106 protein-coding genes and 1 pseudogene (2 of these 107 running past the window's edge) are annotated in these 115,343 nt (G+C 42.2%); 15 read left to right on the top strand and 92 right to left on the bottom strand.

Annotation, left to right across the window (positions count from 1 at the left end; translation table 11 throughout):
• The 4 genes in view from H7T92_RS02585 to cdaA are tightly spaced (at most 47 nt apart) and all read right to left on the bottom strand, a layout consistent with a single transcriptional unit that may run on beyond the window.
• Positions 1 to 897, bottom strand: the 5' portion of a protein-coding gene (locus H7T92_RS02585) for an LPXTG cell wall anchor domain-containing protein (RefSeq protein WP_201036940.1). It extends 429 nt beyond the left edge of the window; only the first 897 of its 1,326 coding nucleotides appear in the window; it begins with the start codon at positions 895 to 897; its stop codon lies beyond the left edge, outside the window.
• A 47-nt stretch (positions 898 to 944) separates the two neighbouring features.
• On the bottom strand, positions 945 to 2,294 hold the full coding sequence (gene glmM, locus H7T92_RS02580) for a phosphoglucosamine mutase (protein ID WP_201036938.1): 1,350 nt from the start codon (positions 2,292 to 2,294) through the stop codon (positions 945 to 947).
• Between the two features lie 22 nt (positions 2,295 to 2,316).
• Positions 2,317 to 3,066, bottom strand: coding sequence for a CdaR family protein (locus tag H7T92_RS02575; RefSeq protein WP_201036936.1), 750 nt, complete (start codon positions 3,064 to 3,066; stop codon positions 2,317 to 2,319).
• Entirely contained in the window at positions 3,063 to 3,911 is an 849-nt protein-coding gene (cdaA, locus tag H7T92_RS02570) for a diadenylate cyclase CdaA (protein ID WP_201036934.1), read from the bottom strand. The genes H7T92_RS02575 and cdaA overlap by 4 nt, the downstream gene beginning before the upstream one ends.
• A gap of 103 nt (positions 3,912 to 4,014) precedes the next feature.
• Here cdaA and murT point away from each other — a divergent pair, with 103 nt between their 5' ends.
• From murT to H7T92_RS02555, 3 genes are read left to right on the top strand one after another with little or no spacing between them, the layout of a single operon-like run.
• Entirely contained in the window at positions 4,015 to 5,358 is a 1,344-nt protein-coding gene (gene murT / locus H7T92_RS02565) for a lipid II isoglutaminyl synthase subunit MurT (RefSeq protein ID WP_201036933.1), read from the top strand.
• The gene (gene gatD / locus H7T92_RS02560) at positions 5,358 to 6,146 is read left to right on the top strand and encodes a lipid II isoglutaminyl synthase subunit GatD (protein WP_201036931.1); all 789 of its coding nucleotides are present in this window, start codon (positions 5,358 to 5,360) and stop codon (positions 6,144 to 6,146) included. Before murT ends, gatD begins: the two co-directional genes overlap by 1 nt.
• A 10-nt stretch (positions 6,147 to 6,156) precedes the next feature.
• A complete protein-coding gene (locus tag H7T92_RS02555) occupies positions 6,157 to 6,441 on the top strand; it encodes a LapA family protein (protein ID WP_201036929.1) in 285 nt (94 codons plus the stop codon).
• A gap of 22 nt (positions 6,442 to 6,463) precedes the next feature.
• Here H7T92_RS02555 and H7T92_RS02550 read toward each other — a convergent pair whose 3' ends face one another.
• The 24 genes from H7T92_RS02550 to H7T92_RS02435 all read right to left on the bottom strand — a co-directional run bounded on the left by H7T92_RS02550 (position 6,464) and on the right by H7T92_RS02435 (position 36,171).
• On the bottom strand, positions 6,464 to 7,651 hold the full coding sequence (locus tag H7T92_RS02550; protein WP_201036928.1) for an MFS transporter: 1,188 nt from the start codon (positions 7,649 to 7,651) through the stop codon (positions 6,464 to 6,466).
• Between the two features lie 109 nt (positions 7,652 to 7,760).
• Positions 7,761 to 8,939 (bottom strand): MFS transporter, encoded by a 1,179-nt coding sequence (locus H7T92_RS02545; protein WP_201036926.1) that lies wholly within the window; start codon positions 8,937 to 8,939, stop codon positions 7,761 to 7,763.
• A 25-nt stretch (positions 8,940 to 8,964) separates the two neighbouring features.
• The gene (locus tag H7T92_RS02540; RefSeq protein ID WP_201036924.1) at positions 8,965 to 9,837 is read right to left on the bottom strand and encodes an XRE/MutR family transcriptional regulator; all 873 of its coding nucleotides are present in this window, start codon (positions 9,835 to 9,837) and stop codon (positions 8,965 to 8,967) included.
• Positions 9,838 to 11,745 (bottom strand): ABC-F family ATP-binding cassette domain-containing protein, encoded by a 1,908-nt coding sequence (locus H7T92_RS02535; RefSeq protein WP_201036922.1) that lies wholly within the window; start codon positions 11,743 to 11,745, stop codon positions 9,838 to 9,840. It abuts the gene before it with no gap.
• 104 nt (positions 11,746 to 11,849) lie between these two features.
• The gene (locus tag H7T92_RS02530) at positions 11,850 to 12,572 is read right to left on the bottom strand and encodes a M57 family metalloprotease (protein WP_201036920.1); all 723 of its coding nucleotides are present in this window, start codon (positions 12,570 to 12,572) and stop codon (positions 11,850 to 11,852) included.
• Positions 12,573 to 12,653: 81 nt separating this feature from the next.
• On the bottom strand, positions 12,654 to 13,493 hold the full coding sequence (locus H7T92_RS02525) for a DNA/RNA non-specific endonuclease (protein ID WP_201036919.1): 840 nt from the start codon (positions 13,491 to 13,493) through the stop codon (positions 12,654 to 12,656).
• A gap of 83 nt (positions 13,494 to 13,576) precedes the next feature.
• A complete protein-coding gene (locus H7T92_RS02520; RefSeq protein WP_201036918.1) occupies positions 13,577 to 13,765 on the bottom strand; it encodes a DNA-directed RNA polymerase subunit beta in 189 nt (62 codons plus the stop codon).
• Positions 13,755 to 15,038 (bottom strand): UDP-N-acetylglucosamine 1-carboxyvinyltransferase, encoded by a 1,284-nt coding sequence (gene murA, locus H7T92_RS02515; RefSeq protein ID WP_201036917.1) that lies wholly within the window; start codon positions 15,036 to 15,038, stop codon positions 13,755 to 13,757. Before murA ends, H7T92_RS02520 begins: the two co-directional genes overlap by 11 nt.
• A 66-nt stretch (positions 15,039 to 15,104) precedes the next feature.
• The gene (locus H7T92_RS02510) at positions 15,105 to 15,335 is read right to left on the bottom strand and encodes a DUF1146 family protein (protein WP_201036916.1); all 231 of its coding nucleotides are present in this window, start codon (positions 15,333 to 15,335) and stop codon (positions 15,105 to 15,107) included.
• Positions 15,336 to 15,432: 97 nt separating this feature from the next.
• Positions 15,433 to 15,852 carry a F0F1 ATP synthase subunit epsilon gene (locus tag H7T92_RS02505; protein ID WP_003002471.1) on the bottom strand — a complete coding sequence of 140 codons (420 nt, stop codon included), beginning with the start codon at positions 15,850 to 15,852 and terminating at the stop codon, positions 15,433 to 15,435.
• Between the two features lie 13 nt (positions 15,853 to 15,865).
• Positions 15,866 to 17,272 carry a F0F1 ATP synthase subunit beta gene (gene atpD / locus H7T92_RS02500; RefSeq protein ID WP_201036915.1) on the bottom strand — a complete coding sequence of 469 codons (1,407 nt, stop codon included), beginning with the start codon at positions 17,270 to 17,272 and terminating at the stop codon, positions 15,866 to 15,868.
• A gap of 85 nt (positions 17,273 to 17,357) precedes the next feature.
• Positions 17,358 to 18,239, bottom strand: coding sequence for a F0F1 ATP synthase subunit gamma (locus tag H7T92_RS02495; protein WP_201036914.1), 882 nt, complete (start codon positions 18,237 to 18,239; stop codon positions 17,358 to 17,360).
• Between the two features lie 15 nt (positions 18,240 to 18,254).
• The gene (gene atpA / locus H7T92_RS02490) at positions 18,255 to 19,760 is read right to left on the bottom strand and encodes a F0F1 ATP synthase subunit alpha (RefSeq protein WP_003006447.1); all 1,506 of its coding nucleotides are present in this window, start codon (positions 19,758 to 19,760) and stop codon (positions 18,255 to 18,257) included.
• Positions 19,761 to 19,775: 15 nt separating this feature from the next.
• The gene (locus tag H7T92_RS02485) at positions 19,776 to 20,312 is read right to left on the bottom strand and encodes a F0F1 ATP synthase subunit delta (protein ID WP_024055549.1); all 537 of its coding nucleotides are present in this window, start codon (positions 20,310 to 20,312) and stop codon (positions 19,776 to 19,778) included.
• On the bottom strand, positions 20,312 to 20,806 hold the full coding sequence (atpF, locus tag H7T92_RS02480) for a F0F1 ATP synthase subunit B (RefSeq protein WP_004219970.1): 495 nt from the start codon (positions 20,804 to 20,806) through the stop codon (positions 20,312 to 20,314). Before atpF ends, H7T92_RS02485 begins: the two co-directional genes overlap by 1 nt.
• 19 nt (positions 20,807 to 20,825) lie before the next feature.
• Positions 20,826 to 21,539, bottom strand: coding sequence for a F0F1 ATP synthase subunit A (atpB, locus tag H7T92_RS02475; RefSeq protein ID WP_004219958.1), 714 nt, complete (start codon positions 21,537 to 21,539; stop codon positions 20,826 to 20,828).
• A 33-nt stretch (positions 21,540 to 21,572) separates the two neighbouring features.
• Positions 21,573 to 21,773: a F0F1 ATP synthase subunit C gene (locus tag H7T92_RS02470; protein WP_003006433.1), complete on the bottom strand. Its 201-nt coding sequence runs from the start codon at positions 21,771 to 21,773 to the stop codon at positions 21,573 to 21,575.
• 227 nt (positions 21,774 to 22,000) lie between these two features.
• Positions 22,001 to 27,955, bottom strand: a complete 5,955-nt coding sequence (locus tag H7T92_RS02465; protein ID WP_201036913.1) for a ZmpA/ZmpB/ZmpC family metallo-endopeptidase — start codon at positions 27,953 to 27,955, stop codon at positions 22,001 to 22,003.
• A 233-nt stretch (positions 27,956 to 28,188) separates the two neighbouring features.
• Positions 28,189 to 29,616 carry a glycogen synthase GlgA gene (gene glgA, locus H7T92_RS02460; RefSeq protein ID WP_201036911.1) on the bottom strand — a complete coding sequence of 476 codons (1,428 nt, stop codon included), beginning with the start codon at positions 29,614 to 29,616 and terminating at the stop codon, positions 28,189 to 28,191.
• Positions 29,616 to 30,752 (bottom strand): glucose-1-phosphate adenylyltransferase subunit GlgD, encoded by a 1,137-nt coding sequence (gene glgD / locus H7T92_RS02455; RefSeq protein ID WP_070586548.1) that lies wholly within the window; start codon positions 30,750 to 30,752, stop codon positions 29,616 to 29,618. The genes glgA and glgD overlap by 1 nt, the downstream gene beginning before the upstream one ends.
• On the bottom strand, positions 30,742 to 31,884 hold the full coding sequence (locus tag H7T92_RS02450; protein ID WP_070586547.1) for a glucose-1-phosphate adenylyltransferase: 1,143 nt from the start codon (positions 31,882 to 31,884) through the stop codon (positions 30,742 to 30,744). The genes glgD and H7T92_RS02450 overlap by 11 nt, the downstream gene beginning before the upstream one ends.
• Positions 31,885 to 31,934: 50 nt before the next feature.
• On the bottom strand, positions 31,935 to 33,842 hold the full coding sequence (gene glgB, locus H7T92_RS02445) for a 1,4-alpha-glucan branching protein GlgB (RefSeq protein ID WP_049490528.1): 1,908 nt from the start codon (positions 33,840 to 33,842) through the stop codon (positions 31,935 to 31,937).
• A 328-nt stretch (positions 33,843 to 34,170) separates the two neighbouring features.
• Positions 34,171 to 35,904, bottom strand: a complete 1,734-nt coding sequence (ptsP, locus tag H7T92_RS02440) for a phosphoenolpyruvate--protein phosphotransferase (protein ID WP_201036909.1) — start codon at positions 35,902 to 35,904, stop codon at positions 34,171 to 34,173.
• Positions 35,905 to 35,907: 3 nt separating this feature from the next.
• The gene (locus H7T92_RS02435) at positions 35,908 to 36,171 is read right to left on the bottom strand and encodes a phosphocarrier protein HPr (protein ID WP_003006411.1); all 264 of its coding nucleotides are present in this window, start codon (positions 36,169 to 36,171) and stop codon (positions 35,908 to 35,910) included.
• Between the two features lie 475 nt (positions 36,172 to 36,646).
• Between H7T92_RS02435 and nrdH the strand changes: the two genes are divergently transcribed.
• From nrdH to nrdF, 3 genes are all read left to right on the top strand, one after another.
• Positions 36,647 to 36,865, top strand: a complete 219-nt coding sequence (gene nrdH / locus H7T92_RS02430; protein WP_003006408.1) for a glutaredoxin-like protein NrdH — start codon at positions 36,647 to 36,649, stop codon at positions 36,863 to 36,865.
• A gap of 113 nt (positions 36,866 to 36,978) precedes the next feature.
• A complete protein-coding gene (nrdE, locus tag H7T92_RS02425) occupies positions 36,979 to 39,138 on the top strand; it encodes a class 1b ribonucleoside-diphosphate reductase subunit alpha (protein WP_201036907.1) in 2,160 nt (719 codons plus the stop codon).
• Positions 39,139 to 39,250: 112 nt separating this feature from the next.
• Positions 39,251 to 40,210 carry a class 1b ribonucleoside-diphosphate reductase subunit beta gene (nrdF, locus tag H7T92_RS02420; protein ID WP_201036906.1) on the top strand — a complete coding sequence of 320 codons (960 nt, stop codon included), beginning with the start codon at positions 39,251 to 39,253 and terminating at the stop codon, positions 40,208 to 40,210.
• A gap of 108 nt (positions 40,211 to 40,318) precedes the next feature.
• On the opposite strand, the gene alaS is transcribed toward nrdF, so the two are convergent.
• From alaS to H7T92_RS02370, 10 genes are all read right to left on the bottom strand, one after another.
• A complete protein-coding gene (alaS, locus tag H7T92_RS02415) occupies positions 40,319 to 42,937 on the bottom strand; it encodes an alanine--tRNA ligase (RefSeq protein ID WP_201036904.1) in 2,619 nt (872 codons plus the stop codon).
• A 24-nt stretch (positions 42,938 to 42,961) separates the two neighbouring features.
• Positions 42,962 to 43,447: an LURP-one-related/scramblase family protein gene (locus H7T92_RS02410; protein ID WP_201036902.1), complete on the bottom strand. Its 486-nt coding sequence runs from the start codon at positions 43,445 to 43,447 to the stop codon at positions 42,962 to 42,964.
• A 253-nt stretch (positions 43,448 to 43,700) separates the two neighbouring features.
• A complete protein-coding gene (gene prsA / locus H7T92_RS02405) occupies positions 43,701 to 44,645 on the bottom strand; it encodes a peptidylprolyl isomerase PrsA (protein ID WP_201036901.1) in 945 nt (314 codons plus the stop codon).
• A gap of 72 nt (positions 44,646 to 44,717) precedes the next feature.
• A complete protein-coding gene (locus tag H7T92_RS02400; protein ID WP_201036899.1) occupies positions 44,718 to 45,437 on the bottom strand; it encodes an O-methyltransferase in 720 nt (239 codons plus the stop codon).
• A gap of 1 nt (position 45,438) precedes the next feature.
• Positions 45,439 to 47,241, bottom strand: a complete 1,803-nt coding sequence (gene pepF / locus H7T92_RS02395; RefSeq protein WP_201036898.1) for an oligoendopeptidase F — start codon at positions 47,239 to 47,241, stop codon at positions 45,439 to 45,441.
• A 72-nt stretch (positions 47,242 to 47,313) separates the two neighbouring features.
• Positions 47,314 to 48,264, bottom strand: a complete 951-nt coding sequence (locus H7T92_RS02390; protein ID WP_201036896.1) for a competence protein CoiA — start codon at positions 48,262 to 48,264, stop codon at positions 47,314 to 47,316.
• A 73-nt stretch (positions 48,265 to 48,337) separates the two neighbouring features.
• Positions 48,338 to 48,919, bottom strand: a complete 582-nt coding sequence (locus tag H7T92_RS02385; RefSeq protein ID WP_201036894.1) for a hypothetical protein — start codon at positions 48,917 to 48,919, stop codon at positions 48,338 to 48,340.
• Between the two features lie 167 nt (positions 48,920 to 49,086).
• The gene (locus H7T92_RS02380; protein ID WP_155199435.1) at positions 49,087 to 50,259 is read right to left on the bottom strand and encodes an MFS transporter; all 1,173 of its coding nucleotides are present in this window, start codon (positions 50,257 to 50,259) and stop codon (positions 49,087 to 49,089) included.
• Between the two features lie 70 nt (positions 50,260 to 50,329).
• Positions 50,330 to 51,676, bottom strand: coding sequence for a DUF1958 domain-containing protein (locus H7T92_RS02375; protein ID WP_070673833.1), 1,347 nt, complete (start codon positions 51,674 to 51,676; stop codon positions 50,330 to 50,332).
• Positions 51,677 to 51,864: 188 nt separating this feature from the next.
• The gene (locus tag H7T92_RS02370; protein ID WP_021152882.1) at positions 51,865 to 52,572 is read right to left on the bottom strand and encodes a glucosamine-6-phosphate deaminase; all 708 of its coding nucleotides are present in this window, start codon (positions 52,570 to 52,572) and stop codon (positions 51,865 to 51,867) included.
• Positions 52,573 to 52,879: 307 nt separating this feature from the next.
• On the opposite strand from H7T92_RS02370, the gene queA reads away from it, so the two are divergent.
• Positions 52,880 to 53,908 (top strand): tRNA preQ1(34) S-adenosylmethionine ribosyltransferase-isomerase QueA, encoded by a 1,029-nt coding sequence (gene queA / locus H7T92_RS02365; protein WP_070673831.1) that lies wholly within the window; start codon positions 52,880 to 52,882, stop codon positions 53,906 to 53,908.
• An 11-nt stretch (positions 53,909 to 53,919) separates the two neighbouring features.
• Positions 53,920 to 54,390 carry an arginine repressor gene (locus tag H7T92_RS02360; protein WP_003006364.1) on the top strand — a complete coding sequence of 157 codons (471 nt, stop codon included), beginning with the start codon at positions 53,920 to 53,922 and terminating at the stop codon, positions 54,388 to 54,390.
• A 30-nt stretch (positions 54,391 to 54,420) separates the two neighbouring features.
• On the opposite strand, the gene H7T92_RS02355 is transcribed toward H7T92_RS02360, so the two are convergent.
• The 14 genes from H7T92_RS02355 to H7T92_RS02290 all read right to left on the bottom strand — a co-directional run bounded on the left by H7T92_RS02355 (position 54,421) and on the right by H7T92_RS02290 (position 70,840).
• Complete coding sequence (locus tag H7T92_RS02355) at positions 54,421 to 55,755, bottom strand: dipeptidase (protein ID WP_070673830.1); 1,335 nt, start codon at positions 55,753 to 55,755, stop codon at positions 54,421 to 54,423.
• 17 nt (positions 55,756 to 55,772) lie between these two features.
• Positions 55,773 to 57,284 (bottom strand): YfcC family protein, encoded by a 1,512-nt coding sequence (locus tag H7T92_RS02350; RefSeq protein WP_049497262.1) that lies wholly within the window; start codon positions 57,282 to 57,284, stop codon positions 55,773 to 55,775.
• A gap of 124 nt (positions 57,285 to 57,408) precedes the next feature.
• Positions 57,409 to 58,353 (bottom strand): carbamate kinase, encoded by a 945-nt coding sequence (gene arcC, locus H7T92_RS02345; RefSeq protein WP_049472138.1) that lies wholly within the window; start codon positions 58,351 to 58,353, stop codon positions 57,409 to 57,411.
• An 82-nt stretch (positions 58,354 to 58,435) separates the two neighbouring features.
• Positions 58,436 to 59,452 (bottom strand): ornithine carbamoyltransferase, encoded by a 1,017-nt coding sequence (gene argF / locus H7T92_RS02340; RefSeq protein ID WP_070660144.1) that lies wholly within the window; start codon positions 59,450 to 59,452, stop codon positions 58,436 to 58,438.
• 83 nt (positions 59,453 to 59,535) lie between these two features.
• A complete protein-coding gene (gene arcA, locus H7T92_RS02335) occupies positions 59,536 to 60,765 on the bottom strand; it encodes an arginine deiminase (protein ID WP_049514063.1) in 1,230 nt (409 codons plus the stop codon).
• A 237-nt stretch (positions 60,766 to 61,002) separates the two neighbouring features.
• The gene (locus tag H7T92_RS02330; protein ID WP_070673828.1) at positions 61,003 to 61,692 is read right to left on the bottom strand and encodes a Crp/Fnr family transcriptional regulator; all 690 of its coding nucleotides are present in this window, start codon (positions 61,690 to 61,692) and stop codon (positions 61,003 to 61,005) included.
• A gap of 162 nt (positions 61,693 to 61,854) precedes the next feature.
• On the bottom strand, positions 61,855 to 62,922 hold the full coding sequence (locus H7T92_RS02325) for a serine hydrolase (protein WP_195422904.1): 1,068 nt from the start codon (positions 62,920 to 62,922) through the stop codon (positions 61,855 to 61,857).
• Positions 62,923 to 63,020: 98 nt separating this feature from the next.
• Positions 63,021 to 64,493, bottom strand: coding sequence for a helicase HerA-like domain-containing protein (locus tag H7T92_RS02320; protein ID WP_201036892.1), 1,473 nt, complete (start codon positions 64,491 to 64,493; stop codon positions 63,021 to 63,023).
• Between the two features lie 210 nt (positions 64,494 to 64,703).
• Entirely contained in the window at positions 64,704 to 65,306 is a 603-nt protein-coding gene (gene sodA, locus H7T92_RS02315) for a superoxide dismutase SodA (RefSeq protein WP_201036890.1), read from the bottom strand.
• Between the two features lie 88 nt (positions 65,307 to 65,394).
• Complete coding sequence (holA, locus tag H7T92_RS02310; protein WP_201036888.1) at positions 65,395 to 66,429, bottom strand: DNA polymerase III subunit delta; 1,035 nt, start codon at positions 66,427 to 66,429, stop codon at positions 65,395 to 65,397.
• Between the two features lie 23 nt (positions 66,430 to 66,452).
• Complete coding sequence (locus H7T92_RS02305; RefSeq protein WP_070673824.1) at positions 66,453 to 67,055, bottom strand: DUF805 domain-containing protein; 603 nt, start codon at positions 67,053 to 67,055, stop codon at positions 66,453 to 66,455.
• A gap of 75 nt (positions 67,056 to 67,130) precedes the next feature.
• The gene (locus tag H7T92_RS02300; protein ID WP_201036886.1) at positions 67,131 to 69,377 is read right to left on the bottom strand and encodes a DNA internalization-related competence protein ComEC/Rec2; all 2,247 of its coding nucleotides are present in this window, start codon (positions 69,375 to 69,377) and stop codon (positions 67,131 to 67,133) included.
• Positions 69,358 to 70,026 carry a helix-hairpin-helix domain-containing protein gene (locus H7T92_RS02295; RefSeq protein WP_201036884.1) on the bottom strand — a complete coding sequence of 223 codons (669 nt, stop codon included), beginning with the start codon at positions 70,024 to 70,026 and terminating at the stop codon, positions 69,358 to 69,360. The genes H7T92_RS02300 and H7T92_RS02295 overlap by 20 nt, the downstream gene beginning before the upstream one ends.
• A gap of 67 nt (positions 70,027 to 70,093) precedes the next feature.
• A complete protein-coding gene (locus tag H7T92_RS02290) occupies positions 70,094 to 70,840 on the bottom strand; it encodes a lysophospholipid acyltransferase family protein (RefSeq protein ID WP_070673821.1) in 747 nt (248 codons plus the stop codon).
• Between the two features lie 175 nt (positions 70,841 to 71,015).
• On the opposite strand from H7T92_RS02290, the gene H7T92_RS02285 reads away from it, so the two are divergent.
• The 3 genes from H7T92_RS02285 (at position 71,016) to H7T92_RS02275 (ending at position 74,435) form a co-directional block, all read left to right on the top strand.
• Positions 71,016 to 73,355: a cation-translocating P-type ATPase gene (locus H7T92_RS02285; RefSeq protein WP_070673820.1), complete on the top strand. Its 2,340-nt coding sequence runs from the start codon at positions 71,016 to 71,018 to the stop codon at positions 73,353 to 73,355.
• A gap of 80 nt (positions 73,356 to 73,435) precedes the next feature.
• Positions 73,436 to 74,182 carry a tRNA1(Val) (adenine(37)-N6)-methyltransferase gene (locus H7T92_RS02280; protein ID WP_021152863.1) on the top strand — a complete coding sequence of 249 codons (747 nt, stop codon included), beginning with the start codon at positions 73,436 to 73,438 and terminating at the stop codon, positions 74,180 to 74,182.
• Entirely contained in the window at positions 74,172 to 74,435 is a 264-nt protein-coding gene (locus H7T92_RS02275) for a GIY-YIG nuclease family protein (RefSeq protein WP_004219743.1), read from the top strand. The genes H7T92_RS02280 and H7T92_RS02275 overlap by 11 nt, the downstream gene beginning before the upstream one ends.
• A gap of 16 nt (positions 74,436 to 74,451) precedes the next feature.
• Here the strand turns inward: H7T92_RS02275 and H7T92_RS02270 are convergent, their stop codons facing one another.
• The 16 genes from H7T92_RS02270 to H7T92_RS02195 form a co-directional block, all read right to left on the bottom strand.
• Positions 74,452 to 75,345, bottom strand: a complete 894-nt coding sequence (locus tag H7T92_RS02270) for an aldose 1-epimerase family protein (protein ID WP_201036883.1) — start codon at positions 75,343 to 75,345, stop codon at positions 74,452 to 74,454.
• A gap of 352 nt (positions 75,346 to 75,697) precedes the next feature.
• Positions 75,698 to 77,269, bottom strand: a complete 1,572-nt coding sequence (locus tag H7T92_RS02265) for a DEAD/DEAH box helicase (protein WP_049486402.1) — start codon at positions 77,267 to 77,269, stop codon at positions 75,698 to 75,700.
• A gap of 804 nt (positions 77,270 to 78,073) precedes the next feature.
• Positions 78,074 to 78,982: a magnesium transporter CorA family protein gene (locus H7T92_RS02260; RefSeq protein ID WP_049472123.1), complete on the bottom strand. Its 909-nt coding sequence runs from the start codon at positions 78,980 to 78,982 to the stop codon at positions 78,074 to 78,076.
• A 41-nt stretch (positions 78,983 to 79,023) separates the two neighbouring features.
• Positions 79,024 to 79,404 (bottom strand): PH domain-containing protein, encoded by a 381-nt coding sequence (locus H7T92_RS02255; protein WP_003015210.1) that lies wholly within the window; start codon positions 79,402 to 79,404, stop codon positions 79,024 to 79,026.
• Positions 79,405 to 79,483: 79 nt separating this feature from the next.
• A complete protein-coding gene (locus H7T92_RS02250) occupies positions 79,484 to 81,031 on the bottom strand; it encodes a peptide chain release factor 3 (protein WP_003012237.1) in 1,548 nt (515 codons plus the stop codon).
• Between the two features lie 185 nt (positions 81,032 to 81,216).
• On the bottom strand, positions 81,217 to 83,142 hold the full coding sequence (locus H7T92_RS02245) for a DUF2207 domain-containing protein (RefSeq protein ID WP_155199421.1): 1,926 nt from the start codon (positions 83,140 to 83,142) through the stop codon (positions 81,217 to 81,219).
• A 58-nt stretch (positions 83,143 to 83,200) separates the two neighbouring features.
• The gene (locus tag H7T92_RS02240) at positions 83,201 to 83,881 is read right to left on the bottom strand and encodes a YwaF family protein (RefSeq protein WP_003006294.1); all 681 of its coding nucleotides are present in this window, start codon (positions 83,879 to 83,881) and stop codon (positions 83,201 to 83,203) included.
• A gap of 13 nt (positions 83,882 to 83,894) precedes the next feature.
• Positions 83,895 to 84,581, bottom strand: coding sequence for a YwaF family protein (locus tag H7T92_RS02235; RefSeq protein WP_201036881.1), 687 nt, complete (start codon positions 84,579 to 84,581; stop codon positions 83,895 to 83,897).
• A gap of 25 nt (positions 84,582 to 84,606) precedes the next feature.
• The gene (locus H7T92_RS02230) at positions 84,607 to 85,308 is read right to left on the bottom strand and encodes a YwaF family protein (RefSeq protein ID WP_070505821.1); all 702 of its coding nucleotides are present in this window, start codon (positions 85,306 to 85,308) and stop codon (positions 84,607 to 84,609) included.
• A gap of 30 nt (positions 85,309 to 85,338) precedes the next feature.
• Positions 85,339 to 85,950 (bottom strand): NUDIX hydrolase, encoded by a 612-nt coding sequence (locus H7T92_RS02225; RefSeq protein ID WP_003006285.1) that lies wholly within the window; start codon positions 85,948 to 85,950, stop codon positions 85,339 to 85,341.
• Positions 85,940 to 87,310, bottom strand: coding sequence for a UDP-N-acetylmuramoyl-tripeptide--D-alanyl-D-alanine ligase (locus H7T92_RS02220; protein ID WP_155171499.1), 1,371 nt, complete (start codon positions 87,308 to 87,310; stop codon positions 85,940 to 85,942). Before H7T92_RS02220 ends, H7T92_RS02225 begins: the two co-directional genes overlap by 11 nt.
• A 274-nt stretch (positions 87,311 to 87,584) precedes the next feature.
• Positions 87,585 to 88,631 carry a D-alanine--D-alanine ligase gene (locus H7T92_RS02215; protein ID WP_118228375.1) on the bottom strand — a complete coding sequence of 349 codons (1,047 nt, stop codon included), beginning with the start codon at positions 88,629 to 88,631 and terminating at the stop codon, positions 87,585 to 87,587.
• Between the two features lie 76 nt (positions 88,632 to 88,707).
• Positions 88,708 to 89,304 (bottom strand): recombination mediator RecR, encoded by a 597-nt coding sequence (recR, locus tag H7T92_RS02210; protein ID WP_021152853.1) that lies wholly within the window; start codon positions 89,302 to 89,304, stop codon positions 88,708 to 88,710.
• Positions 89,305 to 89,314: 10 nt separating this feature from the next.
• Positions 89,315 to 91,366 (bottom strand): penicillin-binding protein PBP2B, encoded by a 2,052-nt coding sequence (pbp2b, locus tag H7T92_RS02205; RefSeq protein ID WP_201036879.1) that lies wholly within the window; start codon positions 91,364 to 91,366, stop codon positions 89,315 to 89,317.
• 140 nt (positions 91,367 to 91,506) lie between these two features.
• Entirely contained in the window at positions 91,507 to 92,139 is a 633-nt protein-coding gene (locus H7T92_RS02200) for a DUF421 domain-containing protein (RefSeq protein WP_201036878.1), read from the bottom strand.
• Positions 92,136 to 92,588, bottom strand: coding sequence for a DUF3290 family protein (locus H7T92_RS02195; RefSeq protein WP_201036876.1), 453 nt, complete (start codon positions 92,586 to 92,588; stop codon positions 92,136 to 92,138). Before H7T92_RS02195 ends, H7T92_RS02200 begins: the two co-directional genes overlap by 4 nt.
• A 135-nt stretch (positions 92,589 to 92,723) precedes the next feature.
• On the opposite strand from H7T92_RS02195, the gene H7T92_RS02190 reads away from it, so the two are divergent.
• Together H7T92_RS02190 and H7T92_RS02185 are read left to right on the top strand one after the other, a co-directional pair.
• Positions 92,724 to 93,551, top strand: a complete 828-nt coding sequence (locus tag H7T92_RS02190; RefSeq protein ID WP_201036874.1) for an exodeoxyribonuclease III — start codon at positions 92,724 to 92,726, stop codon at positions 93,549 to 93,551.
• A gap of 11 nt (positions 93,552 to 93,562) precedes the next feature.
• Positions 93,563 to 93,949, top strand: coding sequence for a bleomycin resistance protein (locus H7T92_RS02185; RefSeq protein WP_021152848.1), 387 nt, complete (start codon positions 93,563 to 93,565; stop codon positions 93,947 to 93,949).
• An 84-nt stretch (positions 93,950 to 94,033) separates the two neighbouring features.
• On the opposite strand, the gene H7T92_RS02180 is transcribed toward H7T92_RS02185, so the two are convergent.
• Positions 94,034 to 94,687 (bottom strand): hypothetical protein, encoded by a 654-nt coding sequence (locus H7T92_RS02180; RefSeq protein ID WP_201036872.1) that lies wholly within the window; start codon positions 94,685 to 94,687, stop codon positions 94,034 to 94,036.
• A gap of 100 nt (positions 94,688 to 94,787) precedes the next feature.
• Between H7T92_RS02180 and H7T92_RS02175 the strand changes: the two are divergent.
• A pseudogene (locus tag H7T92_RS02175) lies at positions 94,788 to 94,880 on the top strand (bleomycin resistance protein); the annotation flags it as partial.
• Between the two features lie 205 nt (positions 94,881 to 95,085).
• Here H7T92_RS02175 and H7T92_RS02170 read toward each other — a convergent pair.
• The 23 genes from H7T92_RS02170 to H7T92_RS02060 all read right to left on the bottom strand — a co-directional run bounded on the left by H7T92_RS02170 (position 95,086) and on the right by H7T92_RS02060 (position 113,555).
• A complete protein-coding gene (locus H7T92_RS02170; RefSeq protein ID WP_201036870.1) occupies positions 95,086 to 97,053 on the bottom strand; it encodes a peptide ABC transporter substrate-binding protein in 1,968 nt (655 codons plus the stop codon).
• Positions 97,054 to 97,319: 266 nt separating this feature from the next.
• Complete coding sequence (gene nth / locus H7T92_RS02165) at positions 97,320 to 97,943, bottom strand: endonuclease III (RefSeq protein WP_003006251.1); 624 nt, start codon at positions 97,941 to 97,943, stop codon at positions 97,320 to 97,322.
• A gap of 138 nt (positions 97,944 to 98,081) precedes the next feature.
• On the bottom strand, positions 98,082 to 98,774 hold the full coding sequence (locus H7T92_RS02160) for a 5'-methylthioadenosine/adenosylhomocysteine nucleosidase (protein WP_070586486.1): 693 nt from the start codon (positions 98,772 to 98,774) through the stop codon (positions 98,082 to 98,084).
• Between the two features lie 24 nt (positions 98,775 to 98,798).
• Positions 98,799 to 99,134, bottom strand: a complete 336-nt coding sequence (gene macP, locus H7T92_RS02155) for a cell wall synthase accessory phosphoprotein MacP (RefSeq protein ID WP_024055894.1) — start codon at positions 99,132 to 99,134, stop codon at positions 98,799 to 98,801.
• A gap of 11 nt (positions 99,135 to 99,145) precedes the next feature.
• Entirely contained in the window at positions 99,146 to 99,691 is a 546-nt protein-coding gene (locus H7T92_RS02150) for an NUDIX hydrolase (RefSeq protein ID WP_023917585.1), read from the bottom strand.
• Positions 99,692 to 99,700: 9 nt separating this feature from the next.
• Positions 99,701 to 101,080, bottom strand: coding sequence for a bifunctional UDP-N-acetylglucosamine diphosphorylase/glucosamine-1-phosphate N-acetyltransferase GlmU (gene glmU / locus H7T92_RS02145; RefSeq protein WP_201036868.1), 1,380 nt, complete (start codon positions 101,078 to 101,080; stop codon positions 99,701 to 99,703).
• 378 nt (positions 101,081 to 101,458) lie between these two features.
• Entirely contained in the window at positions 101,459 to 101,899 is a 441-nt protein-coding gene (locus H7T92_RS02140) for an ASCH domain-containing protein (protein ID WP_200772249.1), read from the bottom strand.
• Positions 101,841 to 102,743, bottom strand: a complete 903-nt coding sequence (locus tag H7T92_RS02135; protein WP_201036867.1) for a putative PEP-binding protein — start codon at positions 102,741 to 102,743, stop codon at positions 101,841 to 101,843. Before H7T92_RS02135 ends, H7T92_RS02140 begins: the two co-directional genes overlap by 59 nt.
• A 41-nt stretch (positions 102,744 to 102,784) precedes the next feature.
• Positions 102,785 to 103,513, bottom strand: a complete 729-nt coding sequence (locus H7T92_RS02130) for a GNAT family N-acetyltransferase (RefSeq protein ID WP_201036865.1) — start codon at positions 103,511 to 103,513, stop codon at positions 102,785 to 102,787.
• A gap of 7 nt (positions 103,514 to 103,520) precedes the next feature.
• A complete protein-coding gene (locus H7T92_RS02125) occupies positions 103,521 to 104,000 on the bottom strand; it encodes an NUDIX hydrolase (RefSeq protein WP_201036863.1) in 480 nt (159 codons plus the stop codon).
• A gap of 39 nt (positions 104,001 to 104,039) precedes the next feature.
• Positions 104,040 to 104,645: a DUF6707 family protein gene (locus tag H7T92_RS02120; protein ID WP_201036862.1), complete on the bottom strand. Its 606-nt coding sequence runs from the start codon at positions 104,643 to 104,645 to the stop codon at positions 104,040 to 104,042.
• 50 nt (positions 104,646 to 104,695) lie between these two features.
• Positions 104,696 to 104,860 carry an immunity 51 family protein gene (locus H7T92_RS10395; RefSeq protein ID WP_260314255.1) on the bottom strand — a complete coding sequence of 55 codons (165 nt, stop codon included), beginning with the start codon at positions 104,858 to 104,860 and terminating at the stop codon, positions 104,696 to 104,698.
• 216 nt (positions 104,861 to 105,076) lie between these two features.
• The gene (locus H7T92_RS02110) at positions 105,077 to 105,496 is read right to left on the bottom strand and encodes an SMI1/KNR4 family protein (protein WP_196756087.1); all 420 of its coding nucleotides are present in this window, start codon (positions 105,494 to 105,496) and stop codon (positions 105,077 to 105,079) included.
• 201 nt (positions 105,497 to 105,697) lie between these two features.
• The gene (locus H7T92_RS02105; protein WP_201036860.1) at positions 105,698 to 107,056 is read right to left on the bottom strand and encodes a sensor histidine kinase; all 1,359 of its coding nucleotides are present in this window, start codon (positions 107,054 to 107,056) and stop codon (positions 105,698 to 105,700) included.
• Positions 107,028 to 107,702 (bottom strand): response regulator transcription factor, encoded by a 675-nt coding sequence (locus H7T92_RS02100; RefSeq protein WP_003006182.1) that lies wholly within the window; start codon positions 107,700 to 107,702, stop codon positions 107,028 to 107,030. The genes H7T92_RS02105 and H7T92_RS02100 overlap by 29 nt, the downstream gene beginning before the upstream one ends.
• A gap of 89 nt (positions 107,703 to 107,791) precedes the next feature.
• Positions 107,792 to 108,361, bottom strand: a complete 570-nt coding sequence (locus H7T92_RS02095; RefSeq protein WP_201036859.1) for a PepSY domain-containing protein — start codon at positions 108,359 to 108,361, stop codon at positions 107,792 to 107,794.
• Between the two features lie 177 nt (positions 108,362 to 108,538).
• Positions 108,539 to 108,871: a hypothetical protein gene (locus tag H7T92_RS02090; protein ID WP_201036858.1), complete on the bottom strand. Its 333-nt coding sequence runs from the start codon at positions 108,869 to 108,871 to the stop codon at positions 108,539 to 108,541.
• A gap of 27 nt (positions 108,872 to 108,898) precedes the next feature.
• Entirely contained in the window at positions 108,899 to 109,597 is a 699-nt protein-coding gene (locus H7T92_RS02085) for a 3-oxoacyl-ACP reductase (RefSeq protein WP_201036857.1), read from the bottom strand.
• Positions 109,590 to 109,826: a DUF2829 domain-containing protein gene (locus H7T92_RS02080; protein WP_000141913.1), complete on the bottom strand. Its 237-nt coding sequence runs from the start codon at positions 109,824 to 109,826 to the stop codon at positions 109,590 to 109,592. Before H7T92_RS02080 ends, H7T92_RS02085 begins: the two co-directional genes overlap by 8 nt.
• 104 nt (positions 109,827 to 109,930) lie before the next feature.
• On the bottom strand, positions 109,931 to 111,322 hold the full coding sequence (locus H7T92_RS02075; RefSeq protein ID WP_201036856.1) for an APC family permease: 1,392 nt from the start codon (positions 111,320 to 111,322) through the stop codon (positions 109,931 to 109,933).
• Positions 111,323 to 111,604: 282 nt separating this feature from the next.
• Complete coding sequence (locus H7T92_RS02070) at positions 111,605 to 112,435, bottom strand: hypothetical protein (RefSeq protein WP_201036855.1); 831 nt, start codon at positions 112,433 to 112,435, stop codon at positions 111,605 to 111,607.
• The gene (locus H7T92_RS02065) at positions 112,432 to 113,232 is read right to left on the bottom strand and encodes a hypothetical protein (RefSeq protein ID WP_201036854.1); all 801 of its coding nucleotides are present in this window, start codon (positions 113,230 to 113,232) and stop codon (positions 112,432 to 112,434) included. Before H7T92_RS02065 ends, H7T92_RS02070 begins: the two co-directional genes overlap by 4 nt.
• Positions 113,226 to 113,555: a PadR family transcriptional regulator gene (locus H7T92_RS02060; RefSeq protein WP_023917534.1), complete on the bottom strand. Its 330-nt coding sequence runs from the start codon at positions 113,553 to 113,555 to the stop codon at positions 113,226 to 113,228. The genes H7T92_RS02065 and H7T92_RS02060 overlap by 7 nt, the downstream gene beginning before the upstream one ends.
• Positions 113,556 to 113,816: 261 nt before the next feature.
• Here H7T92_RS02060 and H7T92_RS02055 point away from each other — a divergent pair, with 261 nt between their 5' ends.
• Positions 113,817 to 115,343: the 5' portion of a peptide ABC transporter substrate-binding protein gene (locus tag H7T92_RS02055; protein ID WP_201036853.1), read on the top strand. 438 nt of this gene lie beyond the right edge of the window; the window shows 1,527 of its 1,965 coding nt (coding positions 1–1,527); it begins with the start codon at positions 113,817 to 113,819; its stop codon lies beyond the right edge, outside the window.

Genomic DNA, 115,343 nt, shown 5'->3' with positions numbered 1-115,343 from the left:
ACCGACTTTCGTTCCAGGAGCTACTTTTGTAGAATATTCAATATACATTGGCCAATTGTAATTATCACCAAATTCAATTGTAAAACCAGTGATCTTTCCATCTGCATTCTTATCGAAAACAGCTTTTTTAGTAAAGTTATCTAGAACTGGGAGACTCAAGATCTGAGCTTCGTTCTTGATCCCACCTTCTACAGGAGCATAGCGAACCGCACGTAAGCTCCCTTCAACCAATGTTAAGCCATCTCCGAATTGGTCTTTAATGACCATTCCTCGCAGCATATCTTGACGGGCATTTAAGAGAATCCGCCATTTGATTATGGTTGGATCAGACTTATCTTGATAGCCGTATTTCATTTCATAGTCCCCAGCTTCCCCAGCTGTTTTTTCATAATTCAAGGAAAAATCTGTATTTCCTAGTTTAAACTGGATTGGAGATGTTTTTGTAACTACTTCTGAATCGACTTTTACATCAAAATGAAGAGCAACTCGTTTGTTGAGTGGATGAGATGCGAAATAATCATTAAAGGTAACGGTCACTGTTTTCTTAGCTGTATCAACGACAGCTTTCCCCACCATCTGACCATTTGATTGGCCTTCCTCAAGAACATTGAATTCCAATGCTGTGTAGAGGGCTAATTCTTTTGGCAAACTAAGAGTTAAGGTATCACCAGCTTGAATAGTTTGCGAATCTGGAAAGGCTAAATAAATACTTGCTGACAATTTTTCATTTGTCAACACCTTGCTCCCATTTGTTAGCGTGTTACCATCTTTCGTTAGACGTGCTGTCTGTGTATATGATGAGACTTCTGCAGCATGTATTGTTTTAGTCAAACCAGCTGTGAATAGAATCGTTAGCACTAAGGCAAGTGCCCATACAATTTGACGAACCTGTTTCATATATACCTCCTCTGCTCGCCTATTTGCGAGCCATGTTTTTTACAAGGTTAAAGTCCGATTTCTGCTTGAACAACTGCAGCAATGGTATCTACATAGTAGTCCACTTCTTCATGGGTTGGTGCTTCTGCCATCACTCGAAGGAGGGGTTCAGTTCCACTTGGACGTACCAAAATACGTCCATTTCCTGCCATTTCCGCTTCCATTTTTTCAATGATTTCACGAATAGCAGGCACTTCCATCGCCTTGTCTTTCATGCTATTTTCAACCCGGATATTAACCAGTTTTTGTGGATAAATGGTTACTTCAGCAGCCAATTCAGATAATTTCTTACCGGTTTCTTGCATGATTTTAGTCAATTGAACTCCTGTTAATTGACCATCACCAGTTGTATTATAATCCATGATGACTACGTGACCGGATTGCTCACCACCAAGATTGTATCCTGACTTGCGCATTTCTTCGACCACATAACGGTCTCCAACAGCTGTGATTTCTTTTTGAATTCCCTTCGCATCTAATGCTTTGTGGAAGCCGAGATTGGACATGACGGTTGTGACGATCGTATTTTTTTCGAGCAAGCCCTTGCTTGAAAGATAAGAACCGATGATGTACATGATCTTATCTCCATCTACGATCTCTCCATTTTCATCCACTGCAATCAAGCGATCGCTGTCTCCGTCAAAGGCTAGACCAATCGCTGCGCCTACTTCTTTGACTTTCTCTTGCAAATGCTCTGGGTGAGTAGAACCAACCCCATCATTGATGTTCAAACCATCTGGGTTTTCACCGATGACGGTCAATTGAGCTCCCAGATCTGCAAAGATTTGACGGGCACTAGTAGAGGCTGCACCATTTGCTGTATCTAAGACTACGCGCATGCCCTCGAGTTGGACACCTGTCGATACAAGGAATTCTTGATACTTACGCAAACCTTCTGGATATTCCATGACCGTTCCTAAACCTTGGGCACTTGGACGTGGAAGGGTATCTTCAGAAGCATCAAGCAAGGCTTCAATTTCAAGTTCGCGATCATCATCCAATTTGAAGCCATCACCACCAAAGAATTTGATGCCATTGTCCAAGGCTGGATTGTGGCTAGCAGAAATCATCACTCCGGCGCTGGCTTTTTCCGTACGAACTAGATAAGCGACACCTGGCGTTGCAATCACACCCAACTTGTAGACGCGAATCCCAACTGATAAGAGGCCAGCGATCAAAGCATGCTCCAGCATTTCACCAGAAATACGCGTATCACGTCCAACAAACACCAAAGGTGTTTGTTCTTCATGTTGGCTCAACACATAACCACCGAAACGGCCTAGTTTAAAAGCCAATTCTGGCGTTAATTCTACATTTGCTTCTCCACGGACACCGTCCGTTCCAAAATATTTACCCATTCTTCATTACCTTTTTTACTTTCTAATTACTTGAACTGGAGGAGGTCGACGACGAACTGCTTGAGCTTGACGTAGACGAGCTACTCTTTGTGGTCACTTGAATCCGTGTTTCACTCGGATTTACCAGACCTGGTAGAACATTTCCTTGGGCATCTACTGCATTTAAGGAAATAGTTCCGCTATAATTTCCACTAATGATCTCACTGGATGGGAAGACCGCTTGGACATGATCAATGCGACTCAAGGTTTCTTGATCGCTCGTCACTTCTACCTTGGTGGTTTCAAGAGAAATATCCGATACCGTGATTCCATCCACAATTTGATTGTCCGGGATCGTAGCCCTGACCGCAAACGATTTTTTCGCTTTCTTCCCGATTTTTACAGAAACTTTCTGAGGCTCAACGGTTGCGGTCAAACCGGCTGGAAGATCTTCTACAATCAACGGTACTTCGACGGTGCCTTCCTTGGCCTTACGAAGATCCGCTACCACGCGAAATTTTCGCGTTCCTGGCTGCATTTCGCTTGCTAGAGCGACCCGGTTTGAACCCTTTAGAAAGACTGTTACCTCGGATGTCAATCCACTGACAAAATATTTCTTGTCATTATACTTGGCATCAATTGGAATATTGGTCAAGGTATTGGTGTAGGTCTCTGAGCTCACTTGTCTAGCGCTACTATTATTTTGAAAATTAAAGGAAGACGCATTGATAAATAAGATAAAGGACAATAAGACGGAGGCTAAAACATAAAGAAATTCTTTTTTCGATCTCATTTTGTTACCCTCCCAAATAGACGCTCTTTCCAACTAGTCGTTTTAGTCTCTTCAGGAACCAAGAAGGATCTCAATTCTGCCTCGAACTCTTCTAAAGTTAAATCGTGTCGGAAAGTTCCATTATAGGTCACAGAGATCCCGCCCGTTTCTTCTGATACCACGAAGGTAAAGGCATCAGAAACTTCAGATAAACCAATGGCTGCGCGGTGACGCGTTCCAAACTCTTTTGAAATTCCGGTATTTTCCGTCAAGGGCAGGTAAGCACAAGAAACGGCAATTTTATCATTGCGGACAATGACCGCTCCATCGTGCAAAGGAGTATTAGGAATGAAGATATTAATCAGCAATTCTCCTGAAATCTCTGCATCTAGAGGAATCCCTGTGGAGATATATTCCTGAAGGGTTCTGGCTCCTTGAATAGCTACCAAGGCACCAATCTTACGTGGGCTCATATAAGCTACTGCCTTGACATAGGCCTGAACCATCTTCTCTTCCTGACTGACTTCACTCGTCGTAAAAAATTCTGTCGCCCGACCTAGACGCTCTAGGCCAATCCGAATTTCAGGGGAGAAAATCACAACCAGCGCAATAACCCCATAGGTAATCACTTGATTGATCAGCCAAGAAATAGTCGTTAAACCCAAAAAATTGGCTAAAAATTGAGCCAAGAAAAAGATAATGACCCCACGCACCAAAATCATGATCTTGGTCCCGACGATGGCCTTGATCAAAAAATACAACAACCAAGCCACCAGGGCAATATCGATGATATTGATAATAACACTCCACCAATTCGGGAACAAACTGGTCCAAAATTGTGGATTTGAAAACTGTTGAATATTCATATTCTCATACCTACCACTTCTCTAAAAGACATCATCTTATTATAACACGTTTCAACAGATTTTTCTGTAACCTTCTGATGCTTTTTATGATAAAATATGATTTATGAAGATAAATACAACCTTGGGCCTTCTGGCAGGAAAGCTTTCCGGCTCTATTCTAGAAAAGATGGGGCGGGGATCAACCCTACCAGGTAAAGTAGCCCTCAAATTTGATAAAGATATTCTCAGTCAACTGGCCAAAAACTATGAGATTGTTGTGATTACAGGGACAAATGGAAAAACCCTTACCACTGCGCTAACCGTAGGTATTCTCCAAGAAGCTTTTGGACCGATTTTAACCAATCCAAGCGGGGCCAATATGATCTCTGGGATTACAACGACCTTCTTACGGGCTAAGCGTTCGAAATCAAATCGACCGATCGCGGTACTTGAAATTGACGAGGCCAGCCTCTCTCGGATTTGTGATTATATCCAGCCCAGCCTTTTTGTGGTCACCAATATTTTCCGGGATCAGATGGACCGCTATGGAGAGATCTATACGACCTACCAAATGATTTTGGATGCCATTCACAAGGTCCCAACTGCAACGGTTCTGTTAAATGGAGATAGTCCGCTCTTTAATAGTCAGACCTTGTCCAATCCAATCCAATATTATGGATTTGATACAGAAAAATCAGAGCCTCAACTAGCCCATTACAATACCGAAGGAATCCTGTGCCCGCATTGCCACAACATCCTCAAGTACAAGCTCAATACCTATGCTAACCTGGGAGATTATATCTGTGAGCATTGTGGTTTCCACCGGCCCCCTCTGACCTATGCCGTATCGGACCTCCTCTCTTTAACCCATCGCTCTTCCAACTTCCGGATCCAAGGGCAAGATTACCACATCAATATCGGTGGTCTCTACAACATCTACAATGCCTTAGCAGCTGTCTCTGTTGCTGGATTCTTTGGAGTACAACCTGAAGTCATCAAGCAAGGATTTGATCGCAGCCGCGCTGTCTTTGGTCGCCAGGAAACCTTTAAGATTGGGGATAAAGAATGTACCTTGGTCCTGATTAAAAATCCGGTTGGTGCGACCCAAGCCATTGAAATGATCAAACTAGCCCCTTATCCCTTCAGCTTATCGGTTCTCCTCAACGCCAACTATGCAGACGGAATCGATACGAGCTGGATTTGGGATGCCGACTTTGAGCAAATCACCCAGATGGACATTCCAGAGATCAACGCTGGCGGAGTGCGCCACTCTGAGATTGCTCGACGACTTCGGGTCACTGGCTATCCTGCAGAAAAGATCACAGAAATGGCTGATTTAAAAGAGGTCTTCCAACGCATCAAGCAACAGGAAACCCCTCACGCTTACATTTTAGCTACCTATACAGCCATGCTAGAATTTCGTGAACTCTTGGCCCAAGAACACCTGATTGAAAAGGAGATGCACTAATGACTTATACTTCCCTAGAATCTTCTGATCAGACACAGTATCCCTACAGCCTGCGCATTGCCCATCTCTATGGCAATTTAATGAATACCTATGGGGACAATGGAAATATCCTCATGCTCAAGTACGTTGCGGAAAAGCTTGGAGCCCATGTCACTGTTGATATCGTCTCTCTCAAAGACCGTTTCGACCCTGATGCCTACGATATCGCTTTTTTCGGCGGAGGACAAGACTACGAGCAGACCATTGTATCTGAGGACCTCCCAGATAAAAAAGAAGACCTCGAACGCTTCATTCAGGACGATGGCGTGGTCCTGGCTATTTGTGGTGGCTTTCAGCTTCTAGGCCAATACTACATTGAAGCTTCTGGCAAACGTATTGAGGGACTTGGTATTATGGGCCACTATACGCTCAACCAAGTCAACAACCGCTATATCGGTGATATCAAAATCCATAACGAAGAATTTAACGAAACCTATTATGGTTTTGAGAACCACCAAGGTCGGACCTTTTTAGCGGAGGATGAAAAACCGCTGGGTAAGGTCGTCTATGGAAATGGGAACAACAAAGAAGATGGGTGCGAAGGGGTTCATTATAAGAACGTCTTTGGCAGCTACTTCCACGGTCCTATCTTGTCCCGAAATGCCAATTTGGCCTATCGCCTAGTGAGCACTGCCCTAAAAAATAAATATGGCAAGGACCTTTCCCTACCGGCTTATGAGGAGATTCTAAGCCTAGAGCAGCCGGAAGAGTACGCTGATGTGAAAAGCAAGGCTCCGACTGAACAATAAGGAGATGACAATGAATAAAAAAAATCTACACTACATTGCTTTATTACTTTCCATCTTATTGATTGCTGGTATTTCCCTTGCAAATATGCAAACGGTCACCGTGAATTTCCTCTTGATTCAATTTAAATTACCCTTGATCATTCTGATCTTGCTCTGTGTCCTCTTGGGTGCATTCGTCATGACCTTGGTTAATTTTTCAAAGGGCTTCTCCCTAAAAAAAGAACTCAAGAGCACTCAAAAGCAACTGGAAGAAGAAAAGAAAGAAATCAAGACAGAAGAAAAAGAAAACAACTAAAAAGCACCGATTGGTGCTTTTTTCATGCTGATGTACCTTCTTTTGCTTGTAATTTCTTGACGACTACTTGAGCGAGGAGTGAAAAGAGAATGACACCAGCTCCGATCAGGAGAAAGGATTCTACTCGGACGCTTGGTAACCAGGTCATCAAGCCTTTAGCCACAGGCATAAAGAGAATGGCCAAGGTAAAAATGGTGCTTAAGACCCGGCCCAGATAGTCTCCTTCTACCTTGGTTTGAACTTGGGTAAAAAAGTGAATGTTAAAAATCGTCATAAAGAGTTCACAGACTAAATTTCCAGAAAAGGATAGAAGGTGAGGAAGGGGCAAGCCCATCATGAAGACTCCTACTCCTGTTAAAATCAATAAGAAGAGAAGCATCTTCATGCTTGATTTAAATTTATTAGCAATCAAGGCTCCGATGATGGAGCCAATAGCCCCCAAGGTTAAGATAGTCGCATAAGCGCCCTTGACCCCGTAAAGTCGGTTCGAAAAGGGAAGTAAAAACTCAAAAGCTGCAAAAAAGAAATTGACGCTGGAAGCCACCAAGAGGAGAAAGAAAATTTCTTTCTGATGCCAGATATAGTGCAATCCATCCTTGATATCCGAAAAAATATCTTTTCCTGTGAACCGTTTCTTTTCTTGAACTTTGGCTTCTTCTTTCGGAAGGAATGCCACTAGGACAAAGGCGATGAAAAAGGTCAGCGCATCCAGTAAGAGGGTCGCATGGAGACTGGCAAATTGTAAAACAAGGAAAGAGAATACAGGTGAGCTAACACCGACAACCTGTAAGACCAACTCCAAGCGGGCATTATAGGTCACAATCTCGTCCTTCTCTACGACCTCAGTGATAATGGCTTTGTTGGCTGTACGAGAAAATGCAAAGGCAATGGCCTGAACAATATTGGCAACAATCAGGGCTGCAATCATCCAACGATCGTTCCTGATAAAAGAAATCGCCAAACAAAGGAGTCCACACACCAGGTCGGTCGTCATCAAAATCTTGCGACGGGAAAAACGATCTGAGATCACGCCTCCAAATGGATTGACTAGAATGGAGGTGACAAGTTCAGAAATTTGATAAATCCCCAACACCGTCTTTCCAACCGTCCCCATTGAGGCCAGCCAGACACTATTCCCATAGTCATAGAGCATATTTCCCATTCTATTGATCGCCCCACGAGCAATTAATTGGACTGCATGTCGATTCATAAAAAAACCTCCTTCATTTTCTGAAACTATTGTATCAGTTCATGAAAGAGGTTTTCATTTTGTCCCTTATTTGGGAAAATTAATAAATTACAATTTTATAAAAGGATGCCTACTGTTCTTTTGATTGAAGCTGCTTGGCGACTACTTGTGCCAAGAGTGAAAAGAGAATAACTCCAGCTCCAATCAGGAGAAAGGATTCTACTCGGACACTTGGTAACCAAGTCATCAAACCTTTGGCGATGGGCATAAAGAGAACAGCCAAAGTATAAATCGTGCTCAAGACTCTCCCCAGATAATCATCTTCCACCTTGGTTTGCACTTGAGTAAAAACGTGGATGTCGAAAATGGTCACAAAAAATTCACAGACCAGATTTCCCGAAAAGGAAAGATAAGTCGGAAGAGGCAAGCCCATCATGAACACTCCTACACCTGCCATAATCAGTAAAAACAGGAGAATTTTCATACTTGATGTCATTTTATTGGCAACAAGTGCTCCTAGAATAGATCCAATAGCCCCCAAGGTTAAGATGGTCGCATAAGCCCCCTTGCCCCCGTAGAGTCGATTGGAAAATGGAAGTAAAAACTCAAAAGCCGCAAAAAAGAAATTAACACCGGAAGCCACCAACAAGAGAAAGAAAATGTCTTTCTGATGCCAGATATAGTCTAACCCCTCCTTGATATCAGAAAAAACATCTTTCCCCGTAAACTGTTTCTTTTCTTGAACCTTTGCTACTTCTTTCGGAAGGAATGCCACTAGGACAAAGGCAATGAAAAAGGTCAGCGCATCTAGTAAGAGGGTCGCATGGAGACTGGCAAATTGTAGAACTAGGAAAGAAAACACGGGAGAACTGACACTAACAACTTGTAAGACCAGCTCCAAGTGCGCATTATAGGTTACAATCTCTTCTTTCTCCACAACTTCTGTAATAATGGCTTTATTGGCAGGTCGAGAAAAACCAAAGGCAATGGCCTGAACAATATTGGCAACAATCAGAGCCGCAATCATCCAACGATCATTTCTGATAAAAGAAATCGCCAAACACAGGAGACCACACACCAAGTCGGTCGTCATCAAAATCTTGCGACGAGAAAAACGGTCTGAAATCACCCCTCCAAAAGGATTCACGAGGATCCCTGTCACTAACTCAGAAATCTGATAGATTCCTAATACCGTCTTTCCTATAGTCCCCATTGAGGCCAGCCAGACACTATTCCCATAATCATAGAGCATATTTCCAATTTTGGTAATCGCTCCACGACTAATTAATTGGACTGCATGTCGGTTCATAAAATCTCCTTTATCTCTCTCCTATTTAGGAACATTCATCTATTACAAATTTATCAAAGTGTTCTTGATAGTAAGCTACCTGCTCTGGAAGACCTAGCACATCAAAAATATGCATAGCCTCTTGCATTTGCTGACTCCCTTCTTCTGTTTGCCCCTTCTGATAGAGGGCAAATCCCTTGAGGTAATGAAAGACATTGCGCTCGTAGAGTTTGATGCTCTTGCCGATAATCTTTTCCACAGAGGCTTCAAAATAACTAGCACTTTCAAAAGAACGGTGTTCTAAACAATGCTGGTAACAATTCAGAGCTAGAATCAAGACCAGTTTTCGATGGCGACCAATTTCCTTGTAGAAATCTTCCCGCTCCATCACTTCTCTACCAAGCCGAGTGACATAATCCACATCATAAAAGCTATAAAGATTGCCAAAAAGGATCAACTCATACATGGTCCATTCTTCCGTTTGAAAGAGATAATCCGCCACCTTTTCCAGATCACGTTGCTTCATCGTGTAGCTGGCATCTCTCTGGCAAATCAGCCCTTGTAACAAAATCCAGTTCAATTCAAAATAGAGGGGATTGGTCGAACTTGTAGCCTTTTCCAGTTGTTCTCCTTGAAGCCTTTGAAAACCAGCAATATCATTTGCATAGTAAAGCGGAATAATCTGAGCCATCAAGGCGACATGCTCATGGTGTTGAAAATTCCTAGCCTTATCCATAAAATTCTCAATCGTCACATGGATATTGTCCAAAATTTCAAAGAAGCGCGACGTAGCCAGATCCGACTCCCCCAATTCAAAGCGGGATAACTGGGAGGTCGAGCAGGCTTCTCCTGCAGCTTCTTTTAACGAATAATTTTTACTGATTCGAAATTCACGAAAAACTTTGCCTAAATCTTCCATCTATTCCACCTGCTCTGACAGTTCTGCCCACTCTTCCATGACCGCTTCCTGCTGGACAGTCAGTTGGTCCAGGTCACTCTGGAGTTGAACTAAGTCGGCTGCATCATTGGTGCTATGCATGGTTTCGGTGATGTCTTGGATTTTCTGATCTAGCTCTTCCATCTCTGCTTCCAATTGCTCAATGCGACGGGTGATTTTACGGAGTTCCTTTTGATTTTGTTTTTGCAAGTGATAGTCATTGCTAGTGACTTCTTCCGTTGAAGAAGCGGGCTCAGCTTCTGCTTGCGCTGCAGCAAGGGCCTCTAACTCTGCTTTTTTCTCCAAATAATAATCATAGTCTCCCAGATAAAGGGTCGAGCCCTCTTCTGAGAGTTCTAAGACTTGGGTCGCTACCCGATTGATAAAGTAGCGGTCGTGGCTGACAAAGAGCAGGGTCCCATCAAAATCAATCAAGGCATTTTCCAGTACTTCCTTGCTATCGATGTCCAAGTGGTTGGTCGGTTCATCGAGAATCAAGAAATTGTTGTTTTCCATGGACAGCTTGGCCAAGAGCAGACGCGCCCGCTCTCCACCTGACAGCATGCCGACAGTTTTCTTGACATCATCCCCAGAGAAAAGAAAGGCTCCTAGGCGATTGCGGATCTCCACTTCTGGCGTCAATTTAAAATCATTCCAGAGCTCATCCAAGACACTGTTGTGAGGGGTTAGCTTACTCTGAGTCTGGTCATAGTAGCCCACCTCGACATTAGCCCCAAAGCGAGCTTCCCCCTTGATAAAAGGAATCTGCCCGACGATGGACTTGATAAGAGTAGATTTCCCGATTCCATTTGGTCCTACAATAGCGACCGCATTCATCTTGCGGATATCCAGATTGATGGGCTCTGACAGGATTTGATCGTCATAACCGACAGCTGCCTCTTCTACTGTTAAGACGACATTTCCCGATGTCTTATCAGAATGGAAGGGCATATGAGCAGACTTAGTCCCAGCTTCCGGCTTGTCTAGGCGCTCCATTTTTTCCAACTGCTTGCGCCGAGACTGGGCCCGTTTGGTGGTCGACGCCCGCACCAAATTTCGATTAACAAAGTCTTCAAGCGCAGCTATTTCTTTTTGTTGCTTCTCGTAGTTCTTGGCTTCGGTCAACAATTTTTGCTCTTTTTGCTCGACAAAGCTGGAGTAATTGCCGACATAGCGGTCCAAAGAATGCTTGGTCAAGTCCAGTGTAATGGTTGCGACCTTGTCTAAGAAATACCGGTCGTGGCTGACAATGAGAAGGGCCCCGCTATAATTGACCAAGTAATTTTCCAACCAGGCAATGGTCTCAATATCCAAGTGGTTGGTTGGCTCGTCCAGTACCAAGAGATTTGGCTTTTCCAAGAGCATCTTGGCCAGAGCCAGACGTGTATTTTGCCCACCAGACAGCTCCTCAATCTTCATCTGCCACATGGACTCATCAAACTTGAAGCCGTTTAAAATGGCGCGGATATCTGCCTCATAGGTGAAGCCACCAGCTTGACGAAATTCTTCCGATAAACGGTCATAATCCAGCATGAGTTTGTCCAAGTCAGCCCCTGTTTTTTCACCCATCTCCAGCTCCATCTGTCGTAAAGTTTTCTCCGTCTTACGAAGATCGTCAAAGACATGGAGCATTTCATCGTAGATGGTATTGGACGACTCAAAGCGGCTATCTTGGGCCAGATATGAGAGGGAAAGGTCCCGTTTTTTATTGATTTCCCCAGAAGTCGGCTCTTCTTCTCCGACCAAGATTTTCAAGAGCGTGGATTTGCCGGCTCCGTTCTTTCCAACCAGGGCAATTCGGTCCCGTTCATCCACTTGCAGGCTGATATTATCAAAAAGAACCTCCCCTGCAAAAGAGCGTTCAATTTTGTTGGCTTGTAAAATAATCATGTCCCTATTTTACTATCTTTTTACGGATTAAACAAGGGAAGACGAAGCATCAAAAAAATCCCGAGCCCCTTGAGGCCCAGAACTTTTAGCAAGTATTTTAAAACTCATTCTTCCTTGTATAATTGCCGGACTGCTTCTACATCTGAATCCTGGATACTGTAGAAAGAGCCAGCTGGTTGCATGACCGATTCTCCATCTGTGTGGTCCAACCCAATCGCATGGCCTAACTCATGCTCTGCTGTATTGACAATCCGATCATAACTATAGTTATAGACATAATTTAACAGATAATGGCGATTGAGGCGAACTGTGATGTGGGTGAACCGATTGGTTAAGAGGTTAGTTTGAGAGGCAGTCTCTCCTGCTGCAGAAACGGATGCGTTGTCCATCTCGGTCAAGACCACATTGGCTTCTTTTTCATTTGTGACCAGCTTGAAAGTAAAGGCACCTGTTTGGTTCCAAGCCTCAATGGCATCCCGATAAGCTTTTATAAAGGTTTGATTGATATTGGGATCCAAATAGACCGTGGCTTCCGCTTTTTCCCAGCGAGCGCCACTATGCTCATGATTGTCCGTCTGCGTGGTCTGTGAGCTAGGTGTCATCCCAAAGCGCGATGCAAAGCCCTGATCACCAAATAAATTGCCGACTTGATAGACAACCTTTTGGGCAGCTCGTCCAAATCCATCCATACCAGAACTAGGAGAATCTGTGAAATAGATGATCCCCACTAGGACGAGAAAACTGATCGCAATGGTCCAGAAAAATCCCCAAAAAAGACTCCAAGCCATGCGAAGGATTCCTCTGAAAAATCGAAAAATGGTTCCCATACATTCTCCTTTCTCTTAAAGAAGGTATGCAATTGTAACACCCCATTCTTAAAAAAAACTTAAATAGCCATGCTTTCTGGCTTATTGATGAACGGTTACTTTTCCTGTCTGGTAATCCAGGCTAATCCCACTTTGAACATTGGGAACAAAGACATTGAACTCAAGGGTCCCATCACTCGATTTGGCTTCGATATGAGAACCTAACGGAATCAAATCTTCTGGTTGGTTGTAGATCAAGGTTACTCGATAGCGGATCCTCTTGTTCTTATCCAGTGCTTTTCGAACCAGGGTCTCGTAGTAGTTTTGACCGGTGGAATGAGGTTCATTGGCTTGATTGGACCAAGCCGTTTGCACAGCGATATTTTTGGGATTGCTAGTCGAAGCATCGAAACCTTTGAGATTACCGATCAAGGCATAGCCCAATAGGTGGCCCCGATCCACAGCATGGTCATACTCGCCTGACAGATGATGGACCTGATGCCAACCTGCTGGTTTCCAATCGGTTAGGCCACTACCTGTTGCATCCCGATCTCTGTACTGGCGAGTCGCCTTAGTCATGATGGCATTGGCAACCGTCGGCACAGTCTTTCCATTGACTTCTTTTGTCTTGTTATCGGCATAGGGTTGACTAGCCACACTGGCATCCAGATCTGTTCGATTTCCCTTAACTACAAATGCTCCAGCACCATTCCATTCCAAGTCATTTCCTAATTGTGAACGGGCAGATTTCGTTAGTACAGAGCTAGCTAACTCTTTACTAGGTGTTTCTTGTTGGCTACTAGTCACCACCGAAACAACCTGATCTGTCGCTTCTTTAACCGTCGGTTGATTAAAATAATAACCCCCAATAGCTAGGGCCGTTGCCACCACAAAACCGGCTAGGGTTTGTTTGGTTCTTTTGCTTACTGTTTGTTTTGCCATATCTCTCTCCAAAAAAGAGCAGCGCTAGATGGGTCATTGACTCGATTCGCTGCTCTCCTTTTTACTCAATTTTAGTTAAAAGCTTATTTGCCTGTTAGCTTTCCAATGATCTCTGACCAAGTGTCCGGAGAGAGAATGGACCATGGATTTTTTCCATCTCCAATCACTCCATAGCCAATGACCAAACCAACTGCAAAAATGATGATTCCAATCACAGCCAACATGAGGACAATTCCTAGCTGTTTTCCAACATAGCGAAGATTAGTTTTCATCGTCTTCTTCCTCTACACGTTTCACGTCTGCACCTAGTGCCACCAATTTCTCATGGAATTGATAATAACCACGATCTAAGTGACTTAATTTGCTGACTTTCGTCTCTCCTTCTGCTACCAAGCCCATCAAGACCAAGGTTGCACTTGCTCGTAAATCGGTCGACATGACCTCTGCACCTTGGAAGCTTTCCCCTCCAACGATACGAGCTGTATCCCGCATAATGTCTGAGTGAACGCCCATCCGACGCATTTCTTCCAAATGCTGGAAGCGATTCTCAAAAACCGTTTCAATCATGGTAGACTCACCTTTAGCCATGGCCATCAAGGCTGTGAATTGAGCCTGCATATCGGTTGGGAATCCTGGATAGGGAAGGGTTTTAACCGTCACTGGACGGAGCTTACTGATATCCGATTGAATCCGAATTCCATTTTCTTCTTCGGTTACCGTTACACCCATCTCCTGCATCTTAGATAGAAGCGGACGGTTGTGTTCCCAAATGGCATCTTCGATCAAGACATCTCCACCAGTCATGGCTGCCCCAATCATAAAGGTTCCAGCTTCGATGCGGTCCTGCACAACATTGTGGTTTGCACCATGCAGACTCTCCACACCAACGATGGTCAAGGTCTCAGTTCCTGCACCCTTGACGTTAGCTCCCATTTTATTCAGCAAGAGAGCTAGGTCAACAATTTCAGGTTCCCGAGCTGCATTTTCAATCACCGTGACTCCATCTGCCAAGGTTGCCGCCATCATAATATTTTGTGTCGCCCCTACTGATGGGAAGTCCATATAGATGTGTGCACCCTTGAGACGATCTGCTTTTGCTTCAATATAGCCGGCTGTTTGGGTAATTTCAGCTCCCATAGCTTCCAGACCTTTGAGATGAAGGTCAATCGGACGACTCCCGATCGTACAGCCTCCAGGCATGGAAACTTTGGCATGGCCATTGCGTGCCAAGACAGGACCCAAGACAACGATAGAAGCCCGCATCTTACTCACATATTTATAAGGCGCTTCCTCAGACAATTTCTCTCGTGCATCTACGACAACCGTATTGTCTTCTTCATTGAAGGTCACTTGTGCATTCAAGCCACGAACAACATTGTTCATTGTGAAGACATCTGATAAAACAGGGACGTTTTTTAAGGTTGTCACGCCCTCACTTGCAAGGACTGTTGCAGCAAGAAGCGGAAGGACAGCGTTTTTTGCTCCTTCGATTTTGACAGTTCCAACTAGTCGATTATTTCCACCATTAACGATTATTTTTTCCATACGGGATTGTTCTCCAATTTCTTAAAGTCACGACTTCTATCATACCATATTTTTGATAAAATGTGGCTAGAATTGGCCAATAAAAATCTGCCGACTCATCTCATACACGCTGATAAAAAATGAGCTGGCTAGATAGCCGATTCCAATGCTGAGCATCAAGATCAAAAAACGGATTTTAACCGCATTTTCAGCACTTACTTTTAAAAACTTTTCCCATTGAACTAGGTTCAACAATAGGTAATAGGCAAAAAAGATAAACAATAAATGGCTTGAAAGATTAAAAATCATTTGAATCATACAGCTATTATACCATATTTGGTCCGTACTTTCTTCTTTTGATTCTCTCCCAACAAAAATAAGGTGAGGACAAAACCTCCACCTTATTTTGAATATCTTATAAACGATTTCCGACATTAATCCGGTTAATGGCGCGTTGAAGAGCAATTTTAGCACGACGTTCCATATCAACCGAATGCTGATCTTTGGCTTCTTCAATCGCTTTTTCAGCTCGCAGTTTGGCACGTTCTGCACGACTAATGTCGATATCTCGAGCACGTTCGGCAGAATCGGCAACAATGGTAATGACATTATCAGCTACTTCGATAATCCCACCATTGACTGCAATCCAATCAATATGTTTGTCATCGTCGACACGACGAACCTTTACTTGGTCTACAGCCAAAACCGCAATGGTATTGATATGATGAGGTAAAATCCCTAATTCACCATCAATTGTCTTGACAGATACAAATGCGGCATGATGATCATAAACCAGTCCATCCGGTGTAACGATTTGGACGTTCATTTGACTCATCTTTCACCTCTTCTTAGAATCCCATTTTTTCAGCTTTGGCGATCACATCTTCGATCGATCCAACACCACGGAAGGCATCTTCAGGAAGATGGTCATATTTCCCATCCAAAATTTCTTTAAAGCCACGAACAGTTTCTCCAACTGGTACATAAGAACCAGGTTGACCTGTAAATTGTTCCGCAACGTTGAAGTTTTGTGACAAGAAGAATTGGATCCGGCGAGCACGAGCAACCAAGGTCTTTTCTTCGTCAGACAATTCATCCATCCCCAAGATAGCAATGATATCTTGCAATTCATGGTAACGTTGAAGGACGCGTTTGACTTCAGAAGCTACTGCATAGTGTTCTTCTCCTACGATTTCTGGAGAAAGGGCACGTGAGCTTGATGCCAATGGATCCACCGCAGGGTAGATCCCCAATTGTACCAATTTACGTTCCAAGTTGGTGGTTGAATCCAAGTGAGCAAAAGCGGTTGCTGGCGCTGGGTCTGTATAGTCATCGGCTGGCACATAGATGGCTTGGATCGATGTAACAGAACCTTTCTTCGTTGACGTAATACGTTCTTGCAATTGACCCATTTCAGTTGCCAAAGTAGGTTGGTAACCAACGGCTGATGGCATCCGTCCCAAAAGGGCTGATACTTCAGATCCGGCTTGAGTGAAACGGAAGATATTGTCGATAAACAAGAGAACGTCCTGACCTTCGACATCACGGAAGTATTCCGCAATGGTCAAACCAGTCAAAGCAACACGCATCCGTGCTCCAGGTGGCTCATTCATTTGTCCAAAAACCATGGCTGTTTTTTCAATAACGCCAGATTCTTTCATTTCCCAGTAAAGGTCATTCCCTTCACGTGTCCGTTCCCCAACACCGGTAAATACAGAAATCCCACCGTGTTCTTGGGCAATATTATGGATTAATTCTTGAATCAAGACGGTCTTCCCAACTCCGGCACCACCGAAGAGTCCGACCTTCCCACCTTTCAAATAAGGAGCTAAGAGGTCAATAACCTTGATCCCTGTTTCAAGAATTTCTTCTGAAGTAGAGAGCTCGTCAAAGGATGGAGCTTTTTTGTGGATGGAGTCACGAGGAGCATCCTCAGGAAAAGGTTGATCCAAGTCAATGGTATCTCCAAGAACATTGAAGACACGTCCCAAGGTTTCTTTTCCGACAGGAACAGAGATTGGACGACCTGTGTCCAAGACTTCCATTCCACGTGTTAAACCATCAGTTGATTCCATGGCGATGGTCCGTACAACCCCATCACCAAGTTCCAAAGCTACTTCAAGAACGACTTTTGATTTTTGTTGGTCATTTTTATAGACTACAAGCGCATTATTGATCTCAGGAAGTTTATCTCCAATGGAAAAGGCAACGTCTACGACGGGACCTACGACCTGAGAAATTTTGCCTAAACTCATGTCATTCTCCTATTCTAAGTAATTTCTACTGCTCAAAAGTTCTCTTTCGAGCATCTGTTTTTGTATTTAAAATTGTATCCGACAACTATTCAAGGGCGCTAGCACCAGCAACGATTTCGGTAATTTCTTGTGTAATCGCTGCTTGACGAGCACGGTTGTATTGAATCGTTAATTCATCAATGACTTTCTTGGCATTGTCTGTTGCAGTTTGCATGGCCATCATCCCCGCAGCATTTTCAGCTGTTTTAGCATCAATAATGGCACCATAGATCATGCTTTCAGCAAATTGAGGGAGCAATTGATCCAAAATGGCATCTCGACTAGATTCCAATTCTAGATTCAATACATAATCCTCATCTGCTTCATTGGGGTCCAAATCAATAATCGGAAGCATCTGTTCTACCCGCATTTGGCTAGTCAAACTGTTAACGTGATGGTTGTAACAGACGTACAACTCGTCAAACAAGCCTTCCTGATACATTTGGACTGTTTTCGAAATGATCGTACGAACTTCCTTAAAGCTAGGTTGATCAGGCAAACCACGCAATTCATAAACCGGCTGAATCCCACGGGCACGGAAGAAATCCGCACCGACACTTCCAATACAGATCACTTCAAAGTCATCTCCAGTTGGATGGTATTCTGCCTTCATTTCCATCATGGTTTTAAGGATGGAGGCATTGTAGCCTCCGACCAAACCACGATCAGATGTAATGACGATATAAGCTGTCTTATTTACCGGCCGACTCACCAACATAGGATGGGATTTGGCATTTTCTGTTTCATGTCCATGGAGCAAGTCTGTTAGTAACTTACGTACCTTAGCGGCATAAACCTGAAAATCCTTGGCTGCTTGCTCAGATTTCCCGAGTTTAGCAGCAGACACCATCTGCATAGCATTGGTAATTTGACTGGTATTTTTAGTGGATGCAATTTTATTTTTTATATCATTTAATGAAACTGCCATCTTCCACTCCTATTTCTATTTGAAATTTGACTGGTTGACAAATTCTGTAAGGGCTGCATCCAGTTCTTCTTCTGCTGGAAGATCATGTGTCGAACGAATCGTCTCAAAGATTTGGTTATAATGTGCTTCAAAGTAATCAAACAACTCTTCTTGGAAACGAAGAATATCGTCTACTGGAACACTATCTAAGAAACCATGAGTCAAGGCATACAAGATCACGACTTGTTTTTCAACTGTCAATGGTTCATGAACAGGTTGTTTCAAGACTTCAACTGTTCGGCGACCACGGTTCAATTTCGCTTGAGTCGCAGCATCCAAGTCGCTACCAAATTTCGTGAAGGCTTCCAATTCACGGTATGAAGCGAGGTCGATACGAAGAGTACCCGCAACTTTCTTCATAGCCTTGATTTGGGCAGCTCCCCCTACACGGGATACAGAAGAACCTGCATCAATGGCCGGACGAATACCAGCATTGAACAAACTATCTTGCAAGAAGATTTGTCCATCTGTGATCGAAATCACGTTGGTTGCGATATAAGCAGAAATATCTCCTGCTTGGGTTTCAATGATTGGAAGAGCTGTAATAGAGCCACCACCCAATTCATCTGAAACTTTAGCTGAACGTTCCAACAAACGGCTGTGGAGATAGAAGACATCCCCTGGGAAGGCTTCACGTCCTGGTGGACGACGAAGAAGAAGGGACAATTCACGGTAGGCTACGGCTTGTTTTGACAAATCATCATAGACGATCAAAACGTGTTTACCGTTATACATGAACTCTTCTGCCATGGCAACCCCGGCATAAGGTGCCAAGTAGAGCAATGGAGACGGTTGGGAAGCCGAAGCGGTTACCACAATCGTATAATCCATGGCTCCGTATTTACGAAGAGTTTCTACTTGCGTACGAACTGTTGATTCTTTTTGACCAATCGCCACATAGATACAGATCATGTCTTGACCCTTTTGGTTCAAGATGGTATCGATGGCAATCGAAGTTTTCCCTGTTTGACGGTCCCCGATAATCAATTCCCGTTGGCCACGTCCGATTGGAACGAGGGCATCAATGGCTTTCAAACCAGTTTGTAGGGGTTCTGAGACAGATTTCCGTTGCATAACACCAGGAGCTGGTGTTTCGACTGGACGGAATTTATCTGTCACAATCTCACCCAAACCATCTACTGGTTGGCCAAGTGGGTTGACAACCCGACCAATCAAGGCATCCCCTGCAGGGACTTCCATGATTTTACCTGTACGACGGACAGAGTCTCCTTCACGAATATCCGTGAAATCACCCAAGATGATGATACCGACATCCGTTGTCTCTAAGTTTTGGGCCATCCCGTATGAGCCATTTTCAAAGATCAACAACTCACCACTCATGGCATTTTCAAGACCATGAGCACGGGCAATCCCGTCACCAATGTAGGTTACAACACCTGTCTCAGTGACGTCAAAGTTTGGCTTGAAATTTTCAATTTGTTGCTTAATTAAAGCGCTGATTTCTTGTGCGTTAATCGCCAAAATTCACACCACTTTCTATTTCAATTTAGATTTTATAACTTGCAATTGGTGTTTGAGACTGGTATCCAACGTTTTATGATTGGCTGTCACGACAAAGCCACCAATTAAATCTGGATCGATCTTTTGTTGGATCGAGCGAACTTGAATCCCAAATTTTCTTTCGATAATGGGGATTAGCTTTTGCTCTTGAACAGGATCCAAACCAGCAACCGTCGTAACAGTGACGACAAAAGCGTTGCTCAACAGTTGAATCTGATCCAAACAAATCGTTACAATGTCATAAAATAAGGCTTCACGATGATTGAGAATAACCACTTCAATCAAATGGTCGAGTAATTGTGAATCCGAGGGTTGAAAAAGTCTGAGACTTTTTGCTTTCTCTTCATCCTCTACACCGATATGAGCTAAGAAGTTAGCAAGTCCAGTCTCTTCAAAAATACCCTTGATTTGAGTCAATTTTTCAAAGACTAGGTCTTGTTCTCCTTTTTCAAAGACCAATTGAACAAAAGGCTGGGTATATTTCTCAATCACCATCAGTTGCTTTTTGTCCATTAGGCTTCTCCTAATTCATCAAGATAGCGATCGATCAGTTGGCGTTGACCTTCAGCATCCAGCTGTTGGCTCAACAATTTGCTGGCAAGATTGACAGTGAGATCTGCCACATCACCTTTGATACTGTTCAATGCTTCTTCTTTGTTATGCGCAATTTCTTGTTGCGCTTTTTCTTTCAAACGTACTGCTTCTTGAGTGGCTTCTGAAAGGATCTGAGATTTATTCTTTTCTGCAGTTTCCTTTGCATTTTCGACGATAGACGCAGCTTCTTTGCGGCTACCTGCCAACTCTTCTTCACGTTTACTTGCTAGTTCCTCAGCTTTTTGACGAGCTGATTCTGCTCCATCAATATCATCTGTAATCTTTTTGGCACGCGCTTCTAAAATTCCATTGATATTGTTCCATGCAAATTTCTTTATTAAAAAGATTAATAATAGGAAGGAACCAGCAATGAGAATAAAGTTACCAATAATTTCACTCATTGATACATGCATTCTTCTACTCCTCCTCTACTTACTCTTCGCCATTAATTTTCTTACCAATATAGATTGATGACAACATGGTAAACACATAGGCTTGGATACATGAAATAAAAATTGAAAATGCAGTCCATGCCATGCTACCAATAAAGGCAAATGGATACCAATAGAAAGCTTGGTGTGATAAGTTCACGAGCAAGCTTGCTAATACCTCACCCGCAAAGATATTTCCGAAGATCCGAAGTGCCAAGGAGGCAAAGTTCGTTAATTCTTCCAAAATATTCATGGGGGTCATAAATCCAGGTGTCACAAAAGCCTTTAAATATTCCTTCACACCACGTCGGCGAATTCCTTCTACATGGGCGATTAAGGTGATCAAAAATGAAAAGGCAAAGTCATAACCCAGGTTAGCGGTTGGTGATGTCCACAAATTGTAACCATTGGTCGTTTCGATTTTAGCCATCAATCCAATGTTATTGGCCACTAAAAGAAATAGGAAAAGAACAAACAAGAACAAGGAATAGTCCTTTATATAATGTTCCCCAATATTTCCTTTGGTGAAGCCTACGACAAAGTCATATGCGTATTCCAGCACATTTTGTTTGCCCTTTGGTCGGATCGTCATTTTACGGCTGGCCCAATAAATAAAGCCAAAAACCACCAAAACAGCAATCAAGGTCATAGCAAGTAGGGTCAAATTAAAAGTTACAGGTCCAAGAGTTATCGTTGGAGTGATACTTTCTTCCAAGTTTTGACACCTCCTTTTCTAAAATAGAAGTGCTTATTTGATAATGAAGGCCATAACCAAGGTTACGAAGAAAGTACCTTCGACAAAGGCAACACCAAGAATCAAGAGGCTACGCAATTGACCAATAATTTCTGGTTGACGAGACGCAGATTTCAATAGGCTGCTCATCATCAAACCTTCTGCCAGTGATACACCAAAGCAGGCTAAACAAAGACCTAAAAATGTTAAATTCATGATGAATTCTCCTTTTATAAATTTTACCTCCTTAGTTTACTCCTAAAAGATATAATAGTCAAATATTTCCTATAAAAGTAAGCGTTTTAATGAAATTACGTTATTTTTTTAATATGATAATTTTTCCTATCTACGACTGATTTCTTTTAATTTTTAGACGCTTTGTCCACCTCTATTCATTTTTCTTCTAAAAAACTCTCACCTGCTCAGCAGATGAGAGAATTCGATTATTTAAAGATAGACGTTTTGAAACTGTCTGTTTGTTGAAGTAGTTTCTTAAAGAGTTTTTCTTTCAGTGAAACCGTATTGTCAAATTTGACAACACCATTCTTCAAGCTGGCTTGATCTTTTTCAACAGCAGTTGCAAAGGCTTGTTTTAAGTCATCATAAGTGCTATAAGTAGTCCCATCAACTTCAATAGCCTGAAGTCCATTTTTAGCACTGGTCACCACTTCGTTGAAGTATGCTTTCTTCCAGTCTTCAAGGGTACTGAATGTTCCATCAGAAATCTTTTGAATGATGTAATCATCCCCTAAAGTCGCATGACCTGCTTGTTTGGATTCTTGTTTATACTTGTTTGAAGCATAGCCTAAGAAGCCTTTTTCATAACCATAGTAGCCCCAGAGTCTAAAGGTATTGTGTTTGAAGGACATGGCTCCAGGAGCCCCTTCACTGGTGTTTCCACCATAGATCCCTGTCATCATCGGCACCGTCACATAGGCTGAGCCAAAGTCTGATGGATTATAGACACCATTTCCAGGACCACGATTGGTCATGAAGTTGTTGGTGATGAGATCATCTACTGAATGTAAGGTGATGGCTTTTTCCTCATCACTCAAAGGACGCACCTTATCAAATTGATTTTTGGTATTAGCCCCTCGGTATTGCTTATCAACCTTCTTGAACCAAGCATTGTTTAATGCTTGACTGCCTTTATTGAGGACAGCCTCTCCTTCCAGGTAATCCAGAAGCATGAGGGTGTCGTTATAGCCTTTCATGTACTGATCAATCTCCTCGCGTGAAGTGAGATCATTTGGATTGGTATTGTACCATTGGTTTCCATCATTTGGACGTTCATAGGCCATGTTGAGACCCAAGGCCTTGTATTCCCCATTTGGATTGGATACTGATGGTGTTTGGAGCATGCCTTGGGCAAAGGCTTCGATATCGGTTCCTTCGCGATGTCTCCAACCACCTAAGTAAACCATGCGGTCATTGACGTGCGTTGTTTCGTGCGTGAAGGCAGAGACTCCAAAGTCACTGATCATATCGGTCACCATGAAGAAGACAGAGTCGTCTTTATATGGATTTCCGTAAATTCGCGCCACTGCTCCCATCCGCCAATCTGTCGCATGGTAACGATCGGTTGGGCCATACAATTCACGGATTGGAGCGACATCCTTGCCACTGTTGGTATGTCCATAGCGATCTGTACTAATACCCTTGTAGTTTTGGTTATCAAGGACAGGGGTCGGAACCATGTTATTGCTCTTCAAGAGTTGATTGCGAACCTTATCTGTTGCTAGACGTGACCAGAAATCTAGGTAATTTTGTTGCCCTTTAGCGACCTTATCAATTTCGGCTTTGAAGGCAGTTCGTTCTGCCTCAGTGTTTTTACCGTATTTCTCGAAGGAACTATAGGCCAAGGTATTGTATGTTGAAATCAAGAACATGTGCGCATCTTTAAGATTCAAGAGTGGCAAGATCATTTTACCGTGAATATCATTGTTTAAGCCCTCATAGGCTCTATGCTTAGCAGATGCGAAAGCTGGATTGGTCGTCTCAGGCTCCACAATATAGACATTGTCTTTGGTTGCTTTGATGAACCAATCATTCAAGTCTGTATCAGTTGTAAAGAGGTCCATATTGTACTTCAGGAAGTCATTTAGGTTGCTAGAAAGAGTAGACTTCGCAACGACTTCTCGGAAGGCATCATGGGTACGAGTTCCTTTGATGTAGTCTTCTTTTGAACCAATTTCAATCAAACGGTCTAAGACATCAACATTCTTCCCATAGAAGTCTGGCTTGAACAACATGAGCTGCTTAAGATTGACATCATCGAACTTCACTCCATAATAGCGATTGAGGTATGACAAACCAAGAAGAACAGCAGCCTTGTTGTCATCAATCTTCTTAATGAGCGCACGTTTGGCAGCTTCATCTGTATTCAACTGATGATCTTGGTTTTCAACCAGTTGTTTGACAAAGTGAGTCAGATTATCCTTGACTGCTTGGAAGCTTTCTTCAAGGTAAAGGTTCTTAATGGCATTGACTTTGTTAGGACCTGTTCGACCAAGATGTGTGTAGATTGGATCTGATTGTAATTCGACAGGACTTAATTTCCCTACGATCGCATGAATGAGATCGCTCCGGTCTTTGTCCACCATATTTGGAGTGTAGACCACTTCACCGAGCTCCGCTACACTGTATTCTTTCACTTGTTTAACTTTAGAATCTTTCGGTGAAATGCTAAAGATATCTTTTGTCTTATCCGCATAATGGATCAGGATGTGATCAGCATCCGCTAGTTCAGTGACAAAATCATTGCCCTTCATAGCGGTCACAGACAAGACTTCCTTGGTCAAGAGAGGACTCGTTGCAGCCAGTTTATTCCCTTGGTCGACAATCCATTCTTTGTTGTAGAAAGGTTGCAATTTAGCAATATTGCGGTAAGCTAGCTCACGAGTCGCATCGTAAGCAGTGATGGCCTTGTATTGATCGTCTTTGCTAACAAGGTGATTGAGCGTATCTTCAATCGGTGTACTGCTGGTAAATTTATCAGCAGTGATTCCCATTGCTTCGATTTTCTGCTCAGCTTCTGCCAGCGAGATGCTAGGGATTTTACGGGAGTTGTTAAAGGTTTTCTTCCCTTCACTCACGCCTTCAACACTGTAATTGCGCTTGGTTCTTGAATAGGTGAAGTAATCATCTGCGTCGATATCGGAGTGTCCGAAGACCATCTCACCAGTTTTGACTTTCATCACGGTGATGTTGTCTTCAATAGTCCCCAAGGCCCAGTTGGTCCCGAGTAATCCACCCGATTGAACCGCTTCTTTCAGTTCGATCGAACCTTTAGCAACTGAGTTTCTGAGGACCCCTTCTTTACCTACTGTATGGTTATTCCCACCGTTTTGAGAAGAATAAACTAAACCTGCAGCTTTGGCTTTGTTACCAGTGATTTCAGCATCAACGTAAGCCTTTTCTACAATACCTTTCCAGTTCTCACCAACAACACCTGCTAGATAGCCACCTTTATTGCCAGCAGCGTGCAGTTTCCCGATGAAGGCAACATTACTGACCTTCCCACTACCATCAATTTTATTGATAATACCAGCTACATCGTTGTTTCCAACAACGCTTCCTGTTACTTTAACATTTTCGACAGTCGCATTATTTTTGATGACACCTGCGATCGGTGCTACTCGATCAAATCCAGGCATGTCAATGTTAACATTTTCAAGCAAGAGATTCTTAACAGTACCACCTTCGATGTTAGAAAATAACGGTCTTGTAATGTTATGGATAGCAAATTTATTGCCTTCTGTACTTTCCAATATTCCCTTGAAGGCATTGGTTACATAAGACTTGCCAGCTGGTTGCACATTACTTGCATTCATACTGCTACCAAGCTTAAAGGTACCAGTCGGATTGGCTTGCATAGCTTTTACTAGTTCGTTGAAATTGTAGTAGACATCTCCTTCATGGGCTTTTGGTTTCGCAATGTAGTGGACATAGTCCTCACTAAACTGGTTGTCCGCAGTCCGTTGGATGAGATCTGGAGCTTTGGCTGTTACTTTGTATAAGGTCGCTCCATCTACCGTCACTTCTTCGATTTTATCAACGGCCAGTTTTGTGACCTTATTATCATGGGTGGTAACCTTTAAGTAATAAGGTTTCACATCTGAAGGTGTTTCTGACAAGAGGCTACGATCAGTCTCAAGACCTTGGTCATCCACGCTAATCAGACTAGTTTCCTTGATGTTTTTGACTTCAACTTTTTTAAGGTCAAGCCTTAGTGGTTCTTCCTTGAGAACTTCTTCTTCATCCCCATTTCCACGGTCATACACCATGGTCGTTGCGAGCGTATAATCCTTGTAGTAGTCCAAGTCTGCTAAAGCAGCTGCCAAGTCCGTCTCTGAAAGGGTCAGGGTTTTCACCACTTGATCACCCTTCTTCAATACAGCCTGGATGGACTTGATGGTCACACCGTCTGGTTTATCCAAATGATAAGTAGCTTTAGCACTGCGCTTCAATTCTTCCTTATCGACCTGGGTCAAAGTTAAGGTAGGCTTGTCAAGTTCTTTGGCCCCTTGTTGAATGATCTGATCTTGCGCTTGTTCAACTACTTCCTCAGAAATCGTAGGAGCATCCGTTGTCTTAACTCCCTTAATGGTCTTATAGACCTTGGTGATTTTCTTCTTCCCATTCTTACCGGCTTGAGAAACCCTTTCGGTTCCTTTTAGCAAGGTAGCATCTTGTTCGGTTACCGTCTTAAATGGAATTTCCTCATACGAAACATCCTCTGTTTGGCCTTCAATCGCCTTAGTCCCACGACTAATTTTTTCTGTCACAGGAGCTTTTACCGTTTCAGTTGTCGTGCTCACGGGCTCGCCAACCTTTTCGCCATTGACCGTCTTATAAACACGACGAATCTCCTGACTACCAGCCTCGCCTTTCTGAAGAAGGCTTTCTTCATCGGTGTAACGATTGGCATCCGTTACATACTCTGTTTCATATGGAAGGATTACCGTTTCTGTCTCTGTTACTGTCCCTTCCGTAACTTGATAGGTTGGATTCTCCGGTTGAACGGGAGCTTCGCCGACGTGACCTTCTTCTTGTGTCCCTTTGGCTTCCACCACACCTGTATAGGCTGGGTTCTCTGGTTGAACAGGAGCTTCACCGACATGGCCTTCTTCCTGTGTCCCCTTAGCTTCCACTACGCCTGTATAGACTGGGTTCTCCGGTTGAACAGGGGCTTCGCCAACATGGCCTTCTTCCTGTGTTCCCTTAGCTTCCACCACACCTGTATAGGCTGGGTTCTCCGGTTGAACAGGAGCTTCGCCGACATGACCTTCTTCTTGTGTTCCTTTGGCTTCCACCACACCTGTATAGGCTGGGTTCTCTGGTTGAACAGGAGCTTCACCGACATGACCTTCTTCCTGCGTCCCCTTTGCTGTTACAACTGGAGAAGGAATGGGTTGAGGGGTTGGTTGGGCATCTTCTTTTGTTCCAACAGCAAGAATTTGTGAAACTGGTTCTTTGGTGACCTTACTTTCAACGACTCTGCGAACTTCCTGTCCCTCTACCACACTGACTTCCGTCAATATAGTCCGCTCGCCATTTTGGCCAGCAGTCAACACCTTGGTTTGCCCTTTGGCTAATGTAGGATCAGCTTGCTTGACGGTTTCAAATGGCACAGGCTCAGTAGAGACTTCCAGGCTTGGTTTTTCAACTTGAGGAAAGGCTGGAGCGACTTCTGGCGTCACACGCGCTTGTGGTTCCACTTGTGGAATACCTGTACTTGTTTTGATCGTTCCTTCTACAGAAGGTTTCGTTTCCTGCATAGCCTTTGGCTCTTGTAAGCTCGTCTGTTGGACTGACGGGTAGCGCAGATAGCCCACATAGTCATAGCCATCAATTTGAATCACGCCATTTGCAAGATTTTCGCTCGATGCGATCGCAAGATCCTGGTTATAAGCGCGCAAAACTTGATTTTGTAGGGCTGCGACTTCAACTGGAAGTAGAAGACTTTGTCCCATGGCTCCAATCAAAAGGACGCCCATAACCTTCTTTCGGTGCTTTTTAGAGAGTAAGAGGACAGCAAAGGAAGCAGTGGCTAGACTTAGCCCCAAAAGGGCAACTTCCTGACTTCCTGTTTGAGGAAGAACCGACTGAGTTGCTTCCTTCTTCTTATAGACGAGATAGAAAGTATCTTCATTTTGATACTCTTCAGGGATTGCATGAATCACCTGTGCCTTTTCTTCAGCAGTTAGCTCCTCTTCTGTCACATATCCTAAGTGCACATGAGCAGGTAGGGTCACCTGATCTGCTTTGACAGGACGAGCTCCTAACAGGCTTCCTCCTAATAAAAAGGCTCCAATGGCTACCGGACCAACACCGACAGATAATTTTCGAATCGAATATTTGGTCATTTTTTCAAACGTTTGTTTCGCTTTTTTCATCCTAAAATTCCTATATAGTAATATTTAATCCTCGAGCAGAGACCTGATTATTTCTAGAGAGGCTGAGACCCTTTCCAGAAAATAAGGACCTTCCCGGGATTTTTTACCTTTACCTATCTTATCTTTTTTCTTCTATTTTAGCAAGCTCTAAAACTCAAAAAAATAAACCGTTTTCTTTATAGGAAGAAAGCAAACAAAAAACGCCTCGAAAGGCGTTTGTATCATAGTTCTATTTATAAGGATTGGTACAAATCATTGTATCGTTGACTAGCAGTATCCCATGAGAAGTCACGCGTCATAGCTTGCTCTTGCAGACCATACCAAGCCTGTTTGTCATTGTAGTAGACAGCCAAGGCTTCATCAACTGCCCAGTTAAACCAATAGCCAGACAAATTATTGAAGCTAAAGCCTGTTCCACTTCCATCAACAGCATTAAACGGTTGAACCGTATCACGAAGTCCACCGACTTCATGCACCAAAGGAAGGGTTCCATAACGCATGGCCATCATTTGAGAAAGGCCACACGGTTCAAAGCGGCTTGGCATCAAGAAGACATCTGATGCTGCATAGATTTCTTGAGCCAATTGGACATCAAATGTGATATTCGCTGAAAGTTTGTGTGGGTAGGCTTGACCAAACCAAGCAAAGGCATTTTCAAATCCAGGATCTCCTGTACCGAGCAAGACAATCTGAATATCCTTTTGCAAGAGTTGATGCAACTCTTCTACCACAACGTCAAAGCCTTTTTGGCGTGTCAAACGAGAGACGATCCCAAACAAAGGTACATCATCGCGGACGGGTAGACCGACACGTTCTTGAAGAGCTCGTTTACTAGCTGCTTTACCTGAAAGATCTGAGAGACTGAAGTGATGAGTCAAGAGTGGATCCGTTTCAGGATTATACAGATCCGCATCAATCCCGTTAACAATACCGGTCACCTTGCCAGACTCCATCCGAAGGATCTGATCCAAGCCACAACCATATTCAGCAGTCATAATCTCTTGCGCATAGCTAGGAGAAACGGTTGTTACACGGTCAGCATATAGAATGCCGGCTTTCATCCAGTTCAGACAATCATTCCACCGAAGCGTTCCATCTGCATAGCGTTCAAATCCAACTCCGAATAGATCCCACAACATTCCTGGGTCGAACTGACCTTGGAATTCCAAATTATGGATGGTCAATACTGTTTTAATTCCATGATAAGCTTGAATCCAACGGTATTTTTCCTTCAGCAAGAAAGGAATCATCGCCGTATGGTAATCATGGGCATGAAGAACATCTGGAATGAAGTCAACTCGTTCCATCGTTTCTAAGGCCGCGAGCTGGAAGAAGGCAAAGCGTTCGCCATCATCGAAGTCACCATACACATGACCTCTAAAGAAATAATGTTGGTTATCAATAAAGTAAAAGGTGACTCCATCGCGCACAATGCGTTTCACACCAACATATTGACTTCTCCAGCCAACCTTGGTCTCAAAATGCAAGACATCTTCGATTTGATCTCCAAACTTAGCCTCTACCATATCATAGTAAGGGAGGATCACGCGCACGTCATGACCACTTTTAGCTAAGGATTTAGGAAGAGCGCCAATAACGTCTCCCAACCCCCCTGTTTTAGAAAATGGTGCACCTTCAGCTGCAACAAATAATAGTTTCATTAGACAATATCCTCTGTAACAATCGTTCCTTTTTTAACCACGACAGGTGCTTCTTCTGTCCCACGAATCGTCACACCAGCAGCCACTTCGACACCCTTATCCAGGATAGCATGTTCAACGATTGCATTTTCACGAACCACCACACCAGGGAAGAGAAGACTACTGCGGACCTCTGAACCTTGATGAAGGTGTACTCGACGTGAAACAACGGAGCGTTCAACGGTTCCTTCTACAATACTACCCGAAGCAAATTGAGACGATTTAATATGTGAAGTCTTGGAATAATACGTTGGTTCTTCATTCTTCACTTTCGTATACACTTTTTGATTTGGTGAAAAGAGCTTCATGAATTTTTGGTTTTCCAACATATCCAAGTTTGCCTGGTAGTAGGATTCCACTGAATGAATATTGGCAAGGTAGCCTGTATATTCAAAGGCAAAAGCATTGTATTCCACTGCCAAATCACGCAAGATATAGCGCAATTTTTGTGGGTATTCTTTCTTGGCTTCTTCTTCAATTTTTTCAATCAACCAAGGAGTGTCCACAATAAAGACATCTGTTGACATGTTGTAGACTTCGTCAGGATCCTTGCCATCAAAAAGTCTTTGCTCTGTAACATGGTCTGTTTCATCAATTTTCAAGACAGCATTGACTTCAGAGATATTTTGAAGATGCAACTTCTTATAAACCACTGTAATCGGACGATCAATGGTATTATGAAGGTGGAAAATTTGGTTGAGGTCAATATTCATTAATACATCACAGTTCAAAGCAACTGTTTGGTTGGAACCAGACCGTTTCAAATAGGTCAATAATTGTTGGTAGTATTCTGGCCCTACCGTTGTATTTTCAACTGGAGTATTATAGATTCCGAGGTAATAGTGGCTCAATAAAGTAGACAAGCCCCACTCACGACCTGAACGAATATGGTCAAAGACCGAACTAATATTTTCTTGTTGGAAAATCCCAAAAACACTACGAATACCAGCATTCGCAAGGCTAGACAATGGGAAGTCAATCAAGCGGTATTTCCCATCAAACGGTAGGGAGGCTACCGGACGATGGCTGGTCAAAGTGGACATATCATGATACCCAACTGTATTTCCTAAAATGGCTGAATATTTATCAATCTTCATCTGTTGCTACCCCCACTTTTTCATTGTAACCGACAACTTGTACTTCCTCTGTTCCATCAATCACGACACCTTCTGCAATGACTGCGCCTTCTCCAATAATCGCACGTTTCACAACAGCTCCTTTACCGATAATGGCATTGCTCATCACGACAGCATCTTCGACAACTGCTCCTTCACGAACTTGAGCTTCTGTTGATAAGATGGAGTGTTTGACTGTACCGTCTACCGAACAACCATCGACGACAAGAGAATCTTCGATGTGGCCATTTTCCCCAAAGAAGTTCGGTGGAGAAATGAGGTTGCGTGAATAGATTTTCCAGTGACGATCGCGACTATCCAAGGCATTATTTGGATCGATATATTCCATATTGGCTTCCCAAAGAGACTCAATCGTACCAACGTCTTTCCAATAACCATTGAATTCATAAGCATAAACACTTTCGCCTGATTCTAGATACGTTGGAATGACATTTTTACCGAAGTCTGACATATCGATATCACTCTTTTCAGCAGCAACCAACATATTGCGCAGACGAGCCCAGTCAAAGATGTAAATTCCCATGGAAGCCTTGGTAGATTTTGGTTCAGCTGGTTTTTCTTCAAATTCGACAATCCGATTATTAGCATCTGTATTCATGATTCCAAAACGGCTTGCTTCCTTCAAAGGGACATCTAGGACGGCAACAGTCAAGCTTGCGTTATTATCCTTGTGCGCTTGAAGCATGTCATCGTAATCCATCTTGTAGATGTGGTCCCCAGATAGAATCAAGACATATTCCGGATTGATGCTATCGATATAGTCGATGTTTTGAAGAATCGCATGACTAGTTCCTTCGAACCACCGATTTCCTTCACTAGCTGAATAAGGTTGGAGAATAGACACACCCGTATTGATTCCATCCAAGCCCCAGCTGGAACCATTCCCAATATGGCTGTTAAGGGCAAGTGGCTGGTACTGTGTAATCACACCAACATTGTGAATTCCTGAGTTGGCGCAGTTTGATAGCGCAAAATCGATAATCCGATAGCGCCCACCAAATTGAACCGCAGGTTTTGCGATGTTTTTGGTTAATTTTCCAAGACGTGTTCCTTGCCCACCGGCAAGAATTAAAGCGAGCATTTCATTCTTCATTGACTACTTCCTCTTTTTAAAGCTTGGACTCCCATAGAGTCAACCGATCGTCATTTCTTATCTGATGTTTTAGATTTTGTCTTACGCACCTTACGTTTTACCTTCCAAATGCTAGCTCCTAAAGCCGGCAAGGTAAAGGTCAAGGTTTGTTCATAATCCTTCCACAGTCCCTCTTGAGACTGAACTGTCGGATTGTGCTCTTTCCAGACACCTCCCCATTCTTCTAATTCTGTATTCCAAATTTCTTCATAGACCGCTGATACAGGCACACCAATCGTAAAGTCCTTGCGTTCTACTGGTGCCATATTGAAGACACATACTAGAAGCTCGCCTTTACGATTCTTCCGGACCATAGACAAGACGCTCTGATCCCGGTTATCTGCATCAATAATCTCTAAGCCATCAAAGCTATCATCAATCTCCCACAATTCTTTGTGTTCTTTGTAGAAATGATTGAGCTGAGAAGTGAAACGACGCATCTTAGCATTCATTTCATCCTCTAGATTCCCCCATTCCAGTTGCTCCTCTGACTTCCATTCCAAAAATTGACCAAATTCTGAACCCATAAAGAGCAATTTCTTACCTGGATGGCAGATCTGATAGGTTAAGAGATTACGGAGTCCAGCAAATTGATTGTAACGATCTCCCCACATCTTGTGCATCAAACTCTTCTTACCGTGCACCACTTCATCATGTGAAAATGGTAGTAAGAAATTCTCAGAAAATGCATACATGTAACTAAAGGTCACCAGATTAAAGTCAAATTTCCTGTAGACCGGGTCTTCCTCATAGAATCGGAGAATATCATTCATCCAACCCATATTCCATTTATAGTCAAAGCCTAGACCACCTTCTTCTTCTGGGCCTGTGATCTTTTGACCAGCAGAACTTTCTTCTGCAATCATCATGACATCTGGGTGTTCGTTCTTGATAATCGCATTCAACCGTCTAAGGAAATGAACGCCTTCGTAGTTGAGGTTTCCACCATCAATATTTGGTGTCCATGGACCACTATCGTAGTCAAGATAGAGCATATTGCTCACAGCATCGACCCGAATCCCATCTAAATGATAGGTATCAATCCAAAACTTCAAACTAGAAATCAAGAATGACTGGACTTGATTCTTTCCTAAGTCGAAGTTCAAAGCTCCCCATCCGTAGTTATGGGCACGATGTTCATCCTGGTATTCAAAGGTTGGTGTTCCATCATAATACGCCAAGGCATCATCATTGATAATGAAATGTCCTGGTACCCAATCCACGATCACTCCGATATTGTTGAGGTGGCATTCTTCCACGAAGTCTTGAAACTCTTCTGGGCTACCATAAGTCTGCTCGAGTGCAAAATATCCCATGAGCTGATAGCCCCAACTCAAGCCCAATGGATGGGCCATCACTGGCATAAATTCCACGTGGGTGTAGTTCATCTCCACCAAATATGGAATCAATTCTTCTTTTAGTTGTTTGAAGGTATAGGAACTGTGATCCTCATTACGTTTCCACGATCCTGCGTGAACCTCATAAATATTAACAGGTCGTTCCTTAAAACCAAGTTTTTTGCGGCGTGCTCTCCAGAGACCATCTTTCCAGTTTTTCTCTGGAATGGTCTTAATAATAGATCCTGTATTGGGTCTCTTTTCCATCCATAATGCTAGAGGATCGATTTTTTGCACCTGATGACCATTTTGTCGAGTCACCAAATACTTGTATATATCTCCCTCTTTTGCATCGGAACAGAAGACTTCCCAGACGCCTCCTTCATTACGAACCATTGGAATTTTACGGGCTTCCCAATCAGTGAAATCCCCAATCAGATCCACCGCCTGAGCATTGGGAGCCCAAACACGGAAGGTAAAGCCTTCTTGTTCTCCCCTTGTTTCCTTGTGAGCTCCTAAGTACTCTTGAAGATGGAAATTATCCCCTCTTCCAAATGTCCATAAGTCTGTGCTTCTATCCATATACTCACCTCTTTATTTTTGAAAGCGTTTTCTAATTGTTTTTATTTTACTATAAAATCACTTAATTTTCAAGTTGATTCCTGTAAAATCATGTAAAATTATCAGGAAAAGTTTTTTCATTTTCTTTCCCGAACCTTTTACTTCATTCCTTCGCTTTCCTCCTAATCTTACTTACGATTATACTATATATACGAGGAAAATTAAACAAAAAACCGAACATTCAAATCACTATTTTTATTACTAACTAGTTTATTACGAATAAAATGAACATTTTTAAGAACAATGTAAAAAAAGACTAAGACAGATTTGTCTTAGTCTTTTTGAATTCTTAGTCTACGTTCACGTATTCTTTTGAAAGTTCAAGAACTTCTTCCATTGTTGAACATTCAGTAAGAGCAAGGTTAGCGTATTCTTGCATTTTAGCTGTGTCGAGTTTCTTCATCAAGCTACGTGTACGAAGGACAGATGTCGCTGACATAGAGAACTCATCCAAGCCCATTCCGACAAGAAGTGGAACGGCAGTTTGGTCACCGGCCATTTCACCACACATACCAGCCCATTTGCCTTCAGCGTGAGCCGCTTTGATCACGTTGTTGATCAAACGAAGGATAGATGGGTTATATGGTTGGTAAAGGTATGAAACTTGTTCGTTCATACGGTCAGCAGCCATTGTGTATTGGATAAGATCGTTTGTACCAATTGAGAAGAAATCAACTTCTTTAGCAAATTGATCCGCAAGCATTGCTGCAGCTGGGATTTCAATCATGATCCCTACTTGGATATCGTCTGCAACAGCAACACCTTCCGCAAGCAATTTAGCCTTTTCTTCTTCAAGAATACCCTTAGCTGTACGGAACTCAGTTAACAAAGCAACCATTGGGAACATGATCCGCAATTTACCGTGAACAGATGCACGAAGCAAGGCACGCAATTGTGTACGGAACATTTGATTACCAGTTTCAGAGATAGAAATACGCAAAGCACGGAAACCTAAGAATGGGTTCATTTCTTTAGGAAGGTCGAAGTAAGGAAGTTCTTTATCCCCACCAATATCCATTGTACGAACAACCACAGGTTTACCATTCATACCTTCAAGAACTGCTTTGTAGGCTTCGTATTGGTCATCTTCTGTAGGGAAGTCTTGAGAATCCATGTACAAGAATTCTGTACGGTAAAGACCAACAGCTTCTGCACCATTATCGTTTACACCTTCAACGTCTTTAGGTGTACCGATGTTGGCAGCCAACTCGAAGTGTTTTCCATCAGCAGTCACTGTTTTCGCATCTTTAAGGAGAGCCCATTCAGCTTTTTGTTTAGCATAAGCTTCACCAGCTGCTTTGAAGGCTGCAATTTGTTCTTCACTAGGGTTGATCACTACTTCACCAGTGATCCCTGAAACAGCCAAAACATCGCCATCTTTGACAAGTTCTGTGATGTTATTTGTACCAAGAACAGCTGCGATTTCAAGTGTACGAGCCATGATAGCTGAGTGACTGGTACGTCCACCGATATTCGTAACAAAAGCTTTTACATACTTTTTGTTCAACTGTGCTGTATCAGATGGAGTCAAGTCATGCGCAACCACGATTGCTTCTTCATTGATAGAAGCAGGGTTTGGCAATTTTTTACCAAGCAAGTTGGCAAGGACACGTTTGGTAACGTCACGAATATCTGCTGCACGTTCTTGCATGTAAGGATTGTCTTCCATTCCTTCAAAGATCGCAATGAACATGTCAGTGACTTCTTTCAAGCCAGCTTCTGCATTGATTTTTTTCGTACGAATCGTTTCTTTGATCTGACCAATCATTTCAGGGTCAGCAAGAACCATCATATGCGCATCAAAAACTTGCGCTGCTTCTTCACCAAGGCTTGCTACTGCATTCTCCCGAATAAGAGAAAGCTCGTTTTGTGAAGCTTCAAGAGCTGCATCCAAACGAGCTTCTTCTGCACTTGTATCTTCGACTGAAACAGTCTCAAATGATAAGTCTGGTTGAATGAGCAAATATGCCTTAGCAACGGCAACACCGTCAGATGCTGCAATTCCTTTTAGCATTTTTGTCATATTTTAAGCCAATCCTTCTTTAGTCATTGTTTCTGAGATAGCTGCGATAGCATCATCAGCGTCAGCACCTTCTGCAGAGATTACAACGTCTGCTCCTTGACCAACACCAAGGCTCATAACACCCATGATTGATTTCAAGTTAACTGATTTACCTTTGTATTCAAGAGTAATATCTGAAGCAAATTTGCTAGCAGTTTGAACCAACAAAGTTGCTGGACGTGCGTGGATACCTGTTTCTGCCACGATGTGGAAATCTTTAGAAGCCATAGTTTGACTCTCCTTTTTAAAAATAGTTTTTGAGTTACCTTTTGATAACCCTTACAATTTGGTATTATATCATCTTTTGAAATTTTTTTCAAGATTTTTATCACTGACTTACAGAAAAAGACTGCGAAAAATCCCAATTTAGATACATTTTAAGAAGCACCTGAAGAACAGAGGAAATATCTTTTCAATTTTCTACTATATTATAAGTAACATTTTCCTCCGCTTTCAATGAAAAGAAGCTCTTGAACCACAGGATATTGATTCACCAAAAAATTATAACTAATTAAAGATGCTTTAAAGCCTATTCCTATCCCATTTCTTCGATTTTCACGCTTTTCACTCACCACAATATATTGTGCTTTGAAAACTCCATTTCATATCTTTGCACAATATTTAGTTTTATTTTGTTGACAAGTTGCTGGATTTTGTTTATACTGTTTACAGATTTATATTTCGATAGGAGAACGGAAAAGAAATGGTAACCATTTATTCAAAAAATAATTGTGTTCAATGCAAAATGACCAAGCGATTCCTTGATAGCAATCATGTGGAATACCGCGAAATTAACTTAGACGAACAGCCAGAATTTGTAGAGCATGTTAAGAACCTTGGTTTCAATGCTGCTCCAGTTATTCAAACACCGGATGAAGTATTTTCTGGTTTTCAACCAGCTAAGTTGAAGAAACTTTCTTAATAAACACAGTATTTTGCTTAAATAGGGTCTAGCGTTAGCAACCTAACACTAGACTTTTTACTTGTAAAGAGAGGACTTCTCCTCTTCATTTTTTGAACTAGAAAAGGATTATTATGGGATTAAAATCTCTTGAAGATGTGACGTATTTTCGTCTTAACAATGAAATCAACCGTCCAGTAAACGGCCAAATCATGCTTCATAAGGATAAAGAAGCTTTGGATGCATTCTTTAAAGAAAATGTTGTACCAAATACTAAAGCCTTTGACTCGATTACAGACAAGATTCAGTACCTTCTCGAGCACAATTACACTGAGAGAGCTTTTATCGAGAAATACCGTCCTGAATTTTTAGAGGAATTGGCCCAATTTATCAAAGACCAAAACTTCCAATTCAAGTCCTTCATGGCGGCCTACAAATTCTATAACCAATACGCTTTGAAAACAAATGATGGAGAATACTATCTTGAAAGCATGGAAGACCGTGTCTTCTTCAATGCTCTCTATTTTGCAGATGGAAATGAAGCTATCGCGCGAGACATCGCAAACGAAATTATCCACCAACGCTACCAACCAGCTACTCCTTCTTTCTTAAATGCTGGTCGTGCCCGCCGTGGAGAATTGGTTTCATGTTTCTTGATCCAAGTAACTGATGATATGAATGCGATCGGACGTTCCATCAACTCTGCCCTTCAACTTTCACGTATCGGTGGTGGGGTTGGGATTTCCCTCAGCAACCTTCGTGAAGCTGGAGCACCAATCAAAGGGTATGAAGGAGCCGCTTCTGGGGTCGTACCTGTTATGAAACTCTTCGAAGATAGCTTCTCTTACTCTAACCAATTGGGACAACGCCAAGGGGCTGGGGTGGTTTACCTCAATGTCTTTCACCCAGACATCATCGCCTTCCTTTCTACTAAGAAAGAAAATGCTGATGAAAAGGTTCGGGTTAAGACTCTCTCACTTGGTGTCGTCGTGCCAGATAAGTTCTACGAGTTGGCTCGTAAGAATGAGGAAATGTATCTCTTCAGCCCATACTCTGTAGAACGTGAATACGGAGTGCCATTTAACTACATCGACATCACTGAAAAATACGATGAGTTGGTCGCTAATCCAAACATCCGCAAGACAAAAATCAAGGCGCGTGATTTGGAAACTGAAATTTCTAAATTGCAACAAGAATCTGGTTACCCTTATGTAGTCAACATCGATACTGCTAACCGCGCAAACCCTGTCGATGGAAAGATCATCATGAGTAACTTGTGTTCAGAGATCCTCCAGGTTCAAGAGCCAAGCTTGATCAACGATGCCCAAGAATTCATTAAAATGGGGACTGACGTCTCCTGTAACCTTGGTTCAACCAACGTGGTTAATATGATGACTTCCCCTGACTTTGGTCGTTCGATTAGAGCTATGGTTCGTGCCTTGACCTTCGTCACAGATAGTTCTCATATCGTCGCTGTTCCTACTATCGACCACGGAAATAGCCAAGCGCATACCTTTGGTCTTGGTGCTATGGGACTTCACAGCTATCTTGCCCAACAATTGATTGAATACGGATCACCTGAGTCTGTTGAGTTTACGAGCATCTACTTCATGCTCATGAACTACTGGACTCTCGTAGAATCAAACAACATCGCGCGTGAACGTGGCGTTACCTTCCACAACTTTGAAAAATCAGACTATGCCAACGGTAGCTACTTTGAAAAGTACACGACCGGAGAGTTTGTTCCAACATCTGATCGCGTCAAAGAACTCTTTAAAGATATCTTCATCCCAAGTGCAGAGGATTGGGCAGAATTGCGTGCGAAAGTTCAAGCAGATGGTCTTTACCACCAAAACCGCTTGGCTGTCGCACCAAATGGATCTATCAGCTACATCAATGATGTCTCTGCTTCTATCCACCCAATCACACAACGGATTGAAGAGCGCCAAGAAAAGAAAATCGGAAAGATCTACTATCCTGCTGCTGGTTTATCAACCGAAACCATCCCTTACTACACTTCTGCCTACGACATGGATATGCGTAAGGTGATTGATGTTTATGCGGCTGCAACTGAGCACGTAGACCAAGGTCTTTCACTGACCCTCTTTATGCGCAGCGATATTCCAAAAGGTCTCTACGAATGGAAAACTGAAAACAAACAAACCACTCGTGACTTGTCTATCCTTCGTAACTACGCCTTTAACAAGGGTATCAAGTCTATCTACTACGTCCGTACCTTTACAGATGATGGTGGAGAAGTCGGTGCTAACCAATGTGAAAGCTGTATCATCTAAGACAGCCCCAAGGTTCGCCATTAAAAGTCGGTTCGCCGACTTTTTGTGCGTATTCTATCCATTTATGGTAGAATAGTAACGATTGAATGAATAGAAAAAGAAAGTGATGCAAATGGAAACATACTACAAAGCCATTAACTGGAATGCCATCGAGGATGTCATCGATAAATCTACTTGGGAAAAGCTAACCGAGCAATTCTGGTTGGATACACGTATCCCTTTGTCAAACGACCTAGATGACTGGAGAAAGTTGTCTAATAAAGAAAAAGACCTCGTTGGTAAAGTCTTTGGTGGATTGACTCTGTTAGATACCATGCAGTCTGAAACGGGTGTGCAAGCTCTTCGTGCAGATATCCGTACTCCCCATGAAGAAGCTGTCTTTAACAACATCCAATTTATGGAATCTGTCCATGCTAAGTCCTACTCTTCCATCTTTTCTACCTTGAATACCAAGTCAGAAATCGAAGAGATTTTCGAATGGACTGATACCAATCCTTTCCTTCAAAAGAAGGCAGAGATCATCAATGAAATCTACCTCAATGGCACTCCTCTAGAAAAGAAAGTTGCTAGCGTCTTTCTTGAAACCTTCCTCTTCTACTCTGGTTTCTTCACACCGCTCTACTATCTTGGAAACAACAAGTTGGCCAACGTGGCTGAGATCATCAAGTTGATCATTCGGGACGAATCTGTTCACGGAACCTATATCGGCTACAAGTTCCAACTTGGATTTAACGAATTACCAGAAGAGGAACAAGAAAAACTCAAAGAATGGATGTATGACTTACTCTACACCCTCTATGAGAATGAAGAAGGCTATACAGAGAGCCTCTATGATGGTGTGGGCTGGACTGAGGAAGTCAAGACCTTCCTTCGTTACAACGCCAATAAAGCCCTCATGAACTTGGGACAAGATCCACTCTTCCCAGACTCAGCAGATGATGTCAACCCAATCGTCATGAATGGGATCTCGACCGGTACATCCAACCACGACTTCTTCTCTCAAGTCGGAAATGGTTACCTTCTCGGTGAAGTAGAAGCCATGCAGGATGACGATTACAACTACGGCCTATAAGACAAAAACCTTTCCATCTGGAAAGGTTTTTTGTTGCAATTTTTTCTGATTGGATATGTTTCTTTTTAGAAAAAAGAGGTCGGACAAACATCCAACCTCTTCTGTTTATTACAATTTACCTGCTACGGCATCCAACAATTCTTGGATTTTCGCTTGGTTGCTTCCTCCTGCCATGGCCATGTCTGGTTTTCCACCGCCACGTCCATCAACGATTGGAGCCAATTCTTTAATCACATTACCTGCGTGTACATCTTTTGTCTTGCTGGCTACAAGGACATTCACTTTGTCACCGATGGCTGCGACAAGGACAAGCACATCAGAGTAGTCTTTTTGTTTCCAGTTATCCGCAAAGGTACGAAGGGCACCTGCATCTGATACAGAAACTTGGCTTGCGATAAAGCTGTGACCATTTGCTTCTTGAACATGTTTGAAGACATCACCTGCTGCTGCAGCCGCTGCTTTTTCCTTCAATTCTGCATTTTCTTTTTGCAATTGACGGAGCTGCTCTTGAAGGCCTTCCACCTTATGAGGAACTTCCTTGAGTTGAGGTGCTTTCAAGGTTGCTGCGACTGCTTTCAGAGCATCTTCTTGATCACGATAAGCTTCGAAGGCTTCCTTACCAGTCACTGCCAAGATACGACGAGTTCCTGATCCGATCCCTTCTTCTTTGACAATCTTGAAGAGACCGATTTCAGAAGTATTGCCTACATGGGTACCACCACAGAGTTCCACTGAGTAGTCACCGATGGTGACAACACGGACTTCTTTACCGTATTTCTCACCAAAGAGGGCCATGGCTCCCATTTCTTTAGCAGTATCGATATCTGTTTCAACAGTCTGAACTGCGATCGCTTCCCAGATTTTTTCATTGACTTGCTGTTCAATAGCACGCAATTCTTCAGGAGTGACAGCTTGGAAGTGAGTGAAGTCAAAGCGAAGGAATTCTACTTCGTTGAGAGATCCTGCTTGGGTTGCGTGGTTACCAAGAATATTGTGAAGAGCCGCATGGAGCAAGTGAGTTGCTGTGTGGTTCTTCATAACACGGTGACGACGATTAGTGTCAATGGCCAAGGTGTATTCTTGGTTCAAGGCAAGAGGAGCAAGGACTTCAACAGTATGGAGTGCTTGTCCATTTGGTGCTTTTTGAACGTCTGTTACAGTCGCTACGACATTTCCTGCCGCATCCAAGATTTGACCGTGGTCCGCAACTTGTCCACCCATTTCAGCGTAGAATGGGGTTTCTGCAAAGATCAGTGATGCAGTTCCTTCTGAAACAGCTTCTACTTCAGCATTGTCCGCTACGATAGCCACCAACTTAGAAGGCAATTGACTAGCATTATAGTTAAAGACACTTTCAACTGTGATATTTTGAAGGGTTTCATTTTGCATCCCCATAGATCCGCCTTTAACAGCTGATGCACGCGCACGCTCTTGTTGTTCCTTCATAGCTGCTTCAAAGCCTTCACGGTCGACTGTCATTCCAGCTTCTTCGGCGATTTCTTCTGTCAATTCTACTGGGAATCCGTATGTATCATAGAGTTTGAAGACATCTTGACCAGCGATAACCGTTTGGCCTTTTTCTTTCAAGTCTTCAACGATGGTTTGGGCAAAGTGTTGACCAGAGTTCAAAGTACGAGCAAATGACTCTTCTTCACTCTTGATGATTTTCTCGATGAAGTCTTGTTTTTCAAGTACTTCTGGGTAGTAACTTTCCATGATCTTCCCAACGGTTGGAACCAATTTATACAAGAAGGTTCCTTCGATCCCCAATTTTTGACCATGCATAGAAGCACGACGGAGGAGACGACGAAGAACGTAACCGCGACCTTCATTACCAGGAAGAGCCCCATCTCCAATCGCAAATGAAAGCGAACGGATGTGGTCTGCAATCACCTTGAAGCTCATGTTGTCGCCATCTGGATCATAGGTTTTTCCAGACATCTTTTCAACTTCACGGATAATCGGCATGAAGAGGTCTGTTTCAAAGTTGGTCTTCGCCCCTTGGATAACGGCTACCAAACGCTCTAAACCAGCGCCCGTATCAATGTTCTTGTGTGGCAATTCCTTGTATTCGCTACGAGGAACAGCAGGGTCAGCGTTAAATTGTGACAAGACAATGTTCCAGATTTCGATGTAACGGTCGTTTTCGATATCTTCTGCAAGAAGACGAAGACCGATATTATCAGGGTCAAAAGCTTCACCACGGTCAAAGAAGATTTCAGTATCTGGTCCAGAAGGTCCCGCACCGATTTCCCAGAAGTTGTCTTCGATTGGAATCAAGTGACTTGGATCCACACCAACAGCGATCCAACGGTTGTATGAATCTTTGTCGTCAGGGTAATAGGTCATGTAAAGTTTGTCTTTGGGGAAGTCGAACCATTCAGGACTTGTCAAAAGCTCATAAGCCCAAGTAATGGCTTCATCACGGAAGTAATCCCCGATGGAGAAGTTCCCCAACATTTCAAACATAGTATGGTGACGAGCAGTCTTCCCTACGTTTTCGATATCATTGGTACGAATAGCCTTTTGAGCATTGGTAATCCGTGGGTTTTCAGGTTTGATGGTCCCATCAAAGTATTTCTTAAGAGTGGCAACCCCTGAGTTAATCCACAAAAGGGTTGGGTCGTTTACAGGAACCAAGCTAACAGATGGTTCTACTGAGTGGCCTTTGCTTGCCCAGAAATCAAGCCACATTTGGCGGACTTGTGCACTAGATAATTGTTTCATATTTGTCTCCTAATTTTTATAAGATTAGTTGGTGCCTGCTTCTAACATTTCGACATAATCGATAGCGACACACAGTGAGATGACTAAATCAGCGTATTCATCCTCATAAACCGATACTTGATAAGTAGAGGTTAGATGAAAGAGTTCTTTGCTAATCTCAGCGACGATTTGATCCCGATCATCGAACAATTTGAATTCCAGGTCCCAGATATTTCCCTGCACCCGAAGCCCCAAATCTTCGATTTCGTATTTGTCTCTGAAGAGCGTCAGCTTTTTATGGATATAAAAGCGGTCCCCATTTATCAACTCAACCTCAAATTTTGGAAGAAGGCTGATTGTTTTTTTGGTGATATGGCTAACTTTTTCTCCATTCTTATCATAAATGGTAAAAGTCTTGGGAATCTTAAGAAAGGATCCCTCAACCTGGTATTCGACATTTCCTAACTCATCTTTGATATCGAAGCGTTCGCCACCCAATCGAAATTTTTGTTTCACTTGATAGGTTCTCATCTTTTGATCTCCTTTGAAAAGCTTCAGAGAACGATTCACAAACAAAAGACAAGCCACTAAACGAAGGGCGAAAAACCGCGGTACCACCTTCATTCAATGAACTTGTCATTCTTCATTTTGTATGCAATTGTCTCAGCCGAGTAGCAAAATCATTTCCCTTCCATGGCTCGCACCCCCGCCACTTCTCTGATTCCGAGTAACAATGATTTATTCTCAACTATTTCATTATACAAGTTCCAAAAGGAACCGTCAACTATTTTTTAGATGATGAGCTGCTACCGCTTGTTTCAACACCGATATTTTGCAAATATTGGTTGAATGTTGATTTGAAGGCATCATCCTTGACCTTGATATTGGCATTGGTCATCGCTTTTGCAATAATGCTACGGATGTAGTTAGTATCTTGCTTACGACTGTCAACAATGATCTCTTTCAGACGTTTTTCGTATTTCTTCCAGTCAGAACCTTTTTCTGTCTTCTTGTTCAATTTGACAATATAGTAGCTAGCAGAATAGTTTTGACCTGCTGAAACTGTGATGACATCTGAAATTCCATTTTCATCCAACTTAAAGGCAGCTTCTTTGACTTGAGATGGAATATCTGTTGTTCCTGAATCGAACTTGACTTCGCCACCTTTGTCTTTTGTAGCAGTATCTGTCGAATTGTCTTTGGCGATTTGGGCAAAGTCTGCACCTTCCGCTTTAGCAGCTTCCAACACTTCTTTTGCTTTATCTTCAGAATCCAACTTAATAATTTGTGCTGTTACTTCTGGTGTGTAAGATTCAAAAGCCGCCTTGTAGTCTGACTCTTTGATATCTTTCTTAGCAGCTTGATTAACTGCATATTCCAACAACATATTGCTACGGATTTGTTTCTTCGCTGTTTCTTCCGTCAAACCTTGTTGCGCCAAGTAAGCATCGAATTGGTTCCCCAATTGTTTCTTTTGTTTAGCCAATTCTTTATCGACTTCTTTATCAGAAACTTTTGATCCATATTCTTTTTCAAAGACTTTATTGATGGTCATTTGGAAAAGAACTTGTTGAGCTCCTTGGTTTGTTTTGATTTCATCATAGAAATCAGAAACTGTAATCGTGTCCCCTTTCATGGTCACGACGTCTTTGTTTGTACCATTTGTACATGCTGCTAAAGTTAGGACTGATAGCAAGGTCACAGCACCTGCTACAAGTTTTTTCTTCATGAAAATTATTCTCCGTTCCTTTTTAAACTTCTTCTATTTTACCACAAATTAGAGAGAATACCTTAAATTAACCTAAAAAGAGCTAGGATCTGGCAAGGTTACCGTCTCTGCATTTTTACGAATCATCAAAATACCATCTCCAAGTGGCACTAAACTAGCGGTTAAATCTGGATGATTAAGAGTTGCATTAAAGAGGTTCTGAAGCCCACGATAAATGGTTCGTTGCCCACGACGCACTTCCATGATGTCTTTGGCAACATCTCCCCCTTGGAAAATATCATCCAGTACCACAATTCCTCCAACTTCTAAGAGTTCGAGAATCCGTGGCAAAAAGACAATGTATTTAGACTTGGCTGAGTCCATAAAGACAAAGTCATAGGTCTCTGTTAAATCCTGTAAAATATCTACAGCATCTCCTTCAAGCAAGGTGATTTGCTTTCTCTGATCGTATTTAGCCAGATTTTCCTTGGCAAAACCAATCATTTCTTCATTCCGATCAATAGTGGTAATTTGTGCATTGGGAACATGTTCAGCCATTAAGAGGGCTGAAAATCCAATTGCTGTCCCAATTTCAAGGATTTTCTTTGGTTGTAAAGCTTGCAAGAGTAGTCTAAAGTATGCTACCGTTTCATGCGGGATGATGGGAATATTTTCCTTGCGGGCGAATGCTTCTAATTCCTTCAGGGCACCAGCTACCGGTTTTTGACGGGTCCGCATAAAGTCAACGATCTCGTCTTTAACGACTGGCCGGCGCATATTGTGGTTGGCGTTTTTACTATAAGACTCTACCATCTTATGCGAGTCCTAATTTTTCCACTAGGGCTTCAAATTCATTCAAACGACGTTCAAAGACCGCAAAGGCTGCGTCCAAATAGTCTTCTTTTTCCATATCCACACCTGCTTTGCGGATAACATTGAGTGGATAATCAGAGTTTCCAGCCTTCAAGTAGTCGATATATTTGTCACGATCTTCTTGGGTTCCATGAACGATTTTTTCAGCTAAAGCTGAAGCTGCTGCAAAACCAGTTGAATATTGGAAAACGTAGTAGTTATAGTAGAAGTGAGGAATACGAGCCCATTCATATTGGATTTCAGGGTTGTCTTCTTTTGAAAGACCGTAGTATTTCTCATTGAGTTCTGCATAGAGGTTGTTCAAGAATTCACTAGTCAAAACGGTACCTTCTTGGTCTGCTTTATGGATAGCATGCTCAAATTCGGCAAACTGTGTTTGACGGAAGACGGTTCCACGGAAGCCATCCAAGAAGTGATTCAAAATAGCAAAACGAGTTGCATCGTCTTCTACTTCTTCTAGGAGACGTTCTGTCAAGATATTTTCATTGGTTGTAGAGGCAATTTCAGCAAGGAAAATAGAGTAGTCTCCATAGACATACGGCTGGGTTTCACGGGTATAGCTAGAATGCATACTGTGACCAGTTTCATGCACCAAGGTGAAGAGATTATCCAATGTATCTTGCCAGTTCAACAACATAAAGGCATTGGTATCATAAGAACCACCTGAATAGGCACCTGAGCGTTTTCCTTGGTTGACATGCACATCAATCCACCGTTCGCTAAAGGCACGTTTCACACGAGAAAGGTAGTCCTCACCCAAAACAGCCAAGACTTCTTCTGCTTTGGCCAACGATTCTTCATAGGTAAACTTGTAGTCTGTATCGGATAATGGCGTATACATATCGTACATCTTCAAGTCTGAGATTCCAAGAATTTTTGAACGCAATTGCACATAGCGTTGCAAGAGTGGCAAATGTTTGTTCACAGCTGCTACCAAGCTATCATAAACACTTTCTGGTACAAAGTTTTCAGAAAGGGCCGCTTCACGGGCAGAAGAGAATTTGCGAACTTTAGCATTAAAGTTATGAACTTTCACATTGGTTTGCAAGGTTTTAGCATAGGTATGTTGGTACTGTCCATAGACCTTGTAGAGACCTTCGTAAGCTTCTTTACGAACGGCACGATCTTTTGATTCTACCAAAGAAATATAGTTTCCATGGGTTAATTGAACTTCTTCGCCCTTGTCATCATGTACAGTTGGGAAAACAATATCTGCATTGTCCAAGATTTCAAAGGTTTCACCACCAGCCGCAAAGATCTCACCAGCTCCTGCAAGTAATTCCTCTTCTTTTTGAGACAAGACATGTTCTTTTTTCTCTAGCAAACGATCAAAATAATGACCATATTGTTCTAAGGCTGGAACCTCACTCACAAAGGCTTTGTATTGCTCATCCGTAATGGCCATGAATTCAGGCTCATAGAAGGCAAAGGTTTCACCTAACAAGCTATAAAGAGACATCCCTTTTGATTGGTACTCTTGGTATTTAGCCACTCGTGTGTCTTGGTCATTTTTCATATGGGCATAGACGTAGACCTTTTCTAAACGACGGCTCAATTCTAAATATGCATTGGTTGTATCCAACAGTGTTTGCGCTGAATCCAACAAATGACCAGCATAGTGGCTTGCTGCTTTAATATCTGCAGCTAAGCTAGCTGCTTCTTCTTCCCAAGCTTGATCTGTCGCAAAAATAGTCGACAAATCCCATTGGTATTTTTCATCAATTTCATTACGTTGTTTTACCATTTCGATTAATCCTCCAATGGTTCTATTTTAGCATAAAAATGAACATTTCGGGAGGATTTCTATCTTAGAAAGTTAGCTTTTCTGCTGAGCATAAAAACGTGGGGGATAAAGGATCTGAACAGGTTGGATCCCTTGCGACTGATAATAGGTCATAAACTGCTGGTAGTAATCTTCTACATCCTCTTCAATTTGAAGCAAGTTCTGTGAAAGGATCGGACGACAAAGAGGATAAAAGAAATCCAGCCCCAGTTCCATCAGATGGTTTCCCTGCAAATAGAGTTCTTCCTGAAGCTTCAGCCACTTTGGGTGACGATAAAAGAGTTGCTGCTGGATATACGTTAAAAATGTACGATCGAGCTCGACTGCCATTTGCCGCATGGGTTGTGAAAGATAAGGGGTCCGTAAGACTTCCAGTAAAGACCTTTGGCCAAAAGGGAAAACTTCTGTTTGATAATGCAATCGCCCTCTCAAATCCTCATGGATGAGGTATTGCAAACGCACTTCTTTCTTTTCAAGATCCAATTCCCAAAGATGGAACCCGCGATTCTGACTAAAATAAAGAAAACCAGCCTGTAGCTTTGTCAGTCTTTCCTTGAGCCACAACTTTTTACCAAGTAACCAATAGACCTGGTAACCATGGGATCGATAAGCATCGCTTCTCTCCTTCAAACGTTCTAAAGATAGGGAGCTACACTGCACTTCCAAAGCTAAGTTCTTGTCTACTACCAAAAGATCGGCAATTTGTTGAAAATCTGCTAAATAACTTTCTACTTCTGTATTAGACTCCTTAGAGGCCCAGTCATAAAGACTGGCTTTCAATTCCAGATGTTCAAAACTCTCCGCTTCGTGATGATAGGGACAATGCTGTAATTCTACATGAGCAAAATGAGCCCTTAGAACCGAGCCATTTTTTAGACGCACTGGACTATGACAAGCTAAGCAATAGAAGGGCCCTTCTGTCACAGCTGGGATCTCTTCCATACAGTTCCACCGCTTTTGATTGTTATCCATGGCAATAAACATAGGCCCACCTCCTCATCTATATCATTCGAAAAAAAATAAGAAAAAGGCTGGAAATTCCAACCTTTTCTTCCTTTTATTCTTCAGAATCTGAATCTGAATCATCACTGTCGTCATCTGCAACAGGAGATTTACTCAATTCTTTCTGCATATCTTTCATTTCTTTACGAGTACTTTCCAACTCTTCTCGAGCATCTTTCAAGCTTTCGATCAAAGCTTCACGGTCTTCTTTAGGAACGACTGTGCTATCTGAACCGATGCTTTTCAAGCCTTCATTAAAAATATCTTTTTGGTTTTCCAATTCTTGCTTCAAGGCGCTAACAGTTGCATCGTATTGCTCTTTTGCAGAACCTGTCACAGAAGTACCTGCTTCTTCGGTAAGTGAAACAGATTGATCCATTAATTTTGCAAACAACTTTTTGAAGTCCCCAACAGTTTTTGCTTTACTGATTTCAGCATCTGTTAAGAGGCTAGAAGATGACGTATCTTCTGAATCTGTTGAAGTATCCTTACTTTTCGAAGTGTTGGCAGATTTGCTCGTCACTTTAGTAGTTGATTGACTATTTGAAGTTTCCTTCTTTGTGTCTTGTTTGTTTGAACAAGCAGCTAGGGAAACAATCGTCAAAAGAGCAGCTGTCGATAAGATCATTTTTTTCATAAAATGGTCTCCTTTATATTTATTTTACCTCATTCTATCATCGAATACTTTGATTGTCAAATTAATCACTAGTTCTTAATAATAGCAAAAAAGTTGGACAAAACACTATGAGATCAGTGTTTCTGTCCAACTCCTCGATGATTAGTCATACAATTGTAACAATTTCATTAGTCTACTTTGCCACCAAAAAGGCCGTGAGCCTTCCCTTGGGGCATTTTTAAGGCAAAGCTCAGTAAAAAGACGATCCCTACAACCCCTGCTAAAAAGAAACTCATGACTTGGTAACCACCTCTTTCAATACAGAGGGCTGCGAAGGGTTGTAAAAGAATGGTTCCTAAATAACGAGCTCCTTGGACAATGGCCATGGCAAGAACCAAGTCTTTGCCATTCACCTGTTGGGCAATAAACCGTAAGGAGACCATAATCAAAACCATCCCTGTTGTATGCTTGGCTAAAAGAGTCAAAAGCACTTTTAAGAAGACAGGACTTGGAAGAGCGTAGACAGCATATTGAGCAAAAATAATCCCGATTGGAAGAGCGATCAAAACCCGTAAAGGCCAGTGGTCCATGAATCGATCAGAGAAAAAGATCAAGGGGGCTTCCACTACGACGGAGATAGCTACAACCGTAGAGGCAATATGGACTGGTAGACCACTATCCATGAGCAACTCAGGAATATAGGTATGACCAATATTTCCAACCCCTGAAGCCAAGCCAATCAAAATGATAAAGAAGAGATAAGGTCCATTATGAAGAAGAGGACGAATAGAGACAGGATGTTTTTCCTTTTCTACGACTGTCTCTTTTTTCTTCATTCGAACCGCACTTAGGCAGAAGAGACTCAATACAATGGTGATCAAAACCGTATAATAGACAGCTTGGGGGCTAAACTGATGATAGACCCAGCCGGCTATTTGAACACCGACCGAGTAGCCAATGGTTCCCCAAACGCGAATCTTCCCAAAAGCGTATGGACTTTGCGTTGCAAATACTTCCATCATGGGAGCTGTCCCATTCAAACAGACTAGAACAATCCCGTAAAAAACAGTCAGCCAAAAGAGATTGGGGGCCCAAAGAAAACCGAAGACACCACCAATGATCACACTTAGACTGAGGGTCGTCATTTTTACGATTCCAAATCGCTCATTGATATAACCAAAGAAGGGTTGGGCTACCATGGATAAGAAAAAGGCAATCGATACCAAGGTCGACACTTGAGTTGCACTATAGTGCTTTCCCATCAAATAGACGGAAATGAGGGTCGTAAAGAGAGAGGTGGACATAAAATAAAAACTATAGAGCAGCATATAAGCCGCATAAGAATTTCGGAATTTTTTCATATGAATCCTTTCTAAAAATATCGGAATGGGACAATGACAAAACCCAACTGACAATCAGTTAGGTTTTATTTTATTCTTTATTATAGCGCTTTTGAGCCTCTTTTTTGCGTCTCTCACGACTTTGTTTTTCAATCGAGAGAATGATGACAATAATGAGAATCGGAATCAAAATCAGGAAGTGATCCAGCGAAAGCCATTTACTGTGCTTAGCCGTTGTCTTTTTCCCACTTGCTGTTTCTTTGACAAGCTCTGGCTTGGCTCCTTCTTCCACCTTCATATCATCTCGGATACCTTCAGACAAGGTGTAGAGATCATTATCTACTGTCAGATAGCCATCTTTTACCGCAAGGGTCGGTTCTTTAGCACCTTTTTTAACCGTTGCATAGAAGGGTTTTTCGAGTGTATAGGTCTTGCCGTCAATCTTCTGGACACCCGCATCTAACAATTTTTTATAGCCAAAATCTTTATAAGCTTTTTCGATCAAAGCATTGCCAAACGGATGGCGGTAATATTCCCCATCTTGGTCTGCCCAATCTCCTACGCCCATAATGACAGCAATTAAGCGCTGATTGCCCCGTTTGATGGTCGCGATATAGTTGAAAGCTCCACGAGGACTTGAACCAGTTTTTAAACCATCCACACCTTTCAAGGCATACTTGGCTCCTGGCAATGAATAATTGTAGGTATCAAAGGTTTCCTCATACGGAGTTCCTTTTTTGACCGTGACTTGGGCTTGATTGGTATAGTTTAAAATATCTGGGTATTGATTGATAAAATGATAGACCAAAATCCCTAAATCACGCGCAGTTGTCTGGTTAGCCGCATCATTTGGATAATTGTTTACCTGATAGTAGCCTTGCAAGGTGGAGATGGCCGCCCCACTCGGGTTATTCCAGACCGTGTTGGTCATCCCTAATTCCTTAGCTTTGGCATTCATGCGCTCGATAAAGGCATCTGGATCATTGTTGGACATAAGATTGGCCAACATGAGGGTCGATACATTTGAGGATGGAACCACTGTCATGGTAATCAACTCAGGAATTGTGTAGTCTACCCCAGCAACAATATTATTGTTGGAGATCTCATAGATCTTTCCGATCGCTTGGTCTGAAGCGGTCGCCTTGATCACTGTATCCTTACTGATCTTGCCATTTGCCATATCTTCAAACAAGAGATAGAGCGTCATGAGCTTACTCATGCTGGCAGGATCTCTGACTTCATCGATATTGTCTTTCCAAAGAACATTTCCCGTATTGCCGTCAATAATAAGCGAAGAATGCGGACGGTTAATGGCTTGGACATTGTCATTTGGATACATCTTTTGCGCCATATCCACCAATTCATCCGCACTCGCTAGAATTGGCTGGCATAAGAGACTCAGAAGGAGGCAAATATGGATCAAATATTTTTTTATCATAAACTTTTCCTTTATAACAGACTAATCAGCTGGAGGCTAAAATAAGCTTCTAGCCCTCATGCCCTTTCCTCTTGTCTCCCAGTAGATGAAAAGAGCTAATCCCAGCAGATAATTACTTGTATTGTACCATATTTTGAAGCAGAAAAAAACCTATCTGGCCCGAATAAATCGGCGATAGGTCCTGTTTTTTATCGACTTAACAAGCTCAAAGCTTCCTTATCCGCAATAATGGTCACATTTGGATGTCCTTGAAGGGCACTAGCTGGCACTTTTTCTGTCCTTTCCCCCTCTACCGTACCTTTGATCGCTTGGGCTTTTGATTCCCCATAAGCAAATAAGACAATTGATTTCGCAGCTAAGATATTGGCAATCCCCATCGAAATGGCTTGGGTTGGTACATCTTCGATCTTATCAAAGAAACGAGAATTAGCTTCAATGGTAGAGGCATCCAACTGAACTAAGTGGGTCTGACTATCAAAGGATGTTCCAGGCTCATTAAAACCGATATGTCCATTGCGTCCGATTCCCAAGATCTGAAGGTCCACTGGATGCTCTTCGAGTATTTTGTTATAACGGATCACTTCTTGATCGGCAGATTCTTCTACACCAGATGGGAGATAGCTTTCTTTGAATGGTTTGGCATCAAAGAGATTTTTTTCCATGAAATACCGATAAGATTGAGGATCATCTCCCGTCAACCCTACGTATTCATCTAAGTTAACACTGATTAGATTAGAAAGATCCAAATCACTTTCACGAATTTGTTTATAAAACTCAAGGGGACTGCTTCCAGTCGCAAGACCTAAGGTTTGAGCACCTTCCTTTAATGTTTCTTTCAATATATCAAAGGCAACTTTTCCACCCTCAATTTGGTCCTTTACTTCAATAATTTTCATTCGATAGACCTCCTATTTCTCTATGCTTTTATTATATGGTATAGACCAATTTTTGTCAAGTGAAACCGCTATCTTTTTCTGGCATTTTTTTCATTTTCAAGTCGATTCGTGATATAATGAAAGGTATGATTGTATCACTATTATTCATCATTTTTTTGATCGGACTCCTTGTCTTTCTCTCATCTTTCTTGATTCATCAAAGAAAGATTCTCAAGGTCCTGATCTTTTTGATGGGAACTGTCCTGATGCTTTTAGCTATCGGTACAACCATCTATCTACTCACAAATTTATTATAAAAGGAGCGCAAATGAATACCAACGACTTTGACTTTGATTTGCCTGAAGAACTGATTGCCCAAACCCCTCTTGAAAAACGAGATGCTTCTAAACTCTTGATCCTGGATCGAAAAACAGGGCAATTCCAAGACCGTCACTTTGATGCAATTTTGGATGAATTGGAGCCAGGAGATGCTCTTGTCATGAACAATACGCGCGTTCTACCAGCCCGCCTTCATGGGGTAAAACCAGAAACAGGTGGTCACGTCGAATTCCTTCTCCTTAAAAATACCCAAGACGACTGTTGGGAAGTCTTGGCAAAACCTGCAAAACGATTAAAGGTAGGGGCCACAGTCAGCTTTGGAGATGGTCGCTTGACCGCAACCGTCGAAGAAGAATTGGAACACGGAGGCCGTATCGTTCGCTTCCACTATCAAGGCATCTTTTTAGAAGTCTTGGAAAGTCTTGGCGAAATGCCACTCCCTCCCTATATTCACGAAAAGCTTGCTGACCGCGAACGCTACCAAACCGTTTATGCTAAAGAAAACGGTTCTGCTGCAGCCCCAACAGCAGGTCTACATTTTACCCAAGAATTGCTCCAAAAGATTGAAGCAAAAGGTGTTCACCTGGTCTATTTGACCCTTCATGTGGGCCTAGGAACCTTCCGTCCAGTATCAGTAGACAATCTTGAAGACCATGAGATGCACTCTGAATTTTACCAACTTTCTGAAGAGGCGGCTGCGACCCTTCGTCAGGTAAAAGCTGCAAAGAAACGCATTGTAGCTGTTGGAACAACTTCTATCCGGACGCTTGAAACGATCGGAAATAAATTTGCAGGTGATATCAAAGCCGATTCAGGCTGGACCAATATTTTTATCAAACCAGGTTATGAATGGAAAGTCGTCGATGCCTTTTCTACCAACTTCCACCTTCCAAAATCAACTCTGGTCATGTTGGTTTCTGCCTTTGCTGGCCGTGAATTAACCCTCGAAGCATACCACCATGCTATTCAAGAACGCTACCGCTTCTTCAGTTTTGGGGATGCTATGTTCATCAAGTAAAGGAGTCTCTCATGAATAAAATTGAAAGCCGCCACCGCTTGATCCGCTCGATTATTTCTGAGCGTAGGATTCATACCCAACAAGAACTTCAAGAAGCCTTAGAAGCCAATGGCGTTCTCGTTACCCAGTCCACCCTTTCACGAGATGTCAAATCCTTGAATCTGGTGAAAATTAACGAGGGGGATAGTTCCTACTATGCCATGAACACCATCGCTCCTTCCCGTTGGGAAAAGCGCCTGCGGATGTATATGGAAGATGCCTTAGTCATGTTACGGCCGGTTCAAAACCAAGTCGTTGTAAAAACTCTTCCAGGTCTTGCCCAATCCTTTGGAGCTATCTTAGATGCATTGGAACTTCAAGAAATTGTAGCTACCATCTGTGGAGACGATGTCTGTTTGGTCATCTGCGAAGACAATCAAGGAGCTTTGGATTGTTTTGAAAAATTAAAAGAATTCACACCACCTTTCTTCTTTAGTAAATAAAAAGTTTGGAAACCAAGTTTCCAAACTTTTTTATATGGTGGCTAAGCGTTGAATGGCTTCTCGATAGATTTCCATCGCAGAATAGAGATCGTCAATTTTTGCACGTTCATTGGCTTGGTGCTCGGTCTGTTCTGCACCTGGGAAAAGAGCCCCAAAAGCGACACAATTTTCCATGGTCCGCGCAAATGTCGCACCACCAGAAGACATAGCTGGCGTCTTATCACCAGTTTCTTCCTGGTAGACGGCCATCAAAGAGCTGACTAAAGGACTATCCAAAGGAACATATAAAGGAGCCAGATAATCAAACTCTTCATATTCCAACTGATAACTAGCTGCAATTTCTCGCAAACGAGCTACTAAGGCCTCCTTATCTGCTAAGACGGGGATCCGGATATCAATCCCGATTTCCGATTGTTCTTGATCGATCACAAGGGTCGCAAGATTGAAGGAAAGATCGCCACTTGGTTCATCTGTAATTTTGCCAAATAAAGCTTCTCCCGTTGCATCCTCACCAACAGCATCTGCAATAAAGAGCAAGGCTGGATGGGGTTGGATGAGGGATAAACTTTCCGCTAAACCGACAATAGCATTCACTCCTTCAGCTGCATCTTTAGAATGCTTGGAAACACCCAAGACCGTTACAGAATCTTCTGTTTGGCTATACTGAACCCCACTTTGATCCAAAACAGGAAGCAACTCTTCCAAACGATGACCCGCATAGGTCGCCTTGTCTGGAACAACATTGAGGGCCTGACCAGCCTGTAAGGGAAGATCATCCCAACCTGGACCATGCAATTTCACTTGTAATAAGCCTTTTTCAGCATAGGTTAATGGGAAAGAAGAATCCGGTGCAAATCCAAGATCTGCTTGCTCTTCGATTTGGTTGTAGCGGTTCATACAGCGCCACAAGGTTTCTTCATCCGTCCCAAAAATAAAGCGGATTCGTTTGGTAAACTGGATGCCATCATCCAGTAAACTCTTAACTGCATAGAGGGCAGCGAGTGACGGCCCCTTATCATCCTGCACACCACGACCTACTAGATAGTCACCGACAATGGTCGCTTCAAAAGGTGGCGTTTGCCAATCTTTTAGATCACCGGCTGGAACAACATCCAAGTGACAAAGAACGGCCAGGAGTTCTTCCCCCTGACCGATCTCTGCATATCCATAGTATCCTTCAGGATCTATATATGTTTGAAAACCTAATTCTCGAGCAAGCTCTAAGGTTTTTTCTAGGACATCTTGGATAGCTTGTCCAAACGGTGTTCCATTTTCCCCTTCGTTTAATACTGAGGGGTAAGAAATGATGGTTTGAAGCGAGTTTAAAAACTGCTCTTTTACATCGTTCTTTATTCTATTTTTCATGAAACACCTACTTTATTCTATTGCAAGAATGGAACCACAGTTCCTAGTAGAAGAAGGGCAATGGTGATCACAACAATCGCTACGACCAATTTACCCATGAATTTCCACCATGCACTCAAGTCAACACGTCCAAGAGCAAGAGCTCCCATTACGATACCTGAAGTTGGTGCGATCAAGTTCAAGACACCAGATGCAGATTGGTAAGCTGTGACAATCAAGCTACCTGGTACATTGACGAATTTACCAAGAGGTGCCATGATACCCATTGTTGCGCTGGCAAGACCAGATGATGATGGGATCAAGAATGACATTGGCAAGTAGAAAATGTAAGTCAAGACAATGAACAATTGAGATGAAAGACCTTTCAGTCCTTCTTCACCCCAGTGAAGAATTGTTGCAGTGATCATACCATCATTCATGATGACTTGGATACCACGTGCTACCGCTACGATAAGAGCAACACTCAAGAGGTCAGCTGCACCATTCATGAAAGATGAAATGATTTTATCTTCTTTCAAGCCATAAATGATACCAACGAGGATTCCCATGAAGGCAAAGAGCATAGCTGTTTGTGGGAAGTACCATGTACCAAGAGCATCTGTGTTACCGATCAATTGACCAAGTACTGGAATTTTATGGAGAGATTCGTTGAAGGTTTCAAAGAATTTAATACCCAAATCTTTGAATGGGATAAATCCAGCAACCATGATCACGAATGTTGAGATGAAGACGACCAAGACACGTTTTTGTTTCTTGTTCATTTGTGAAGGAATTTCTTCGCCACTATCAACGTTGAAGTGTTTCAAATCTTCTTCACGAGTTGCATAGGTGAGAGATTTGGTTGGGTCTTTTTGAACCTTATCTGCATAACGGTATACATAGTATGTGCTAAGTCCTGTCAATACGATCCAGAAGATCACACGAAGTAAGAGACCTGAAGCACTTGAGATACCTGCAGTATCAGATGCGATAACTGTCGCAAATGGGTTCAATGTTGACGCCAAACATCCGATTTGTGATCCTAAGAGGATAATGGCTACCCCTGTCAAGCTGTCAAAACCAACGGACATCATAACAGGTACAAGAAGTGGATAGAAGGCCATGGTTTCTTCACCCATACCATAAGTTGTACCACCAAGGGCAAACAATGGCATCAAGATCAAAATCAACATTTTTTCGCGGCCTTTGTATTTACGAACGATAGAAGCAATCCCTACATCAAGGGTACCTGTTTCGTTCACAACTCCAAGGAAACCACCGACCATCAAGATGAAGAAGGCTACGTCAATCGCTGCACTGGTTGGTGCTTTACCAAGCATGGCATTGATTGGGGCCATCAAGACATCCCAAATTCCTTGAGGATGTGCTTTTACAGATTCATAACTACCTGCAATGATAGCACCTGCATCGTCAACTTTGTATTGACCAGCTGGAATGATCCAAGTTAACACTGCCATAATGGCAATGATGATCAACAATACGGAAAAAGATGAAGGCATCTTAAATCCTTTTTTCGTTTTTTCACTCATTTGTCTTCCTCCTAACGCAACAAAGTGTGAGTGATGTTTTACAAGAGTCTCTTGTAAAACGCTTACCTATAGACTTATTCTATCACAATAAGCTTTAAAATACTAGTTTTTTCCTAATTTTTCATTAGTCTTTTTGGATGATTGTTCCACTTTCAGACTCAATCAAAGCTCCAAGGTTTTCAAGTGATGTAATAACTGCTTTTCCTTCTGGGCGACCATTTACAAAGGCAATGGCAGCTTCCACCTTAGGAAGCATGCTTCCTGGTGCAAATTGGTCTTGTTTGATATATTCTTCCAATTGAGCCACATTCACATGTTCCAATTTCGCTTGGTCTGGTTTGTTGTAGTTCACAAAGACATAATCGACACCAGTCAAGACGATGAAGAGGTCTGCTTCTACCAATTCAGCCAAACGTTGAGATGCAAAGTCTTTATCGATAACCGCTTCAACACCAGTCAAGCTACCATCTGCTTCTTTCACAACCGGGATACCCCCACCACCAGCAGCTACCACGACTTGACCGTCGTTCAACAAAGTACGAATGGTATTGATTTCTTTGATATCCACTGGTTTTGGTGAAGCCACAACTTTACGCCAGCCACGACCAGCATCTTCTTTGAAAGTTGCACCTGATTTTTCAGCTTCTGCTTTTGCTTCTTCTTCTGAGTAGAATGGGCCAATTGGTTTGCTGAGGTTAACGAAAGCTGGGTCGTTCTTATCAACAACGACTTGTGTCACAACAGAAGCCACATCTTTTTCAATTCCTTCTTCAAGAAGAGCATTTTGAAGAGCGTTTTGAAGCCAGTAGCCAATACTTCCTTCGGTCATAGCAACTAATGAATCAAGTGGGAAAGCTGGGTTCTTTTCAGAATTTGCAGCCAAATGTTGGAGCAAGAGGTTCCCTACTTGAGGACCATTTCCATGAGTGATGATCAACTCATCCCCATTTTTGATTAATTTAACTAAGTGTTTAGCTGTTTCTACAAGTGCTTTTTGTTGAGCTTGCGCAGAAGGATCAGATGAGAGAATAGCATTTCCTCCCAAAGCAACGACGATTTTTCTTGACATGAATTTTCCCTTTCTATAAAAAATAGGGGCAGGACTAAAGCTAGCAGTCCAGCCCCTATAGCTGTTGGTATACGGTTAAGTCTTAAACTTTTGGAATGTACAAGTTACCAAGAGTAGCTGCCATAACCGCTTTAATTGTGTGCATACGGTTTTCAGCTTGGTCAAAGTGACGAGCATATTTGCTGCGGAACACTTCGTCAGTAACTTCCATTTCTTCTACGCCGAATTTTTCAGCAACATCTTTACCGTAAACAGTGTTTGTATCGTGGAAGGCTGGCAAGCAGTGCAAGAAGATCAAGTCTTCGTTATCAGCTTTCTTAATCAAATCCATGTTTACTTGGTAAGGTTTCAAAAGGGCAACACGTTCTGCAAATTTGTCTTCTTCACCCATAGATACCCAAACGTCAGTGTAAAGTACGTCTGCACCTTTCACTGCTTCGTCAGCATCTTCAGTGATCAAGATATGAGCGCCACTTTCTTTTGCAAATCCTTCTGCCAATTCAACGATTTCTTTTTCTGGGAAGAGTTCTTTTGGTGAGAAGATGTGTACGTTCACACCAAGGATAGCACCTGTTACAAGAAGGCTGTTCGCAACGTTGTTACGGCCATCACCACAGTATACAAGTGTCAAACCTTCCAAACGTCCAAAGTTTTCTTGAACTGTCAAGTAGTCTGCAAGCATTTGAGTTGGGTGCCATTCGTCAGTCAAACCATTCCATACTGGAACACCTGAGAATTCAGCCAATTCTTCAACCATACGTTGGCTGAAACCACGGAATTCGATACCGTCAAACATACGTCCAAGAACTTTAGCAGTATCTTCTGTAGATTCTTTTTTACCAAGTTGGATGTCGTTTGCACCTAGGTATTCTGGGTGAGCACCAAGGTCGATAGCTGCTGTTGTGAAGGCAGCACGAGTACGAGTTGAAGTTTTTTCAAACAAAAGTGCAATGTTTTTTCCAGCAAGATAGTGGTGTTGGATGTTGCGTTTTTTAAGGTCTTTCAAGTGAGCTGAAAGTCCGATGAGGTATTCTAACTCTGCGCGTGTAAAGTCTTTTTCTGCCAAGAAGCTACGTCCTTGGAACACTGAATTTGTCATTCTAATTGTCTCCTATTTCTTTCTAGTATTGATCAGTAAGAAGGAAGAGCTGATCCCTCAAGACCAGCTCTCGGTCTTCTACATTAGATTTCTTCACGTTCAAATGGCATTGACATACAACGAGGTCCACCACGACCGCGAACCAATTCACTTCCGCGGATCTTGATCAAACGAAGTCCGTATTCTTCTAATTTCTTGTTTGTGACTGTGTTACGGTCGTATACGACTACCACACCAGGTGCGATTGTAAGAGTATTTGAACCGTCGTTCCATTGTTCACGAGCAGCAGCAACCACATTGCCATCGCCACAAGGGATCAATGTAACTTTTTCAACACCAAGGTTTTCAGCAAGCAATTCAGCCAAATCACCTTTTTCTTCAACGATCTTCAATTGTTCGTTTTCATAAGTTACAGAGAAGACGCGAAGGTTACCTTGGATTTCTGGGTGGATTGTGAATTTATCGTAGTCCACCATTGTGAATACTGTATCCAAGTGCATGAATTTACGGTTGTTAGCAAATTCGAAGGCCAATACTTTTTTGAAGCCAACGTTCTTCTTAAAGATGTTTACCAACAATTTTTCGATTGATGCAGCATCTGTACGTTGTGAGATACCAACTGCCAATACATCTTTAGAAAGTACTAACTCATCTCCACCTTCGATACGAGTATCTTCTTCACGGTTGTAGACAAGTTCAACTTTTCCACCGTAAACTGGGTGGTATTTGAAGATGTATTTACCATACAAAGTTTCACGGTTACGTGTATCTGCGTACATGTGGTTCAATGATACTGCATTACCAATTGTCGCAAATGGGTCACGTGTGAAGTACAAGTTTGGCATTGGGTCGATAGCAAATGGATAGTCAGATTCAACAAGGTCTGTCAATCCTTTTGCTTCTTCAGGAATTTCTGGAAGTTCAGCTTTTTGAACCCCTGCCATTGTTTTTTCAACCAATTCTTGGTTGTCTTCAATGCTGTGAAGCAATTCACGGATCGCAATTTTTGTTTGGCGTCCACGAATGTTCGCTTCTTCAAGGTATTCTTCGATGAACTGATCGCGAATTTCTGGAGAAGTCAATGACTCAGCAGCTAACTGTTCAAGATAAAGTACTTCGATACCTTCGTTACGAAGTGCTTCAGCAAATGCGTCGTGTTCTTTTTGAGCATCTTCCAAGAAAGGAATATCATCAAAAAGAAGACGTTCAAGATAGTCAGGCATCAAGTTTTCCAACTCTTTACCTGGACGGTGCAAACAAACTTTTTTCAGTTTTCCAATTTCTGAGAAAACATGAATTGGGTGTGTAGACATCTATAGTCCTCCTTTTTCTTGCGGTTTAGCTTACCTAATCCCGTTTACAGGTTTTATTTTATCACCAATTGGTACCGCTTTCATGAAGGATTCTACTTTTTTAATGCAAAGAATTTGGCATTATTTTGAATTATTCCTATTTTTTAGTTAATATGAAGCGTTTTCTTTGCATATTTTGTTTTTTATATTGTTTTTATGAATATATATTTTTTTACAAAAATAAAAAAGATCAACAAATTAATTGATCTCTTTAAAACTCTTTAAAAAGTAGGCTGTATCTAGAAAGGTTAATTGTTTTCTCTCATACTGTATCTTATGAGAATCGATGAGTTTCTTTAAAACTTGATTGACGGTTTCTCGGGTTGTGGCCGCTAATTTGGCCATTTCCTTCATACTGATTGGAAATGGAAGTTGATTTCCTAAACTTTCATAGTCCTTACACAAGATAGCTAAAGATTGAACCACACGCTCACTGGCACTAGCTGTCACGACATTACGTAGACGCAACTCTTGAAATTCTAAAATTGACGAGAGCTTTCTCGTAATGAAGAGCAACTGCTCCTTACTCTCTTGAGCATATAATTCATAGAGGTTGACGGGGATAACGAAACAGCGCAAATCTGTCACCGCACTAGCTGTATAGTGGTAACGCTCATCCTGAAACATCCCACCATAAGGGAACAGGGCCCCTTTCTTGATATAATCCATATAGGAAAATTGATCAGACGAATCGAATTGCTCAATGCGAGCAAAGCCTTTTGAAAGAAGAAAAATGCGATCCCGCTTATCTCCTGCATAAAATAAAATTTGTCCTTTTTGGATATCCCTAGCATGAATTTCAACAGCTAATTTATCAAATAGCTCCACTGGCAACGCAGAGAAGGCTGGATGCGAGCGGACCAACTGGTAATCTTCCTTTGTAATCATGTTTATACTTCCTCTTATTACTATTAATTAGTATAACATATTTTTTTGATAGAAGAGGGAAAGAAGCCTCTTTAAAACAGAAAAGTATTTCGAAACACCAAGTGAATTTTATGCTACTGTGATAGAAGAAAAGGTCTGAGCAACCCTCAGACCTTCCGTCAATTATTCATTCATATTCACACGATGCCATTCATTGATGACATAAGCTAGTTCTCCCAACTGATAAAGACCAACACCACTGATTTCAGAACTTTCTGGGGTCGTTCCACCCAGTCCTGCAGTATAGATGGCAACCAAATAAGGGGTCGATTCATGGACAATGGCATCCACATTGAGCGCTTCCGCAACATAGCCCGGTTTTTGTTGAATGACCAAATCTGGCAAGAATTTCTTATAGTACTCACCTGGGAAAGACTCCCCGATCAGTTCTAGTAAATCTGCATATTTTTCTTGATGATTCCAAAGATATTCCAAGACATGGATGTAATAATCTGTTGTCGTTTTATTATCTTCGCTAAAGGTTTTGACTTCTGGTGAACGGGATTGACCATAACGACTGAATAACTTGCGCGCTTGCTCCATCCCCCCTAAACGATCTGCCAAAGCATAGGCTGGGGTATTTTCAGAGTAAACCAATGAATAGCGCTGCATATCAGGGATAGACATAGCTCCATCAAAGGCAGCAACGTAATTGTCATGCTCCCCTACATATTCATAGTAGGTGTTGGTAATGTCAAACCGGTCTGTTAAATTCAGTTTGCCCTTTGCAACTTCATCCACCACCAACATGTTCAAGGGTAGCTTATAGGTACTACCTGCCGTCATTGGTTGAAGATCATTCATGGCAAATTGCTCTCCAGTAATGGCATTGCGATACGTGAAGGCAACTTGTGACGGATCAATTCCACTTTCCGCTAGGAAATCCTGAACAACCTCTACCAAGCCTTTATTAGCATAATCATAGACAAGGCCATAAGCACTCATCGTTTCCATGTCTGCATCTACTACTGCTTGCTTAGCTTCAGGAGATTTGACACGCGGTTTTTTCGTCTCAGGGGTAGACTTTTCGATATCTTGTTCTTTTGCTTCTTTTGTTTTCTTTGCTTTTTTTTCAATTGCTGATGCTGTTGGTTGCGTAACATGCAAGTAGCCCAGTGCGCTTGTTCCCACTAAGCACAATAAAATACTGACCGCAATCATGATCGAGCGTAGATTAAAATATTTTTTCATACGAGATTAATTATAAAAGATTCTACTGAAAATAACAAGAATTATCAGAAAGAGAAAACGGTTTCTTTTTAAAAAGTTTTTTTCTTTTCATAAAAGGCTTATTTACGTTTAAAAGAGCCCATAATTAGCTTAGCAATCTCACGCGCAATCGTCCGGAATAAGGAACTCAAGAAGGAATCCTTGGCTTTTTCAAGACTGGATTTTCTTGGGCGACCTGGACTGCGTTTTTGCTCTGCTTTTTCCGCCGCAGCTCGTTCTTTTTCTGCTTCTTTTTGCTCTTCTTCTTTTGCTTCCTTGCTTGCTTTAGCTGCTAATTTTTCATAGGCAGATTCCCGATCAATCGTCGTCGCATACTTTTGATGGAAAGGCGATGTTGTGATCAAGGCCAATTGTTCACTCTCATTTAAGAGGTCAAAACTCGATTGAGGAGAGAGAATGTAAGCACGCTCAACAACACTAGGTTGCCCCTTCTCATTCAGGAAAGAAACCAAGGCTTCCCCTGTCCCTAATTCTGTGATCACTGTTTCTGTATCAAAATCTGGATTCGGACGAAAACTTTGGGCAGCAACCTTAATCGCCTTCATTTCTTTGGGTGTATATGCCCGAAGAGCATGCTGAACACGATTTCCAAGCTGTGCCAAAACAGATTCTGGAAGGTCTTGAGGATTTTGGGTAATAAAGTAAATCCCTACACCCTTCGAACGAATTAGGCGTACCACTTGCTCAACCTTCTCAAGAAAGAGCTTGCTTGCATCCTTAAAGAGGAGATGCGCTTCATCAAAGAAGAAGACCAATTTTGGCTTTTCAGGATCCCCAACCTCTGGAAGTGTTTCAAAAAGACGAGACAGCATCCAAATCAAAAAGGTTGAGTACAATTTTGGTGAATGAAAGAGCTTTGTAGCCGAAAGAATATTGATATAACCACGACCAGATGCATCGAGTTGCATGAAGTCATTTAAATCAAGTGCGGACTCTCCGAAAAATTGGTCTGCTCCTTCTTCTTCAAGAACCAAGAGACTTCTTTGGATGGCTCCGACAGATTGTTTGGTGATATTGCCATATTGGGCCGAATAGTCTGAACTGTGTTCATAGACTTCCTTTAAAAGGCTTTGCAGGTCCTTCAAATCAATCAAAGGCCAATCTTTCTCTTGGGCTACTTTAAAGACAATTGCGAGAATTCCTGATTGGGTTTCATTCAAATCAAGCAGACGAGACAGAAGCAATGACCCCATCCCTTCGACAGTCGCACGAACAGGATGACCAGCTTGGCCAAAGACGTCCCACAATCGAACAGGGAAAGCTTGTGGCTCAAACGGATCTGTGATCCCAAGAAGCTTGTAGCGTTCTTCCAGTTTTGGCGTCCATTGCCCGGCTTTGGCTAAGCCAGATAAATCTCCCTTGATATCGGCTAGAAAGACCGGAATGCCTTCTTTGCTTAATTTTTCTGTTAGGACCTTGAGAGTAACCGTTTTTCCTGTTCCTGTTGCACCTGCAATCAAGCCATGACGATTCAACATCCGCAAATAGATAGGCGTCTCAACGGCTCCTTTAGTAATGGTAATACTAGTCATTTCATTTCTCCCTGAATGTTTCAGTTTTCATTTTAAGGTTTATCTTTTCCTTGCCTAGGCCCTTCAAACTGGGCTTCTGATAAGTAAGACACACTCCTATTAGTGTATCATTTTCCTGTCCAAACGCAAGAAATTATACTCCGATTTTCCGGATACAAACAAAAAAATCTATAAGAGCCAATTGTCGCTCTTATAGATTCCTTTATTTTATTATTTTGCTGCAAACAAGTCATTAACTTTATTCCAGTTGATCACTGAGAAGAAAGCTTTGATGTAGTCAGGACGTACGTTACGGTATTTTACGTAGTAGGCATGTTCCCAAACATCCAAACCAAGGATTGGTGTTTTTCCTTCAGAGATTGGTGTATCTTGGTTTGCTGTTGAAGTGACTTCAAGTTTGCCTTCTTTGTTAACAACCAACCATGCCCAGCCAGAACCAAAACGTGTCGTTGCTGCTGCTGTGAAGGCTGCTTTGAAGTCTTCAAATGAACCAAATGTAGCATCAATCGCTGCAGCAAGTTCTGCTGAAGGAGCTGTTTGTTCTGGAGTCATCAATTCCCAGAAAAGAGCGTGGTTCAAATGACCACCACCATTGTTGATCACAGCTTGGCGAATATCAGCTGGAATGGATTCAACATCAGCTAACAAGCTTTCAAGGTCTTCTCCAATTTCAGGATGTTTTTCAAGAGCTGCATTCACATTGTTTACATATGTTTGATGGTGTTTATCATGGTGCAAATGCATGGTTTCTTCATCGATATAAGGTTCCAATGCATCATAAGCATATGGTAATTCTGGTAAAATGATAGCCATTTTATGGTCCTCTTTTCTTTATTACTGATTTGATGATAACGCAAACAGCTAAATTATTCAACTAATCTGCTTGCGATTTCATTCATCGTTAGACGCTATTCGCTACTTTCAACAGTGCCAAATCAAATAAGTAGTCTTTATCATACGTTCCACTTTTAATTGCATAATCCGTCTCGATGAAGGTCATCATGGCCTGCTTCAAAAAGGACAGGGAAAGTTTGCGGCTATCCCGTAAGGCAAACTTCACCTGATATGGATTGACCTTGCGTCCTGACAACTCCGACAAGCTCGCTACGATTTGGTTTTCGGATTGACCTTCTTCTGAAAATATTTTTACTTGAGAAAACATTCGGAATTGCCCCAACAGAATAGCAATCAATTTTATTTCATCTTCTCCTTGTAAGCGGAGATCTTTCACCAAATTCCGAGCTTGATCGATTTGGCGTTTGAGAATCATTTGGGTCAGATCAAAAATATTATCTTGCAAGGTTTTGGGAACAACCTCCTCAATATCTTCGAGGGTAATCTGACCATCCTCTTTATAAGCCTGCAAAAGAGCGAGATTCTTCTGTAACTCTCCAAAATCATAGCCAGATTTTAAGAGTAGTTGGTCCAAGGAATCGCCCACAAACTGCAGGCCCAATTCTTGGGCTTGGCTTGCAAAATAGCGCTTTACCTCTTGCTCTTTAGGAGTCGCCGCTTCAATGATTTGGGCATCCCGTTTTAGGAGTTTGACCAAGCGACGCTTACTATCTAATTTCCCTTCTGCAAATATCAGCAAATGGGTCGATTCAGAAGGATTTTCCAGGTAGTTTTCAAATTGCTTCAGATCTTCATCTGTTAAATAGCGTTTTTTGGCAGTAGTCAGATCCAATAAGTGATCCAAAATCACAATTTTTTCATCAGCGAAAAAGGGAAGACTGACCAAATCCAGCTCTACCTCAGCATAGGAGGCTTCCTTCATATCAAAATAAGAATAATTCAAATCTGAGGGATCATAGCCTATTTTTTTTAAAATGTCTTTTTTTAACCATTCAAATTGACCTACATCCTCGCCTGTCAAGACAAGAATAGAAGGCAGAGTTTGAACCGTCAGATGTTTAGTGTCGGTAATTGCTTGCATGAAACTCTCTTATCTTTATCCGTTTAGTGGATTTCGTGTTCAGCAGCCATTTTTTGTTCCAATGGTGGTTTTTCGTCGGACAAATCTGGAGCTGCTACAAAATTAGGAATTTGCTCAAACGAGCTGCCTCCAAAGCTTCCTTCTGTCGCTGTGACCTGTGGTTCAGAAGTTACTCCCATAGGAGTTTCTACTGGTTGTGGGAAGGTATTTTTTCCTGGAAGCATCATGAGAATCAAGAGAGAAATAACTGTAATCACCCAAAGAAATAGGAAAATATCTAGCCCTGACAATAAATAGAGTAAAACCGGACCAAGGTTCAAAAAGATCCAAGACCAATGGATCCCAGCATCCCGCAAGCGACGCACACAAATGGCTTGACTGGGTACCAAAATGAGGAAGTAAAAGAATGCTAAGAAAGCGAGTGCCCATAGACCTGTTTTAGAATGAACAGTTGAAAAATTGAGTATTTCTTGAGCATTTTGATGGGATAAAGAAGTCACGATGTAAAAAACCCAAAGAGGCAAAGAAATCAGGAAATTCCAGAAAAAAGCTAGCCAAAAATGAGCTCGACTGGTCTTACTTGAAAAATCTGCATACTGTATCCAAAATTGCTTAAATGCGTTCATACGATTCTACCTTTACATTGATTTCACCTTCTATAATAGCAATTTTCAGCATAGAAAGCAAACCTCTCCTCATCTCTAGCGGACCGTTTCTACCCTCCAATGATCCCACCCAATCAAGCGAATCGCTCCTCTTTCATCGGTACGAAGGTAAGAAATGGATCGTTCCTCTAAACGATCAAGCAATTCTTTATGAGGGTGCTGATAGCGATTTTTCTTTCCAACGGAGATTAAGGCCAATTGGGGATGTAGCTGATCCAAAAATACATCACTAGAGGAACCTTTCGATCCGTGGTGGCCTACTTTCAAGATATCCACTTGTAATTGGGGATAGTTTCCCAATAGTTTTTTCTCCCCAGCTTCTTCCAGATCACCTGTAAACAAAAACCTTTTTTGATAAAACTGCCCATAGAGGACAATCGAATCATTATTTTTGCCATCCCCCACTTCATCAGGAGATAAGACTTCGAGATGATGATCAAAAATAGGAAGTTGATCCCCTCTCTGGACTACTTTAACTGGACTATGAAGCTGTTTCAATTTCTCTTGAAATTTGGAACTGGTTAGACTGCCTGGACTGACATACACTTTTTTAACCGGGATTTGTCTGGCAACCTCGACCATATCGCCCATATGGTCCTGATCTGTATGGGTCAAGACCAGAGCATCGAGTTTTCCAACACCTCGACTCTTGAGATAGGGAATCAAGGTTTGTTCCGCATTGGCAGATTGACTGCGCTCTTGCCACTTGTCTCCACTTTTAAAAGTGACGCGTCCTCCGACATCAATCAAAATGGTTCTTCCTCTCCAATCACGTAAAAAGATACTGTCTCCTTGACCGATATCCACCATGGTAATCTCATTTTCTAAAGGATGCTTGGTCCAACAAAAGATGAGTAGAATCATGCCTATTAACAGGAAACGACGTTTTTTTTGCTTTCGAAGATCATACAAGATCCCTAAAAGAAGGAAGAGAGCGATCAGAGCTGGTCCCGTCGGCTGACCAAATACCAACGGTAGCGACGTGAGCTTTGAAATCCAACGAATACACTCCTCTATGAGAAGAAAGAAACTGTTAAAAATTGTAAGGGGCTTTAGAATCGATAAGATAAATAGCACCGTTAAACCTGGAAGAAGGACAAGGTCAAATAAGAAAGAAAAGAGGAAGGTTAAAGGGAGTGACCAGGGTTGAAAGACACTAAAGTAATAGGTCAAAAGGGGCAAAATCCCCAGGCTAATCCAGAAACTTTCCACTAGTAGCTTTTTCAGTCCTGAATAAGAACTGGTATCTACCAAGGTCAAAATAAAGGCATAGGCACAACTCAAGACCCCTCCAGCGGTCAGGAGAAACTTGGGCACAAGCAGCATTAAGAGCATCAGGGTCATCGCCATATTCTCCATCCCTCGGATCCCCTTTTGAGAGAGGATCTTTTGCAAGAGACTGCGAACCACTGAAACTGAAAAACCTGTCAAGCCAGCATAGACCAAAGAAATTGGAACCATCCAGATATCAACTGTCTCTTGCAAGATTCCTAGACGTAAGAGACCTTTTCGTATCCCATTGATGAAAAAGCCGACCTGCATCCCAGATAAGGCGAATAAATGGATGATTCCTAAACTCGTGTAAAGCTGGTCCATCTCTTCAAAATCCTTATCTAAATAGCCAAAAAGAAGGCCGGTCATATACTGGTTCATTGGCTGCGGAAAGTGCTCTTTACTCCAAACAATGGCTTGTCGCCTCCATTGAGACAGCCAGTCAAAAACATTCCAAGTCTGTATAGGAAGCGCGGATTGGATCGTTTCAATTCTAATTTGGTGATATATTCCCTGAGTCTTCAAATAAGCTCGATAGTCAAATCCTCTAAAATTTCGCTGCCCTTCTGGCTCTTCTATAGCACCTTTATACGTCAACTCCAACAAATGAGTTTGACTTTGCCACTGCTGTTTTTCTTTTTCTGATTTTAAAGTGTAGAAGACTTGGTAGGTCCTTCCCTGATTTTTAGCACGAAAAGACAGGGCGTCCCCATTGATCTTGATGCTATCTGGAATCAGACGTAAGTGGGATGGGGGCTGACTTTCTGCTTGTACTGGATGATCCTGTATTCGCTGAAAGACAAAGAAGGCCGCAAAACAAAGGGTTGCTAAAGCAAGCCCTAGCAAACTTGAGCGCTCCCCTTTATAGTGATGAACTGCTAAAATTCCCACTACTACTAGACCGCTGATCGAAAGCCAAGATGGTTGATAGATACTAAAATACAGCCATAGGAGCACAAAGGCGAGATGGACAAGCGAAAAAGGAAGGTCTTTAATCCACCGTGAAAGCATCTCTTAGTTTCTCCAGTGTTTTCTCTCCGATTCCTGAAACATTCTTCAGATCATCCACTGATCGAAAAGGACCATTTGCTTCGCGATAGGCGATAATGTCCTGGGCACGTTTCTGTCCAATGCCTGATACGGTTTGGAGCTCTGACTCGGTCGCTCGATTTAAACGGACCTTGCCTGTTTTTTCTGCTGGTGCTGACGAAGTTGCAGGACTTTCTGAACTCCCAAGTGCTGGAACATCCTCCCCTTCTTTAGCAACATAGATCACTGCTTCATCGGTGAGTTTTTGCGCCAAGTTGACCGATTGGCTATTGGCATCTGCTGTCATCCCGCCTGCCTTATAAATGGCATCGTGGACTCTGCTATTGGAGCGCAACTCATAGACCCCTGGTTGTTTGACGGCTCCTTTGACATCGACCGTAATGATCTCGGGTGCATCAGACACAGAAGTCGTCGTCTTTTCTTCTTTGGAACTAGTGGTCTGCACCTTTTCTTTGCTCGAAGTTGAACTCGAAGCCTGATAAAGATCCGGTATGGTGGATGCACTTGACTGAGGTCGATGAAAAAGAAAATACCCTCCAAGTAAGAGTCCGATAGCTGTAAGAGCCAAAAAGAGCTTATATTCTTTGATTTTTTCGATGATATCCTCCATAAGAAACCTCCTCTCACTTTTATTATTCGTAAAAATAAAAAAAAACTGAGAAAGACTCTCAGTTTTTTTACTTGTTTTTCCGATGTTTGTCTGGATCCCATACAAAGCTTGCCAGGTAACTAAAGAGCAAGGTCAAGATGCCCACTACTAAGACAAGAGGAATCAAAAGGATTTTTAACAAACGAATCAAGATAAAAGGTTTTGTTGGGGTGTTGATCGCTTGTGCTTCCGCATCCAAGCGATCAAATTCCTCCTGGATACGGCGGGCAACCTCTGCCACTCCTTCGTCATTCATCTTTTTAATATCCGAAATATCAATGGGATGTCCAAAGTTCATATCAATGCGTTCACCTGTTGCCAACCCTTTCAAGTCTCTTGGACCAGTATAAGTCACTGGCATGATACGGACCTTCGCCATTTTGGCAATGATGGCAACACCGCCTTTGACGTCTTGAGAATGACGGCTTCCACTTGGGAACATAATCAAAGAACGGTTGCTCTTTTTCAGCATATTGACAGGATACTTAATGGCTTCTGCTCCTGGATTTTCACGGTCGATCGGAAAAGCCCCACACATGCGAATCCACCAGCCAAAAATACGATTGGTGAAGAGCTCTTTTTTCGCCATAAAGATAAACTGCTTTGGCTTGGTCGCAAAGGCCATATAGACCGGATCCCACCAAGTCCGGTGAGGCGATACCAAGATGTAGTTCTCTTTTCGATCTGGAATATTGTCCTTATGATGGTAATGGGCATTCCCATTTAAAACCCAAAGAATAAAGGCAACAAGGCCACGTAAATAGGTATAAAACATAGTTGTTCCTCAAATCCATTTCATTCGTCTCTCTACAAGATATTCCATCCTGTAAAAGGTTCTTTCTTATTATACCGTATCCTGATTTTGACCGCAAACCTTTTTTAGATAAAAATTGTCTCAGCGGACCGATTCTAGATAGTCTTTTTCTCAAAAAAATGATATCATATTGTCTATGGAAACTATTGATTTAAAGGGCTTGTCCCTCAGTGAAGTCCGCAAGAAAATGGATCGCGGACAAACCAATGATTTTACAACGAATACAAGTACCAGTACCTGGCAAATTATCAAGCGCAACGTCTTCACCTTGTTTAATACCTTAAACTTTGTGATTGCTGTGGCCTTGGCTGCTGTACAGGCCTGGAGCAATATGATCTTTTTCGCAGTCATTTGCTTCAATGCCATTACAGGGATCATGACCGAGATGCGCGCCAAGCGGATGATTGATAAGCTCAACCTCATGAGTCGTGAGCTAGTGACTGTCATTCGTGACGGGGAAAAAGATGCGATTCCACCAGAAAAGCTTGTTCTAGGTGATTTAATGCTCTTATCTTCGGGTGAGCAGATCCCTAGTGATGCCGAAGTCATGTCTGGTATCGCTGAAGCCAATGAAGCTATGCTGACTGGTGAGAGTGATCTGGTCTTAAAAGAAGTTGGTGATGAACTGCTTTCTGGTAGTTATATTGCCAGTGGTCAAGTCTATGCCCGTGTCAAGCGAGTTGGAGCAAACAACTATGCCAACAAACTGATGATGGAAGCCAAGACCTTGAAACCTATCAATTCGCGTATTCTTTATAACTTAGCGAAAATTTCAAGCTTCACTGGTAAAATTATCATTCCATTTGGCCTTGCCCTCTTCTTTGAAGCATTGTTGATCAAGATGCTGCCAATCAAAGATTCTGTCGTGAATTCTTCCACAGCTCTCCTGGGAATGTTGCCAAAAGGAATTGCCTTACTGACAGTTACGTCTCTTTTGACAGCGGTTATTAAGCTCGGCATGCGCAAGGTTCTTGTCCAAGAAATGTACTCAGTAGAAACCCTGGCGCGTGTGGATACCTTGTGCCTTGATAAGACCGGTACCATCACCCAAGGGAAGATGACAGTTGAAGCTCTCCATAGCTTATCTGATCATTTTTCTGAGGAAACCATCAAAGTTATCCTTTCAGCTTACATGCAAAATAGCGAGGACACCAATCCTACTGCTCAAGCTATTCGCAAGGCTTATGGGGAGTTGGAGCATGCCTATACTGCGGAAAATATTATTCCTTTCTCAAGTGATCGGAAATGGGGAGCCATGCACCTATCCAACCTTGGAACCGTCTTTCTCGGTGCTCCTGAAATGCTCCTGAAAGAAAATCCAGCTGCTGTCGTCGAAGCACAAGCTCGTGGATCGCGCGTGCTCGTCTTGGCTCACAGTTCAGAACTGATCAGCATGCAGGAATTGAAACTGCCTGAAAATCTTGAAGGGATTGCAGTTATTGAGATTACAGACCCCATTCGTGAAGGGGCTTCAGATACTCTTGAGTATTTGCGCTCTCAAGGAGTGGATCTCAAAATCATCTCCGGTGACAACCCTGTGACGGTCTCTTATATCGCTCAACAAGCTGGCTTCAAAAATTATGAGAACTACATTGATTGTTCAAAAATTTCTGATGATCAATTAGTGGATCAAGCAGAAGAAACAGCTATCTTTGGGCGCGTGTCCCCTCACCAGAAAAAACTGCTTATCCAAACCTTGAAAGCAGCTGGTCGGACAACTGCTATGACAGGAGATGGGGTCAATGATATCCTTGCTCTTCGCGAAGCAGACTGCTCCATCGTAATGGCTGAGGGAGATCCTGCAACCCGTCAAATTGCCAATATTGTTCTTTTGAACTCTGACTTTAATGACGTTCCAGAAATTCTTTTTGAAGGCCGTCGTGTGGTGAATAACATTGGACGAATCGCTCCAATCTTCTTTATCAAAACGATCTATTCCTTCCTCTTGGCTATCATCTGTATTGCCAGTGCTCTCTTCTTTAACGTCAACTATTTGCTGATTTTCCCTTTCATCCCTATTCAAATCACCCTGATTGACCAATTCGTCGAAGGATTCCCACCATTTGTGTTGACCTTTGAACGCAATATCAAACCGGTTGAAAAACACTTCTTGAGACGTTCCCTTCTGTTAGCCTTACCAAGCGCCTTGATGGTCGTCTTTAGTGTTTTGTTCATTCGCCTTTGGGGAGCAAGCCATGGTTGGTCTGCAGCCGATATGTCTACTGTATCCTACTACTTACTTGGATCCATCGGTTTCCTATCCGTTATCCGTGCTTGCCTGCCACTAAATATCTGGCGGGCCCTCCTCATCCTCTTCTCTGTAGTAGGATTCTACGCATCTGCGATCGTGTTGAAAAACTTGATCGAGATTTCCCTCCTTACAGCCACTACTTTCCCAGTTTATCTGGCATTGATGGCCATCTTTACAGGAGTCTTTATCCTCACTACAATTCTCCAAAAATATGAATTTGATTAAAAAAGTTGAGAGTAAAAACTCTCAACTTTTTATGTTTTATCGATCTTTCCCCAGGCCTCTTTTCATGCTATAATAGAGCCATGACAGATATCGAATTAAAAGACGGCGAGCGCGTCAATCAACTTTTTTCAAGTGATGTGAAAATTATACAAAATCGGGAAGTCTTTAGTTATTCCGTGGATAGCGTCCTGCTCTCGCGCTTTCCAAAATTGCCCAAGCGGGGCTTGATCGTAGATCTCTGCGCTGGAAATGGGGCCGTGGGACTTTTTGCGAGTACTCGGACAGAAGCCCAGATCATTGGTGTCGAAATACAGGAACGTCTGGCGGATATGGCAACCCGCTCCATTGCTCTCAATGGCTTGAACCAGCAAATGTCCATGATCACCGATGATCTCAAGCATTTACCCCAACATATCAAGGGCAGTAAGGTGGATATTATCCTCTGCAATCCCCCTTATTTCAAGGTGGATGAGCATTCCAATCTCAATGAGAGTGAACACTACCTCTTAGCTCGACATGAAATTACGACCAATTTAGATGAGATTTGCCATGTGGCTCAGCGAGTTCTTAAATCAAATGGCCGCTTAGCGATGGTCCATCGTCCAGATCGCTTCTTGGATATCATCGAAACCATGAAACGTTACAATCTTGCACCTAAGCGGATCCAGTTTGTCTATCCCAAAGTGACCAAAGAGGCGAATATGTTGTTGATTGAGGCGATCAAGGATGGCTCACTGGATGGTTTAAAAATTCTGCCTCCCCTCTTTATTCACAATGAAGACGGCAGCTATACAGACGAGATTCATGAGATCTACTATGGAAACTAAGGCTTACATGTATGTCCTAGAGTGTGCGGATGGCTCCCTCTACACTGGCTACACCACGGATGTTGAAAAACGCCTAAAGACTCACAATGCTGGAAAAGGCGCCAAATATACACGGGCTCGCCTCCCCGTTAAACTTCTTTACCAAGAATCCTATCCAGATAAACCCTCTGCTATGTCTGCCGAGGCTCTCTTTAAAAAGAAATCACGCCAAGCAAAGCTAAACTATATCAAAAAGAACCGTCGGACTCCTTAGTCCAACGGTTTTTCATTTACAAAATGGTGATACGGTACTGGTGACTCCGTGTTTCTTGAGGAGCCAACTGGATCACACCTTTTTTATCTTCGAAGAAATCGCCCTCTTCTGCAGATGTGGAAATACCCGTCCAAGGCTCCAAGGCAATGAAAGGCCCCTTGTTATTGGTAGACCAAAGGACGAGATTCTCAAAATCTGCAAAGGCAAATTCCAAACCTTTACCAGATTTTTTCGAGAGGAGCTGCACAGATTTAGAAGCTAATTGATCTAAAATAATGGCGTCTTTTTCAAATAGTTCATGGCGCAAAGGTAGGCTACGACTATGGTCTAAAAATGGCGTCCGCTGCAGGCGATCAACCAACCCGGTTTCTGTGAACAAGAGAGGAACGCTACAGCTTTCTTCTTTTTCAAAAATCAACTCGTAGTCTTCATAGTCTTCATCTGCTAAAAGGGGACAACGAAAGGCTGGATGCCCTCCAATGAAATAAGGCATGACTTGATCTGACTCTAAATTTTGCACGCGATAGGTGATGGTGATCTCTTTCCCCTGCAATTCATAGATAATTTCCACTCGAAAATGGTAGGGATAATTTTGTAAGCTTTCGTCGTTATAGGTAATTTCAAAGACAAGACGATGGTCTGTTTGTTCTTTGAGTTCAAACTCTCTCTTCCGAATAAGGCCGTGTCTTGGAAGCTGGCCTGTCTTCACTCCATCTTTTAGATGATACTGCACTTGGCCATTACGAACGCTCCCGCAAATCGGAAACAGTACGGGCGCTTGTCCTGACCAATACTCTGGATCCCCTTGCCAGAGATATTCTATGCCTTCTTTACTTCGAATGGAGCTCAATTCCCCTCCAAATGTCTTACATTGTACTTCTAGATCATCATTTTTTAATGAAATCACCATGGGCGACACCTCTTTGTAATTAGTATAGTTATTATATTCATTATAACCTTTTAGAAGAGATTGTCAATTTTTATTTTTCTAGTCAAAAATTTTAAAAAAATAAGAAAAAATTCTTGACAAGACTTAGAAATAATTGTAGACTTAATATGTTAACAGAAATATTCCATTTTAGGAATTCATTCTTTCTGTTGTCTGACTTTTTTGGATGCTCCTTATCATGATACATTTTTCTAAAAGAGTCAGTTATCATTTAGGTCTCCTTATAAATATACAAGGGTTAACAGCTAGTTAACCCTTGTATTTTTAATGTTCATATAAAAAAACGGCCTATTGCTAGACCGTTCCTTCGGACTTATTTATCCCCTTTGTTGCGGATGACAAAGCCATTTTTCTTTTCATTGGAAGTGCGATGAGGACGTTTATTACCTTTGCCCTCAAAGTCTCGGCTATTTTTATTTGACTTGCGTTTGAAATCACGGCGTCCACCTTCACGGTCATCTCTGCGATTTCGATCACGGCGTTGGTCTCCACGACGACCATTTCCACGGCCCCCTTTGCCTTTCCCACCAAAGCCACCACCGGATGGTTTAAATGGCAATGGTTTTTCACGCGCAATTTCAACTTCTGGAAGGCTGTCTGGATCTTGAACGGTCAAGCTCAAAATATACATAGCCAATTCTTCAGGAGTGAATTCTGCAGCCAATTTGCGAGCATCCTTGCCAAACTTCTCAAAGTTGGTCCGGATTTTTTCATCTTCAAAGTCTCGCTCAATTTTCTTCAGCGCTACTTGTTTTTTCGCTTGGAAGGCTTCTTCTGCTGTTGCAGGTTTCATTCCCTTCATCCGCTTTTTGGTCAAGTTCTCAATGATTTGCAAATAGCCCATTTCATTTGGCGATACAAAGGTAATGGATTGACCTGTTTTCCCAGCACGACCTGTCCGTCCGATCCGGTGAACATAGCTTTCTGGATCTTGTGGAATATCGTAGTTGTAGACATGGGTCACACCTGAAATATCCAAGCCACGTGCCGCAACGTCTGTTGCTACCAAGACGTCCAAGTTCCCATTTTTAAAGTCACGAAGGACTCGAAGACGCTTGTTTTGATCCAAATCTCCGTGAATTCCTTCTGCACGGAAACCACGAATCTTCAAGCCACGAGTCAATTCATCGACCCGGCGTTTAGTCCGACCAAAGACAATGGCAAGCTCCGGTTGCTCGACATCCATCAAGCGGGTCATGGTATCAAACTTTTCGCCCTCTTTGACACGGATATAGTATTGATCGACCAAATCGGTGGTCAATTCTTTGGCCGCAATCTTAACGTGTTCTGGCTCTTTCATAAACTGCACACCGATGCGTTTGATGGCTTCTGGCATCGTTGCTGAAAAGAGAAGAGTTTGGCGTGTTTCTGGAACACGGCTAATGATGGCTTCGATATCTTCCAAGAAGCCCATGTTGAGCATTTCATCTGCTTCATCCAGGATCAAGGTTTCAATATGATCGAGCTTCAAGGCCTTGCGCTTGATCAAATCTAGCAAGCGTCCAGGTGTTCCCACAACGATGTGAGCACCTGACTTCAAAGCTTTAATTTGCTTTTCAATGCTTGATCCACCATAGACAGAGCGAACCTTGACACCCTTACTGCGTCCAAAGCGGAACAATTCTTCCTGACTTTGAACGGCCAATTCACGCGTTGGGGCAATGACAAGGGCTTGGATCACTGTGTTATCGACATCAATCTTCTCCAACGTTGGAAGACCGAAAGCAGCTGTTTTACCAGTCCCTGTTTGCGCTTGACCGATGACATCTTTTCCTTCAAGAGCCAAAGGAATGGTTTGTTCTTGGATCGGGCTTGCTTCTACAAAGCCAGCTTTTTCGATTTCTGCTAATAATTCAGCAGATAAGTTAAATTCATTGAATTTCAATTCTTTCTTCTTTCTAAAAAGTGGTGCGAAGCCACTTTATCACACTTCTTTCAATGCGAAAACGCACTGATTGCATAGGAAGTCGCCTTCCTGGTTACCTGTCGCAAGACTCATCTAAAGAAAAACTTAGTCCGTCTGTTATGGACTACATTTTCTTTAGAGAAAAATGTTTTGCGTCCTAACGGATGTTGCTGACTGGGATTGTTTTTCAAACAAACAGGCAACAAGATCCTTTTTGCGGGAGTCTTCTTTCGAACAGAATCCTTCCATCTGTTCTGCCTCCCCACCATTTCTCTCATACAAGTTTGCAACTTATCTAGTATAACACAATGAAGAGGCAAATGATAGTCAAAGGAGAATAATTTTATTTTTTAGGAAAACATCCTTGATAGCTCGAAATCATAAAAGTGACGCAAAGCCAAGCCAGGACTGCTTTTCTTCTTGCGACCATCTAATATACTTCATCATAGGAGTATAAAAACTTCGGAAAAACTTTTATTTTTTGGTAACTCTTATCTTGCGTTTTTACAAATAAATATGTATAATACAGGTAGTATCTAAAATATTTCTGTATAAAGAAATAGGATCATTTTATCTGATTCAACGGTTTATTCTAAGTTCTGATTTATTTAGAACCACTCAGTACTATTAAATCTACTCCTACTATTTCCAAGAAGATTTTGTACAGTCGATGAACTATTCACACTGCCCCTTCTTTGGAGAGGAGGGCAGGTGTCTAGATGGTTCCTATTTCTCAGATTATTCTAGATACGAAGAGGCTCGGATTTCTCCAAGCCTCTTTTTTTATCTTTTTTTCACAATCCACCGCATAACTTTTGCTAAAATGAGCCACAATATAAAGCTACATAGGGATACATAGATCCAAGCATTGGGATCCTCTGTCATCGGAAGAGGGATATTCATCCCAAAGAAACCGGTGATAACGGCTAAGACCGCCAACAAGGCTTCAAAGATGGTTAGGGTGGTCAAGTTGTCATTCAAGTTGTTGTTTAGGATATTGTTGTAAGATCCTGACAACTGTTGCAAGACATTGGAAATTAACTCAGTCATCGAAACCAACTGACGCGCTTCGATCATGGCATCATCAAACTGCTCTTTTTCAACATCATTCATCCTGCGATAAATGGCATGTGCTTTGATATGTTCTAGCAACATCCGATTTTGCTTGGCTGCCGCGACCAGATACACCATACCGGTCTCAAGGTCAGACAGGGCATAAAGATTCTTGGTCGTCGTTGTCTTTCGAAGCAAACGATTGAGTTCATCCTTGTGCTTATCTAAGCGATCAATAATCGGATAATAAGCATTACTGATCATTTCAAGACCTGCAAAAAGCAACTTATAGATCGACAGCTCCCCATGGCTTTCCAAATAGCGAACCATTTGTTCAATGATATAGGCATTGTCCTGATTACTGATGGTCACGAGTCGCGTATCTTGAACGATAAAGGTCATGGGGATGGTTTCGTAGTATTCCTTGTCCTTTTCTAAATCCAATACATTGTAGATAAAGGTGATCGTTCCGTTTTCTCGATTGTAATCCATATGGGCACGTTCGTTCTTATCCATCGCGTACTCAATGGTTTCTTTGTCAATATCGTATTTTTTATAAAGATATGAATTTTCAGCAATCAAATCCGAGTCGATATTGATCCATTTCCGATCTTGACCCAATTGTTTATCGATAAACATTCCGTCTCCTTTCTCAACTGTTCTCTATCAAAATAATTTTTTTATTTAAAGACCGCACTGGCTAATGCTTGCTGAATTTCAATGACGCTGTTGTCACTCTTGAATTGTAAAACTTCTGAAGGCTCGACTGCAGAAGAAACCCAGATTTTTAATTCAGCATCCAAATCAAAATGACCGGAAGTTTCTACTGAAAATCGAGAGATGGAGCGATAAGGAAGGGATTTGTAGGAAGTTTTCTTTCCTGTTACTCCTTGCTTATCCACCAAGATCAAACGAAACTCTGTAAAGACGATTAAATCACGAATCAAGCTAAAAGCAAGTGTGACTTGCTCTCCCGGCACCAAGATATCTTCCAGATCTCTTTCTACTTTATCAACATTCTTTTGAGAGGCATTGCCCATCAAACCACTTAGTAATCCCATAGTTTCTCCTTTATAAGCGAAAACGGGTAGATTTTCGTCTTCTTATTCTATTGTTATGGATCGGTTTTGAAAACGTTCCTTATCCCATCTTTTCTTCCAACTCAACGTCAGGATACTTGTCCGCAAACCAACGGAGGGCAAAGTCATTTTCAAAGAGGAAGACTGGCTGGTCAAAGCGATCCTTGGCCAAGATATTTCGGCTTGAAGACATGCGCTCATCTAAGTCTTCTGGTTTGATCCAGCGAACAGTCTTTTTACCCATTGGGCTCATGACCACTTCGGCATTGTATTCATTTTCCATGCGGTGTTTAAAGACTTCAAACTGAAGTTGCCCGACAGCACCCAACATGTATTCACCTGTTTGGTAGTTGGTATAAAGCTGGATGGCTCCTTCTTGCACCAATTGCTCAATCCCTTTGTGGAAGGATTTTTGCTTCATGACGTTCTTGGCAGATACCTTCATGAAAATTTCAGGCGTAAAGGTTGGCAGTGGTTCAAATTCGAACTTGTTTTTACCAACTGTCAGCGTATCTCCAACCTGATAAGTCCCTGTATCGTAGACCCCGATGATGTCTCCTGCTACGGCATTGCTGACATTCTCACGGCTTTCGGCCATAAACTGGGTGACATTTGATAGCTTAGCGCCCTTACCAGTACGAGGCAAGTTGACACTCATCCCACGCTCAAATTCACCCGATACGATCCGCACAAAGGCAATCCGGTCACGGTGACGAGGATCCATGTTTGCTTGGATTTTAAAGACAAAGCCTGAGAAATCCTTGTCATAAGGATCGACCATTTCTCCATCGGTCTTCTTGTGGCCATGTGGTTCTGGAGCAAACTTGAGGAAAGTCTCCAAGAAAGTCTGTACTCCAAAGTTGGTCAAAGCGGATCCGAAGAAGACTGGTGTTAATTCACCCGCAAGGATGGCTTCTTCTGAGAATTCATTTCCAGCTTCTTGCAAAAGTTCGATATCGTCTTTCACTTGTTCATAGAATGGATTGTTAGCAAAGAGCTTGTCTCCATCTTCAAGACTCGCAAAGCGTTCATCCCCTTTGTAGAGTTCCAAGCGTTGATTATAGAGGTCGTAAAGCCCCTCAAAGGCTTTCCCCATCCCGATCGGCCAGTTCATTGGGTAACTTGCGATTCCCAAGACTTCTTCCAATTCTTGCAGGAGGTCCAGTGGCTCACGTCCATCACGGTCCAGCTTGTTCATAAAGGTGAAGACTGGAATGCCACGGTGTTTGACAACTTCAAATAATTTCTTGGTTTGGGCCTCGATACCCTTGGCAGAGTCTACGACCATAACCGCCGCATCCACCGCCATCAAGGTCCGGTAAGTATCTTCTGAGAAGTCCTCGTGCCCTGGGGTATCTAGGATATTAACCCGTTTGCCATCGTAGTCAAACTGCATGACAGATGAGGTTACCGAAATCCCACGTTGCTTCTCGATATCCATCCAGTCGGATTTAGCGAAGTTTCCTGTTTTCTTCCCTTTGACAGTACCGGCTTCCCGAATCTCTCCTCCAAAGTAAAGCAATTGCTCAGTAATCGTCGTTTTACCAGCATCCGGGTGGGAGATGATGGCAAAGGTACGGCGTTTTTTGATTTCTTCTTGTACGTTCATATTCCTAATTCTTTCTCTTCTTATTTTTTGATAAATTTACAAATTCATCTCTACATCGGATTTCTCCTCAATTTCTCTATCTGTCCTATTATAGCGAAAATAGGCACTTTTTTCAACGATGATTCTTCTTTGAGAGCAAAAAGAAAGACTAAAATCCGTCGATTCTAGTCTTCTTATCATGACTGTTAGAAGGCTCCAAATCCTCCGCCACCGCCACCATCAGAAAAGCCACCGCCGTCAAAGCCGCCACTGCCATCTGAGGAGTTAGTAGAGAAGCTTGAAACGCTATAGGAATCATCTGCATAACTCATTAAGGTAGAGCCGTCTAGGAAGGAATTTGAAGAGGTCGTTATCCAAACAACAGCATCCCAATCCTCATATGGTAAGGAAATCTGATGATTTTTGAGTACCTGACTCACTTTTTTAGCTTGACCATACATAGTTGCATAGACTAGGATACGATTCCATAGAACAACACTCTCCAGTTCCGCTTGGTTGAAATTTGGAATACTTTCGATCATATTTCGAAAGGCCATCCATTCAAATTGTGCATCCAAGTTCTCTAAGGATTGGAGATGTTCTTCGCGAATTTTCACAAGAATATAAAATGGAATGAAGAACAAAACCAAAAGAAAAATGATCCAAAAATAGAAGGAAGATAGGTGTGATCCAAATCCGAGAGATAAGAAACACATGCTCACAAATAAGATCAGTAAGAGCCAGAAATGTAGGGCGCAACCTGTTTTTGAAAAAGCTTCTTCTTTTTCAGTTAAGTCTCTAAAATAAGAGGGCAATCCTAATTTTGCAATTTCCTTTTCTACACCTTTTGACAATTGCTGGGCATCCTTTTTTAAAAGGGATTGAACTTCATTTCCGATCTTTCGAATACGGTCTCGTTGCGTGTCTGATTTAGCAGCTCGAAAGTCTTTTTTTAGGGCTACTTTATCAATTTTATACTTTGAGAATACCTCACGGATATTGATTTTAGATTCTTGATCAAAAATCATTTCAATAAACTTTAATTCAAAATCAGCCAAGCCTTCATAATGGAGACAGGTCAAGGTTTCCCCATTTTCATCCCTAGTCAACCGAAGATTTCCTCGATCAATAAGATCTAACATGGTTGCCTGGATGAGATGATTAAATTTTAGTTGCCCCTTCTCTCTAGACATCACCATCCGTTCAAAATCAAGTTGATACAGTGCCTTAGCTAGGACAAGAGGAGGTAAATTCTGTGGTGGTTCGTATAATCGTACTCCTTTTGAAATTCGACGAGTTCTGGTACTGATAAAATACCGGATCCATGGAATGAAAGCTAGGATAAATAAAAGAACAGATACAATTGGAACGACCTTGAGTAGAAGGGTCCGATAAAAGAATGTTTTTTGTTCAATGGATTTTTCTTTTTTGAGAAATGCATCTTTTCTATTTTCTTTTTGAATATGACTCGATTGGGACTGTCGTAAGGCATCTGTCATTGGCCAATAGGCATGTAGTTCGAGCTTTCCATTTTTTGGAAAATCCTTTGTCCAAATATGATAACCAGTTGCAGTCCGTTCGACTTGGGCTGGTGGATTAAAGTAACCAGTATGGGCATACAGTTTTCCCTGCTTGGCATCCAAGCCATCTACATAAAAATCTAATTTCGCGACTTTCTCATCTCCATCTGAAATAGGAAACCAATTCAGTTCTGCAATATCCTTGTAGAAAGTCAAGAGATGATCAATCTTCCATTTTACTTTGATCTTGACCGTTCCTCCGACGATACGGGCATTGTATATTTTTAATTGCCGACCATCTTCCAGGTCTGTCTCCTCTACACGAATCTCACGTTTTTCCCCATCCACATAGGCTTCCACCTCAGGATGACGATGAATCTTAAACCCTTTTGGAAGAGGATCTGCGCTTCCTAGGGTTACATATTGACCATGATAGCCTGTCTGAAACTGATAGGTAATCTCTTGTGTAAATGTTGCTTGGCTATCTTCCTGCAATTGGAGGTGTCCTACATAGGATTCAATCGAATAGCGAACTTCATCATCTGCATGTGCGATCGTGATTGTACAAACCAAACTCCAAATGAGGGAAATCATTAGCAAGAAACGCTTCATATATTCTCCTTTGATATAAAACAGGGTTGAGACAGAGATGCCCCAACCTTTATACTGGTTATTTTCTCACTTTCACCCGCTCACTTCTGCGACTGAAGAACTGATTAAAGAGTAATAAAGCAAGGGCTAAAATACTGGATACAACCAGATAGTTGAGCCACACCTTATCCCCTCTCATAATCGGAGGGCGGGCCATCAAGCCGTAATTTCCTCCCGTCAATTGATTGACTCCAACCAGGAATAAATCTAAGGCAAAGGTATAGAGAACAATCTGACTATTTTTTAAGAGGTTTCGATCATACCATCTCAAGAGATAAATCAAGGAATTGATGAGGAGACAGTAATGTCCGAGGAGGAAAGAAAAACTCGTAATATGAGGGAAAGTGTAGGGATCAAAGACTGGATAGCCCAAAGCAAAGATGGCTCCACTCACTCCCATCAAGGCAAAGAACTGTTTGCTTTTCCATCGGTCTGGTAAAAACAAGACCGCAAACATGGCCAAGCGGCAATGATAAAATGGTAAGCTATTGGACCAAGGAATGTGGTAGGCAAAATACCACAGATACAAGCAAATTAACTGGAAGCCTTGTAAGTATTGAAAGCATTTACGAAATTGCTCATTCTGATAATAGCGAAGTGACATCATAATCGCTGTCACAACGAACAAGACCATCACACTATACCAAAGTGCTGAGATTGCTGGTGGTGCTGTTGATTCTGTAGTGAAAAAATGATGCATAAAATCTCCTTATTTAAACAGATTTAGGTATTCTTCTTTTCTTACTGTACTGAACAATCGTATTGATAAAAATCAGTGTCCCCGTCATGAGAACTGTCACGATCAAATAGTTGAGCACAAGGCCATGGTCACCGATCACAGGTGGGCAACGCATAAAGCCGTAGTTTCCACCTGTTGCGAGATTAGCAAGCTGAATAATGGCATTGACCCCAACAGTCATCTGACAGATTTTCCAAACAGCCCCCTCTTCCACCTGGTAGGATTGAACCAGATAGATCAAACAGTTGGCCAAGAGAGCCCAGTGACCAAAGACATTGTTGATCGAGGATACGTGAGGAAAAGGGTAGGGATAAAAGACGGGATGAAGCAAGGCCATAATGGAGCCAAAGACTCCCACGAGGGCAAAATATTGCTTGAAGCTTCCCTTGGGGGCCAAAAGGATAATCCACATGGCCATCCGGCTATGATAGAAAGGAAGACTCTCTGAAAAAGGCAAGCGAGCTGCTAGATACCAAGCATTGATAATGAGCAACTGGATCAACTGCCCCCAATACCAAAAGTTTTGGTAGGCTTTAGAGTGAGCAAATCGAATGGACAGAACTCCCACTACTACCAATGAAGTCGGCAATAAGAAATACCAGACTCCTAATTGAGGAGGGGCCGTTGGTTGACTGGTGAAAAATAAGTCCCAAAGTGTCATGATTTCTTTCCCTTATCTGCTCTTTTTATTCTGAACGCGAAACTATACTCTCTTCGACCATCTTGTATTTGTATTTATAGCGTTGATTGACCAAGCAAATACCTGCCACCATCACAATGCTGACCAAGAGGTAGTTCAAGAGAGCACCGTGGTCTCCAATGATTGGTGGACGCTTTAAGAAGCCGTAATCTCCACTGGTCAAAAGGTTGACCAAAAAGATGACGGCATTCATGCCAAAGGTGATCTTAACAATTCGTAGGCTGTCTTGCTTTTCCGACTGATAAAAATCTTGCAGGTAAATCAAACTATTGGCAAACAAGGCCCAGTGACTAAAAATCAGATTGAGCACAGTAATATGGGGGAATGGGAAGGGGTCAAAGGCCGGATAAACCAAGGCCGCAATCGATCCCAAAACTCCCAAGAGAGCAAAATATTGCTTGATATAGGTTCCTCTCGGGGCAAAGAGGATTGCAAGCATGGCCAAGCGACAATGATAAAAAGGCAAATTATCTGTCAAAGGCATGTGGGCTAGAATATACCAAGCATTGATAGTCAAGACTTGAATCAATTGTGCCCAGTACCAAAAGCGTTGGTAGCTTTTCGACTGCGCATATTTAATAGAAAAGTAGCCAACCACCAACAAAGAAGCTGGCAAAATGAAATACCAGAGTCCAAACTCAGGCGGGGCTGATTTTTGGTTCGTAAACAATAAATCCCAAAGTGTCATTTTTATATCCCTTTAATTTATAGATCGTTTTTAATCACAATACAAATCTCGTTTCCCATCATAAACCTCCCAAAGGAAATTCAATTGTTCTTCTGTATTGCGCTTGGTAGAAAGAGCAGGCATTTTCCCTCTCTCAAAAAATGCAAGATCAGAAATTTCCTGATTCTGTTGAAAACTTCCATCCAGCAATTCACATTCAAATACCAATTTCACATATTGGCGGCTTTGCAATTGGTAGCGATTGGTATCAAATACTGCCAACAAGCGATTGACACGTGCTACATAGCCCGTTTCTTCTTGGATTTCCTTTAAAATATTTTCTTTAGGAGAATAGCCAACCTCACCAAAACCACCTGGCAAAGCCCAGGTCTCTTCTCCCTGACCTTTCACCAGACAAAGTTTTCTATCTTTGACAATCCAAGCCCTAACATCAATTAAGGGGGTGTCATAATAGTTTGTCGGTCGAAACAAATCCGATAATTCTTGTGAATTCAGATCAGTCGTTTCTCTCACAAGATCCTGTAAAATTTCACGAATATCCTGGTAGCGCTCTTGATCAAATGGATCTTTTGAGAACGCTAAGCCTGTATTGGTGATTGAAATCAAGCGCTGAATGTCCTTCAGTACATTATTACTTACCATTCTCCAATTCCTCTACTAATTTTGCCAAATTCATGGAATTGCTTCCCTTGATAAGGATTTGGTCTTGCTCTTTCAAGCTTTCCTTGACTTGTTTGACCATGTCCTCAAACTGATCTTCCTCAGCTGTTTTCTTGAAATAATAGACATGTCCGAGTGGGAACATCTGACTCGCTAACTGAGCCAATCCCGCAATGTCTTGGCCATAGAAAATAACCGTATCCAAAACATCCGGCGAGAGACTAAGAATCATTTGGTTGTGCAGATCAATAGATTGCTCCCCTAGTTCTTTCATATCTGCCAGGACGGCTAATTTTCGGCCATTTGGATTAGCAGGAATAGTCGAGAAAGTTTCTAAGATTAGGCGCATAGCCGTTGGGTTAGCATTGTAGACATCGGATAGGATATCCGCCCCATTACCTGCTTTCTTCCATTCTGTCCGGTTGCGTGTTAATTGCAAGGTTTCAAAACTATCACGAATCGCAGCCTCACTCACTCCTTCTTGCAGGGCAACATAAGCTGCGATCATAGCATTGGTCGCATTGTATTTTCCTGTTACCGGAAGATCAATCGCTTCTTCTAAGAAATTCGCTCGGAAGGTTAGGCTGTCCTTTCGTTCGATTAACTCGGTAATAAAAATCTCCTCATCTGGCCCAAAGCGAACCACTTTTTGTTTTTCAGGGAGGTAGGCATTCACGATCGGATCAGCTGGAACCACCAGAAGGCCACCTTCTGGCATGCCATCCGCAATCTGGAGTTTTCCTTTTGCGATCTCACTTCGATCTTTAAAGAATTCCAAATGGGCTTCTCCAATCAAGGTGACAATAGCAGCTTTTGGATGCGCCAGTTCTGACAAGAGATGGATATCTCCTAGATGGTCTTGCCCCATTTCAAGGACGAGTTTGTCTGTTCCTTCTGGCATATGCAAAACCGTATAAGGAAGACCAATTTCGTTATTATAGTTTCCCTGTGTTTTATAGGTTAGGTAAGTAGTGGACAAAAGCTGTGCCAACATATCTTTTGTGGTGGTTTTACCATTTGACCCCGTCACTGCAAAAACATCTACTTTTGTCTTTTGAAGATAGGCTGCAGCAAGTGTTTGAAAAGCGCTCAGCACATCTTCCACCAAAATATAAGGGTGGCCTTCTACCACTTTCTCTGAAAAAGTGGCTACGGCTCCGTTTTCAAAAGCAGTCTCAATAAAGTCATGACCATCACGCGCTCCCTTTAAAGGAACAAACAGGTCTCCAGGCCCAATCAAACGGCTGTCAAATTCAGGCTTGACGAGGGCCACATCTTCAAATTGGCTGATATCATTTTTTGCATGTACTAGATGAGCAACTTCATGTAATGTGAGATTCATATCCGACTCCTCAGTTCTCCGTAGCGTCCTTAAAGGTCCGGACGCTCCTATCAAATTCTTCTCATTATACCATATTCTAGACCACAAAAAAAGTGGCTGGGACAGAAGTCCTAGCCTCTCAATTATTTTTGGATTGTCGAGCAAGACGCAGTGGTTGAGTGGGCTCTACTACGCTGATTTCATCAGCTTTTACAGGCCTACTCAACTGTGCGGAGGTGGGACCACGAAATCGAATTCTAACGAATTACCGATTTCTGTCCCACTCTCTCTTTTCTTACAACAAATGCGCTTCGTGTTTTTGGAAGACTTCTTTTCCAAGCTCTACTAACTTGGTGATCAAATCTGTATAGTTAAGTCCCATATTGTCCCAAAGCAAGGGATACATAGACCATTGGGTAAATCCTGGCATGGTATTGAGTTCGTTTAAGAAGATCTCTCCTTTATCGGTATAGAAGAAATCACAACGCGCTAAACCTAGACCACCGATTGCACGAAAGGCTTTTTCTGCGTTGGTCCGCATGGTTTTCACAACCTCAGGGTCCAATTGAGCTGGAATCGCCATGGTAATTTTATTGTCGATGTATTTAGCATCATAATCATAGAAGGCCACATCTTTCACAACTTCACCTGGCAAGGTGCTCTTCACATCATAGTTTCCAAGAAGTCCAACTTCGATCTCACGCGCATTGACCCCTTGTTCTACCAAGACACGGCTATCGTATTTGAAGGCCAATTCAAGAGCAGTCCGAAGTTCAGTTTGGTTTTCAGATTTTGAAATCCCTACGCTAGAACCCATATTGGATGGTTTAGTAAAGACAGGATAAGAGAGAGTGGCTTCAATTGTAGCAATTTTCTCATCTATATCATCGCCTTCTACTACAGCTACATATGGAACTTGTGGAATCCCTGCAGATTCCAAAACCCGCTTGGTCGTGATCTTGTCCATCGCGACACTAGAAGCCAAGATGCCACAGCCAACATAAGGCATTTTCAAGACTTCTAAGAAGCCTTGGATGGAACCATCTTCACCCATCGGTCCATGAAGCACTGGAAAGACCACTGCTCCTTCCTTGTAAATCGCTGATGGTGCGACTTTTTTAGACCAGTCCACTGTATCGTTGGTCATCAATTTCTCATCATCCGCTGGTTTCTCTTCAAAAGCTTGCGTCTGGATGAAGTCTCCTGACTGCGTAATAAAATAGGTCTGAACCGAAAATGCTTGGTAATCAATCGCGCGCATCACGCTTTCTGCTGAAAGAACAGATACTTCACGTTCTGCACTACGTCCACCATATAACAGGATTAAGTCTTGTTTACTCATAGTTTCTCCCTAATTATTCCCTTGATTTCTTATTTGATAGTATACCACAATGATAGCCCTTTCGAAAGAACTTCTCTTATAATTCTGTCCGATTTTCGATCGCGCGAAGAAGGGTCACTTCGTCCGCATACTCGATATCGGCTCCAACTGCTAGACCCCGTGCCAAACGGGTCACTTTGATGCCTGCTGGTTTGAGCACGCGTGAGATATACATAGATGTCGCTTCCCCGTCTGCCGTCGCATTGGTCGCAACAATGACCTCAGTAACTGTTCCATCCATCAAGCGACTGAGCAAACTCTTGAGATTGATATCATCGGGTCCCACGCCATTCATGGGTGAGATTAAGCCATGCAAGACATGATAGCGACCGTGGTATTCCTGGATATTTTCCATAGCAGAGACATCCCGGCTATCTTCTACAACAAGAATGAGGGATGGATCCCGCGTTTCATCTCGGCAAATCTCGCAGGTTTCTTCATCGGTTAAATTGCCACAAATACTGCAATACCCTAGCTCACGCTTGGCATTGAGTAAGTTTTTGGCAAATTCATTAACATCATCATCTGACATACCAATGGTGTAAAAAGCCAAACGGGTCGCTGTTTTGATCCCAATTCCTGGCAACTTCGAATAGCTGTCAATTAATTTTGCAATAGGTGCTGGATAAAGCATAGTTTCCTTTCTAATTCATGGGGTGTTTCTGATTGTATAAGTTAATAATGTCACGCGTAATGGAATGACTAACCGTCGCCTGTAGATTGGTATTATGTGGAAAGACCACCGCTACCGCAATCTTTGGATTATTCGATGGTGCATACGCCACCACATTAGTATTAATGGCTTGTTTGCCTCCATCGACAGTGGTTTCAGCTGTACCAGTCTTTGCACTGATGGGCACACTGGCCCCACGACCAACGGTTTTTCCTGTCGTCAACCCACTCGTACCATTGGCCACTTGGTAAAACCCTTGCTTGATCAAAGCCATGTCCTCCGCTGAGATATGGACTTGATTGAGCTCCTTGGCTTCGATCGCTTTTTTCAACTGACCGAGGCCACCTTGATCATTATTGTCATAGATGCCTTCGACGACATGAGGACTCACCCGCTTCCCATCATTTGCAACGGTTGCCGCATACTGAGCCAATTGCATAGGGGTGTAGTTGTCAAACTGGCCAAAGGCATTGGTCAAATAATTACCGACTGTATACTCTTTCGGGATAAAACCGGTCGATTCATTGGGAAGGTCAATCCCCGTTGACGTTCCAAGACCGTACTCTGCAAAAGTAGAACGCAGTTTTTTCATAGCAGGGTCCACTTGATCCACTTGTAAGGTCATATTTGGAGTGTAGGGTTGTCCCATCATCTTAAGGGCAATTTGGACCATATAGGTATTAGAAGAGTATTCCAAAGCTTCTACTGCATTGATGGAGCGACTACCGTATTGAGTAAACCAAGAGTTAATCGGCGTTGATCCTGCAAAAACAATGGGCTGATCGGTCAGTACCTGATTGCCGGAAATGGCACCATTTTCCCATCCTGAAGTCAAGGTTGCTCCTTTAACGACCGATCCTGGGACGAAAACATTGGTGACTGTTCCCAAAGCATCGGTTGATAAATCTTGACTACCAGCCTGGTGTTTGATCCCTGCCATGGCAAGGACTTTCCCTGTATCAGGCTCAAGGGCTACAGCATAGACACCTTCGGAGTAGGTCGCATTTCCAGCTTGCAACTCTGCGCTAAAGGCAGAGCGGAGAATATCTTCCACCCCTTTTTGGAAATCCAAGTCAATCGAGAGCTTGAGGTTTTCCCCCTTAGCTCCTTTTGAAATGTCTACCACTTTATCCATGTTGCCATTTTTATCCAGGAGAATTTCTTTTTCACTGCGTTTTCCTTGAAGGACGTTTTCGTATTCCTTTTCGAGATAAGACGTTCCAACCCGGTCATTGAGGGCATAACCTTTTTTGACATATTCCTCGACTTCTTCTGCTGGAAGTCCTGCCTGCTCAGTCGAAACCGTTCCGATGATAGAAGCTAAAGGAGTATCCAAAACCTTGCGGTCCCAGCTGGTCGTGATCGCAATTCCAGGAAGGTCCTGACTGTCAGCCGCGATGGTCGCAATCTGCTCAGCTCCTAGTGTTTGCGTCGAAATAATCCCCGTCGCAAAATTCTCCACAGCATTCATTTGGCTATAAAGATAGATAATCTTTTTCTCATCATCTGTGTAACCGAGTTTTGAAGGGTCAATACTGTCCACTGCCGCTTGATAAATCTTGGCTTCCGGCAGGCGGTTGCCATCGGTATCAAATTTCTTTTTCTCAGGTAGGTGTTCCACGACCTCTTGGTAGACCTTGGTATTAGCTAGATAGTAATCCACTTCTTGTCGTTCAGTCACTTGAGGATTTTCTACGTCGACATACTGCAGGAGTTTCCCAGCTGTCTCTCGCATTTCTTGGGCCGTCATTTTACGATCCCGCGTAAAGGTCAAGACTTGTTTTCCCACATTTTCCACCAAGGGCTTACCAGAAGCATCATAGATTTGCCCTCGCACACTCCCTTGTTTGACCGTCTTTTTGGTAGCTTTTGCCAATTTATCCGTATAGTAAGCTTGGTGAGAGATCTGCATATAGCCAAGTCGGGCAATCAGAACCAAAAAAAGAAGGCAAATCAAACTAAACAGCAGGTAGAGTCTGCGTGTGATCGAATGATTCTCAAACTTCCGTATTTTCTTCTTCATGAAATGTTCTATCCTTCTTTTCTAATCAACACTTACTTTCCATTTTACTATTTTTCCAAGAGTATCTCAAGAAAAGGAAGGGACCTTTCCTGGAATTTTATGAAGAAAAAAGATTGGACATGCTCGCCCAATCTTTTTTTCTAATAAGTCACAACATTGATTTTTCCTTTGTCATACTCAGCAATGAAAATATCCAAAACGTTGTCATAGCCTTCTTTTTCCAATTCAGCTAGCAACCACTCTTCACTTTTCCCAATTGTTTCCAAAATTTCAAGCTGAACCACACCATCCGTAATGATTGGGTATTTAGGATTTTCATCCCCCGCACGGACAACGATCATTTGACCGTTTTGTTCAATGACAGCTCGTTTCACTCCCTTTAATTGGAAAATTCCTTGTGAACGCAATTTCAAGGCAACGTCTGAAGCAGAAAGTCCCTTGGATCGACAAGCTTCCGGATCAAGCTTCCCATTTTTGATAATGACAGTTGGTTTGCCATCGATCAAGTGCTTCATAAAACGGACATTGGTATTGAGCCATTTTAAGAGTAAGATCAAAATGGTCCACATCAAGAGAATCACAATGTATTGAAGAATGGTAATGGAGCTATTGTAGATGACCCCACCAATAATTCCCCCAAGAACAAAGTTCTGTATCTGGTCTACTGCAGAATTTGGTGCTAAGTTTCCTTTCCCGGTCACATTGATGACAAATACCAAGGAAATCAAGCCCAAAGCTAATTTAATCAAGATGTTTAAAAAATTTACTATCATTTGTTCACCTCCACAAGTTCTACATCTGTTTTATACAGATCCATCTTTTCTAATAGGTAGCTATCTGGGTCAGAGCCTGCGATAGCCCGGTAATAAACTTCTCCAACTTTCAGGATCGCCCCATCTGTGGCTGCTGAAGTATTGACATAGACGTCTTCTTTTTTGACATTCAACTCCTTTGAGATGACCTCAATAAAATGCAGAGACCGTTGGAATTGGTCATTATTACTTTGACTATTTTGGAAATTGCTGATGCCGATCAAGACCACTGCAACCAGAGTCAAAATCGAGATAATGGATAATTCACGGAATTTGCTATCGTGCTTATCCCGATAAGCTTTCACCGCAAAAAAACCAGTCAGTAGAATGAGCAAACCAGAGATCCCAATAGTCACCCAATTTTGCTGACTGATCTGACTCAATACATAGTCATAAGAGTAAAATTTCATAATGAACTCCCTTTCTCCAAATGAATTCAAGCTATTATAATAGATTTCAGGGGAGAATTCAAGGCATTCTAATCAGAAAAAAATATATTTTTTGTTATAATAAAATTATCTATCATGTCAAGAAAAGGAAATACAATGAAACTCATTTCATGGAATATCGACTCGCTTAATGCTGCATTAACTAGTGATTCAGCACGCGCCAAACTCTCTCAAGAAGTCCTCCAAACCTTGGTTTCTGAGGATGCGGATATCATTGCCATTCAAGAAACCAAGTTATCCGCCAAAGGTCCTACTAAAAAACACCTCGAAATCCTTGAGGAGCTCTTCCCTGGCTACGAAAACACCTGGCGCTCTTCTCAAGAACCGGCTCGTAAAGGCTACGCTGGAACCATGTTCCTCTATAAAAAAGAGCTCACACCAGTTGTGACTTTCCCAGAAATCGGAGCTCCTTCGACCATGGACTTGGAAGGTCGGATCATTACTTTGGAATTTGATGAATTTTTCGTGACTCAGGTCTACACACCTAACGCTGGTGATGGACTCAAACGTTTGGAAGAACGTCAAATTTGGGACGTTAAGTATGCTGAATATTTGGCTGAATTAGACAAAGAAAAAACCGTCCTTGCAACTGGGGACTACAACGTTGCCCACAAGGAAATTGACCTTGCCAACCCAGCCAGCAACCGCCGTTCACCAGGATTCACAGACGAAGAACGTGAAGGATTTACAAATCTTTTGGCCAAAGGATTTACAGATACCTTTCGTCACCTACATGGTGATGTTCCTGAGCGCTATACTTGGTGGGCACAACGAAGTAAAACCTCAAAAATCAACAATACGGGCTGGAGAATCGACTATTGGTTAACCTCAAACCGCATTGCAGATAAGGTTACTAAATCAGACATGATTGACTCAGGCGCACGCCAAGACCACACACCGATTGTCTTGGAAATTGAATTATAAGGATTTTCTTTATGAACTACAATGCAGTAATTCCCGAGTTTATGGTTTCGAATATAGAACAGTCCCGTTCCTTCTACTGTGATTTGCTCGGTTTCACCATCGAATACGAGCGCCCAGAAGAAAAATTTCTCTTCCTGTCTCTTGAAGATTGCCAGCTCATGCTAGAGGAGGGGACAGTTGAAGAATTAGCTGAACTAACCTACCCATTTGGCCAAGGAATTAACATCTCCTTTGGTATAGAGGATGTCCCTAGGCTCTATCAGAAATTGTTAGAAGCCAACTATCCTATTCATCGCCCATTAATTAAAAGAAAATTTCGTGTTGACGACCATTATATCTATCCTCATGAATTTGCAATTCTGGATCCAGATGGCTATTTTTTAAGATTTAGTGAATAAGAAAATAGATCACTAGAGTAGAAAAAGAAACAAAAAAAGAAAGAGACTAATCACATTGATTAGTCTCTTTTAGTTTTTTAAGGATTATTTCCCCGGAGTATTCGGATCTAGGCCCCAAGATTGCTCGAGAACAGGTCTTAAGGATTTAATCATATCTTCTGAACCTTGGATTATGATTGTGTATACTTTATCTCCTTTTTGGAATACCCATACGTATAAAGTACTCCCATCTTTAACTGTTACTTTTATTAAGAAAGCGTCCCCACCGGCAAATATAGCTTTTACACCTTCTATACTAGTTCGATTTTTGTGTTTTCCGAATGAGCTATATAAACGGTTCGCAAGTAACTCTGCGTCAAAGGTTTCGTTGGGGCCAAGTTTAACAGTATCTTTAGTGTTTGAATCCATTATTAACGCATTGTGTTTATCTGGTGATAAATATTCGAGCGCTTTGCTACTTCGAGTAGTGCGTACGACCCAATCTTTAGGGATATTGATATAACCATATTTTTCATTTCCGATACGTTGAGTATCTGCAAGGGATATTTCTTTTGCCCCAGAAGAAGACCCAGGAGTTGTTGTTTGAGTTGTTGTCGTTGGTGCATCCGTAGTTTCTTTAGTGACTTCAGTTGTTGGTGCTGCTGTAGTTTCGTTTGTTTTCTTTTCTCTATTTCCGCATGCTGCTAGTATAAATGCAGATAGGAGCGTCATAGAACCTAATAAGATTTTGTTTTTCACAATGCTTAACCTCCTTAAGTGGTTGACTTACAAATATTTTATCATTTTTTAGAGTTTATTTAAATAGGAAACGTTTTCGCTAAAAAGCATAGGGTACAACAAAAGAGAATTTCTTGTTGGCGACCATTATATCTATCCTCATGAATTTGCAGTTTTAGATCCAGATGGCTATTTTTTAAGATTTAGTGAATAGAATGATGATCACCCGTCTATAGTTAAGAGGCTGGGCCAAAAGTCCTAGCCTCTTAACTGTTTTTGGATTGCCGAGCAAGATGCAGTGGTTGATCTATCTTTCATCTAAAAGAACGAGATGGACTAACATTCGATACCTAAAAAACCGGAACCCTCACATGAAGGTTCCGACTTTTTTTATCCTCATTGATGGAACAATGATTGATTTATTTTTTCTTTTCGATGTGATCTTTGAGATCTTCTTGAGCTTTTTTATTGGATTCTGCTTTTTTCTTCAACCATTCTTCTTTGGCCTTGTTAAAGTCTTTTGTTGTGACAACATCTTTGGACATTTCAAGGTATTTGTAGAAGGTTCCTGTTCCTTTTGTACCAACCCATGAAGCAGCACGGCTGTATGGTACGGTCCGTTGAAGCATTGGAGCACCACCATTTGAAACAGTTGGAAGCGTAATCGAGCTATCTGTCAACCATGCTTGCGCTGCTGCATATTTTTCATAGCGTTTTGCTTGATCCAACAATTCAGCATCGGCGTCTTTCAACATGTTAGCGTATTGATCCAACCCAACTGTTGCAATGGCTGGGTTGTTTGAACCTGCATCAATACCAAGATAGTAGAAGACAGAACCATTTACTGGGCTGATACTTTCGAGGTAAGTCGATGGGTCTTGGTAGTCAGGAGCCCAACCACCGCCTGAGATGTCGTAATCTCTCGCAGCTGCTGTATCGCTGAAGTAGGTGATATTTTGGAAATCATCATCCGATACCTTTTGAAGGTCCACAACGACATTGTCTGCACCAAGCGCTGACTCTACAGATTGTTTGAAGGAGCTAGCTTGTTGGACCATGCTGTTGTCCACTTGGCTGACAATGTAGTCCAAATGAATTGGGAATTGAACGCCTTGTTTTTGCAATTCAGCTTTGGCTTTCGCAAATGAAGCCTTGGCTTTTTCTGGGTTGTAAAGGCTAGTTTGACCATCGTCCAGGCTCACACCCTTCCATTGATCCCCATAGGTAACCAATTGTTTTTCAACGACCTTACCAAAATCTTCTCCATTGACTTGGACATAAGTTGGTGGCACCAAGGTACTACGAAGGGTATTTTCAGCCGCATCAGATCCAGATACTTGTGCCGCATATGATTTGCGGTCGAAACCAAAGTTCACCGCTTGACGGAAGTCCTTGTTCAGAATTGCTTTCTTGGTAGAAGCTTTTTGTTCATCCGTTGTTTTGGCAGTGTGGTCATACTTTTGACGGTCCAAGTTGAATCCAAGATAGTAGGATGTTCCTAATTGCAAACCATAGACAATGTTGTCGCCAAAGTTTTTCTTAACGCTCTTATACGTCGAACTGTTTGGCATAACAGATGCAAAGGAATATTGACCTTTTTCAAAGTTTTTAATGATAGAATCTGGGTTTGATCCATCGTTAAAGGTCAATTTGACATGATCGATATGAACATTTTTCGCATCGTAATAGTCTTTGTTCTTGACCAATTCAATCTCAGATTTCGAAGTCAAAGATTTCAAGTAATATGGACCATTGTATAAGATGCTGCTAGGTTTCAACGAACCAAAATCTTTTCCTTGAGATTTCAAGAAATCCGCATTAACTGGGAAAAGAACACCTGAGGTTGTTTTTGAGTTCCAGAAGCTTTCTGGACGAACCAAAGTATATTGGATGGTGTGGTCATCTAAGGCTTTGACTCCAACTGTGTTAAAGTCTTTGGTTTCCCCTTTTACGTAGGCATCCAAACCTTTGATCGAATTTTGAATCAAGAAGAGACCTTCTGATTTAGACTCAACCGCGTGTTTGATCCCTGTAACAAAGTCTTGAGCCGTTACAGCACCATATTCTTCTCCTTCACTCGTATACCATTTGGCATCCTTACGAAGTTTGTAAGTATAGGTTAATCCATCTTCAGAGACAGTCCAATCTTCTGCTAGACTTGGCACAAAGTTTCCGTATCGGTCGTTTTCAAGAAGACCATCTACAAGGTTACTTGTGACATCTGAAGTTGTTGTACGAGTTGCAGCGATGTAATCCAAGGTATTTGGATCTGCTGAATAGACGAATGAGTAGGTTGCTTGATTGCTACTACCACCGCCACATGCTGCTAAAAGAAAGGCACCTGCAACAGAAACTCCTGCAAGAGCTAACAGTTTTTTTGCTTTCATCACTATCTCCTTATGTTAGATTTTCTACCATTATACACTATTTCTTAAAAAAAACCAAATTTATTTTAAAAAAGTTCGTTTTTTCTGAATGAATATAATAAGATATAAAGAAAAAGCATCTTGAAATCGATCTCAAAGAAGCCGGATAGGGGAGTCTAGGCACCTACCACCAGATCCAACAAAGATATCACCTTTCAATCCTTTTAATAAATATACGTTTCATCACAAAAAAGAACCTCTGCACTTTCGAGCAGAGGAACTGATTCCTAATCAAAATGATAGAGTTGTGGGTACTGGTCACATTCAGGATTTTTAGGATGGCAGATAGCCCGCCCAAAATAAATCATGGCTTGATGGGCAGCTAGCCATTCGCTCTTTGGCAGAACATCCATGACCCGCTTTTCAACTTCCAATGGCGTCGCTGATTTCTTGACAATATCATGGTGCTTGCAGATCCGCTCCACATGGGTATCGACAGCAAAAGCTGGAATCCCAAAGCCTACACTCATGACCACATTGGCTGTCTTGCGTCCTACTCCTGCTAGACTTTCTAACTCTTCACGAGTCTGAGGCACTTGACCATCAAAGTTATCTAGCAATTGCTGGGCACATTTTTTGAGAAATTTGGCCTTATTTCGATAGAGGCCTAATTTAGAAATATGCTTGGCGATATCAGCTTCACTGGCTGCTGCCATGGCTTGCGGGGTTGGAAAAGCCGCAAACAAACCTGGTGTCGCTTTGTTAACAGCCGCATCAGTCGTCTGAGCCGAGAGCATAACCGCTACTAACAATTCAAAATGATTACGAAAATCCAGACTTGGCTTGGCATCTGGAAAGAGGGCGATAATTTCTTCGATCACATGACGTGCCCGTTTCTTTGATAAAACCATATTCTCTCCTTTACATTACTAGTCTTTATTATAGCATGAAAGTTCCCTATTTCTGGAAGAATCGGCTTCAAAAAAAGAAGAGGGACAAAATGAATTGTAAAAAAACTCATCCAATCCCACTTCTATCTATTGTTTATTTTACACCAATCTCTTCAAGAAAGTAATCAGGGTTTGAGCAGAGCGTTCACCAGCCTCTACGATAAATTCATCAAAAGAGATATTAGCTGCGTGATCTGCCGTATCACTCATAGCTCGAATGACCATAAAAGGACGCCCAGCTGCATGAGCGGCTTGGGCAATAGCTGCCCCTTCCATCTCAACTGCTAATACTTCTGGGAAATGCTCCCGAATTGTTGCGACTTTTTCTTCACTCGCGATAAAGCTATCTCCTGTTGTAATCAAGCCCACATGTGTGGTTGCAGCTTCTTCTTCCAGAACTTTTTTCATCTCTGAAACAAAATAGCGACTGGATTCAAAGTAAAGTGGTTGACCTGCCATTTGACCATACTTGTAGCCAAAGGCTGTCACATCCACATCATGATAAGCCAATTTGTCTGCAAGTACGATATCCCCAACAGCCATTCCCGGTGCAACCGCACCTGCAGAACCTGTATTGATAATGGCTTCCACTTTGAAATCATTGGCCAAGACTGCTACACTCATAGCAGACATGACTTTTCCGATACCACTTTCCACCAAAACGACCTCATGGCGACCAATCGATCCTGTATAGTAGACTTTTCCAAGACGCAGATGCTTTTCCCCATTTTCAAGGGCTTCAACCAAGATTTTTAACTCCTGGGGCATGGCTGCGATAATTCCAATTTTCATGTCGTTTCTCTCCTTGTGACGACCCTATAGACGCCAAATAGCAATGATCAAGGCAATGAGGAGCACAATGATCCAGAACAAAATCTTATTGAGTTTGGATTGGACCACACTTTGTTTACGTTCTTCAATGCGACGACTCTTGGTCACTGTGGGCTCCACTTGGATCTGCACAGTATCCTGAGAATAACGCTCTTGTGGACGCTCCATACGGCTTTCTCTCATCGGACGTTCATAGCCAAATCCTCTGTGGTCTGTCCGAATAATTTTCGTCTCTTCAGCATCGACCATATTAGGACCAGTGATGTCCTCACCTCGCCTTGCTCGTTCAATCATTTCATCGGTTAATAAAGGTTTTCCCATCGGATCCTCCTCTATTTATTGATTAAGTCCCAATATTGGATAGCCATGATGGTCTTGGCATCACAGATTTCGCCAGTTTGGATTAAATTTTTGGCTTCCTTCAAGGTCACTTCTAATAACTCTAAGGTCTCATCCGCATCTTGTGGACGTGGATTTTCCACCTTTTTCAAGTTGGTCGCACCATAAAGTTTGATCCGCTCATTACAAAATCCAATGGCTGAATAAAAATCATACAACAACTCTAGATCCGCTGTGTAGCCAATTTCTTCTTCCAATTCGCGCAGAGCAGCCGCTTTAGGGTCTGCATTTTCTCCCTTTTCTAACTTCCCTGCTGGAATCTCCACCGAAGTCTTTTCAATCGCCTTGCGGTACTGCTTGACCAAGATCGTTTTCCCATCTTCTGTGATCGGCAAAACCGCTACTGCTCCGTTATGGAAGATTAAATCACGCTGCGCTTGGCCTTTCCCAGCGGGTAGTTCTACTTGATCAGTGACCACTTGGAAAATCGGCCCCTGATAAATCTCCTTGCGCTCAATGGTTTTTTCTTCAAATTGCATGAGAATCTCCTATTTATTTTTAGGATGGTGTGGCAAGCGAAGGGCATACTCTTCTTTATTCACTTGACGGCCACGACCAATCGCAATCGCATCAGCTGGTACATCCTTGGTAATGGTTGATCCAGCACCGACTAAGGAATTGTCGCCTAATTCAACTGGCGCAATGATCGTCGAATTGGAGCCGACAAAGACATTGTTTCCAATCGTCGTTTTAAACTTGTGTTGGCCATCATAATTCACTGTGATGGTTCCTGCACCAAAATTAACGTTGCTGCCAACTTGGCAGTTGCCAATGTAAGTCAAATGACCAGCTTTGGTATTTTCGCCAATAGACGAACCTTTGACTTCGACAAAGTTTCCAATATGGACATCTTTGGCGAGGCTAGATCCTGGACGAATATGAGCATATGGTCCTACCGTTACGCCATCGGCTACCGTGCTCTCTTCAATCATAGAGTTAGTAATAACGGCTCCTGCCCCAATTTCACTGTCCACAATATAGGTTCCATTAGTTAAGACGGTTTCAGCCCCAATTTTTGTTTGTCCTTTTAGGGTGACATTGGCTTCAATTTGTACCTCTGGTGCGATTTCGACATCGATATCGATATAGGTCGCATCAGGGTTAACAAAGCTCACTCCATTAACCATGTGGGCTTGGTTAATGCGACGACGCATGATGCCTTCTGCTGTCGCAAGGGCTACGCGGTCGTTAACCCCCAGGCTTTCATCAAAATCTTTGAGCGTATAGGCCCCGACTTTTTCACCAGCCTCACGGAAAATGCCGATGACATCCGTGATATAGTATTCACCTTGGGCATTGTTAGTATTGATATTTTTCAAAGCTTCAAAGAGACGCGCATTGTCAAAGACATAAGTCCCTGTATTGATTTCTTTAATTTGTTTTTCAAAATCTGTCGCATCTTTTTGCTCAACAATTCGAAGCACTTCCGCATTGTCGTTACGGACAATCCGACCATAGCCAAATGGATTGGCTGCTTCGGCTGTCAAAATGGTTGCCACATTCTTGTGGTTGATATGAAAATCGATCAAGTGTTTGAGGCTTTCACCCGTAATCAAAGGAGTATCCCCTGCAATGACAAGAGTATGGCCTTCAAGACCTTCCAAGACTGGCTCTGCCATCATAACCGCATGACCAGTTCCTAGTTGCTCGGTTTGCTTAACAAATTCTGTTTGTCCAGCTAGGACTTGCTCCACCAATTCCGCCTTGTGCCCCACAACCGTTACCGTCTTTTCAGGTGAGATGGCTCCAACACTACGGAAGACATGCTCCAACATTGAGATCCCTGCAACCTTGTGAAGAACCTTGGGCAGATCTGATTTCATACGGGTACCTTTCCCCGCTGCTAAAATAATGGCATAATTTGGCATAACATTTCTCTTTTCTGTACAATATCGCTTACATTATACCATTTTTTAGCCCTTTTGGAAAATAAGACCCAAACCAAAAAACTCTCTAAAAAGGAGAGTCAGATTAAGATCAAATCTTCGTTGAGACTTTCCTTGGGTGAGTACGGACATCAGCGAACTTCTTCGAAGTTCCATGATTTAGTTTTGAACCTAAAGTTTCAAAACTCCCGAGCGCTTGAAACTTTAGGTTTCAAGCACTTTTCTCACAGCGGAAAGTCTCAAAAAATCTTTTAATAGTTCTAAGAACTGGGCAGTATTTTTAGCTTGACACAATCACTAGCTATTTTTTAATAGAAAACAGTTATTCTCTTTTCTGATTTTCTAAAAGAAAAAAGTGTTCTATAATGGATAAACCTTGCGAAATTCTTCTAAAACAACCTTGCTGTCAGGTGTAAAAACCAGACCTGCTTCTCCAAAGCAGTCTTTGAAAAAGTCTTCATGAACCTGACGCCAATAAGCTAGAGATTTGTCTCCCTCACCTTCCTTGTAGGCATGGTCAGCTGACACTTGATGAAAAGGTTGAACGGAAACCTTTGTGACTTCGACAATGCAGACAGCTTGATTTTGACTGTCCAAAATGACATCAAAGGTCCCTTCTTGGGGAAGGGGTTCGTCCTCTAGTGCGTAGAGGTCGTAGGCTGAGGCTGTTGCTGTTTTTTCGCCTTTAAAGACCAGTTCCGCTAAAAGGTCTGGATCCACTCCAAAGGCCCAGGCATCGATTTCATCTCCGATAGAGGGGTTGATTTGCTTGTAGGCATTCCACATTTCTTGAGGTGTCATGAGTTCTCCTTTGTAATTTTTTACTTTCTTCTTTTATATGTTTAAGATGGTCTGGATGGTCAATTTCTAAATCAAAAATCTCTGGAATAGAGCTGTAATGGAGAATACATTCGATACCCATCTGATTCATTTTTTGTATGAAAGAAGTATTCAGATAGCCTGCTACAGCAAAATCAATCTTGTTCTTTCTTGCTTTATCCTGCATCTGTCTCAACATTTCTAACATAATGGGGCTTTCCATATCATGCCATTGACTGTTTCTCACAGTCGCAAATATAAAAGAAGTTAAATCATTCATTCCAACTACAATCTTTGAAATGCCCGTTTCCAGTATCCTGTCCAAGTCGAAATAAGCTGATGGTAATTCAATCATCGTGCCGACTTTCCCGGTAAAACCATACTGACGCAATACTGTAATAGCTTGTTTTAATTGTTCGGCATCATTGACAAAAGGAAAAATAACAGACAGATTGGGATTGGTTTGAAAAACTTCCGTAACAACATTTGTCTCAGCCTGAAATTCATCTGGACACGCCAACAAACGCCTGATACCTCTGTATCCAAATAAGGGGTGGCGTTCGTCAAAATACTCTTTAGTCCCGTCTAGAATATTTGCTTCTGCATTTGTTAACTCTGAAAAGCGATACCAGACTTCTTCATCTGAGTACAAATGACAAATAGTGTCTAGATAATCTTTCACAAATTGCTGACAATTTGGTAATAGTATGTTTTGGTTTAGTTCTCTCAACAAGTATTCCCCACGAATCAAGCCGACGTGGTGCAATAAATGGGGATAAATTTTTTCAACAATTTTTTCGCCACTAAGAGCTAGTTGATTTTGCATGTTCATTCACCTCGTCTTAAAAGATACAATATCAGATATCATTATACGACACTTTCCTCTAGTTCAAAAGCTTCATAAGGTTCAACTAACTCATATCCTAAAAATTCTGCTACTTTTTTGGAAGCCTCGTTATGAGCATCCCAAAGTGGAAACATATCTCTGTTTAAACTCTCTAGAATCATTGCAGCACCAAGTTTTTTAGCAAATCCATTTCCTTGTTCGTTTGGTCTAGTTGCAACTTCCACTTCAACTGCTTCACGGTAAACTAACCCTGAGGAAATCCCAGCAATCACTTCATTATTTTTAAGAATCACAAAGCCAAATCCACCTTTTAAAGCAAAATCCTGGTAGGACTCAAAATCCCCCTGTAAATCTTGTGACCATTCTTCCTCAGAAAGGCAGTTATAAATACGATTATCAATAGGTACAATATTGCAACCTTTCTCTAACTGACTAACTAGATCATTTAGAAATTCAACTTGAAAATTTGCCTTATCTTTAAAAGAATAGCGAGTAAAAGAAATTAACCCAACTTGCTGATGCAGAAAATCTTGCCACTTAGTGTCTTCTGAAATAATAATCTTATAATCTAAACCATATTGCCTAACAAAATCTTCCCAAAATCTGGAATCTAACTCCCCTGCTAGGTATAGAAAATTCCCAATATCATAAAAAATCGTTGTCCTATCACTGTTTCGATAAACAGTCCCGATTTGAGATTTAAGACCATAGAGAACCATACATTTCTTCCATGTTTTAAATAGTTCCATTATCCCTCTATTTTACCTTCCAATTCCTATAACTTGTCAGTTCTAATTCAGGAATTCCTCGTAACTCTGCCTTCACTTTTAATACTAAAGGCGAGGCATTTTCTTCGGTAATTGCTTCCAAATTCAGCCAAATGACATTTGCTGAATCATTGCTTCCATCAAGAACCTCCTGAGGAAGGGATTGTTGAGAGCTCTCAAAATCGAGCACTACATCATAAAAGGCCATGATATGATGTACAGCGAAGTCTTGCCCCTCTTCTTGAACCAGCACGTCATAAATCCTAGGATTTGAATAACTGCTAAGAGAATATCCTGTCTCTTCAAGAACTTCTCTCTTGAGGGTTTCTGTCAACCCCTCACCGAGTTCCTGACTACCACCCGGTAGATCAAAACGATGTTGATAGGGGCCTCTTGTTTTTTCAATGCAAAGCAATTTCCCATTCTCATAGCAAACGCCATAGACACCAAAGTGTTTTTTGATTTCCATATTCTACTCCTTCTAAAAGTCCAAGATCAATAACTTACCCTATCCCTTAAAAGGAAAGAGGCTATAGATTTCATGCGCCTTGACATACTTCTTTAGTATCGCCATATTCTCTTCGATTTTTGCTTGGATATCTGTCTCTTCACAAGTTGACTCATCAATAAAAAGGTGAATCTTCAATAAATCTGTCAAGTATAGCAAACGGCGTTCCATTTCCGATTCAGGACTTGAAGCCTGCTCGATTTTTGCAAGCTTTTGCTCCAAGCTATCACCATTCAAAAATCTCTGATGAACTCTCCTTCTAATTTTTTGAGTGGATTCCTCCCCTTGTTCTAATGGGGATAAAAGGAGTTTTTTATAGACGATTACCTGATTTTCTACCTCTCTTTCCATATAGGCCAATAAAACCAGAGAGCTATCAACAAAGGTCCAGGTGTTATAATTCCCTTCAAATGGAACTTGTATGATACGATCTAATAATTCCTTAGCCATTTCCTCTTGGCCATCCAGATAAAGTAAATAGGCCAGATGATTCAGTGATTCGAGATAACTAACTTGGGTCTTCTTATTCTTTTTTAAAATTTTTTCTAAATAGAGATGTAGGTCTGAATGATTTTTCACTAGCTCAACTACTTCTGGTAACTTCATCTGAAATCCTTTCTATTATCTTCCCAATAATTTAAAACAATTTTAGTCAATTAATCCAACTCTGCTCGACTGCACAAGTCTTTCATAGCTTCGATATCATCACAAAAGTCTTTAAAGCCAAGAGCAAATCTAGACAAGGCGTCTACCTTGGAAGAATAGGGACAAAACATACTTCCTTCAGGATCAAAATCTATTGCATCGCTTAATTCAGGCATTTTTTCCTCCAAAAATACCAAAGCCAAGGATACCCAAACATAGCCATTTCCTCAAATCCCTCCTCTTCTCGGGTGTCAAACACTTCCTGTCTATATTCTCCATCTGGGTAATAAATAAACGACCCTCGAACATTTTGAGGATTCTCATCATAAACATGCAAGTTAAAAGGGGCAATTATTTCATTTATGTTTTCGTAATCCATCTCCTTTTTAGCCTCACTCTTCAACAAATGAATTCAAAAAAACCTCAAAAGATGGCCATTGACCATACAACTCAGCTTTTTCTTCTAAAACATAGAAGTACACCTTGCCATAATCTTCTGCCCTTAAAGAAAGAGCATAGTTGCCCGATCCAGGATCATAGGCAAAATGGAGAAGGTCTGTAGCCTTAAATCCCGCAGGCACAGCCTCATCGTCAAACCAGGTAAGAGACTTCCTTATCTCCTCAAGTGAGTCAAAGGAATTGAAAGGAAAGAGATGATAATCATCGTGAACACCCCTTACTTGGGGCTGGCCACCGTTGTACTTGAGATAAAAATCCTTCATGGCTTCCGGCAAGTTCTTTCCAAGAAACTCCTCAAATTGTAACAGGTCTTCTCTTGAAACAGCTGGATCTGTGTCTGTCAATACGAGCATCTCTTCTCCTTTTTAGTCTCACTTTCCATAGTTTGACCTCCATATTACAGGTCCCTTTTAGGCTATCATACCATAAGATTCCCTTTCCATAAAGCTAAAACAGAAAATGAGCCTAGCGGTTTTACTAGACTCATTTTATCCTTATTATTTCACTTTATTATTTTCCCTTTTCAACCCATACTGATCGCTCAATCAACCGTCTTAGACAGAAGTCTTGTCCTGGATCTGTGGGAAAGTCACACGAAAGAGACTTCCTTTTCCTTCTTCAGAGATGATTTTCACCTCTGCTCGATGGAGGTCTGCAATGTCCTTAATAAAGGACAACCCAAGTCCGATACCACTATTGAGGCCCTTGTTCCGAGAATCCTCCACCTGATAGAAGCGATCCCAAATCTTGCTCAAATGGTCTGGCGCTATCCCAATCCCATCATCCGCTACCTTGAGAACAGCACCAGCTGGACTAGCCACCAAGTGGATGGCAACCTTGGTCTTGGTAAATTTCACTGCATTGCTCAATAGATTATCCAGCATCCGAGTGACCAAAACAGCATCCCCCTGAATCCAGAGGTCCGGCTGAATGCTCACTTCAAAGGCTATGGGGCTTTCGCCCCACTTTCTTTCCTGTCCCTGACAATAATCTGACACCAGGGTTGATAGACAAACGGGTTTTAAATCCGACCACTGCAGGTGTTGGGTCTTGGATATTTCCAAGATCTGCTCGGTCATCGATTTCATTAATTTAGCCTGCCGATGAATGACCGTCAAAGATTCCTTGGTCTCCTCTAGGTTATCTGCATATTTGGAGCCAAACTCACTCTCCGAAACGATGACTGACAGAGGGGTCCGCAACTCATGGGATACATTTTGGTTGAATTGCTTTTCTTTCTCAAAAGTCGACTGAACAGAAGAAATCAAATTATTAAAGACCTTGGTAAGACGAGACGTTTCTACATAATCCTTCTGATGCTCGGTCGACACGCGCTTACTGTAGTCTCCGCTCTCTGCAATTTCCTCTGCCATTTGGGTCACCTCTCTGATCGGCAGAAAGGCCTTACGAAGGATCCGACGTCCACCCCAGGCCATCCCAAGGATGGACAGAGGAGCTAGAATGGCCAAGGAAAGAAAAAAGATACTTAATTCTCTTCCTAGACCAGAAGCAAGGCGCACGCCCCGTATCCATTTGCCCTCACTTTCATTATAGACATCAAAATAATAATAGGTTGCTTGGGAAGAGGTATACGTCGACAATTTCCCAGACTCAAAGCCAGCATTGATATCAAAGCCACTTGGCAGAGCACCCTGCTCCAACTTCATGTTTTGATTGTAGAGTGCAAAATAATTGCCGTCATCAAAGGGCTCAAATTCCTCAAGGTCTGAAGCTACTTCCATGGTCTTCTGCTCCAGTTCCCCACGTGAGCTATAGCTGGACCAGGCTCCGGAAATGATAAAAGAAGCACAAAACATAAGAACAAAGAGAAAAGAAACAAAGAGGGTATACCACAATGTCACCTTAGAAACGATGGAGGGAGACTTAGAGTCCTTCTTCATTTTTGAAAACATAGCCCATCCCCCTTTTTGTCTGAATAATCGATGGATTACCTAATTTTTTGCGGATATTCTTGACTAAAACATCAATGATATTAGACTCTCCAACATAATCAAAATCCCAAATATGCTCACGAATCTGTTCCCGACTTAAAACCACATTGGGATGGCGCACCAGACACTCTAGTAACTCATACTCCTTGGAAGTCAGGTCAACCAAAACACCCTTGTGTTGGATGGTCTTTTTTGCCAGGTCTAAGGAATAGTCACCAAATTGGACCAGGTTGGTCAAGTTTTCTCGATTATTTCGTCTCAGCATGACGCGAATCCGAGCCAGTAATTCATCAAATTCAAAGGGTTTGACCAAGTAGTCGTCTGCACCAGCATCCAGTCCTGTTACCTTGTCTTCTAGGCTATCTTTAGCCGTTAGCATCAGAACTGGGGTCTTAATCTGATGATTTCTCAAGTAGCTCAATACCCCCAAACCATCTAGCTGCGGCATCATAATATCTGAAATAATCACGTCATACTGGGACACACGAATGTAGTCCAAGGCCTCCTGACCATCATAGGCCGCATCAACACTATACTGCTGGGTTTTCAGTAATTTAACGATGCTACGATTCAAATCTACTTCGTCTTCAATCACTAATACTTTCATAGCCACTTACTCCAAATTTCTTCCCTTATTATACCATGCTTCCATAAAAAATCTCGGCTAGGAAAAGCCTAGTCGAGATCTTACTCTAGTTAATCGTGATCCAGCTCCACATCTTCTTCCAATACGGTACCTGTATTGGCATCTAACTCTAACTCATTTTTTTGATTGCCTTCTCGCAAGCTAACGCTATAGACAAGTTTACCATCTTCTACATCTAACTCTACTTTTTCGATACTAGCATTCGAGTATTTTGATTTCAGCTGGCTCTCTACCTTAGCCAAGTCCAACTGAACACTTGCTCCGATTAATTGCTGATCTTCACGATCCTGACTCAGATCCTTAGTTTTTGACTTCAAGATAGCACCAGACTGGCCATCGATCTTATATTCTTTTTCATTTTTTCCATCCAAGATGGTCACTTCATACACTGCTTTTCCATGTTTTTCTTCTTGCTCGTAGCCAATCACTTTTCCACCCTTAGCTTCTTTCAGAGCTTTTTCTTGAGCTTGTGCAAGGGTGACAGATGCAGTCACTGTTGAAGAAGTAGTCTTTTTACTTGTTCCAGTATCGGCAAAGGCTACTACAGAGCCTAGAGCGGCAGTTGATAGAGAGAAGATTGCGAGACTTGCAACGGCTTTTTGTTTAATTGATTTTTTCATGTTAGTTACCAACTTTCTTTTTTTCTTATCAAGTTCTTCTTGATGATTCTATTTTATCTAAGAAAGATGAATCCAAAATGAATGAGAAAAGATTTTTTAAAAAATTTTTTAAAAAAGACTGAGTAAATCGACGAGCTTTTTGCAGCTATCTTTCTCAGTCCCCTTTCTATTTCTATCTTACTTCTCCTGCAAGATCTGATTAATAAAGTCTGTAATTGATTCAGCTACCTTTTGCATTTCGAGAGAACCTAGCGCACCTAGATCATTTTCATAAATGCTATCGTCCCCATTCTTTTTGAGGAAATAGGCCAGATCCCCATCTTGACCGATCATAAAGAAATCTGGTTCATCCTCATCAATCTGGTAGGTTTGATTGCGTTCGGTAAGATCTTCTTTAGCATAGAGACAAATACCTGTCTCACCAATGTCATAACCTGGCTGATCCCCTAAGTCATCAAGAAATACCTGATATCCTTTCGGTAAGGAAAAACCAAAATCATATTCGTGCATGCTTTAACCTCCTGCTTTCTCAGTTCTCTACTTCAAACTCCAGCCACCATCAATGGTCAGGAGTTGTCCCTGCATAGCAGAGGACTTCCCACTAGCCAAAAAGAGACTGACTTCTGCCACTTCCTCTGGCTCAATCCAGCGTTTGATCGGTGTTTCATTTGCTACCCAGTCTGCCAGACCACCTGGTTCAAAGTCCGCTGCGGTCATGCCTGTTTTGACAGCACCTGGCGCGATGCCAAAGACCTGAATCCCAGCTTCTGCATAATCCAGGGCCAACTGCTTGGTAAAGCCCGCTAGAGCATGCTTAGACGAGGTATAAGCGTGACCGCCTCCTCCTGCCAGGCTAGAAGCAATGGAGCACATATTGATGATGATACCTTTTTTATTCTCCAACATTTGAGTCAGATAATGCCGCGTCAGCTCTACCGGAGTCACATAATTGATCTCAAAGATCTCCTGAATATCCTGAACGCTTTGTTCCAGAAGCGGTTTGTAATCATCCAAAACTCCGGCTGTATTGCACAAAATCTCCACCTGAGGACACCAATCAAAAATCGGCGCCAAATCCAGGGTCAAGTCCCGCTGCAAGAAGTGAAAATCACCCGTCAACTGGGGATCCGCTCCCTGGTCCACCCCATAAACCTGGTAGCCCTTTTCTAGAAAGAGGCGAGCTTGAGCCAGACCAATCCCGGAACTCACGCCTGTAATCAAGACACTTTTAGTCATGGACTTCCACCCAATCTGTCGCTAAGACATCACAAGGGGTTGGACTCCACATGGAGAAACCTTCACCCTCACCAGACACGTTGATGAGGAAATAAGGCGTCACTTCTAGAGCCACCCCATTTTGCTCAATGGTATCAAACAATTGGACGTAGTTTTCTGCTCCACCCCAGCCTGTACGTACATATTTTTTCTTAGCCTTTAAGCCTGGTAAAATCTCTTCAAATGTCATGATGTTCTCCTTTGTTATCTAGTTAACTTTCTCCCTTTATTATACCAAAAAAAGAGCTTCCCCTATACAAAAAGCCAGAGTTCTTCTACTCTAGCTTTTATGTTTTATTGATTTTCTTCTGAATGGCGATACCCATAACCAAAATAAATTCCGACCCCGATCAGGAGAGCAACTCCGAAGGCCAGCCAGGTCGATAGGGAATACTGGGTCATAAAGGACAGACAGACCACAATCGATAGGATTGGCAAAACTGGAACTAAGGGTGTTTTAAATTCACCAGGTCCAGGAGCCCCGTGTTCCTTGCGCAATTTCAAGAGGGCAAGGGCCAACATAACCAGGTAAGCCAAGGTACAGATATTTAAGAAGGAAGCGATACTTGCAAGTGGAAAGACTCCACCAGCAATGGCAGCCATCGATCCAGCTACTAGTGTTGCATTTTTGGGAATTCTGGTTTTTGGATCGAGCTGTTTCATAGCTTTTGGTAAGAGACCATCCCGCGCCAAACTGTAAATCATCCGTGAAAGGGCAAAGGTCATCGAAATGCAGACGGTAATCAGGGTCAAAATCGCTACCAGCGATACATAATTTCCAGCCCAGCCAGCTCCGACCTGACGGAGGGCAAAGGCAACCGCGTCTTCTACATTTAAGTTCTTAAAAGGAACCATACCAGTCAAAACTAAGGTAACCAAAATATAAAGAACAGTTGTGATCAAAAGACTAAGGACAATGCCACGAGGAACGTTCTTTTGTGGTTCCTTGATTTCATCGACCGCCATTGAAATGGACTCAAAACCAAGAAAGGCAAAGAACATGAGCGAAGCTCCAGACATAATCCCTGTTTGACCACCATAGATTTCGCCAAATCCATAAGGGGCAAAGTTTGCCCAGTTGGCAGGATTTAGGTGAAAAATCCCAACAAGAATAAACAAGGCAAGAGCGGAAAACTTGAGTAAGACCAGCAAGGAATTAAAACGTAAGACCGCTTTTGCATTCATAAGGACTAAGGCAGTGACGAGGACCATGACCAAAATAGGCAAGAGATCCACATAAGTTCCCTTAGCTGGATCAAAAGTCCCGTTTAAAGCCGTCGGCAGGCTCCAGCCAAGATTGGCCAACAAACCCTTGAAATAAGCAGCCCAACCTGAAGCCACCCCTGATACGGCTGTCATAAATTCCATCACAGTCAACCAACCGGCAATCCAGGCTGGAAACTCTCCAAAGATGGCATAGAGGTAACTATAGGCCCCACCAGTTGAAGGGATGCGAGACGCAAATTCAGCAAAGAAAAGGGCAGATAAGCCGACGCAAAAAGCCGCAATCACAATCGAAATGATCAAGGCTGGCCCAGCTAAATTCGCTGCTGCAGTTCCCGTAATCGTGAAGATCCCCGTCCCCACCATGGCACCAATTCCTAAAATAATCAAATCCCACAATCGTAAATGGCGATTTAGACCCGGGTGTACTTGCCCAAGTCCCTTTTTTCGAAATAGATTCATGCATATTCTCCCATCTAATGAGTTTATTCTATCATACTTGGACAAGAAAGAGAGTGGGACAGAAATCGGTAATTCGTCAGAATTCGATTTCGTCGTCCCACCTCCGCACAGTTGAGTAGGGCATCTTTGGAACTTGAAAAGCGAACAACTACTTAGGAAACTTGCTTAGCAAGTCCTATCTACCACCTCAAAGCAGTGCTTTGAGCACTCAACCACTGCGTCTTGCTCGACAATCCAAAAACAATTGAGAGGCTAGGACTTTTATCCCAGCCCCTTTTCTTTCTATTTATCACTTTCCGTCCTATTCTTTTTCAAAGCACGAATCGTAAACCAATAATAAATAACTAGCCCAAAGACGATGATCACTGTGGGCAGAAGAGCTGTCATACCAAGATTCTGAACTCCTTGTGCCAAGGTCCAGCGATGTAAGAATCCAACCACTAAAAAGGCGATGATAGGAAAGATGAAAGCTCGTCCAAACTCTTCTTTCCATTGCCAAAGGATGAGAGCTCCGCTAGCCCCTGTCATGAGAAGAGCATCCCAAGGACTAGGGACCGCTAACCAAGCAATAGCTGGCAAGAAGCGAACTCCCACAATTTCACTGAAAAAATAGATCCCTAATACCAGAACAAATGCTACATAAATTGCTTTTTTCGCTTTTTCTTCCACAAAAATGAAGCGACGAAGGAGATAGAAGATGATCCCAACAGCTAGCAGTCCCAAAATGATGTCGGTTAAATAGACTAGCGGCTTGAGCACAAGGACCGCTTGGGAAGCAAAATCACTTAAGAGGCGATAAAAAATCACAATACCTGAAAAGATAGCCCCATATTTTAGAACAGAGCGAGTCGATTCTTTGGGCATATTTTCGATGATTTGGTCTGCCATTTCCTTTGGATCGAGACCAAAATAGTCCTTTGCTGTCAAGCCATCCGCTTCTGCTTGCGAAAAGTCTAGTGCTAAATTATAGACCTGCTCTCTCAAAGCCTTCTCCTCATATAAGAAACCGGCGAAATTGAAATAATCCCATAGATCTTGGAAATAAGCTTGGTCCTCCTGGCTAAAGGTTTGAACCAAAACCTGCGTTTCTTCATAATAAATAACTGATGTCATCTTTCTTCCCCCTTTCTTTGGAGACGAAATACAACGAAGGTCAGGACTAGTCCTATGAGAGGAAGTAGCCAGCCTAATAAGTGAGCAGTTTCCTGATTCACAAGACGAATCCAGCATCCCGTAACTAGGAAAGTCAGGCCCATGACTAGTAGACTCGTCATCAAACGCTCCCTGCTTCTATAAGCCATAACCGCAAACCCAAGTAGGACTAGGATAGCAAGAACAACCGCCCAACCATCTGATAAGAAGAGACTCCCAATGTGGCCAAAATAGATCGAAAATAGTCGTACGATGTTCAGAAATACCATCAGGCAGATCACACTGATAAAAATAGCCCAAGACCACTTCATTTCACCATAGCTCTGTTTGGACCAAAGCCACGTGATGAACTGGCTAAACACCAAGAAATTGAGTAGAATGACAACATAGGTCAGGGGTTCGATTTTCAGTGGCGTCATCCAGGTAAAATCCATTAAATAACGCATGCCAACTAAGATCACTCCAAGTAGGAAGACGAGTCCCACATAAGATCCTAGAGAGCGTTTAGGCAAATCTGAAAGAACTTGATCCACCATCGCCCGTGGATCCTTTCCAAAATAATCCACTGCACGTATGCCTTCTTTTTCAGCAACTTTCAGATCGCAAACCATATTGTAGAGTTGTTCACCGAGCGCTTCATCATCATAAAAATAGGACTTAGCCCCAATATAAGCGACCATTTTTTTCACATAGGCTTGATCCTCTTTGTTTAAATGAATCAATTCATCTGACATTTTTTCTGTATAACTTTCTACCATTCTTCCCCCTCCTTCTTGATACGTTCTACTTTTGTGACTAGCTCCTGCCACTGGTCCCAAAATTCCCCTAAACGCTCTTTTCCAGCATCACTGAGTGAAAAATACTTACGATCAGGACCATCTGGAGACGGCCTCATTTCCCCATGAATAATTCCTTGTTTTTCTAATTTTTGAAGTAGGGGATAAATGGTCCCAGCGACAATCTTATCAAATCCCATCTCTTTGAGACTTTGAATCAATTCGTAGCCATAAATGGCCTTTTTGGAAATAATCTCCAGCACACAGCCCTCCAAGACTCCCTTTAGTAATTGGGACTCTTTCATCCTTCTCACCTCTTTCTTCACATATTCACTAGTTTGTTTTACATACTAGTTTATTCACTATCAGTATACTCTTTCTCAACTAGTATGTAAAGCAAAATAGTAACTTTTTTAAAAAAAAAATTTTATTCCTTAAAAATCCTTTAAAATCAAGGCTTTCACTGTATACTGGTGTGTAAATATGCAAAAAAAGTTCAAAAAACACTTTATTTTATAGATTGATTGGAGTATAATAATTAAAATTATTCAAAAGGAGACACGAATATGAAAAAATCGAAGCTTGCTCTTTTAGCAGGTGTCGCCGCGGCTTCAACGCTTTTCCTTGCTGCATGTGGCTCATCTTCTAATGCGTCAAAAGGGACTACCTACAACTACGTGTATGGTACAGACCCTGATTCCTTGAACTATTTGACTTCAAATCGTTCAACTACAAGCGACATTACTACCAACTTGGTCGATGGTTTGTTTGAAAACGACCAATACGGTAACCTAGTGCCTGCTCTTGCAGAAGACTGGTCTGTTTCAAAAGACGGTCTGACTTATACCTACAAGCTTCGAAAAGACGCGAAGTGGTATGATTCAGAAGGAAATGAATACGCTGACGTCACTGCAAAAGATTTCGTGACATCTCTGAAATATGTAGCAGATAAAAAATCTGATGCTCTTTACTTGGTTCAAAACTCAGTCAAAGGCTTGGATGACTATGTAAATGGGAAAACCAAAGACTTCTCAACTGTTGGAGTCAAAGCTGTTGATGATCACACTCTTCAATATACTTTGAACCAACCTGAATCTTTCTGGAATTCTAAATTGACGACTGCTACCATGATGCCAGTTAATGAAAAATTCTTGGAATCAGCTGGGAAAGACTTTGGTAGCGTGAAACCAAATGGGATCCTCTACAACGGGGCCTACATTTTGAAGTCCTTCACTTCAAAATCACAAATCGAGTTGGAAAAGAACCCTGAATACTACGACAAGAAAAATGTTCACATCGATACCGTTAAATTAACTTACTTCGATGGATCCGACCAAGACTACCTTGCTCGTAACTTCTCAGATGGGAACCTATCTACTGCTCGTCTCTTCCCAACAAGCTCAACCTACAGTACGATTGAGAAGAAATTCAAGGATAACATCGTTTATACACCTCAAGATTCTACTGTTTACTATGCTTACTTCAACGTCAACCGTCAAAATTACGGCCATACGAAGAAGACATCTGATGAGCAAAAGAACAACACGAAGACAGCCCTTCAAAACAAAAACTTCCGTCAAGCTTTGAACTTTGCTTTAGACAGAACTTCCTACTGCGCTCAAGTTAACGGGAAAGACGGAGCATCAAAAACTCTACGTACCCTTCTAGTTCCACCGACATTTGTGCAAGCAGACGGGAAAGACTTCGGTACTCTCGTTGAAGAAAAACTTGCCGCAACAGGAGATGAGTGGAAAGGTGTTAGCTTCGCAGATGCTCAAGATAGCTTGCATAATGCGGATAAAGCCAAAGCGGAACTTGAAAAAGCGAAGGCTGAATTGCAATCACAAGGTGTTCAATTCCCAATCCATATCGACTATGTTGTGGACCAATCTTCTAATGCTCTTGTCCAACAAGCAGACTCTATGAAGAGCTCAATCGAAGCAGCTCTTGGTAAAGACAATGTCGTGATCGATGTACAAAAATTGTCTACAGACGATGCAGATAACGCTACTTACTTCGCCCAATCACCAGAGCAAAAAGACTTTGATATGGATATCACTGGTTGGGGACCTGACTTCCAAGACCCATCTACT

This window comes from Streptococcus parasanguinis, from assembly GCF_016648855.1.
Lineage (GTDB): Bacteria > Bacillota > Bacilli > Lactobacillales > Streptococcaceae > Streptococcus > Streptococcus parasanguinis_L.
The sequence above is the reverse complement of the archived record's forward strand: the minus strand, read 5'-3'. Positions and strand labels throughout refer to the sequence as shown.

What these genes read in the sequence shown, in the direction of transcription:
- H7T92_RS02125 (WP_201036863.1), bottom strand. Translation starts at nt 104,000, where the DNA reads ATGGAAATCAAAAAACACTTTGGTGTCTATGGCGTTTGCTATGAGAAT.
- H7T92_RS02305 (WP_070673824.1), bottom strand. Translation starts at nt 67,055, where the DNA reads ATGAACGCATTTAAGCAATTTTGGATACAGTATGCAGATTTTTCAAGT.
- H7T92_RS02160 (WP_070586486.1), bottom strand. Translation starts at nt 98,774, where the DNA reads ATGAAAATTGGAATTATCGCAGCCATGCCCCAGGAGTTAAAAATCTTG.
- H7T92_RS02120 (WP_201036862.1), bottom strand. Translation starts at nt 104,645, where the DNA reads ATGAAGTTACCAGAAGTAGTTGAGCTAGTGAAAAATCATTCAGACCTA.
- H7T92_RS02510 (WP_201036916.1), bottom strand. Translation starts at nt 15,335, where the DNA reads ATGATTCAAATGATTTTTAATCTTTCAAGCCATTTATTGTTTATCTTT.
- H7T92_RS02080 (WP_000141913.1), bottom strand. Translation starts at nt 109,826, where the DNA reads ATGACATTTGAAGAGATTTTACCAGGCTTAAAGGCTAAGAAAAAATAT.
- H7T92_RS02170 (WP_201036870.1), bottom strand. Translation starts at nt 97,053, where the DNA reads ATGAAAGCAAAAAAACTGTTAGCTCTTGCAGGAGTTTCTGTTGCAGGT.
- H7T92_RS02385 (WP_201036894.1), bottom strand. Translation starts at nt 48,919, where the DNA reads ATGAAAAAAATGATCTTATCGACAGCTGCTCTTTTGACGATTGTTTCC.
- H7T92_RS02520 (WP_201036918.1), bottom strand. Translation starts at nt 13,765, where the DNA reads ATGAAAACTAATCTTCGCTATGTTGGAAAACAGCTAGGAATTGTCCTC.
- H7T92_RS02325 (WP_195422904.1), bottom strand. Translation starts at nt 62,922, where the DNA reads ATGAAAAAATATTTTAATCTACGCTCGATCATGATTGCGGTCAGTATT.
- H7T92_RS02525 (WP_201036919.1), bottom strand. Translation starts at nt 13,493, where the DNA reads ATGGCAAAACAAACAGTAAGCAAAAGAACCAAACAAACCCTAGCCGGT.
- H7T92_RS02375 (WP_070673833.1), bottom strand. Translation starts at nt 51,676, where the DNA reads ATGATAAAAAAATATTTGATCCATATTTGCCTCCTTCTGAGTCTCTTA.
- prsA (WP_201036901.1), bottom strand. Translation starts at nt 44,645, where the DNA reads ATGAAGAAAAAACTTGTAGCAGGTGCTGTGACCTTGCTATCAGTCCTA.
- H7T92_RS02300 (WP_201036886.1), bottom strand. Translation starts at nt 69,377, where the DNA reads ATGCTTTCACGGTGGATTAAAGACCTTCCTTTTTCGCTTGTCCATCTC.
- H7T92_RS02495 (WP_201036914.1), bottom strand. Translation starts at nt 18,239, where the DNA reads ATGGCAGTTTCATTAAATGATATAAAAAATAAAATTGCATCCACTAAA.
- H7T92_RS02100 (WP_003006182.1), bottom strand. Translation starts at nt 107,702, where the DNA reads ATGAAAGTATTAGTGATTGAAGACGAAGTAGATTTGAATCGTAGCATC.
- H7T92_RS02105 (WP_201036860.1), bottom strand. Translation starts at nt 107,056, where the DNA reads ATGTTTTCAAAAATGAAGAAGGACTCTAAGTCTCCCTCCATCGTTTCT.
- H7T92_RS02530 (WP_201036920.1), bottom strand. Translation starts at nt 12,572, where the DNA reads ATGGGAACCATTTTTCGATTTTTCAGAGGAATCCTTCGCATGGCTTGG.
- H7T92_RS02095 (WP_201036859.1), bottom strand. Translation starts at nt 108,361, where the DNA reads ATGAAAAAATCAATTAAACAAAAAGCCGTTGCAAGTCTCGCAATCTTC.
- H7T92_RS02470 (WP_003006433.1), bottom strand. Translation starts at nt 21,773, where the DNA reads ATGAATTTAACATTTTTAGGTCTTTGTTTAGCCTGCTTTGGTGTATCA.
- H7T92_RS02545 (WP_201036926.1), bottom strand. Translation starts at nt 8,939, where the DNA reads ATGAACCGACATGCAGTCCAATTAATTAGTCGTGGAGCGATTACCAAA.
- H7T92_RS02540 (WP_201036924.1), bottom strand. Translation starts at nt 9,837, where the DNA reads ATGGAAGATTTAGGCAAAGTTTTTCGTGAATTTCGAATCAGTAAAAAT.
- glmM (WP_201036938.1), bottom strand. Translation starts at nt 2,294, where the DNA reads ATGGGTAAATATTTTGGAACGGACGGTGTCCGTGGAGAAGCAAATGTA.
- H7T92_RS02215 (WP_118228375.1), bottom strand. Translation starts at nt 88,631, where the DNA reads ATGAGTAAACAAGACTTAATCCTGTTATATGGTGGACGTAGTGCAGAA.
- H7T92_RS02485 (WP_024055549.1), bottom strand. Translation starts at nt 20,312, where the DNA reads ATGGACAAAAAGCAACTGATGGTGATTGAGAAATATACCCAGCCTTTT.
- H7T92_RS02330 (WP_070673828.1), bottom strand. Translation starts at nt 61,692, where the DNA reads ATGATTACAAAGGAAGATTACCAGTTGGTCCGCTCGCATCCAGCCTTC.
- H7T92_RS02550 (WP_201036928.1), bottom strand. Translation starts at nt 7,651, where the DNA reads ATGAATCGACATGCAGTCCAATTAATTGCTCGTGGGGCGATCAATAGA.
- H7T92_RS10395 (WP_260314255.1), bottom strand. Translation starts at nt 104,860, where the DNA reads ATGCCTGAATTAAGCGATGCAATAGATTTTGATCCTGAAGGAAGTATG.
- H7T92_RS02370 (WP_021152882.1), bottom strand. Translation starts at nt 52,572, where the DNA reads ATGAAAATTATTGAAGTAAAGGACCAAATTGAGGGTGGAAAAGTTGCC.
- H7T92_RS02260 (WP_049472123.1), bottom strand. Translation starts at nt 78,982, where the DNA reads ATGTTTATCGATAAACAATTGGGTCAAGATCGGAAATGGATCAATATC.
- alaS (WP_201036904.1), bottom strand. Translation starts at nt 42,937, where the DNA reads ATGAAACAATTATCTAGTGCACAAGTCCGCCAAATGTGGCTTGATTTC.
- H7T92_RS02400 (WP_201036899.1), bottom strand. Translation starts at nt 45,437, where the DNA reads ATGGTAGAGTCTTATAGTAAAAACGCCAACCACAATATGCGCCGGCCA.
- H7T92_RS02360 (WP_003006364.1), top strand. Translation starts at nt 53,920, where the DNA reads ATGAATAAAATTGAAAGCCGCCACCGCTTGATCCGCTCGATTATTTCT.
- arcC (WP_049472138.1), bottom strand. Translation starts at nt 58,353, where the DNA reads ATGTCAAGAAAAATCGTCGTTGCTTTGGGAGGAAATGCTATTCTCTCA.
- glmU (WP_201036868.1), bottom strand. Translation starts at nt 101,080, where the DNA reads ATGCCAAATTATGCCATTATTTTAGCAGCGGGGAAAGGTACCCGTATG.
- H7T92_RS02185 (WP_021152848.1), top strand. Translation starts at nt 93,563, where the DNA reads ATGAACTACAATGCAGTAATTCCCGAGTTTATGGTTTCGAATATAGAA.
- H7T92_RS02555 (WP_201036929.1), top strand. Translation starts at nt 6,157, where the DNA reads ATGAATAAAAAAAATCTACACTACATTGCTTTATTACTTTCCATCTTA.
- H7T92_RS02130 (WP_201036865.1), bottom strand. Translation starts at nt 103,513, where the DNA reads ATGGAACTATTTAAAACATGGAAGAAATGTATGGTTCTCTATGGTCTT.
- H7T92_RS02465 (WP_201036913.1), bottom strand. Translation starts at nt 27,955, where the DNA reads ATGAAAAAAGCGAAACAAACGTTTGAAAAAATGACCAAATATTCGATT.
- H7T92_RS02295 (WP_201036884.1), bottom strand. Translation starts at nt 70,026, where the DNA reads ATGGAGGATATCATCGAAAAAATCAAAGAATATAAGCTCTTTTTGGCT.
- H7T92_RS02505 (WP_003002471.1), bottom strand. Translation starts at nt 15,852, where the DNA reads ATGAGTCAAATGAACGTCCAAATCGTTACACCGGATGGACTGGTTTAT.
- sodA (WP_201036890.1), bottom strand. Translation starts at nt 65,306, where the DNA reads ATGGCTATCATTTTACCAGAATTACCATATGCTTATGATGCATTGGAA.
- H7T92_RS02075 (WP_201036856.1), bottom strand. Translation starts at nt 111,322, where the DNA reads ATGAATCTATTTCGAAAAAAGGGACTTGGGCAAGTACACCCGGGTCTA.
- murA (WP_201036917.1), bottom strand. Translation starts at nt 15,038, where the DNA reads ATGGAAAAAATAATCGTTAATGGTGGAAATAATCGACTAGTTGGAACT.
- H7T92_RS02450 (WP_070586547.1), bottom strand. Translation starts at nt 31,884, where the DNA reads ATGAAGAATGAAATGCTCGCTTTAATTCTTGCCGGTGGGCAAGGAACA.
- H7T92_RS02270 (WP_201036883.1), bottom strand. Translation starts at nt 75,345, where the DNA reads ATGGTGATTTCATTAAAAAATGATGATCTAGAAGTACAATGTAAGACA.
- H7T92_RS02140 (WP_200772249.1), bottom strand. Translation starts at nt 101,899, where the DNA reads ATGACACCTCAAGAAATGTGGAATGCCTACAAGCAAATCAACCCCTCT.
- H7T92_RS02225 (WP_003006285.1), bottom strand. Translation starts at nt 85,950, where the DNA reads ATGGTAAGTAATAATGTACTGAAGGACATTCAGCGCTTGATTTCAATC.
- atpD (WP_201036915.1), bottom strand. Translation starts at nt 17,272, where the DNA reads ATGAGTTTAGGCAAAATTTCTCAGGTCGTAGGTCCCGTCGTAGACGTT.
- H7T92_RS02200 (WP_201036878.1), bottom strand. Translation starts at nt 92,139, where the DNA reads ATGATAGTAAATTTTTTAAACATCTTGATTAAATTAGCTTTGGGCTTG.
- nrdH (WP_003006408.1), top strand. Translation starts at nt 36,647, where the DNA reads ATGGTAACCATTTATTCAAAAAATAATTGTGTTCAATGCAAAATGACC.
- queA (WP_070673831.1), top strand. Translation starts at nt 52,880, where the DNA reads ATGAATACCAACGACTTTGACTTTGATTTGCCTGAAGAACTGATTGCC.
- H7T92_RS02065 (WP_201036854.1), bottom strand. Translation starts at nt 113,232, where the DNA reads ATGGTAGAAAGTTATACAGAAAAAATGTCAGATGAATTGATTCATTTA.
- H7T92_RS02070 (WP_201036855.1), bottom strand. Translation starts at nt 112,435, where the DNA reads ATGACATCAGTTATTTATTATGAAGAAACGCAGGTTTTGGTTCAAACC.
- ptsP (WP_201036909.1), bottom strand. Translation starts at nt 35,904, where the DNA reads ATGACAAAAATGCTAAAAGGAATTGCAGCATCTGACGGTGTTGCCGTT.
- H7T92_RS02285 (WP_070673820.1), top strand. Translation starts at nt 71,016, where the DNA reads ATGGAAACTATTGATTTAAAGGGCTTGTCCCTCAGTGAAGTCCGCAAG.
- cdaA (WP_201036934.1), bottom strand. Translation starts at nt 3,911, where the DNA reads ATGAATATTCAACAGTTTTCAAATCCACAATTTTGGACCAGTTTGTTC.
- nth (WP_003006251.1), bottom strand. Translation starts at nt 97,943, where the DNA reads ATGGTTTTATCAAAGAAACGGGCACGTCATGTGATCGAAGAAATTATC.
- H7T92_RS02060 (WP_023917534.1), bottom strand. Translation starts at nt 113,555, where the DNA reads ATGAAAGAGTCCCAATTACTAAAGGGAGTCTTGGAGGGCTGTGTGCTG.
- pepF (WP_201036898.1), bottom strand. Translation starts at nt 47,241, where the DNA reads ATGGTAAAACAACGTAATGAAATTGATGAAAAATACCAATGGGATTTG.
- H7T92_RS02275 (WP_004219743.1), top strand. Translation starts at nt 74,172, where the DNA reads ATGGAAACTAAGGCTTACATGTATGTCCTAGAGTGTGCGGATGGCTCC.
- H7T92_RS02195 (WP_201036876.1), bottom strand. Translation starts at nt 92,588, where the DNA reads ATGAAATTTTACTCTTATGACTATGTATTGAGTCAGATCAGTCAGCAA.
- H7T92_RS02355 (WP_070673830.1), bottom strand. Translation starts at nt 55,755, where the DNA reads ATGAAAAATAGAATAAAGAACGATGTAAAAGAGCAGTTTTTAAACTCG.
- nrdF (WP_201036906.1), top strand. Translation starts at nt 39,251, where the DNA reads ATGGAAACATACTACAAAGCCATTAACTGGAATGCCATCGAGGATGTC.
- H7T92_RS02220 (WP_155171499.1), bottom strand. Translation starts at nt 87,310, where the DNA reads ATGAATCTCACATTACATGAAGTTGCTCATCTAGTACATGCAAAAAAT.
- atpF (WP_004219970.1), bottom strand. Translation starts at nt 20,806, where the DNA reads ATGCATGTATCAATGAGTGAAATTATTGGTAACTTTATTCTCATTGCT.
- H7T92_RS02190 (WP_201036874.1), top strand. Translation starts at nt 92,724, where the DNA reads ATGAAACTCATTTCATGGAATATCGACTCGCTTAATGCTGCATTAACT.
- H7T92_RS02240 (WP_003006294.1), bottom strand. Translation starts at nt 83,881, where the DNA reads ATGCATCATTTTTTCACTACAGAATCAACAGCACCACCAGCAATCTCA.
- argF (WP_070660144.1), bottom strand. Translation starts at nt 59,452, where the DNA reads ATGACAAATTCAGTGTTCCAAGGACGTAGCTTCTTGGCAGAAAAAGAC.
- murT (WP_201036933.1), top strand. Translation starts at nt 4,015, where the DNA reads ATGAAGATAAATACAACCTTGGGCCTTCTGGCAGGAAAGCTTTCCGGC.
- H7T92_RS02380 (WP_155199435.1), bottom strand. Translation starts at nt 50,259, where the DNA reads ATGAAAAAATTCCGAAATTCTTATGCGGCTTATATGCTGCTCTATAGT.
- H7T92_RS02245 (WP_155199421.1), bottom strand. Translation starts at nt 83,142, where the DNA reads ATGAAGCGTTTCTTGCTAATGATTTCCCTCATTTGGAGTTTGGTTTGT.
- H7T92_RS02410 (WP_201036902.1), bottom strand. Translation starts at nt 43,447, where the DNA reads ATGAGAACCTATCAAGTGAAACAAAAATTTCGATTGGGTGGCGAACGC.
- macP (WP_024055894.1), bottom strand. Translation starts at nt 99,134, where the DNA reads ATGGGAAAACCTTTATTAACCGATGAAATGATTGAACGAGCAAGGCGA.
- H7T92_RS02230 (WP_070505821.1), bottom strand. Translation starts at nt 85,308, where the DNA reads ATGACACTTTGGGATTTATTGTTTACGAACCAAAAATCAGCCCCGCCT.
- H7T92_RS02280 (WP_021152863.1), top strand. Translation starts at nt 73,436, where the DNA reads ATGACAGATATCGAATTAAAAGACGGCGAGCGCGTCAATCAACTTTTT.
- H7T92_RS02250 (WP_003012237.1), bottom strand. Translation starts at nt 81,031, where the DNA reads ATGAACGTACAAGAAGAAATCAAAAAACGCCGTACCTTTGCCATCATC.
- H7T92_RS02090 (WP_201036858.1), bottom strand. Translation starts at nt 108,871, where the DNA reads ATGCACGAATATGATTTTGGTTTTTCCTTACCGAAAGGATATCAGGTA.
- H7T92_RS02320 (WP_201036892.1), bottom strand. Translation starts at nt 64,493, where the DNA reads ATGACTAGTATTACCATTACTAAAGGAGCCGTTGAGACGCCTATCTAT.
- nrdE (WP_201036907.1), top strand. Translation starts at nt 36,979, where the DNA reads ATGGGATTAAAATCTCTTGAAGATGTGACGTATTTTCGTCTTAACAAT.
- glgB (WP_049490528.1), bottom strand. Translation starts at nt 33,842, where the DNA reads ATGGATAGAAGCACAGACTTATGGACATTTGGAAGAGGGGATAATTTC.
- gatD (WP_201036931.1), top strand. Translation starts at nt 5,358, where the DNA reads ATGACTTATACTTCCCTAGAATCTTCTGATCAGACACAGTATCCCTAC.
- recR (WP_021152853.1), bottom strand. Translation starts at nt 89,304, where the DNA reads ATGCTTTATCCAGCACCTATTGCAAAATTAATTGACAGCTATTCGAAG.
- glgD (WP_070586548.1), bottom strand. Translation starts at nt 30,752, where the DNA reads ATGAAGATTGATAAATATTCAGCCATTTTAGGAAATACAGTTGGGTAT.
- H7T92_RS02150 (WP_023917585.1), bottom strand. Translation starts at nt 99,691, where the DNA reads ATGCAATTTGAAGAAAAAACCATTGAGCGCAAGGAGATTTATCAGGGG.
- H7T92_RS02350 (WP_049497262.1), bottom strand. Translation starts at nt 57,284, where the DNA reads ATGAGTGAAAAAACGAAAAAAGGATTTAAGATGCCTTCATCTTTTTCC.
- H7T92_RS02535 (WP_201036922.1), bottom strand. Translation starts at nt 11,745, where the DNA reads ATGATTATTTTACAAGCCAACAAAATTGAACGCTCTTTTGCAGGGGAG.
- H7T92_RS02135 (WP_201036867.1), bottom strand. Translation starts at nt 102,743, where the DNA reads ATGCAAAATCAACTAGCTCTTAGTGGCGAAAAAATTGTTGAAAAAATT.
- glgA (WP_201036911.1), bottom strand. Translation starts at nt 29,616, where the DNA reads ATGAAACTATTATTTGTTGCAGCTGAAGGTGCACCATTTTCTAAAACA.
- arcA (WP_049514063.1), bottom strand. Translation starts at nt 60,765, where the DNA reads ATGTCTACACACCCAATTCATGTTTTCTCAGAAATTGGAAAACTGAAA.
- H7T92_RS02575 (WP_201036936.1), bottom strand. Translation starts at nt 3,066, where the DNA reads ATGAGATCGAAAAAAGAATTTCTTTATGTTTTAGCCTCCGTCTTATTG.
- H7T92_RS02255 (WP_003015210.1), bottom strand. Translation starts at nt 79,404, where the DNA reads ATGGGATTACTAAGTGGTTTGATGGGCAATGCCTCTCAAAAGAATGTT.
- H7T92_RS02435 (WP_003006411.1), bottom strand. Translation starts at nt 36,171, where the DNA reads ATGGCTTCTAAAGATTTCCACATCGTGGCAGAAACAGGTATCCACGCA.
- pbp2b (WP_201036879.1), bottom strand. Translation starts at nt 91,366, where the DNA reads ATGAAGAAGAAAATACGGAAGTTTGAGAATCATTCGATCACACGCAGA.
- H7T92_RS02390 (WP_201036896.1), bottom strand. Translation starts at nt 48,264, where the DNA reads ATGTTTATTGCCATGGATAACAATCAAAAGCGGTGGAACTGTATGGAA.
- H7T92_RS02290 (WP_070673821.1), bottom strand. Translation starts at nt 70,840, where the DNA reads ATGTTTTATACCTATTTACGTGGCCTTGTTGCCTTTATTCTTTGGGTT.
- H7T92_RS02235 (WP_201036881.1), bottom strand. Translation starts at nt 84,581, where the DNA reads ATGACACTTTGGGACTTATTTTTCACCAGTCAACCAACGGCCCCTCCT.
- holA (WP_201036888.1), bottom strand. Translation starts at nt 66,429, where the DNA reads ATGCAAGCAATTACCGACACTAAACATCTGACGGTTCAAACTCTGCCT.
- H7T92_RS02110 (WP_196756087.1), bottom strand. Translation starts at nt 105,496, where the DNA reads ATGCTCGTATTGACAGACACAGATCCAGCTGTTTCAAGAGAAGACCTG.
- H7T92_RS02085 (WP_201036857.1), bottom strand. Translation starts at nt 109,597, where the DNA reads ATGACTAAAAGTGTCTTGATTACAGGCGTGAGTTCCGGGATTGGTCTG.